Source organism: Streptomyces sp. NPDC036815, assembly GCF_055609205.1.
The window spans coordinates 223544-338886 of sequence record NZ_JBVJPW010000001.1; the positions used below are offsets into that span (position 1 = coordinate 223544).

Below are 115343 nucleotides of genomic sequence, written 5' to 3' on the forward strand. Positions count from 1 at the left end.
CGGTGAACAAGGGCCTGGCGAAGCTCGGCGCGTCCGGCGCCCCCTGGGTGGCCACGCTCCTGGTGGGCGTTCCCGGCGCGCTCCTGTGCTTCGTCAACCTGGACACGCTGTACGGCGTGACCGGCGTCTCCGTGACCGGCATGTACCTGCTCGTGGCGGTCGCCGCCCTGCTCGGCCGCCGCGGCTCGCACCGGCACGGCTCGGCCTGGCGGATGCCGCTGTGGCCCGCGGTGCCGGTGGTCCTGATCGCGGTCCTCGCGTACGTACTGAGCCGCCAGGAGACGCAGTACCTCCTGTGGACCGGCGGCATCGTGGTGGCGGCGACCCTGTACTGGGCGTTCTACCTGCGGCCGCGGCGCGGGACGCGGTGGCTGGTGACGGTGCCGTCGGAGGGTGAGGGCGTGGACGGGGCCTGACCGGCATCCCGCGCGACCCGCGCACCCGGCTGTCCGCGCACCCGGCTGCCCGTGTACCACGACCGCGGTACGCGGGCCGCGGAGTCTACTCCCCGGGGAGGCAGCCGGGTTCAGACCGGCGGCTGCCCCGGTTGTCGGAGCGCGCCCGTACCTTTGACGGCATGGATCTACGACTGCCCAGGCCCAGGTTCTCCCGGCCGCGCGGTCCGCGCAGGCTGCTCGCCGCCGCGGCCGCCGTCGCGGTGCTCGCCGGCGTGGGCACCTGGTCGGCGGCCGCGTCCGACGACGCCCCGGCCGTGCACCGCTCGGACCGCGTGATCGACACCGGCGGCGCCCGCATCGACACCTCGTACTTCACGGCAGGAGACCCGGACACCAAGCGCCCCGCCGTCCTCATCGGCCACGGCTTCGGCGGCAGCAAGAACGACGTGCGCGCCCAGGCCGAGGACCTGGCCGAGGACGGGTATGCCGTCATGACCTGGTCCGCGCGCAGCTTCGGGAAGTCCACCGGCAAGATCGGGCTCAACGACCCCAAGGGCGAGGTCGCCGACGTCTCCAAGCTGATCGACTGGCTCGCCGCCCGCCCCGAGGTGCGGCTGGACGAGAAGGGCGACCCGCGCGTGGGCATGACGGGCGCCTCGTACGCGGGGGCGGTCTCGCTGCTCACCGCCGGGTACGACCGGCGGGTGGACGCGATCGCCCCGCAGATCACGTACTGGAACCTCGCGGACGCGCTGTTCCCCGACGGCGTCCTCAAGAAGCTGTGGGCCGGTCTCTTCGTCAACACCGGTGGCGGCTGCGACCGGTTCGAGAAGAAGCTGTGCGCCATGTACGAGCGGGTCGCCGAGGCGGGCAAGCCGGACGCGGCGGCGCGCAAGCTGCTCGCCGAGCGCAGCCCCGTCGCCGTCGGCGACCGCATCAAGGTGCCGACGTTCCTCGCCCAGGGCCAGACCGACTCGCTCTTCCCCCTCACCCAGGGCGACGCCATCGCCAGGAAGATCCGCGCGAACCACGCCCCCGTGTCCGTCGACTGGATCGCGGGCGGCCACGACGGCGGCGACAGGGAGAAGGGCCGCGTGGAGGGGCGCGTCAACGACTGGTTCGACCGCTACCTCAAGGACGACAAGAACGCCGACACCGGCCCGGCGTTCCGGGTCACCCGCACCGGAGGCCTCGACTCCACCGACGGCGCGGCCCGCAAGCGGGGCGCCGACGGTGACGTGTATCCGGGTCTGGAGAGCGGCCCGCGCGCGGTGCGACTGCGCGGGGACGAGCAGAGCTTCGACAACCCGGCGGGCGCGAACCCGCCCGCCATCTCCGGGCTCCCCGGCGTCGGCGGCGGCCGCCTCTCCCAGTTCGCCTCGCTCGGCGTCGGCGTCTCCGTCGACTTCCCCGGCCAGAACGCGCGGTTCGACTCGGCGCCGCTCCACGAGGACATGCGGATCACCGGCACGCCGACGGTCCGCGCACACGTGAAGTCCTCCACCGACGACGCGGTCCTCTTCACGAAGGTGTACGACGTCGGCCCCGGCGGCAAGCAGCAGGTGCTGCCCTCCCAACTCGTCTCTCCCGTACGGGTGACGGGTGCCCGACAGGGCAAGGACGTCGACCTGCGGATGCCCGCCGTCGACCACAAGGTCCAGAAGGGCCACCGCCTGCGCCTCGTCGTCGCCTCCACCGACCTCGGCTTCGCGTCACCGGCCGAGCCCGCCGAGTACACCGTCTCCCTCAAGGGCGACCTGCAGGTGCCGACGGCGCCCGGCGTCGAGACCGCCGCGGCGCCGCTGCCCTCCTGGGTGTGGTGGCTGCCCGCCACCGGCGCGCTGCTCGCCCTCGGCCTGCTCGTCACCGCCCGCAGGCGCACCGCGGCACCCGCGCCCGACCCGGCCCTCGCCGAAGTGCCGCTCCACATCACCGGCTTGAGCAAGCGGTACGCCAGGTCCGCCGACCGGTACGCGGTACGCGACGTCTCCTTCACCGTCGAGAAGGGCCAGGTCCTCGGACTCCTGGGGCCGAACGGCGCGGGCAAGACGACCACCCTGCGCATGCTCATGGGCCTGATCCGGCCCGACGCGGGCGAGATCCGCGTCTTCGGCCGGGCCATCCGGCCGGGCGCGCCCGTCCTCTCCCGGGTCGGCGCGTTCGTCGAGGGCGCGGGCTTCCTGCCGCACCTCTCCGGCCGCGAGAACCTGGAGCTGTACTGGAAGGCGACCGGCCGCCCGGCCGAGGACGCCCACCTGGAGGAGGCCCTCGAGATCGCCGGGCTCGGCGACGCGCTGGCCCGCGCCGTGCGGACGTACTCGCAGGGCATGCGCCAACGCCTGGCCATCGCCCAGGCCATGCTCGGCCTCCCGGACCTGCTGATCCTCGACGAACCGACGAACGGCCTCGACCCGCCGCAGATCCGCGAGATGCGCGAGGTCATGATCCGGTACGCCCGCGCGGGGCGCACGGTCATCGTCTCCAGCCACCTCCTCGCCGAGGTCGAGCAGTCCTGCACGCACCTGGTCGTCATGGACCGCGGGCGGCTCGTCCAGGCGGGCCCGGTCGCCGACATCGTCGGCTCCGGGGACACCCTCCTGGTCGGCCTCGCGTCCGACATCCCCGACCCGCTGGTCGAGAAGGTCGCCGCGCTGCCCGGCGTCGCGTCGGCGGTGCGCGCGGACGACGGCCTGCTCGTCCGCCTCGACGGCACGGAGCGGGCGAGCGCCGTCCGCCTGCTGCCCGAACTGGTGCGCCTCGACGTGCCGGTGGAATCCATGGGGCCGCACCGCCGCCTCGAAGACGCGTTCCTGACCCTGATCGGAGGCACCGCATGAGCGCCCCCACCCTGGAGCGCCCCACCGCGCCCGGCTACCGCGCGCGGCGCACCCTCCCCCTGCGGGTCGAGGCGGTCCGCCAGCTCAAGCGGCGCCGCACGCTCGTGATGGGCGCCATCATGGCGCTCCTGCCGGTCGTGCTCGTCATCGCGTTCGCCGTCGCGGGCGGCTCACCGGGCTCCCGCAACGGCAACGTGACGCTGATGGACACGGCCACGGCGTCCGGCGCGAACTTCGCCGCGACCTGCTTGTTCGTCTCGGCGGGCTTCCTGCTCGTCATCCCCGTCGCCCTCTTCTTCGGCGACACCGTCGCCTCCGAGGCGAGCTGGTCCTCGCTGCGCTATCTGCTCGCCGCGCCCGTGCCGCGGGCCCGGCTGCTCTGGTCCAAGATGGCCGTCGCGCTCGGCCTGAGCGCCGCGGCGATGGTCCTCCTGCCGCTGGTCGCCCTCGCCATCGGCACGGTGGCGTACGGCTGGGGGCCCCTGGAGATCCCGACCGGCGGCGAACTCCCCGCGGCCACGGCGGCCCAGCGCCTCGTGATCGTCGTCGCGTACATCTTCGTCTCCCAACTGGTCACCGGCGGCCTGGCGTTCTGGCTCTCGACCAAGACGGACGCCCCGCTCGGCGCGGTCGGCGGCGCGGTGGGCCTGACGATCGTGGGCAACGTCCTGGACGCGGTGACGGCACTGGGCGACTGGCGCGACTTCCTCCCCGCCCACTGGCAGTTCGCCTGGGCCGACGCGATCCAGGCCCAGCCGGAGTGGTCCGGCATGATCCAGGGCTCGGCGGTCTCGGTGACGTACGCGATGGTGCTGTTCGCGCTGGCGTTCCGGGTGTTCGCGCGGAAGGACGTGGTGAGCTGAGGGTGGGGTGCCGGGCTTCCTGGCATCCCCTGGTCACCGTCCGTCGCGCTGTTCGGCGTCGGTGTCGGCAGCGACTACGGCGACGCGCTGATGGAGCGGCTCGCCGGGGCGAGATCCGCCCCGGCGAATCCCTCGCGGGCTAGTCCGCGGAAGGCCGGTCCGCAGCAGGACGGTCCGCCGCCCGCAGCCGGTACGCGTACGTGTACGTCCGCCCCGCACGCAGCAGATACCGCTCCAGCGGCGGCGCGCCCCACGAGTCGTTGCCGCCGACGCCCATCTGCCGGTGGTTGACCCCGAGAACCGTCTCCTCGCGCCGCTTCACCTCGTGTGGGTGGCGCGGCCCGTCCAGGTCGAACGGCGTGTGGTGCAGGGCGCTGACCTCCAGGAACGGCTCGCCGTCCGCCGCCGGGTCGGCCAGGACGGTGAGGCCGTCGCCGGACCGGTCGGCGAGCGCGAAGCGGCGCACGTCGGTCATGTTGCCGGTCTGCTGCGGCCGGACGTACGGGGCGACCTGCTCGTCCACGGTCGAGCGGTAACGCCCCACGAACGCGGCGGACTTGCGGTCCGCGTAGTTCTCGTGCGGCCCACGCCCGTACCAGTCGAGCCGTTCGAAACCGGCGGGCACGGTCAGCAGCGCGCCCACCAGCGGGATGTCGGGGAGCCCGGCGGCCGCCTTCAGGGTGTGCCGGATCCATATCTCGCCGTCGCCGCGCACCGTGAACACCGTGCGCCACTCGGAGGGTGCGGGGGAGGTCGGCAGCGTGGCACTCACCCCGATGGTGATCTCGCCGGGCGACGTCCGGCCCGTCTCGATGCCGGTGATCTTCGCCTTGGCGCCCGCGTCGCGCCAAGTGGCCGCCTGCCGGGGGTAGTCGCGGCCGATGTCGTTGTCGGTGGGCCCGCGCCAGAAGTTGGCCACGGGACCCCCGGCGAGCAGCAGCCGCCCCTTCACCTCGTACGAGGAGAGGGTCCCGGTCGCCTTGGACAGGACGACCTCGACGTCCCGCCCGGTGACCCGCACCTCGTGCGCGTCCTCGGACAGGTCGAGGCGGGGCAGCGTGCCGGGGCCGGGGTCGGCAGGGGCGGGCGTGTGCCAGTCGAGGGCGAGCTGTTCGGCGGCGACGGTGTGCCCGGCCCCCGCCCAGTTGGTCTTCCTCCGCAGCACGAGGGCGAGGACGAGCCAGTACTCGGCGCCGGGTGCGGGACGCGCGGGCTTCTCGTAGGGGATGCGTACGCGTCCCGTGCCGCCGGGCGCCACGTCCGGCGCGGGCAGCGTCCCGTGCTGGATCTCCGTCCCGTCGCGGGTGACGGTCCACCGCAGCTCGTAGGCGTCCAGCGTGCTGAAGAGGTGCTTGTTGACGACCCGCACTGAGCCCGCCCCGAGGTCGTCCGCGGCGAAGGACACCGGCTGGTAGACCTTCTTGATCTCCAGGAGGCCGGGGTGGCGGGCGCGGGTCGAGGCGACGAGACCGTTGCAGCTGAAGTTGCCATCGGTCGGGTAGCCGGGCTTCCAGTCGCCGCCGTACGACAGGTAGGTGTGCTTCCTGTCGCCGGGGACCGGCCGCCGGATGTTCTGGTCGACCCAGTCCCAGACGAAGCCGCCGTGCAGGTTGGGGTACTTCTCGAAGATCTCCCAGTACTCCGGCAGGTTCCCGTTGCTGTTGCCCATCGCGTGCGTGTACTCGCACAGCAGATACGGCTTGGGGTCGCCGGACTTCCCGTACCTCTCGACGTCGGCTGGCTTGGTGTACATCTCGCTGTGCACGTCGGCGACGGAGTTCATGCCCTCGTAGTGCACGGGCCGGGAGTCGTCGCGGGCGTGCACCCAGTCCGCCATGGCCTGGAAGGTGGCGCCCTGCCCGGCTTCGTTGCCGAGCGACCAGAGGATGACGCTCGGGTGGTTCTTGTCCCGCTCGACCATGGACCGGATCCGGTCCACGCAGGCGTCGGTCCACTCGGGCAGCGACCCGGGCAGCCGGTCCCGCACGCCGTGCGTCTCCAGGTTCGTCTCGTCGACGGCGTACAGGCCGTACTCGTCGCAGAGTTCGAGCCAGCGCGGGTGGTTGGGGTAGTGCGAGGTGCGGACGGCGTTGATGTTGTGCCGCTTCATCAGCAGCACGTCCTGGAGCATCACCGACTCCGGGACGGCCTGCCCGTGGTCGGGGTGGGACTCGTGGCGGTTGGTGCCGCGCAGCATGACGGGCTCGCCGTTGACGGTGAACCGGCCGGGCCCGACGTCGACCTGCCGGAATCCGACCCGGGCGCGGTGCACGTCCACCGCCTTGCCGGAGCCGTCCCGCAGGGTGACGACGAGGGTGTGGAGGTGCGGCCGCTCGGCGGACCAGAGCGCGGGCCGTTCGACGGTGGCCTTGAGGGTGAGGGGGCGGTCGGGGACGGGCTCGCCGGTCAGCCTCGCGCCGGGCACGGGCCGTCCGTCGGCGTCGTGCAGCACGGCCTCGATCCGGAGCCCGCCCGCCGCGCTCTTCGCGCCGCGCTCGCGCACGACCGCCGTCACGGACAGGACCGCGTCCCGGAAGGCGCCGTCCAGATCCGTCCGCACCCCGAGGTCGTGCAGGTGCGTCGCGGGGACCGAGTACACGTACACGTCCCGGAAGATCCCGGACAGGTCGATCATGTCCTGGTCCTCCAGCCAGCTGCCGTCGGACCACCGGTAGACCTCTACGGAGAGGGTGTTCTCGCCCGGCCGCAGGTGCTCGGTGACGTCGAACTCCGCCGGTGTGTAGCTGTCCTCGCTGTAGCCGACCTTCTCGCCGTTGACCCAGACGAAGAAGGCGGACTTCACGCCCTGGAAGGAGAGCAGCGTGCGGCGCCCGCGCCAGCCGCACGGCACGGTGAAGGTGCGGCGGTAGGAACCGACGGGGTTGAAGTCCTTGGGCACGTCCGGGAAGTCGGGCTTCTCGTACCCCTCCCACGGATACCTGATGTTGAGGTAGATCGGCTCCGGGTACCCCTCGATCTCCCAGTTGGACGGCACGGTGATCCGGTCCCAGCCGCTCACGTCGTACGCGTCTGCCTCGAAGCCGGTGGGCCGCTGCTCCGGGTTGCGGGACCAGTGGAAGGCCCAACGTCCGTTGAGGGAGCGGTAGTAGGGCGACTCGGTGAAGTCGCCGCGCAGCGCGTCGGCGGCGGAGGCGTACGGGACGAGACGGGTGCGGGCCGGCTCTCTGTTGACCTGGAAGACGCGGGGGTCGGCGTCCCACTCGGGGGACCCGGCGCCGCCGCGTCCGGCCCCGCTCGCTGCGAAGGCCTGCTTCTGCGCGGCGAAGGCGGCCCATCCCGCCAGTGCGGTGCCGGTGGCGAGGAAGGCCCGGCGGCTGGGGTGCCCGGGGCGGCTCGGACGGCTCATGCGGCAACTCCGAACGTAAGGCAACAAGAACCGTCAGCATCCGACGCAACCACTCAAGGCGCAAGAGGCCTGTACGCACCGGGAGTTGACTTCGAGCCGGTCGCCCCGCCGCCCCGAGCCGCCCGCACCCGGCGACCGCAAGTGGCTCAGCCACCGCCCGCCCTCACCGCCACCTCACCGCCGCGGCCCGCACAGCTCCCGCTCCGCCCGCACCGGATCGTTGGAGAAGCGGAACGAGGTGCGGCCCACGGCGCCCGTCAGGTTCCGCCAGAACCGACCCGCCGTCATCGGCGCGCGCGTGGCCGCCCGCAGCTCCGCGAGGGGCCCGCAGCGCAGGGCCCGGCGCGCCGCGGCCACCCGGGCGGGGTCGAGCCGCTCGTCCGCGGCGCCCTGGGCCGTGCCGCGGTCGGCGACGATCCACTCGTCGGGCAGGCGCTTGTCGTGGCCGACCCGGCCGGGGAAGGACGCGGAGTGGGCGGCCAGCGGATAGGCGAGGCCGATCTGGTCGAGGGCGGCACCGTCGAGCGGGACGACGGTGCCGTTCATGCCGAGGACGTTGTAGACGCCGGTGACGGAGGGCGACGCGGCGGGGGCCGGCCGCCAGGCGATCAGGAGGGTGGGCTTTCCGGAGCGCGCCGCCGCACGCACCTCGCGCAGGTAGGCCGCGTTGCCGGGGGATCCTGCGAAGCCGTGGTGGAGGGGGTGCGGGGCGGCGTTCTGCAGGACGTACACGCCCCGCTCGTCCGCGATCCCGGCCGGGCCGATCTTCCCCTCGTACGGGATGCGCAGCGCGCTCGCGCACACCAGGGCCCACACGCCGACGGCCACGGCGGCGACGCCCCACGCGCGCGTGAGCGGCACGAGGAAGACGGGCAGCAGCATGAGGAGCAGTCCGGGCAGGAACATCCGCCCGTGCATGAAGTCGCCGCCCACCTTGATGACGTACACCCAGCACAGCGCGCCCGCGACGACGGGGGCGAGTGTGGGGACGTTCAGCCGGGGTCGCCCCAGGGAGAGGGCGGCCAGGACGCCGGCGGCGATCGCCAGCAGGGGCAGCCACAGCCAGTACGGGCCCGCGAAGTCCCAGAGGTAGTCGAACCCCCGCCCCCACAGACTCCGCGAAGCCTCCTTCGTGACGCCGGGCAGCGGCACCAGATGCCCGTAGTAGCCCATGCGGAAGACCTCGTACGCGACGGGCAGCGCCCCCGCGACCCCGGCCCCCGCGAGCGCCCCGCGCCACGACGGGCGGACCACGATCCACTGCGCGGCGAGGAAGACCGCCGACACGAGGCCGAGATCGGGGCGGACGAGCGGCCCGAGGCCCAGGAGCGCGCAGGTCGTCAGCGACCTCGGCCGCGCGAGGAGCGCGAGCCAGGCCCCGGCGATCCAGCAGGTGGCGAGCCCCGTCTCCAGGCCGGACGTGGCGAAGTCCCAGACGGGCGGCAGCGCGAGCAGCACCAGTGCGCCGCACGGCAGCACGTACCCGGTCCCGCCCCGCACGCGCAGGGCGCCTGCCCCGGCGAGCGCGAACCCGGCGGCGGTGCACAGCAGCCCCCCGTACATCGCCACCGTCGCCACATCGAGCCCCGGCGCCCCACCGGCCACGAGCAACCACTGCCACAGGGTGCCGGTGGACGACTCGGCACGCTCCCCGGCGTTGAAGACGGGCCCGTTCCCCGCGAGGATCTGCCGGACGGTGCGCACGTAGATGTGCCCGTCGTCGGACATCCACCGCCGCTGGAACCCGGCGAGGGCGACGACGAGGGCGGGCAGCAGGCAGGCGCCGACCCGGACGCGGCCCCGCCATCGCCCGGCCCTTCCGCCGGGGGGAGCTCCGGCGTCGGCCTCCGACTCGCGGGCAACGGGGGAGTACGTAGATGTCATGACCCGTAGATCGGCGCAGGCCGGCGACGCCTTGAGCCGATACGGGCGCTAGGGAATGTGCCGCCCGGAGATCGCCCGAGCGATCACCAGCCGCTGTATCTCGCTGGTCCCCTCGAAGATCGTGTAGATCTTCGCGTCCCGGTACATCCGCTCCACCGGGTGCTCGCGGCTGTACCCCGCGCCGCCGAGGACCTGCACCGCCTTCTCGCTCGCCGAGACCGCCAGTTCACCGGCCCGCAGTTTGGCCATCGAGCCCTGGCCCGCGTCGAACACCTTGTCGTTCCTGGCCATCCACGCGGCCTGCCAGATCAGCAGCCGTACCGCCTCGATCTCGGTGCGCAGGTCGGCGAGGGCGAACGCGATGGACTGGTTCTCGATGACGGGCCGCCCGAAGGCGACGCGGTCGCCGGCGTACTCCAGGGCGTACTCGTACGCGGCCCGTGCGATGCCCAGCGCCTGCGCGCCCACCGTGGGCCTGCTGACCTCGAACGTGGCCATGGCGGCCTGCCCGCGCCCCGCGCGCCCGCCCCCTTCCCGCGCCCGCGCCAGCCGCGCGTCGAGCCGTTCCCTGCCGCCCAGCAGGCAGTGCCCCGGCACGCGTACGGAGTCCAGGAACACGTCCGCGGTGTGCGAGGCCCGCAGGCCCAGCTTCCTTATCTTCCGGCCGCCTTCGAGGCCGCGCGTCCCCGGTGGCACGACGAACGCCGCCTGCCCGCGCGCGCCCAGCGAGGGGTCCACGGACGCCACCACGACGTGCACGTTCGCGATGCCGCCGTTGGTGATCCACGCCTTCTGGCCGGACAGCGTCCACTCGTCGCGCGCCGCGTCGTACGTCGCCCGCGTGCGCAGCGCGGAGACGTCGGAGCCCGCCTCGGGCTCGGAGACGCAGAAGGCCGCCACCGCGGGCGCGTCCTCGTCCCCGAAGCACTGCGGCACCCACTCCGCCAGCTGGTCCGGCGTGCCCGCGGAGAAGATCCCGGCGACCGCGAGGGACGTGCCGAAGAGGGCCATCCCGATGCCCGCGTCGCCCCAGAACAGCTCTTCGTTGGCGATCTGCAGGGAGATTCCGGAGGGGTCGCCGAAGAGGTCGGCCAGGGACTCGAATCCGTAGAGGCCGATCTTCGCCGCCTCCTGGATGACGGGCCAGGGGGTCTCCTCGCGCTCGTCCCACTCGGCGGCGGCCGGGCGCACCACGCCGGAGGCGAAGCCGTGCACCCAGTCGCGCAGGTCCCGTTGTTCCTCGGTCAGTTCGAGGGAGTAGGCCATGGCGGGCTCCTCTCAGGCCTTCGGGATGTCGAAGTACCGGGTGAGTCCGGCCGCGAGGGCGACATCGCCCGCGATCTTGACCTTGCGCATCATGAACAGCGTGACGGGGCTGGCGTTGCCGGAGACGAGCTTGAGGAACTCGGGGTCGGCCATGACGAGCGTGACCCGCGGCTCGGCGTCCGAGCGCCCCTCGCGCACGGCACAGGTGCCGTCGGCGATGTCCGTCTCGTACACGGCTTCCCCGTTGTCGCCGCTGCCCGTGATCTTCCACCGGATGAGAGCCTTCAGCGAGCCGGCCGCGTCCGGCTTGAACTGCCGCTCCATGCGCCGGAACACCTCGTCGAGCACGCGGGAGCGCAGGGCGCCGTCGCGGGCGATCTCCGCGATCTCCCTGCCGGAAAGACCCTTCACGATCCGGGCGAACTCCTCGGGCGTGACACTGGCGAAGTCGAGGTCGGCGATCCTGCTGATGTCCTCGGTCATCGCAATCTCCTTACTCTGCAGTAAACTTACTAAAGAGTAAGGTAAGTCGGAACCAGGAGGCTGACAAGGGTGAGCGACATGTCCGAGGACGCGCCGGGGCCGCGCAGGCGCCGGGTCCCGCGCCGCGAGCGCGAGCGGCAGATCGTCGACGTGGCGGTCCAGGTCTTCGCCAAGCGTGGCTATCACGGGGCCTCGGTGGACGAGATCGCCGAACTCGCCGGAATCTCCAAGCCGATGGTGTACCTGTACCTGGAGTCCAAGGAGGGCCTCTTCCTCGCCTGCCTGCGCCGCGAGGCGGACCGCCTGGTCGGTGCCTTCCAGGACGCGGCGGCGGCGAGCGGCGCGGCGCCCGAACTGCGGCTGCACGCGGGGCTCCTGGCGTTCTTCACCTTCGTCGCCGAGCACCGTGACAGCTGGGTGGTGCTGCACCGGCAGGCCTCGGAACTGAGCGAGGCCATCGCGGCGGCCGTCGCGGAGGCGCGCCGCGCGGTGATGGCCGAGGTGGCGGGCCTGGTGTGGGCGGGCATCGCGGAACGCGGCCCCGGCGTCCAACTCTCCGACGACGACGCGGACTTCGTCGCGCACGCCCTGGTGGGCGCGGCGGACTCGCTGACGGACTGGATGGCGGGCCACCCCGGCCAGTCCCCGGAGGGCGTCACCCTCCGCCTCATGAACATGGTGTGGGCGGGGATGGGCCGGGTCCTGGAGGGGGAGGTCTGGCGGCCCGCCGCCTCGGGCTGAGGGAGGGGCCCGCGATGCGGTCTCCTCCCGTCCAGGTGTCGGGCTCTTTCCGTCCGACCCATTGAATTTTCCTTACGTGTGAGTAAGTTGACTCTCCAGTAAGTACGCGCACCGATCGCCTGCACATCAGCTGGGAACCGGAAGCCGGGGAGCCGTCATGGGCGTACGCAAGGATCTGAGAAGGGCGCAACGCCACCGGGGTCTGGCCGACCGCGCCCAGGTCGACCTCGTCAAGGACGAGCACGGCACCGTGCGCGAGGTCCGCACCGCGCCGCTCGTCGCCCGCGCCACCACCGGAAGCACCGCGGACATCCCCTTCACCAACGCCGCGGAGGCCCCCGACTCCGTGGTCCTGCGCCGCAAACAGGACGGCCGGTGGCGGCCCGTCACCGCCGCCGCCTTCGCGCGCGAGATCACCGAGATCGCCAAGGGCCTCATCGCGGACGGCCTCGAACCCGGCGGCCGGGTCGCCCTGATGTCCCGCACCCGCTACGAGTGGGCCGTCCTTGACTTCGCGATCTGGGCCGCGGGCGGGCAGAGCGTGCCCGTCTACGCCACCTCGTCGCCGGAGCAGATCGAGTGGATCGTCCGGGACTCCGGAGCCCGCCTGATCGTCACGGAGACCGCGGAGAACGCGGCGACGGCCGAGGAAGCCGTGCGCGGGCACGCCGCGCCACCGCGCGTGCGGCACCTCGACGGCGGCGCGATGGCCGAACTCACCGCGCTCGGGCGCGACCTCTCGGACGAGGAGGTGACCAAGCGCCGGTCCGCGCTCACCCCGGACTCCATCGCCACCCTCTGCTACACCTCGGGCACCACGGGCCGCCCCAAGGGCTGCGTCCTCACCCACGGCAACCTGCACGCGGAGGCGGCCAACACCGTCGACCTGCTGCACCCGATCTTCAAGGAGATCACCGGACAGGTCGCCGCCACGCTCCTCTTCCTCCCCCTCGCCCACGTCCTGGGCCGCACCATCCAGATCGCCTGCCTGCTCGCCCGCATCGAGCTCGGCCACTGCCCCAGCATCAAACCCGACGAACTCCGCCCCGAACTGCGGTCGTTCAAGCCGACGTTCGTCGTCGGCGTGCCCTACCTCTTCGAGAAGATCCACGACACCGGGCGGGCCACCGCCGAGAAGATCGGCCGCGGCGCCTCCTTCGACCGCGCGGAGCGGATCGCGGTGCGCTTCGGCGAGGCGTACCTGAACAAGTTCCTGGACCGGAGCGGCCCCGGGCCCTCCCTCGGCCTCCGCGCCGGCTGGGCGCTGTACGAACTCCTCGTCTACCGCCGCATCCGCAAGGAGGTCGGCGGCCGCCTGCGCTACGCGATCAGCGGCGGCTCACCCCTGGACCGCGACCTCAACCTCTTCTTCTACGCCGCCGGAATCGTCATCTACGAGGGCTACGGCCTGACCGAGACCTCGGCCGCCGCCACCGTCACCCCGCCGCTGCGGCCGCGTCCCGGCACGGTCGGGCTGCCCGTGCCCGGCACGTCCGTGCGCATCGCGGACGACGGGGAGGTGCTGATCAAGGGCGGCATCGTCTTCGGCTCGTACTGGAACAACCCGGCCGCGACGGACGCCGTCCTCACCAACGGCTGGTTCGCCACGGGCGACCTCGGCGCCCTGGACGCCGACGGCTACCTCACCATCACCGGCCGCAAGAAGGACATCCTCGTCACCTCGGGCGGCAAGAACGTCTCGCCCGCCGTCCTGGAGGACCGGCTGCGCAGCCGCGCGCCGGTCGGCCAGTGCATCGTCGTCGGGGACAACCGCTCGTACATCGCCGCGCTGGTCACCCTGGACCCCGAGGCCGTGGCGCACTGGCTCGCCGTGCGCAAGCGCCCGAAGGACACACCGCTCGCCGAACTCGCCCGCGACCCGGCGATGACGGCGGAGATCCAGAAGGCCGTGGACTACGCCAACGCGGCGGTGTCCAGGGCCGAGTCGATCCGTAAGTTCGCCGTCGTCGGCGGCGAGTTCACGGAGGACAACGGCCTGCTCACCCCGTCCCTGAAGATCAAACGGCATGAGGTGACCGCCGCCTACGCGACCGAGATCGAGGCGCTCTACGGGGAGTGAGAGGTGGGGAGGGGGCGGGTGTGAGGGGTTGGTAGGGGGCGAGGGTGAGCTGTGAGTAGGAGAGCAGGTGGCGGTGGGCCCGACTGGTGAGGCCGGTGGCGCCGCCGGCATCACCCGTTCAACGCCCGGGCGGGCAGCCGAAGTTCCCCGGCCGCGCGGCGGGCACCCGGGCAGACCTCACCAGCCGGTCACGAGCAGATGGTTGACCAGGAGCGCCACGGCGGCCTGGGCGGTCAGCCAGACGCGGGGGCGTCCGAGGAACGCGCAGGCCGGGAGCAGCCACAGCGCGAACGGCAGCCAGATGCGTTCCGTCTCCGCCTTGCTCATCCCGGACAGGTCGGCGACGAGCAGGGCGAGCAGCGCGGTGAGCACGAGCAGACCGAGGCGGGGCTCGGCGGCCGGACCCGGAGCGCCCGGCCGGACGAGGACCTCCCGGCGGCGCCGGACGAGCACGGCCGTGGCCCGCCGCAGACCCGCCGCCGTCGCGAGCCCCACCACGAGCACGGTGCACGCGAGGTTGGCCCACACCCAGTAGCCGTAGGGCCGGATGCCGCCCGCCCCCTGGTAGTAGCGCTCGACGAGCAGGCGGTACGCCTCCCACCAGTCGAACCCCGCGAGCGTGAACAGGAGGGGGACGACCACGAACCCGGCGAGCACGAAGGGCAGCAGCCTCATCCGTTCCCGGACCCGGCCGCTCCCCAGGAGCAGCACACCCGCCCCGATGAGCGCGAACAGCGTGAGCCCGTACGAGAGGTAGCCGGTCAGCCCGAAGAGCAGCCCCGAGCCCGGGGCGGTCAGCCTAGGCCCACACCCCGTCACCGCGAGGGCGAGGAGCGCCACGGCCCAGGCGGCGACCGCCGCGAAGTAGCCGTCCGCCGACGTGCCCATCCACACCGCGGCGGGCGCGAGCGCCAGGAACGGCGCCGCCCGCCGCGCCAGGGCCTCCCCGGCCAGCGCCCGCACCGTCACCAGGACGGCCGCGCCCGCCGTGGCGCCCACGGTGATGCACCAGGCCCCGGCCCATGCCCCGCCGCCGAGCCCGGCCCGGTCGAGGAACACGAAGGTGAGAGTCGCGCCCGGCGGGTGCCCCGCGACATGCGCGGGCCAGTGGTCCGGGGAGTCGATCAGGATGTGCCGGGTGAAGTCCCGCAGGGTGCCGTGGACATCGTCGAAGCGGTCGATGACCTGCAAGTACTCGTACTTCGTGGTGAGGCGCCCGGCGATGCCGCGCTGCCAGCCGTCGATCAGGGCGAGCGACCACGTCCACGCCGCCGCCGTCCCCCAGACCGCGCCGAGCAGCGCCCGCCAGGGCAGCCGTGCGGCCAGCAGGGGTCCGTACGCCACCACGGCGAGCGCGACGGCGAGCGCGGCCGGGGTGCCGGGGCCGACGTGCGGCTCCCAGTGGGCGTACAGCGGTGGCCGGCGGACGTGCAGGGAGCCGTCCTCGCGTTCGATGGCGGTGCCGACCAGCACGGCCGCCACGACGAGGAGGGCGGCGGCCAGGACGGTGCCCAGATCACGGAGAAGATCGCGGTTCACGTCGGGAACGCTAGGGCGGCGCGGCCCGTGCGGGGGCGACCACGGCCCTGACGTCAGCGTTTCGTCATGAGTCGCAGCCGTCCCGGAGGGCCGGTTCCGGCCTACGGTCGACACATGCGCGACCCACGGCGCCCTGTGCGCGAATCGCGGCTCCCTGTGCGCGACCCACGGCTCCCCACCTCGCCCGGCTTCTGGCGCAGTCCCGTGCGCGGCCCCTGGTTCACCTCCGTGCTCGGCGTCGTCCTGCTCGGCGGCATCACCGTGCTGTTCGTGACGGGACTGCTCTCGTACGCCGCGTACAACCCGAACCTGGCGCCCGTGAACGACAAGACCCCGGACAAGGGGCTGCTGGGCCTCTACCTCTTCTCCTGGCCCACCGACCCGCCCTGGCTCTACCGGCTCACCCAGGGCGTCCACGTCACGCTCGGGATCACCCTGATCCCCGTCCTGCTCGCGAAGCTGTGGTCGGTGGTGCCGAAGCTGTTCGCGCTGCCGCCCGTCCGCTCCCTCGCCCACGGCCTGGAGCGGATCTCGCTGCTCCTCCTGGTGGGCGGCGCGCTCTTCGAGTTCGTGACCGGCGTACTGAACGTGCAGCTCGACTACCTCTTCCCCGGCTCCTTCTACCCGCTGCACTTCTACGGGGCGTGGGTCTTCTCCGCCGCGTTCCTCACGCACGCGGTGCTGCGGGTCCCGATGGCCCTGCGCAACCTGCGCGGGGCACGGCGGGACGGCGACGAGAGCAGGGAGAGCAGGGAGAGCAGGGAGAGTAGAGAGAGCAGGGAGAGTAGAGAGAGTGGAGAGACGGAGACGCGGGTGGGGGCGGCGGAGGCGGGTGAGCTGGTGTCGCCGCGGCCCGCCGAGCCGACGGTGTCCCGGCGCGGCGCGCTCGGCCTGGTGGGCGGCGGCTCGCTGCTGCTGTTCGCGACGACGGCGGGCCGCGGCTTCGACGGCCCGCTGCGCCGGACCGCGCTGCTCGCCCCGCACGGCGGCCCGGAGCCGGGTGGCGGGCCCGGCGGGTTCCAGATCAACAAGACGGCCGCGTACGCGGGGATCCACGCACGCGAGACCGGCGAGGACGCGTGGCGGCTCGTGGTCACCGGGCGCGGCGGAACCGTCCGGCTCGGCCGGTCCGAGCTGCTCCGACTCACCCTGCACGGCGCCGCGTTGCCCATCGCCTGCGTGGAGGGGTGGTCGACGTCCGACCAGTGGTGGCGCGGCGTACGGCTGCGGGACCTCGCCGCGCTGGTCGGCCACGACGATCCGCCGGACGTCCTGGTGGAGTCCCTGCAACGGCGCGGCGCGTTCCGCCGTGCCGCCCTGCGCGCCAACCAGGTCGCCGACGCCCGCTCCCTGCTCGCCCTCCAGGTCAACGGCGAGGACCTGACCCCCGACCACGGCTATCCGGCGCGGATCATCGTGCCCGCCGCGCCCGGCGTGCTCAACACCAAGTGGGTGGCCCGTATGACGTTCGGAGAGCTGTGATGCGACGCGGTGGACAGGTATGGAGGATCGGTGGACAGGTGTGGCGACGCGGTGGACAGGTGCGGAGGAGGGTGCCCACGCGGGGCCTGCCGCTGGGGAGCCCGCTGCAACTGCTGCTGCTGGCCTGCTCGTTCGCGCTCGCCGGGTACGCGGGGGTGCGGCTCCTCGCGGGGGACGCGCTCGGCGTGGCCCTGTGGTTCGTGGGCGCGGCGCTCGTGCACGACCTGGTCCTGCTGCCGCTGTACGCGCTCCTGGACCGCGCGCTCGTGCGCACGGTCGCCCGGCGCAGGGAGCGGGCCGGTTACGTACGCGTACCGGCCGCGCTCTCCGGGCTGCTCCTGCTCGTGTGGTTCCCGCTGATCACCGGGCGGGCGGCCGGGCGTTACGCCTCGGCCACCGGGCTCTCGGGCGACGGGTTCGCGGCGCGCTGGCTGCTGATCACGGCCGCGCTCTTCGGCGGCTCGGCGCTGCTCCTGGTGCTGCGGCGGCCCCGGCTGCGCAGGGCGACGAAACAACGGCCGTCCGCGCTCCACTGACCGGCGTCCCGCCACCCCGCACGCCGGGCGCACCGGAGCAGGGCGGGGGTGCCGAGGCGGGCCCACGGGAACGAGCCGCCGGGCGCACCCCGCACGTCACCGGCGGGCACGAGGTGGACGTCCACCCGCTCGTCGATGTCCATCGGGGCGGTCTCTGCCAGCAACAGCCCCTCGGGGGCGAGGAGTTGGGAGATCCTCTCCAGGAGGGCGGCTGGGTCGCCGCCGATGCCGAGGTTGCCGTCCATGAGGAGCGCGGTCCCCCAGCGGCCCTCGCCCGGCAGCGGCCCGAAGACGGAGCGGTGCAGGGCCTGCCCGCCGAGCCCCACGGTGTGCGTGACGGCGGCCTCGCTGACGTCGATGCCCAGGGCGCGCCGTCCCGCCGCGGCGAGCGCTGCGACCAGCCGGCCGGGCCCGCACCCGATGTCGAGCACGGCCCCCTCGCAGCGCCCCACCACACCCAGGTCGGCCGCGTCGGCCGCCGCGCACCAGCGCTCCACCTCCAGCGGCAGCAGCCAGCCGTCAGCGCGGCGCAGGAAGAGCGGACCGCGTCCGGCGCGCAGCGCGTCGGCGTACGGGTCGTTGGTGTACGGGTGTTCGGTGTGCAAGTCGTTGGCGTACGGGTCTTCGACGTACGGGTCTTCGACGTACGGGGCGGCGCCCCAGGGGGGTGGGTACCGGTGGTCCGGTTCAGGGGTCGGCCGTACGACCTCGTGCGCGGTGCTCATCGGCCCGTGACCGCCCCGGACCGCCTCGACCCGGTCGGCTGTGCGGGCCCGAGCCGGGCCAGTACGGCCGCGAACCGGCTGTGCGGCGCCACGGCCGCGACCGCCGCCGCGTCGGCCGCCGTGTCCACGTCGCGCAGCCGCGGCAGGTCGCGTACGCGCAGTCCCGCGTCGGTCAGCCGGGCACGCTGCGCGGCGCCCGTCGTGGGCGTCGACATCGGCACGCCCCGCAGCAGCCCGGGGTCGGGCTCCGCGAGCCCGAGCGCCCAGAAGCCGCCGTCCTCGGCGGGCCCGAGGAGCGCGTCGCACCCGGCGAAGTCCACGGCGAGCAGCTCCGGCGTCACCTGGGGGGTGTCCATGCCGATGAGCAGGGTGGGCCCGGCACAGGCCGCGAAGGCGGCGGCGAGCCGCAGGTCGAGGCTGCCCGCGCCCTGCGGCACGACCTCGAACCCGGCGGGCAGCCAGGGGCCGGGCGCGCCGTCCAGAGCCAGGACGCGCCGCCGCGCGGGCGCGTCCGCCACCGCGCGCAGCGTGTCCGCGAGGGCCGCTTCGGCGAGCCGGGCGGCCTCGTGCGGCGTGAAGGGCGGAGTGAGCCGCGTCTTCACCCGCCCGGGCAGCGGTTCCTTGGCGATGACGAGGAGCGTGGTCACTGGGAGATGCCTCCTGGGGAGTGAGAGGGGTGCGGGGAGTCGGGCGCGGCCTCGGGTGCGGCCCCGGGCTTCGCGTCGCTCGTCGCCGGTTGCGGTGGTTGCGGCGGTTGCGGCGGCGATGAGGGAGAGGGGTGCGCGGAGTCGGGCGCGGCCTCGGGCCCCGCGCTCCCCGTCGGCGGTTGCGGCGGTCGCGGTGGTTGCGGTGGCTCGGCCAGGACGCGGCTCATGTCGCGTACGGCCTGCCAGGTCCCGCGCCACGTACCGGTCACCTTCGACGCGCCGGCCCGGGGCAGGTAGGGGACGTCGCGCTCGGCGACGCGCCAGCCCGCGTCGGCCGCGCGGACCACCATCTGCAGCGGGTAGCCGCTGCGGCGGTCCGTGAGGCCGAGGGCGAGGAGCGGCGCGCGGCGGGCGGCCCGCAGGGGGCCGAGGTCGTGCAGGCGCAGCCCAGTGCGGCGGCGCAGCATCCGGGCGAGCGCGAGGTTGCCCGCGCGGGCGTGCGGCGGCCAGGCGCCCCGGCTCACGGGGCGCCGCCGCCCGAGCACCAGATCGGCCTCGCCGTCGCGCACCTCCCGTACGAAGGGGACGAGCTCGGACGGGTCGAGCGAGGCGTCGCAGTCGCAGAAGCACACGATGTCGGCGGTGGCGGCGGTCAGCCCCGCGTGGCAGGCGGCGCCGAAGCCGCGCCGCGTCTCGCGCACGACGGTCGCGCCGAGCCCGCGGGCGATCTCGGCGGAGCCGTCCGTGGAACCGTTGTCCACGACGAGGGCGCGCCAGCCCGGCGGGATCCGGGCCAGCACCCAGGGCAGGGCGTCCGCCTCGTCGAGGCAGGGGAGGACCACGTCGACTGTCGGCTGCGGGGGATCGGTCGGATCCGGGGGAGGGGTCGTCACGGTTTTCACCCTACGAGCGCGAAAGGTGCATATCGGGCGCAGGATCCTTACGAAACACGGACGTCGGAGGCGGTGGACCGCTCGGGTGCGGCGCGGGCGGGTCCGCGGTGCGAGGCTGACGGCATGGAGCGAGAACCGCGGGATGCGGCAGGGGAAGTGGTGGGGGCGGCGGGGGCGGTGGCCGGGGCCGGTGCGGGCCGGGCCGATGGGCCCCGGACCGACGCGCCCCGGACCACCGGAGCCGAACGTGTCCTCGTCGTCGACGACGACCCGACCGTCGCCGAGGTCGTCTCCGGATACCTCGCCCGGGCGGGCTACGTCGTGGACCGCGCGGGAGACGGCCCCGCTGCACTGGCCGCCGCCGCCGCGCACCGCCCCGACCTGGTGGTCCTCGACCTGATGCTGCCCGGCATGGACGGCCTGGAGGTCTGCGGGCGACTGCGCGGCCGAGGCCCCGTACCGGTCATCATGCTCACCGCTCGCGGGGACGAGGACGACCGCATCCTGGGCCTGGAAGTGGGGGCGGACGACTACGTGACGAAGCCGTTCAGCCCCCGGGAGCTGGTCCTCCGGGTGGAGTCGGTACTGCGCCGCACCCGGCCGAGCACGGTCACGCGCCCCCTGGCCGCGGCCGGTCTGACCGCCGACCCCGTCGCCCGCCGCGCCACCAAGAACGGCGCCGAACTCGCCCTGACCCTGCGCGAGTTCGACCTCCTGACCTTCTTCCTCTCCCACCCCGGCCGCGCCTGCGGCCGCGAGGACCTGATGCGCGAGGTCTGGGGCTGGGACTTCGGCGACCTCTCCACCGTCACGGTCCACGTGCGCCGCCTCCGCGGCAAGATCGAGGACGACCCGGCCCGCCCGCGGCTGATCCAGACGGTGTGGGGGGTGGGGTACCGCTTCGATCCGGCGGGGGCGGGGGAGTCCGGAGTGGGGCTCGACTCCGACTCCGGCTCCGCCACGTCGGCAAGACCTGCTGGCGCTCACCTCGCTGCCCCGACGGGGGCTAGTCCTTCGCCTCCGGGTGGGGCCTACCCTGCGGCCTCGGCGGGGGCTCGTCCCTCGCCCCCAGGTGGGGTCCACCCCGCTGCCTCGGCCGAGGCCCACCCCTCCACCCCCGGTGGGAACGACCACCCGCACGCCCCCACCCGGAGCTGACCGTGCGCGACACCCTCCTCATCGCCCTCTTCGCCTTCCTCGGGGCCGTCGCGGCGGGGCTGCTCGGCGCGGTCGCGCTGCGGCTGCTCCGGCGCCGTTCGCTCACCGCGTCCCTGGCCGTCGTGGCCTCCGTGGCCGTCGGCGCGATGCTCGCCGGGACGCTGGCCGTGGCCTGGGCGATGTTCCTGTCCCCGCACGACCTGACCGTCGTCACCACCGTCGTCGCGATGGCGGCGGTGGTCTCGCTGGCCACCGCGCTCCTGCTCGGCCGCTGGGTCGTGGCCCGCAGCCGCGAACTGGCGGTCGCCGCCCGCTCCTTCGGCGAGGGCGGCGACTTCGCGGCCCCGGCCGCGCCCGCGACCGCGGAACTGGAGGCACTCAGCCGCGAGTTGGCGGCGACGAGCGCCAGACTCGCCGAGTCACGGGACCGGGAGCGTGCCCTGGAGACATCCCGGCGGGAGCTCGTCGCCTGGATCTCGCACGACCTGCGCACGCCCCTCGCGGGCCTGCGCGCGATGTCCGAGGCGCTGGAGGACGGCGTCGCCACCGACCCCGACCGCTACCTGCGCCAGATCCGCACGGAGGTCGAGCGCCTCAACGACATGGTGGGCGACCTGTTCGAACTCTCCCGCATCCACGTCGGCGCCCTCGCCCTCTCGCCGTCCAGGATGTCGCTGTACGACCTGGTCGGTGACGCCCTCGCCGGGGCGGACCCGCTCGCCCGCGAGCACGGCGTCCGGCTCGTGGGCGACCGCGTCGAGCCGGTGCCGGTGGAGGTGGACGGCAAGGAGATGAGCCGGGTCCTCGGCAACCTCCTGGTCAACGCGATCCGCCGGACACCGGCCGACGGCACGGTCGCGGTGGCGGCCGAACGGTCCGCCGATGGCGTGGTCCTGTCCGTCACCGACGGCTGCGGCGGCATCCCCGAGGAGGACCTGCCGCGCGTCTTCGACACCGGCTGGCGCGGCACACACGCGCGTACGCCCCCGGCGGGAGCGGGCCTGGGCCTGGCGATCGTCCGGGGCATCGTGGAGGCCCATCAGGGCCGAGCCGCCGTACGCAACATCCCCGGAGGCTGCCGCTTCGAGGTGACGCTACCGGCGATCGAGGCCTGACCCCAAGACGGCGGCCACGGAGCCCCCGCGGCCCCCACACTCGCCCCCCCCGGAGTCCCCCTCTCTCTCTCCCTCTCCCTCTCTCCCTCCCCCTCACTCACCCCGAAGCCGAGCCCCGGCGAACTCCGTCATCCCTTCCCGGAACCCGACTTCGGCCTCGCAGCCCAGCTCGGCACGGAGCCGGGACGAGTCCGCCGTGATGTGGCGCACGTCGCCGAGCCGGTACTCGCCGGTGACGACGGGCTCGGGCCCGCCGTACGCCGCGGCCAGCGCCCGCGCCATCTCGCCCACCGTGTGCGGTTCGCCGCTGCCGCAGTTGTAGACCCGCAGCGCGCCCCGCTCGCCGCCCCAACCCGCCTCCAGAGCCGCCACGTTGGCGGCCGCCACGTCCCGTACGTGGACGAAGTCCCGCCGCTGCGCGCCGTCCTCGAAGACGCGCGGGGCCTCGCCGCGGGCGAGTGCGGAGCGGAAGAAGGACGCGACGCCCGCGTACGGGGTGTCGCGAGGCATCCGGGGCCCGTACACGTTGTGGTAGCGCAGCGACACCGCCGCACCGTCCGTCGACCGGGCCCAGGCTGCCGCCAGGTGCTCCTGGGCGAGTTTGGTCGTCGCGTACACGTTCCGGGGGTCGGCCGGGGCGTCCTCGCCGACGAGTCCGGGGGCGAGCGCCGCGCCGCAGGCGGGGCAGGCGGGCTCGAAGCGCCCGGCCGTCAGGTCCTCGGCGGTACGGGGCCCCGGCCGCACGACCCCGTGCCGTTCGCACGCGTACCGCCCCTCTCCGTAGACGACCATCGACCCGGCGAGGACCAGCCGCCGCACCCCGGCATCGGCCATCGCGCCGAGCAGCACCGCCGTACCGAGGTCGTTGCGGGAGACGTACTCCGCCGCGTCGGCGAAGCCGTTGCCCAGACCGACCATCGCGGCCTGATGGCTGACGGCGTCCACACCGGACAGGGCGCGGGAGACCGCGTCACGGTCCCGGACGTCCGCGCCCGCGTCCTCGCGCACGTCGAACACGACGGGCTCGTGCCCGCGCGCCGCCAGCGCCTCGACGACATGGGACCCGATGAACCCGGCTCCGCCGGTGACCAGTACACGCATGGTGCGCACGCTAGGCCCGCCACCACGCCCGGCACAGAGCCGCGCCGCCCACGTCACCGCTCCGTAAGAGTCGGTGTCGTACCCCCTACGGCCGTATCCCCGGCCGTGTCCCCGGTCATCTACCCAGTCGTATCCCGGGCCGGTCAGTTGCCGTGCGCCTCCGGAGAGGCGGGTTCGCCTCCCGCGATGTTGAACGCGGTCAGCGCCGCGACGAGCGAGGAGCGCTGCTCCGGGGCGAGGCGCTCGACGATCGCGGCGATCTCGGCGTGGCGCCGGGCCGTCACCTCGGCGACGGTGCGCCGGCCCTCGTCGGTGAGCCGGAGCCGCGTCTCGCGGCGGTTGCCGGGGCTGGCCCGCCGGTCGGCGAGACCGGTGGCGATCAGCCGGTCGACCATCCGCATCGCGGTGGACGGCGCGACGTGGAGCAGCTCGGCCAGGGCCACCAGCTTGGTGTCGCCCCGGCTGGACAGGACGGCCAGCATCCGGAACTGCGGCAGCGTCACCCGGTCCTCGACCGAGGAGAGGCACCGGGCGGACAGCGCCGTCAGGAGCCGCGACGCGGTCAACACCGCGTCTGTCACCGCATCGACATCATCCACGTCCCCGCGCGGGGGCTCAGGCTCGGCCATGCCCCCTTTCTACCGCCCGCGCCTCGGCCGGGAACCCGCCCGGCAGGAACCCTGCGCCAACCTCCCATCGGAGCTCAGCGCTTGAGGAGGAAGGTGAAGTCTGCGGAGAGCCTGCCGCTCAGCCGGACGGCCGAAACGAGGTTCCCCTCCGCGTGGAGCCGCTCGACCTCGCCCCGCGCCAGAGCGCAGCCCTCGGCGATCAGTCGCACCGGCCGGACGGGTATCGGCGCCGCGAAGCGCACCGAGACGTCGAGGGCCTCGCGGCCGCCCCGGGCCGGGTGCTCCGGCCCGCCGGTGTCGAGCCGCCAGGCGCCGTCCCAGTCGAGGGCGACGCGGTTCCGGCGCCGCACGACGGGGTCGTGGAGCAGCTCGGCCGCCAGGCCGGGGTCGTTGTCGTGCAGCCGGTCGAGGAGTTCGGGTCGTACGGAACGCACGTTCATCCGCTCCAGGACCGTGAGCTTCGCGGTCTCCCCGCAAGCGGTACAGAGCACGAGGAGCCAGGCGTCGAGGAGTTTGTGATGGGCGTTGACACGGAACTTGCCGTTCGGTCGGAAGCGCCCGGCCGCGCACGAACGGCAACGGCGCAGGACGAACGGAAGGCAGGTGGGCATGACCACCCAGTTCTGGAGCACAGGAGTACACCGGTTTCAGTGAGAAGTCCGCAGCAAAAAGCAGCGCGGCGCACGGATGCGACACGCGACGGTCAGCGCTCGGGGGGTTCTCACACGGTGTACAACGGCCACGTCCTCGACTGGACAACTCGGTTCGGCGGCACGGTAGTCGCGCCGAATGGCGCTGTTCCAGTGATTTTCGGCGGCGCGGGGCCGGGCGGGACCGGGACCTCACGACGTGATCACTGTCATGTCACGAACGTGTCCTGAGCACGATCAAGACGCAACTGGCGGGACCGCGCCGACCATCTGTCAGAACAGAAACCCACACGGACGAACGCGCCCCGGCTGACCGGCCGGCTCGCCCGCTCCCCACGAGTGGCCCCCACGCAGAGGACAGAGACCACCATGCGCACCACGATCAGCACCGGCACCCGCACCAACACCCGCACCAACACCCGCACCAGCACCAGCACCCGCACCCGTACTCGGAAGGTCTCCGTTCTGACCATGACCGCGGTGGCCCTCGGCCTCTCGCTGACGGCGTGCAACAGCGGCAGCACCGACAACGACAACGCGTCCTCGTCCTCGGGCGGCTCCTCGTCGGCCTCCACGACCACGCCGAAGTCCGACGGTTCCAAGTCCGACACCACGAACGACAAGCCCGCGGGCACACCGGCCAAGTCCGACCAGAAGTGCACGGACCAGGTCAACTACGCGGGCGACCCGCGCTCGAACGCCGAGATCAACTCCATCGGCGAGAAGACGGGAACCTGCCCGCCGGTCAAGAAGTCCTCTTCCGACATGAAGTGCACCCACCAGCTCAACTACGCCGGTGACTCCCGCTCGAACGCCGAGATCAACTCGATCGGCGAGAAGACGGGCACCTGCCCCCAGCCCCAGAAGTCCGACAAGCCGGCGGGCACCCCGAAGGACCCCAACAAGAAGTGCACGGACCAGGTCAACTACGCGGGCGACTCCCGCTCGAACGCCGAGATCAACTCCATCGGCGAGGACACGGGCACGTGCCCGCCGGTCAAGAAGTAGTGACACTCCGACGGCCCCGGACCTGACGGACCCCATGAAAGAGCCCCTCACGCGCACCGCAGGTGAGGGGCCATTGCGCCCCCGGCAGGACTCGAACCTGCGGCCAAGCGCTTAGAAGGCGCCTGCTCTATCCACTGAGCTACGGGGGCCGGGTGTGGCCGGGTGGCACGGGGCCGGATGTGGGGGTGATCCGTGACCTTGCCGCAGACAAGGATAGGGCTCCCGGGTCCCTGTCCCTGATGCTTCGCCTCCGCGCCGTGATGTGGAGGTTCGGTGAAGCGGTCCTGATAATCGCAGGCAGGTGCGAATCTCGCATCGCTTTTGGCGTCTCACGCCCCGGGTGTTGTGCACTCGTTATGCCTGCGCCCCAGTCGCCCCTTCCATCCCCTGTGTCCGATCGGCGCGCAGGGACCACCATATGCTTCAGAAAGCCGTCAAAATTGGGCATTCTTCGCATGTGGTGACCTTGGACGTACGGCCTCAGTTGCTTGACGCACTCTCCGCCCTGCGCGAGCGTGTCGCCGCCGCACGCTTTCCGCTCCCCCTGCCGGGGGCGCCACGCGCGCGTGCCAACCGGGACGAGTTGCTGGCACAGCTCGATGACTATCTGGTGCCCCGCCTCAAGGCGCCCGAAGCGCCGCTTCTGGCCGTCGTCGGCGGGTCCACGGGGGCGGGCAAGTCCACCCTCGTGAACTCCCTCGTGGGGCAGCAGGTCAGCGAGGCGGGTGTGCTGCGGCCCACCACGCGTACGCCGGTGCTCGTCTGCCACCCCGACGATCACCACTGGTTCTCGGGGATGCGCGTCCTGCCCGACCTCACGCGCGTGTGGGTGCCCCGGCACGAGACCCCGGAGGATGGCGACGACGGCAGGGACGAGGATCTGGACGCGCGGGCCCTGGTGGGCGAGGAGGAGCGCGCCCTGCGGATCGAGACCGCCCGGAGCCTGCCGCGCGGACTCGCCCTCCTGGACGCGCCCGACATCGACTCGCTCCTCTCCGACAACCGCGTCCTGGCCGCCGAGCTGATCTCCGCGGCCGACATCTGGGTCATGGTCACCACCGCCTCGCGGTACGCCGACGCCGTCCCCTGGCACCTCCTGCGCACCGCCAAGGAGCACGACGCCACCCTCGTCACCGTCCTCGACCGGGTGCCCCACCAAGTGGTGACCGAGGTCTCACGGCAGTACGGGGCGCTGCTCGCCAAGGCGGGCCTCGGCGACGTACCGCGCTTCACCGTGCCGGAACTGCCCGAGTCCGCGGGCGGCGGCGGGCTGCTCCCGGCCACCGCCGTGGCCCCGTTGCGGGCCTGGCTCACCCACCGCGTCCAGGAACCCGCCGCCCGCGCGCAGACCGTGGCCCGTACCGCGTACGGAGTCATCGGCTCCCTCGACGCCCGGATGCCTGAGCTCGCGGGAGCCGTCGCCGCCCAGTACGCGGCCGCGCTGCGGCTCACCTCCGCCGTCGACGAGGCGTACGAGCACGAGCACGCGCGCGTGCAGGGGCGTTTGCGGGCGGGGGGAGTGCTGGCCGGCGGGGCCCTGAAGCGCTGGCGCAGCTACCCGCTCGACTGCGGCCCCGGCGAGCTCCTCGACGCCATCGCCGAGAGCCTGGAGGCGCTGCTCCTGTGCGCCGTCACCGCGGCCGACGAGCGCATCGACGAGGCCTGGCGGCGCGAACCCGCCGCGGGCGCCCCCGGCCTCGCCGACCGCGACCCCGAGGTGGAGAGCGCCGAGCACCGCATCGGGATGGCCGTCCGCAGATGGCGGCGCGTCCTGGAGGAGTACGCCGAGGACGAGGTGCGCGGCATCGAACGGATCGACAAGAACCCGCTCCCCGACCCCGAGGTCGTCGCCGCGCTGCTCGCCACCGCCCTGCTCGGCGGGCACCGGGCGCGTTCGGCGGGGGAGACCCTCGCCGAACGGATCGGCGCCCAGAGTGCGGTCCGGCTGCGCGACCGGGGCACGCGCCTGCTGGACGAGTACCTGGAGAAGGTCCTCACCACCGAACGGGAACGGCGGCTGGCTCCGCTGTACGCCCTAGAGGTGCACCCCGAACCCCAGGCCGAGCTGATCGCCGCCCTGTCCGTACTGCAGAAGGAGAGGTGACCGCGGTGACCGCCGTCACTGATCACGCCGACCGCGCCGAGCACGGCGAAGGGAGCGAGCCCGACAGGACCGACGAACACCCCGGCGGCGACGCCGAGCGGGCCTGGGACGACGGGCTCATCGCGCGGCGCGTCGCGGGCGGGCCCCGGGGCGCGGACCCGGACGCCGACTCCACAGTGCGCTCCTACGCCCCCTCCGCGAGCCCCGCCGCACCGGGGAGCCCCACCACGTACGAAGGGCCGCTGCGCGCACGGCTGGACGCGCTGCGTGAACTCGTCGGGCTCTCCCGCACCCGCCTCGACAGCGGCACGCTCGCCGAGGCGGGCCGGGTCCTCGACGAGGCCGCCGCCCGGCGCAGGCTCTCCGAACGGCATACCGTCGTCGCCGTCGCGGGCGCCACCGGAAGCGGCAAGTCCACGCTCTTCAACTCCCTCGCGGGAGTGATGATCTCGGACACCGGCGTGCGCAGGCCGACCACCGCAGCGCCCATCGGATGCAGCTGGACGGACGGCGCCGCGGGCCTCCTCGACCGGCTCGGCATCCCCGGGCGACTGCGCCGCAGGCCGCTGCAGGGGCCGGGTGCCGACGAGTTGCAGGGGCTCGTGCTGATCGACCTGCCCGACCACGACTCGGCGGTCGGCGCACACCGCGAGCACGTCGACCGGATCCTGGCCCTCGTCGACGCCGTCATCTGGGTCGTCGACCCGGAGAAGTACGCCGACGCGATGCTCCACGAACGCTATCTGCGGCCCATGGCCGGCCACGCGGAGGTCACCTTCGTCGTGCTCAACCAGATCGACCGGCTCCCCGGGGACGCCGCCGACCAGGTCCTCGACGATCTGCGGCGGCTCCTCGACGAGGACGGCGTCGCGCTCGGCGAGCACGGCGAACCGGGCGCCACGGTCCTCGCGATCTCCGCGCTGACCGGCGAGGGGGTCGGTGAACTGCGCGAGGCGCTCGGCCAGTTCACCCAGGAGAGGGGTGCCGCGGCCCGCCGGATCTCCGCGGACCTGGACGCCGCCACGGACCGGCTGCGTCCGGTGTACGTCACCGGGGCGCACGCGGGGCGCAACCGCGGCCGGATCGGGCTCAGCGAGGAGGCGCGCGAGGAGTTCGCCGACCGGCTCGCGGACGCCGTGGGCGCGACCGCGGCGGGCGACGCCGCCGAGCGGGCCTGGCGCAGGAACGCGGGCAAGGCGTGCGGCGATCCCTGGCTCAGGCTCTGGCGGTGGTACGAGGCCAAGCGCTCCTCGCAGGGCCCTCCGACGCCGACCGCGCTGGCACCCATCGACGAGGAGGCGACGGCGCGTCAGCGCGTGGAGCACGCCGTGCGCACGGTGGCCGACGAGGCGGCGTCGGGGCTCCCCGCGCCCTGGGGGCAGGCCGTGCGGGAGGCCGCGGTGCGCGGCGCCGAGGGGCTGCCCGAGGTGCTCGACGAGCTGGCGGTGACGGTGGGTGTGCCGGTCGGCCGTCCGCCGCGGCCCGGCTGGTGGCCCGCGGCCGTTCTCGCGCAGGCGGCGATGACGCTGCTCCAAGTGGTGGGCGGCATCTGGCTGGTGGGCCAGATCGTCGGGGTCGTCACGCCGAACCTGGGCGTGCCGGTGCTGCTGATGCTGGCGGGCATCGTGGGCGGCCCGTGCGTGGAGTGGGCGAGCCGGATGGCGGCGCGGGGCCCCGCGCGCAGGTACGGGTACGAGGCGGAACGGCGACTGCGCGAGGCGGCCGCGGGGTGCGGGCGGGCGAGGGTCCTCGATCCGGTGGCGGCGGAGCTGCTGCGCTATCGGGAGGTCAGGGAGCAGTACGTGCGGGTGTCGGGGACGCAGGTGGGGTGAGGCGCCCGGCGGCTCGGGTCCTCCCACCCCTCCTCCCGCCCCCTTTCGGGTGACGAGGTTTTCCACAACCGTTCCGTGGTCCACAGGGCTCAGCGGGATCGGGCCGTCCGGTGCAGTCTGAGATCGCGGTCGCGAAGAGCGCGGCGGCAGGAGCGGACGATGCGGGGGAGGGGTTCGGCGATGAACGAGACCTTGGTGACGGTGGTGGGGAATGTCGCGACGACGCCGGTGTACCGGGAGCTGCCTTCGGGGCCGGTGGCGCGGTTCCGGCTCGCGGTGACCTCGCGGTATTTCGACGCGGCGAAGAACACCTGGAACGACGGGCACACCAACTTCTTCACGGTCTGGGCCTGGCGGGCGCTCGGGACGAACGTGCAGGGCTCGGTGTCCGTGGGTGAACCGGTGATCGTGCAGGGCCGGTTGAAGGTGCGGGACGAGGAGCGGGGCGGGCAGCACTGGACGTCGGCGGACATCGAGGCGCTGGCGGTCGGACATGATCTGTCGCGCGGTACGGCGGCGTTCCGGCGTGTGGGGAAGGGAAATCCGGCGCTCACGGCACCGGCCGCGGAGCGGGATTCGGATGGCGCCGTGACGTGGGAGAAGCAGCCCGCGCCGGTGGGATGACGGGCCGTCAGCGACAGTCCTGGCCGCCGACCGATGTGCGGCATATCGGCGAATGGGGTCGGTTGATTTGTCGATAAGCCCAGCTCGGAGCGGGTGTTGGGGATAACGATTACGAGTCGGATCAGCCGCCCGATGGGATGCGTGGGGCTCGTGATCCACCGCTTCCTTAGGATGCCGAACGTAGCTCACGGGGCAGTCGGCAGGTGATGCCACCCAGGTGGCAGGTGAACCTGCCCCATTCAGTCTGCTGGCGGGACCACCCCCCAACGTTGTGAACGGGTCCCGCCCGGAGGGGAATTCTGTGTTTTCTGCGTTGTCCATACGTAGCCGAGGCGCCGCCCGCCTCGCCGCAGTGACCATGGCGGCGGGGCTGGCCGTGGCGGGCGGAATGACCGCCGCCACCGCGGCCGTGGCGGAGGAGGCGCCGCAGCACCGGGGCGGCGCGACCGCGACGCTGGGCGGCCTGCAGACGTACGACCAGGCCGTCGTCCGTGACAACGGCACCTCGCAGCAGGTGCCCGCGGGGCTCTTCGAGATGACCGTGGAGGGTGGCGGCACCCTGCAGACGTACTGCGTCGACATCCTCAACCCCACGCAGAAGGACGCCAAGTACCAGGAGACGCCCTGGAGCGGCACCTCACTGAACGCCAACCGCGACGCGGGCAAGATCCGCTGGATCCTGCAGCACTCCTACCCGCAGGTGAACGACCTCGCGGCGCTGGCCAGGAAGGCGGGCGTGCGCTCCCTCACCGAGCAGACCGCCGCCGCGGGCACCCAGGTGGCGATCTGGCGGTACTCCGACGGCGCGAAGGTCGAGGCCGTCGACCCGAAGGCCGAGAAGCTCGCCGACCACCTGTTCCACAGCGCGCGCGACAGCGCCGAGCCGAAGGCGTCACTGACGCTCGACCCGCCCGCCGTGTCGGGTCGCGCCGGGGAGCGGCTCGGCCCGGTGACCGTGCGGACCGACGCCGACTCCGTGACGGTGACCCCGCCCGCGGACTCCCTGGCGAGCGGCGTGAAGGTCGTCGGCAGGAACGGCAAGGCCGTCAAGTCCGCGCGCGACGGCAGCCGCCTCTACTTCGACGTGCCGAAGGACTCCCCGGACGGTTCGGCCGCCCTCTCCCTGCAGGCGTCCACGACCGTGCCGGTCGGCCGGGCCTTCGCGTCCGAGACCAGGAGCCAGACGCAGATACTCGCGGGCTCCAGCGAGTCGACGGTCTCGGCGACGGCGACGGCGAACTGGGCCGAGAAGGGGGCGGTACCGGCGCTCTCGGCGGAGAAGAACTGCGCGAAGAGCGGCATCGACATCACCGCGGACAACAAGGGCGACGAGCCGTTCACCTTCCGGCTGATGGGCTTCGAGCACACCATCGAGGCGGACACGTCACAGACCGTGACGATACCGCTGCAGGAGGACCAGCCCTACGACTTCACGATCAAGGGCCCGGACGGCTTCGAGAAGCGCTTCAAGGGCGTGCTCGACTGCCGGACCGAGGGCGCCGGGATCGACACCAAGGCCCAGCCCGTCTCCGAGCCCAGCCCCGCCTCGGCGGGCGGCACCTCCGGCGGCGGTGACCTGGCCGAAACCGGCAGCTCCAGCAATACGCCGCTGATCGCGGGCATCGCGGTGGCGTTCGTCGTCCTCGGCGGCGCGACGGTCTTCTTCCTCCGCAGGAAGAACGACCCGGAGGCTTCCGGCGAGGAGTGAGCGTGCGCGGGGCCGCCGGGGGCTTCCATGCCTCCGGCGGGCCGTCACGCACAACGACGGACGGTGACCGACCGGCTACCCGAACGGCCGACGAACGCCCAGCTCACGGCCCCCCGTCCATACTGGTTTCCTCCGGGAGGTGGCTGTCAGGCAAGATGGGGTGTATCTGCCCACTCACTGATTGCCGGACGGTTTCTCTTGGCTGAGTACATCTACACCATGCGCAAGACGCGCAAGGCGCACGGCGACAAGGTGATTCTTGATGACGTCACCTTGAGCTTCCTTCCTGGCGCCAAGATCGGTGTCGTGGGCCCCAACGGCGCCGGCAAGTCCACGGTGCTGAAGATCATGGCCGGTCTCGAGCAGCCGTCCAACGGTGACGCGTTCCTCACGCCCGGCTTCAGCGTCGGCATCCTCATGCAGGAGCCGCAGCTCGACGAGTCGAAGACCGTTCTGGAGAACGTCCAGGACGGCGCCGCCGAGATCATGGGCAAGCTCAAGCGCTTCAACGAGGTCGCCGAGCTCATGGCGACCGACTACTCGGACGCGCTCATGGAGGAGATGGGCAAGCTCCAGGAGGACCTGGACCACGCCAACGCCTGGGACCTCGACGCCCAGCTCGAGCAGGCCATGGACGCGCTCGGCTGCCCGCCCGGCGACTGGCCCGTCACCACCCTCTCCGGCGGTGAGAAGCGCCGCGTCGCGCTCTGCAAGCTCCTCATCGAGGCGCCCGACCTGCTCCTCCTCGACGAGCCCACCAACCACCTCGACGCCGAGTCGGTGAACTGGCTGGAGCAGCACCTCGCGAAGTACGCGGGCTGCGTCATCGCCGTCACCCACGACCGTTACTTCCTGGACAACGTCGCCGAGTGGATCCTCGAGCTCGACCGCGGCCGCGCCATCGCCTACGAGGGCAACTACTCCACGTACCTGGAGAAGAAGCAGTCCCGCCTCAAGGTCGAGGGCCAGAAGGACGCCAAGCGTGCGAAGCGTCTGAAGGAAGAGCTCGAGTGGGTGCGGTCGAACGCCAAGGGGCGTCAGGCCAAGTCCAAGGCGCGTCTCGCCCGGTACGAGGAGATGGCGGCCGAGGCCGACAAGATGCGGAAGCTGGACTTCGAGGAGATCCAGATTCCGCCGGGCCCGCGGCTGGGCTCGATCGTCGTCGAGGTCGAGAACCTCTCGAAGGCCTTCGGCGACAAGGTCCTGATCGACGACCTGAGCTTCACGCTGCCGCGCAACGGCATCGTCGGCATCATCGGTCCGAACGGCGCGGGCAAGACCACGCTGTTCAAGATGATCCAGGGCCTGGAGACGCCGGACGCCGGCAAGATCAAGGTCGGCGACACGGTCAAGATCTCGTACGTCGACCAGAGCCGCGCCAACATCGACCCGAAGAAGACGCTGTGGGCCGTCGTCTCCGACGAGCTGGACTACATCAACGTCGGCCAGGTCGAGATGCCCTCGCGGGCGTACGTCTCCGCCTTCGGGTTCAAGGGTCCGGACCAGCAGAAGCCGGCCGGTGTGCTCTCCGGTGGTGAGCGCAACCGCCTCAACCTGGCGCTGACCCTCAAGGAGGGCGGCAACCTGCTCCTCCTCGACGAACCGACGAACGACCTGGACGTCGAGACCCTGTCGTCCCTGGAGAACGCGCTCCTGGAGTTCCCGGGCGCCGCTGTCGTGATCTCCCACGACCGGTGGTTCCTGGACAGGGTCGCCACGCACATCCTCGCCTACGAGGGCGACTCCAAGTGGTACTGGTTCGAGGGCAACTTCGAGTCGTACGAGAAGAACAAGATCGAGCGTCTGGGTGCGGACGCGGCCCGTCCGCACCGTGCCACCTACAAGAAGCTCACGCGAGGCTGAGGCGACCGTGGCTCGACACATATACCAATGCCCGTTGCGCTGGTCGGACATGGACGCCTTCGGGCACGTCAACAACGCCGTCTTCCTGCGGTACCTGGAAGAGGCGCGCATCGACTTCATGTTCCGGCTCGCGCCCGGTGACGGTTCCCCGTCGTTCTCGGGCGGCTCGGTCGTGGCCCGCCACGAGATCGACTACGTACGGCCGTTGGTGCACCGGCACGAGCCGGTCACCATCGAGTCGTGGGTGACGAAGATCGGTGCGGCGTCGCTGACGATCTCGTACCAGATCAAGGACGCGGACCAGGTGTATGTGCGGGCCTCGACCGTGGTCGTCCCCTTCGACCTGGAGGCGCAGCGGCCCCGCCGGATCACCGCGGAAGAGCGGGCGGTCCTGGAGACGTACGCCGACGACAGCGCCGACAGCGGCTCGGGGGCGCTTGCCGCATGACCGCGCGGCTGCACTTCGCCGATGCCGGGGAGGCGGCGGACCTCGCCGCCTTCCTGGCCCGGCTGATCCACTACGACAAGGCCGCCGCGGTGCGGCTGCAGGCCGCCGGGGACACGCTCGCCGTGTTCGGGCGGCCGCCGTCGTTCGAGGTGCTCGTGATCCGGACGGCGCGGCTCGCCAAGCCGTACGAACACGGGCTCGACACCGCGCTCGACGTCACCGTCTCCGCCGGGGAGTTCCTTGAGCGCGTCGGTGAGTCGGCGGAGTCCGTGCGGGCGGCGGGCGTCGCCGAGGTGCCGCAGGCCGTCACGGGGCCGCCGTGGGCGGGCGTGCTGCCGCCGCGCGGCGGCTGGCGGCAGGAGCCGGGGCTGCCGGCCCCGGACGTGCTGCGGGCCGTCGTTCAGGCGGCCGTCGCCGAATTCCGCTCCCGCGTCGAGGAGTTGCCCGCCGAGCGGCGGGTGCGGGCCGAGCTCGACCGCGTCGGGCGGGAGATCTGGTCCAGGACCGTCGGCGACACCCGGCTGCCGGTGCGGGCCGCACACGCGGCCCAGTCCCTGGGATTCCTGCGCGGCGACGTCCTGACGCTGCTGTCGTCGGGGCCGTGGCTGCGGCTGCGTACGGCGTACGGATCCGTCGCGGTGCGTCCGGCCGGTGTCGGAGGGCTCACCGTCACGCCCGCGTAAGGCAGTGCGTGCGCGGTCGGCTCGCGCAGGGAAGTGCGTGCGCGGCGATCCGTCAGGCCCGGTCGTCCGGCCAGAGCGCGATGTGGTCCCGTTCCAGCTCCAGCGCCACCCTGTCCCGCATGTCCAGTGCGGCCGTGTACGCGGCCGGGAGCTGGAGGCGGCCCGCCCGGTCCAGCATCGCGTACTCGCGGGAGATCAGGGACTCCTGGCCGGTGGCGGCGTCGACCTCCGTGCGGCGCAGGACCTCCGTGGACGTGCGGCCGTCGCGGATGGCGACCGTGCGGCGGACCTCGGAGGCGACCGCCTGGTCGTGGGTGACGATGACGATGGTGGTGCCGAGCTCCTCGTTGGCGGTGCGGAACGCCGCGAAGATCTGCTCCGCCGTCTGCGAGTCCAGTTCGCCGGTGGGCTCGTCGGCGAGGAGGACCGCGGGGTCGTTGGCCAAGGCCACCGCGATGGCGACGCGCTGCTGCTGGCCGCCGGACAGCTGGTGGGGGCGGCGGTCCCGGCACTCCGCCACCTGCAACAACTCCAGGAGGCGCAGAGCGCGTTCGGACTTCCTCGGACGCTTCCCGGGGTGGCTCGGGCGGCTCGGGTGCCTTTTCGTGCTGTCGCGGCCCCTCAACTGCATGGGCAGCGCCACGTTCTGAGCCGCCGTCAGGTAGGGAAGCAGATTGCGGGCGGTCTGTTGCCATACGAATCCGACCACGTCACGCCGGTAGCGCAGGCGTTCCTTGGCGCTCATGGCGAGCAGGCTGTGGCCCGCCACGCGCGCCGCGCCCGCGGTCGGCTCGTCGAGGCCCGCCAGGATGTTCATCAGGGTCGACTTGCCGCTGCCGGAGGCGCCGACCAGGGCCATCAACTCGCCCTCTCGTACCAGGAGATCGAGCCCCTGGAGCGCCTGCACCTCCACGCCGTCCGTGGCGAAGACGCGGACCAGGCGGTCGCAGCTGATCAGCGCGTCGTGGCCGTAGGAGGGCCGGTCGCGGCGGGCGGCTGCCCGTGCCTCCAGGTCGGCGAGGGACGGCGGGGGCGCCGTGGCGCCCGTGGCGTCCGTCGCGTCCGTCGCGTCCGTGAGGCCCGTATCCGTGCCGGTCATCGGTTGTCTCCCGTTCTCAGGTCGGCGGCGGGGGTGCGCCGGGTGGTCCACCAGGCCTGGGCGAACGCCACTCCCGCGGTGAGCGCGACGACGCCCACGGCGGGCAGCAGCAGCGACCACGGGTCGGCCCGCAGCGTGATGTCGCCAAGACCCGTGACGCCGCCCCGCGCGGCCAGGGCGATGCGGCGCAGATTGAGGCCGTCCGCGAGCAGCCCGACCGCCGCCCACCCCGCGAGCGCCCCACCGGCCGCCGCGAGCAGCGCCTGCGGCAGGGACTCCAGGGCAAGGAGGAGGCGGCCCTGGCGCGCGCCGAGCCCCATGGTGCGCAGCCGGGCCAGGAGCGCGGCGCGCTGGGGTGCGGACTGCAGGAGGGAGAGCAGGACGGCGAGGGCGGCGTAGCCGGCCCCGGCGGCGACGGCGGCCACGTAGACGTGTTCGGCGCCGCTCTGCAGGGGCGAGTCGGTGAGCGCGGCGCGTTCGGCGCCGCGCAGGCGGACGTCGAGGCCCTTGCCGCGCACCGGGCCCGCGGCCCGTGCGATCGCCTTCCCGGTGACGCCGTCCCCCGTCACGAGGAGCGTGGTGTCCTTCGCCTTCGGGAGCGCGCGCCGGTCGATCAGGAGGAACGCGCCCTGGGCGGGGGCCGCGGGGGTCCTCGTGCGGGTGGCGGTGATCTTCGCGGTGAAGGGGCCCGCGGGCGTCCGGAAGGTGTGGGGGCCCGTGCCGAGCCTGCGGGCGACGTCGGGGGAGGCGACGGCGGGGGCGATGGCACGGTCGGCGCCCTTCGCCCGCGGCGCCGCGAGATCCCGTGCGGAGAGCGGGCCCAGGCCGGTCGCACCCGTCAGACGCGCGTACGTCGCCGGGTCGGCGGCAACCAGCGGCACCCCCGAGCCGTCGGGCATCGTCATGTCCCAGTCGATGTGCACGGCCGCCACCTCGCGCACCCCGGAGGCACGGCGCACCTCGTCCGCCAGGTGCGCGGGCAGTGCGGCGTCGCCCCGCGTCACCCGGGCGTCCGCGCCCACCGCGAGCAGCGCCGTGCGGTCCCGGGCGTCCTGCACACCGGCGAGCACCGAACCGCCGAACGCCGCCGTCGTCAGGGCGAGGAGCAAGCCGAGCAGCGGCAGGAGCTGAGCGGCCGACGACCGGCCCGCGCGCGCCGTCGCGAGGAAGCCGAGCAGGCCGCGGCGGCGCGCGAACGGGCGCATGAGCAGCCGCAACGGCAGCGGGTAGAGGCGTACGAGGAGGAGCGCCGCGATGCCGCCGACCAGCAGGGGAGCGGCGCTGACCAGCCAGTCCACCGACCCGCCCGCGCCACCGTCCTCGCCCCCGCCGCCTCCCGTACCGCTTGTGGGCCCGGCGTCCCCCACGCCCCGCCGCCGCAGCGACACCACCGCGCCCACCGCGAGGACGAGCAGCACCAGTTCGGCGACGGTGCGGCGCCGGGACGGGCGGGCCGTCGCGAGATCCGCGCGGCCCGCGTGCGCCCGGGGCCTGCGGTGCGTGAACGCCGCTCGTACCGGCAGCGCCGCGCACGCGAGGACGCAGACCGCGGCCGCCGCCCCCGCCGCGGGGCCCCCGCGCGCGTCCGGCACGACGAGGACAGCCGCGAGCAGGCCGAGGGCCGCCGCGGGCACCGCCACCACGGACGTCTCCGCGAGCAGCCGTCCCGCGACGCCGCGCACGGAGGCGCCGCGCGAGCGCAGCAGCGCCAGCTCATCGCTCCGGCGCGCGGCGGTCAGCGCACAGGTCATCAGGAGGACGACGGCGGCCACCCCGCCCACGCCGTACGCGGCGACGGCGACCACCGGCGCGACGGCGTCCCGCAGCCCCGCGTGCTCGGTGAGGACCTTGTCCAGATCGGTGGAGAGCAGTGCCTCGGGGTCCGTGAAGGAGCGCAACTCGCGCAGCAGCGGGCCCTTTTCGAGGGAGGCGATCCGGCTCTTGAGGGCCGGCAGGTCGCGGGCGGTGAGGCCGCCGGGGTCGGGGGCGACGCGCCAGTACTGCCGCGGGGTCCGGTCGACCGCCGAGAGGACCGGGCCCGCGTCGGGCGCGAGGAGCAGCCCCGCGTGCCAGCGCTTGAGTGACATGCTCTTGCGCGCCACCATGACCTCGGCGGGGGTGCGCAGGACCGGGTCGAACGACCAGTAGGCGCCCTTCGGCCGCAGCGGTTCCAGGATGCCGGTGATGTGGACGGTGACGGGATCGGCCAGTTCGGGGCGGAGGTGGAGGTCCGCGCCGACCTTGATGCGCATCACGCGCGCGGTGTCCGCGGTGACGGCCGCCTCGACGCGGCGGCTGCTCGACGTGACGCCCTTCCCGCTGGGCAGCCGCCCCTCCCGTACGCGCGCGTGGTCGCTGATTCCGGCCTGGGCGGCGAGCGTGAACGCCGGGTCGACCGGGTCGAGGCGGGGCAGCCAACGGTCCGTCGCCGAGGGGGCCTTGAGGGTCTGCGCGCCGTACGCCGACTGCGTCGTGTCGGCGCGGACCGGCGCGGGCAGGGCGCCGAGGGTCTTCTCGTAACGGTCCCGGAGGTACGCGGGACGCAGGGCGTCGTCGCGTTCGCGCTGGGGCTTCTCCAACCCCGGTGCGAGGGTGGCGAGTTCGAGCCCGTTGCGGGCGGGCCCCGCGTCGGTGACGGCGGCGCGCACGCCCTCGCTCTCGTACGCGTCGACCGCGCGGGGGAAGAGGGCGGCGAGGAAGGCGGTCACGGCCACCAGGAGGGCGAAGGCGACCGCGGGCGCCGGGGCGGCGCGCAGGCGGGTGCGGGTCCAGGGGGCGGCGACGGGGGTGCGCATGTCAGTTGCCCCCTTCGTGGCGCAGGGAGACCGTGGGGGTGCCGCGGCGCAGGGAGAGGGCCGTGATGATCAGCAGGGGGACCGCGGCGACCGCGGCGAGCAGGGTCACGGCCCGCGCGAGGGGGAGTTGGACCAGGACCGGGGGGACCGGCTGGGTCGCCTCGCCGGTGAGGACGATCAGCGGGACCACGGCGCGGGTCAGGACCACGCCGAGGCCGAGGCCCACCAGGAGCGCGAGGCCGAGGAGGAAGCCCTGCTCCGCCGCGATCAGCAGGGCCAGCCTGCGGCGCGGGGCACCGAGCGCGCGCAGCACCGCGAACTCCGCGGTCCGCTCGCGCGACGACCCCGCCGCGCTCACCGCGAAGCCGACGGCGGCCAGCGCGGCGGCGGCCGCGGCGACCGCCGGCAGCGCGGACTGCGGGCCCGCGCCGAGCGGGTCCCCGCGCAGCTCACGGGCGATCTCGTCGCGCACGAGGACCTGGTCGGGGTCGACGTCGGGGCGGGCGCGCACGGCCGCGGCCGTACGGTCGGCGGCGCCGGGGCGGGTGGTCAGCCACCACTCCGTGGGGGACAGCCGGGTCCTGCCCGTGTCCGCGAGGCGGGCATTCACGCCCGCCAGGTCGAGCAGGACGGCGCCGCCGTCCGGACCGTCCCCGGCGGCGCCGGTGCCCGTGCCGTCCTGCGCGGCGGCCGTCGGCAGCTCCCGCACCGCCTTCACGATCCGTACCCGCACCGTCCCCTTCCCTGTCGGCACGTCCACGCTCGCGCCGACCTTCGCGCCGCCCGCCCGCAGGAACGCCTCCGTCACCACGGCCCGCAGCGGGGAGCCGCCCTCCCGCGCCGGTCCGGGCGCGATCGCCGCCGCGATCGCCGCACGGCCCCCGCCGCCCGCACCGCTCCCGTTGTCCGCGCGGACCAGCAGCCCCGCCGACGCGTGCGCCATGTCCAGGGCCAGGACCGTGGCCTGCCGGTCGTCGGAGAGTTCCATGGGGAAGCGGGTCGCGGGCGCGGCCGCCCGTACGCCGGGCAGCGCCCCGAAGACCTCGCCCTGCCGGCTCTCCGGCACCCGGCTGCCGAGCACCCGGACCTCGGCGCCCGCCCGGAAGTCCGCCTGGTCCTCCTGCGAACGGTTCCAGGACGCGCCCTGCCCGATGGCCAGCAGGCCCATCGCCACGGCCAGGACGAGCAGCAGCACGGGGCCCGCCCCGCGCAGCGGCCGCCTGCTGAGCTGCCAGCCCGCCAGCGCCCCCGGCAGCCCGCGCCCCTTCGCCGCCCACCGCTCGGCGAGCCGCGCCGCGGGCGGCAGCAGCCGCAGCGTGACCACGGTGCCCGCGAGGAGCGCGAGGGCGGGCGCGGCCACCAGGAGCGGGTCGATGCCGAGCCGCCCCGACCGGTCGTCGCCGAGCGCGCCCGAGCCCGAAGTGCGGCTGTCCAGCTGCCAGTACGCGACCGCGGCGATCACGAGGAGCCCCACGTCCGCGCCCGCCCGCAGCGGCGCGGGGAGCGCGGCCGCCCGTACGGACCGCCGTACGCCCGCGGTGGCCGAGAGCGCGGGCGCGACCACCGCGAGCGCGCAGCCGAGCGCGGTGACCGCGGCGGCCGACCAGACGGCGGTCCCCGCCGACACGTCCAGGTCGAGACCGGTCCGCGCCAGGGCGCCGTGCCCGGCGAGCAGCCCGGTCAGCGGGCCCGCGAGGAGTGGCGCGAGGACGACGGCGGGCAGCGCGAGCAGCAGCGCCTCCACCGCGGCGAGCCGGGCGACGTGGCCCCGCGAGCCGCCCCGGGCCAGGAGCAGCTCGGTCTCGCCGCCGCGCTCGGCGGCGAGCAGCCGGGCGACCAGGAGCAGCGCGTACCCGGCGAGCATGATCAGCTGCAGGGCGACGATGAGCAGGGTGGAACGGGACACGAGCAGCGCGCGTTCCGCCCGGTCGAGGACGTCGGGCAGCGCCGTCGTGGCGCTCGGACTGCCGCTCAGGGCAGGGCTCTTGACGAGTGCGGCGGGGCCCTCGGCGGCCGCGGCGCGCAGCGCGTCGACGCGGCCCGCTGTGACGGACCCGAAGTCGGCGGTGGCCAGCCACTGCGTGCCGTCGGCCGTGACGCGCGAGCCGGTGAGCACCGCGGGATCGACGAGCAGCGGCCCGTACACCATGAACACGCCCTGGCGCAGGCCGCGTCCGCCCAGTTCGTCCAGGCGCCAGTACGGATCGGCGGGGTCGGCGGGGCGGTAGACGCCGGTGACGCGGACGGCGACCTTCGGGCCGGACAGGCGGTCGGTGAGGGTGACGGGGGCCGAGCCGGGGCCGAGGCGGAGCCGGGCGGCCGCGGCCTCGGGCAGGGCCACCTCGACGGGGCGCTCGCCGCGGCCGGACCGCCGCTTCGCGCCGCCGTCCGCGCTCGGCCAACTGCCTTGGGTGAGGCGGAGCCTGGAGCGGTCGAGGGCCGCGAAACGGGTGAGGTCGGGCTGGTCCGCGCGGCGGCCGCCGGGCAGCGCGTACGTGCCCGAGCGGGTCAGGGAGAGCAGGCGCACCGGCAGGCCGTCGAAGGTGCGCCGGGCCCCTTCCCGTACCGCGCGGTCCGCCGACTCTCCCCCGCCCGGCTCCACTTGGCTGCGTACGACGAGCGCCGCCGGGGCCGCGGACCGGGTGCGCAGGGTGTGCCGCAGCGCGGCGTCGCCGATCGCCCCGGAGAACGCGGTGAGCGTGGCGAGGACCGCCGTGGTGAGCAGGACGGCGAGGAGCGCGGCGGTGAGCAGCAGCCGGTGGGCACGCACGCGCAGAAGAACGAACCCCGTCACCCGGTCGACCCCCCGTGCCCCTGCCCGCGCATGCGGGTGCGCATGCGCGGGTGCCTGTGCCCCTGCTCCGCCCCCCGGCAGTCCTCGGATGTTTTCAGAGGGCAGGCGGTTACGGAAGGGGCGGGAGCGCTGACAGAAAGGGCAAACAGGACCCTGACATGAGGGGCCGGGCGGGCAGGGACGCGGGCGTCAGCGCAGGGACGAGGGCGGTCAGCCCTCCGAGTTGACCATGGACGCCGCCGCGTACGTCAGGTAGTTCCACAGCGTCCGCTCGTGCTCCTCGGAGAGGCCGAGCTGGTCGACGGCGGAGCGCATGTGCTTCAGCCAGGCGTCGTGCGCCGCCCGGTCGACCGTGAACGGCGCGTGCCGCATGCGCAGGCGGGGGTGGCCGCGGTTGTCGCTGTACGTACGGGGACCGCCCCAGTACTGCATGAGGAAGAGCGCGAGGCGCTCCTCGGCGGGGCCCAGATCCTCCTCCGGGTACATCGGCCGGAGCAGCGGGTCCTCCGCGACCCCCTGGTAGAAGAAATGCACCAGGCGCCGGAAGGTCTCCTCGCCGCCGACCTGTTCGTAGTAGGTCTGCTCCTGAAGCGTGCCGCGCGGGATCTCTTTCACACGTTCCATGGTCTCAGACGGGGCGGCCGAGTACGGAGGGCTTAGGGCCTTTCGTTTGGGTCAGGCCGGGCTCGCGGGGCCTGGCACGCACGCTCGCGGCGTTGTCGTCGGTTGCCAACTCCCCCAAGCTCGAGGCTTCGCTCGAGCAGGGGGCACCCCCATCGCGTTGCCGCCCTCCTCCGCCTTGCGATCGCACGCACCAGGCCCCGCTCCCTGATCCGGCCTGACCCAAACGAAAGACCCTAGGACCATCCCACTCGCATCGCGGGCGTCGGCGCAGCACAGTGGAGCCATGGAAGCCGATCCCGCCCAGGTCCTCGAAGCCAGGTCCGCCCTTGTGCGCGAGATCGCGGCGAGCGGGGCCTGGCAGGACGACCCCGCCTGGCAGTCGGCGTTCGAGGCCGTCCCCCGGCACCTGTTCGTGCCCTATTACTACGTGGGCGCGGGCGGCGGGTACGAGCGTCTGTGGGGCGAGGACCCCGACGAACGGCGCCGTGCCCGCTGGCTGCGCGGCTGCTACACCGACACCCCGCTGGCGACCCGGGTGCGCGACGGGGAGCTCGTCTCCTCCAGCAGCCAGCCGTCCCTGATGGCGAAGATGCTCGCCGAGCTGGCCGTGCCGGACGAGGGGAGCTGCGACGTACTGGAGATCGGGGCGGGCACCGGCTACAACGCGGCGCTGCTCGCCCACCGGCTCGGCGACGAGCACGTCACGACCGTCGACCTGGACCCCGAGATCACGGAGTCCGCCCGGCAGCACCTGGCGGCCGCGGGGTACCGCCCTGCCGTGGTGACCGGGGACGGCGCGGCCGGCTGTCCCGAGCGCGCGCCCTACGACCGGATCATCGCCACCTGCACGCTGACCTCGGTGCCGAGGGCCTGGCTCGGCCAGTGCCGCCCCGGCGCCCGGATCCTCGCGCCGCTGGCCACCGGCCTGATCGCGCTGACCGTGCGGGACGCGGAAAACGCCGAGGGGCGCTTCCTGCACACGCCCGCCTATTTCGTGCCGCTGCGTGGCGGGGACGCGCGGGCCCCGTACGAGCGCCACATCGGCGGGCTGCCGCGCGGGGCCCTGCAGAACGAGCTCTTCCGCTTCCTGCTCGAACTGACCTCGGGCAGCCTCGATCCGCACGAAGCACTCGCGCTGTGGCAGCGCGAGGGGCTGCCGGTGCGCGAGCGCTTCGGGGTCACCGTGCGCGGACCGTACGCATGGGCCTGGCTCGACGACCCCGAAGGGCCGTACGTCTGGCCGCTGTGAACCGGCTCAGTCGCGGCGGACCGTGATCGTCGTCCAGGCGCCCACGTGCACCTGGTCGCCGTCCTGGAGCGGGATCGGGACGAACGGCTGGATGGGCTCCTCGCCGCCGTTGACCGTGGTGCCGTTGGTGGAGTTCTGGTCGACGACCGCCCAGCTGCCGTCCGGCTGCTGGACCAGGACCGCGTGCTGGTGCGAGACGCCCGGGTCCTCCGGCGGTACCGACAGGTCGATGTCCGGGGTGTCGCCGGTGGAGTGCCTGCGGCGGCCGATGGTGAGCTGGTTGCCGACCAGCGGGCGCTGCTGTTCCGGCGAGTACGCGGGCAGGTTCAGGCCCGAGGCCTCCGGGCCGCTGCGCTGCATCATCGCCATGAAGTACTCGCGGTCGGGAGCGATCGTCGCCGTCCACGTGCCGGGGCCCTGCTGGGGCTGGGACCTGGGTGCCTGCGGCTGCCCGGTGCCCTGCTGGAACGGGTCCTGGGACTGGAAGGGCTCCTGGGTCTGGAAAGGCTCCTGGGACCGGAAGGGCTCCTGGGGCTGGAACGGTTCCTGCGGCTGGAACGGCTCCTGCGGGGCGGGGGCCGGGGCCGGGGCGGGAGCCGCCGTCGAGGAGGGCGGCGAGATCACCCAGTCGTCGTCTCCGCCGCCGCCGAAGGACGGGCCGGACGGCGGCGGGGGCGGGCCCTGCGGGGCACCGGGGCCCTGCGGGAACGCGGGCGGCGCGGGCGGACCCGGCTGCTGGAACGCCTGCGGGGCACCGGGCGGCACCTGGCCCTGGCCGGGGTGGCCCTGACCGGGGTGGCCCTGCGGACCGGGGCCGTGTGGACCGGGCTGACCCTGCGGTCCCGGACCCTGCGGGCCCTGCTGACTGGGCTGGCTGGGCTGACCGTGCTGGCCGGGGCCCTGCGGACCGGAGCCCTGTGGACCGGGGCCCTGCTGACCGCCCTGCGGTCCTGGACCCTGCTGGCCGCCGCCGTTGCCGAACGGCGGGATCGGCTCGGCGGGCCGGTTCACCTGCGAGGGGCGCGAGCCCTGGTACTCGTATCCCGGCGGGGGCTGCTGGAACTGCTGCGCCGGGTTCGGACCCGGCGGCATGCCGGGGCCGCGGCCGGGACCGGGCCCGGGACCGCGGCTCGGGCCGCCCTGTGTGCCCGGCAGCGGCGGGTTCGGCGCGGCCGGAGTGTACGAGGTGGCCGTGTTCGTCAGGAAGTTCCAGCGGCACTCCTCGCAGAACGGCGCGTTCGCCTCGCGGGGAGTGCGGCACTGCGGGCAGAGCTCCGCCTCGGGGGCCGGGTCCGGCACGGCGGCCAGATGCGGGCGGCCCGGCGCGGGCTGCGGGAAGCCCGGGTCCTGGCCGGGCGGCGGCGGAGGATAGCCGTATCCGGCCGGGGGCGGGGGAGGCGGCGGGGGCGGGACGGCACCGGCCATGCGGTGACCGCAGACCTCGCACCAGTCGTCGGAACCCGACTGGTGTCCGTTCGGGCAGGTCGGCATGTCGGCGCTTCCCCCTCTCCTTCTCCGGCCCGAGGGCCGTACATCGCTGTCGTGCTGGCTGTCGTACATCGCTGTGGTGCGAACGGCGCGTGCGCGCCGCGCTACTGCTTCTTCACGCGAACGGTCTTCGTCGACCGGGTCTCGAGTGTCATCTCGTCGGCCTCGGCGACCTTCGCCTTCAATCGAACAGTACCTGCCGCGGCATCCACGACGTCCACCACCTTCGAAAGCAGTTTCGCTGTATCGGCGTTGCCCAGGGCGCCGGCGAGCTGCACCGCGCGGCCCAGTTTCGCCGTCGCGCCGTCGACATCTCCCGATTTGCGGGCGTCAAGGCCCTGCTGGATGACTTGTGCCAGTTCCGCCTGGCCCGTGTAGTGCGCGACCTGCGGGTTGATCGACGTGGAGGCCGTCATGTCGTCCGTCCACACCGCCCGCACCAGGCCCTGCGACAGCGTCTGCGCGCTGCCGTCCTCCTGCGGCACGATCAGCGAGACCCGGGCCGCGAGCATCTCCTGGCCCAGCTCGGCGCCCGGCACCTGTACACAGATGTGGTAGTCGCGGGACTCGTCGCCCCAGGACCCCGTCGGGTAGTCCCCGGCGCGCGGGCCCGCCTCCGTGCGGCGCCCGGTCAAGTCCTCGACGGTGGGCGCCACTTGCTTCACGAACTTGATCTCCACGCCCACCGGCGTCCACAGCCGCAGGCTGACGTCGGCGACCTCCTTGCCCATCGCCGTCTCCATCATCTGCGTGAAGTCGGCGGCGAGCCCGGCCGGATCGGCGACGATGTCGGCGGTGCCGAGCAGCGCGGAGGCTATTCCCGTGACCTCCTTCACCTCCCAGTCCGTGCCGACGCCGCGGGCGTCGCAGGTGAAGCGGCCCACGCAGGAGTCGAGGGCGGCCTGGAGGTCGCCCGGGGACTCGTGTTCGTTGCGGCCGTCGGTGAGCAGGATGCCGTGCCGGATGGCGACGTCGGCGGAGGACAGGAGGCGGTCGGCGAGGCGCAGCCAGGTGCCGATCGCCGTGCCGCCGCCCGCGCTCAGTCCGCGCAGCGCCTGCTTGGCCTGCTCACGGGTCTGCGCACCGGCCACCGCGAGGCGGCCGCCGCCCGGATAGACCTCCTTGGCGACGTGCGTGCCGCCGATCACCGCGAAGTGCACGCCGTCGCGCACCGCGTCGATCGCGGCGGCGGTGGCGTCGCGGGCACCCCGCATCTTCGTCGGCGGGTAGTCCATCGAACCGGAGCAGTCGACCATGATCGCCACGGCGGCGTCCGGGCTCTCTCCGGCCGTGTACAGATGCGGGGCGCGCACGGCGGACCCCATGGTTCCGCCGCCGGTCGAGGTGACCGTGGCGATGGCGTTGACCTCCCGGCCGCCTTCCGGGAGGTACTCGTTCTGGTAGACGTCCACCGAGAACCGCGGCACGTTCGATTTCGAGAAGTTGGCCATGGAACTGCTCCCCCTCAGATCCTGAAGACCCAGATCTTGAAGACCCGGACCCTGAAAACCCAGACCCTGAAAACCCAGGTCCTGAAAAACTCAGATCCTGAAAAACTCACACCACGCGAACCGGCACGGCCCCCCGCCCGGTTCGCGGGCCGATCCCACACCCGGCCCTAGGCCGATCCTGCCCCTTGCGGCACGAACGGGAACGGGACGACGGCCACTGTTACGTTGTCGTGGCCCCCGCCGTCCAGCGCGTGGCCGACCAGGACCTGGGCGCTGTGCAGCGGCCGGTCCGCGGCGTCGGCGGGCACCGCGTCGGCCATCTCGTCGACGGCTTCCGCGTAGTTCCACAGTCCGTCCGTGCACACCACCACTACACCCGCACGGTCCGGCTTGAAGGAAGCGGTGTGCGGCTCCAGTTCGTACGCGTCCGCGCCGAGCCAGCCGGTGATGGCGTGCGCGCGCTCGTCGGCGTACGCCTCGGCCTCGTTCATCAGACCCGCGGCGACCATCTGCGCGGCCCACGAGTCGTCCTCGGTCAGACGGACGGTGGGGCCGCCGCGGTCGTCGGGCACCCAGTAGGCGCGGCTGTCGCCGACCCAGCCGACGACGAGCAGGCCACCGGCGACGACCGCGCCGACCAGCGTGCAGGCGGGCGCGTTCTGGTGGGGGCTGTGCTCGCGGGCCGCGGCCGGCTCGGCGGCGAGCGCGTTGACGGCGTCGGCCGCCGCGAGGATCGCGTCGTGCATGGCCTGCTGCGGGTGGCTGCCGCGCTCCAGCGCCGCGAGCAGCGAGGCGTCGGCGGCGCGGGAGGCGGCGAGCGAGGCCTCGTCGGGGCGGGTCGCGGAGGAGACGCCGTCGCAGACGATCGCGACGACGGCGGACGAGCCGTCGGGCAGCGCCGCCTCGGAGATCGCGAAGGCGTCCTCGTTGCGGTGGTGGCGCAGCCCGCGGTCGCTGACCGCGGCGACCGCGGCGAGCTCCTGCTCCATGTGGTCGCGCTCGCGCGGCTGGGCGTGCCCGCAGTTCTCGCAGTACCCGTCCGGGTCCACCCGGCCCGAGCGGCAGGCCACGCAGAGCTTGGTGCCCGCGGCGGGCGTGGGGTCGGGGGTCTCTGTGCGCGGGTCCGCGGGGGCGGCGGCGCCGGGGGAGGGCAGGGGGTACTCGTCCGGCTCCGCGGGGGCGTCGACCGCTCCTTCGGCGGCTCCGGCTGCGGCGGCGGTCGCGGCGGCCCCGGGGAGCTCGCCGCCCGCCGAGTCCGTGCCCGCCAGGTCCGTCGGCAGGTGGGGCGGCACCGGGGTGTCGGAGCTGTCGACGTCCGGCGCGACGGGCCACCGTGCGGACTCCGCGTCCGCGGCGGTGGGTTCCGCGGGCCCGGCGGAGCCGTTCGGGGACGCCACCGGCCGCGGTGGCACCGCCGACAGGTCGAACCCGCACGCACCGCAAAACAGGTCACCCGACTCCAGCGGCTCCTCACAGCTGGGGCAGGCAGACAGCTGGGGCATCTGCGACATACTCACACCCACGTCCGGGGGCGGAAACGGTTGGCCCGCTCCACCAGTTCGATCCTCTCCTCGCCACCCTGTGCGAGCCGGGCCAGTGTCCGGTACGAACGCTCCAGACCGAACCGGAGGCCGCGCTCGTCCAGATCACTGCCGAGCAGTACGGCCCGCGTCCCGGTGGTGGCCGGTGGCGCGGAGGCGTGACCAGAGTGCTTACCGGAGAGTACCCAGTCCAGGGCCGTCCCCAGAACCTCGGTCGACAGGCGCTCCCTGCGCACCGCGTCGAGGCCGAAGCCCGCGAGCGCCTCGATCTGTCCCGCGGCGGCCGTCAGGTCGTCCAGGAAGGCGGTGCCCGGCGCGAGCGCCGCGCCGGACGCCATGCGCTGCCGCAGCCGCGCCCGCACCGCCGCGACCCGGGCCGCGGTGTAGTGGATGGACGACTCGGGCACCGACTCCAGGGTGTGCACGGCGCCGGTCCTGTCACCGGCGGCGAGCCGCACCCGGGCCAGGCCGAACGCCGCGCTCACGTAGCTCGGGTCGGTGGCCCACACCAGCCGGTAGTACTCGGCGGCGTTGTCCAGCTGGCCGAGGACCTCCGCGCACACGCCGAGCGCGAGCTTCGGCGCGGGTTCGCCGGGGAACGCGTCGTAGACCGCGTCGAAGGACAGCGCCGAGTTCTCGAAGTCGCCGGTGGCCAGGGCGGCCACGCCCCGGTACCAGACCACCCGCCAGTCGTCCGGATGCTCCAGCTCCAGATCGGCGAGGGCCTGCGCGGCGGGCGCCAGTTCACCCATGGTGAGACGGGCGCGCAGGCCGCTCAGCCGCAGCTCCAGGGAGTCGGCGGGCGCCGCCCGCAGCGCGGTGATCAGCTCGGCGGGCGCGGACGCGATGAGACCGGCGAGGAACCCGGCGTTCGGATCGTTCGGGTCCACGAGGGGCACGGGCAGGGTGAGGGCCGTGGCGACCGGATCGATCCCCCGGACGATTCCCGGGGCGATCTCCGGGGTGGTCCCCGGAGTGCCCTGACCCTGCGGTCCGCGCGGACCTTGCGTGCCCGTGCCGGACGCGTCGGCGCGCGCCCCCAGGAGGGACACGTCCGCCGTGAGCTCCGCGAACAGTTCGGTGTCCGGCACCTTCACCTCGGGCCCGAACAGCGTGGAGAGCGCGGGCCGCGGCCGTCCCGTCTGCAGCGCCACGACCTCCCGCAGGACGCCCGTGAGCTGCTCGGCCATCTCCTGCGCGGTGGCGAAGCGGCGCGCCGGGTCCGGGTCCGTGGCCCGTACGAGGAGCCGGTAGAACGACTCGTACGTACGGAAGACCTCGATGTTGTCCGGGTCGGGCAGGGAGTCCACGAACACGTTCGTATAGCCCTGGAAGTCGAAGGTCAGGACCGCGAGCGTGCGCGCGACCGTGTAGAGGTCGGAGGCCACCGAGGGCCCCGTCTCGGCGACCTCGGGGGCCTGGTAGCCGACCGTGCCGTAGATCGCGGACTCGTCGTCGTCCATGCGGCGGACCGCGCCCATGTCGATGAGCTTGAGCTGGCCCTCGGTCTGGATGGCGTTGTCGACCTTGAAGTCGCAGTACAGGAGATTGCGGCTGTGCAGGTGCCCGAGGGCTTCGAGGGCCTCGATGCCGTACGCGCACGCCTGCTCGACCGGCAGCGGATCGCGCCGGCCCTCCGCCGTACGGCGGCCGTTGGCGATCTCCTTGAGGGACTTGCCGCCCACGTACTCCATGACGATGTAGCCGTCCATGGAGCCCGTGCGCTGGTCGAGGTGCTCGACGAAGTTGTAGATCCGGACGATGTTGGAGTGCTCGATCTCGGCGAGGAAGCGGCGCTCGGAGATCGCGGCGGCCATCGCGTCCTGGTCACCGGTGTCGAGCAGGCCCTTGAGGACCACCCAGCGGTCGGACACCGCGCGGTCGATGGCGAGGTAGACCCAGCCGAGGCCGCCGTGCGCCAGACAGCCCACGACCTGGTACTGGCCGTGCACGATGTCGCCGGGGTGCAGCTTCGGCACGAAGGAGTACGGGTGGCCGCACTTGGTGCAGAAGCCCTCGGTGCGGCCCGGCCGGTCGCCGCGCGCACGGCCCACCGGCGCCCCGCAGTCCGACCGCGAGCAGAACCGCTTCCGCTCGGGCACCTCGGGGTTCTCCTGCACCGCGCCGTGCGGGTCCGGGCGCGGTACGTCCGGCACCGCGACCAGGCCCACGCCGAGCCGCCCGCGGCCCGAGGACGAGGCCGCCGAGCCCGAGCTGCGCACCGACACCGAACGGGACGTCGAACCGCCGGACAGGGAACGGGAGAGCCGCCCCGAGACCGACCTGCGCGAGGACTGCGAGCGGGACGAACGGGACGAGCCCGAGGACGAGCGGGACGACGAGCGGGCGCTGGAACTGCCCGAGCCCCGCGACCCCTTGCCGCCACCGGTGATGCCGGTTGGCGACGAGCCCACCATGCCGTTGGAGGCGACGACCGGGGCGAGCCCGCAGGTGTCGCAGTACAGCTCGCCGCCGCCGACGTCCTCGTACGACCCCGGGCATCCGGGCCGCTGACACTGCCGCTGGGTCACGATTCCCCCGTCCGGTCGGTGGGCCCGCCCTGCTGCGGGACCCTCGGCGCGAGCGCCTCGGCGGCGGCCTGCTGGTAGCGCAGGACCGCCTGCTCCGCCACGCGGAGATCGCAGGGCGCGCTCCACAGCATGCGGCGCGCCGCGTCGTACCGCTCGATCAGGAACGGGTCCTCGGCGTGGCCGAGCCGGGCCACCTTCGCCTTGTACGCGTCCAGGCGGCCGCGCAGCTCCGCGCGGACCGCGAGCGGGGCCGTGACCGCCGTCAACGACTCGCGGGCGCGCAGGAGTTCGTCCTCGGCCTTCTCCTCCAGGGACTCCAGGAGCGGGGAGAGGCGGTGCCACTGCGCGCTCCTGCGGTAGTCGGCGGCCATCGCGAGCTGCTCCTGGAGCGCGGTCGGCGGGCCGCTGACCGCGGGCACCTCGGATGCGGCGATCTTCGCGAGGACCTCGCCGCGGGCGCTCCTGGCCTCGGCGAGGGTGCGGTCCGCCCGCGAGAGCACGTCGCGCAGCCTGCCGAGGCGGACCTCCGCGTCCTGGCGGACGGTGAGCACCGCGTCGATCTCGCGGCGCACCTCCTCCAGGGCGCGGGCCTCGCGGTCGTACCGATCGGTGTGCGGGCGGCCGCCGCCCGGCGCCGAACTGCCCTCCGCGCGCCGCCAGAAGGCCAGCGGGTCGGAGACGACCTGCTCGCGCAGCGCGGTCAGGGTGCGCGTGATGTGCTCCAGGTCGTCGCCCGAGGGGTGCTCCCCGGGGCGGACCCCGACGGAGTGCGCGAGCTGGCGGGTGCGGGCCAGCTCGGCGGCGAGCAGGTCGATGCGGGCGGGCAGCGCCGACCACACCGCGTCGGCGGCGACGACCATGTCGAGGGAGTGCGCGTACAGCTCGTTCATCCGGGTCACGAGCTCTTCGAGCGTGAAGCGTTCGGTGAGCTTGGCCGGGTTGGTGATCGAGGGGGAGGTGGCGGACGCGGTGGCGCCCGCGACGGTCACGCACTCGCCGCGCAACAGCTCCGTCAGCTCGACGAGGTCGTCCCGGTTGGGCCAGCGTCTGCGCTCACGCACCTCGTGCGCGGCGCGCAGCGCACCGGCATAGGCGTCGAAGTAGGCCCAGAGCAGCGTGATCCGGCCCTCCGTCGCCGTCCAGCGCTCCTCGGTGACGCCGGTCAGCCTGGCGCCTTCGAGGAGGCGTCGGCCCGCGTGGTCCTGGAGGGCGAGGAGCGAGGTCTCGATCGCCTCGTGCTCGGCGTCGAGGCGCGCCAGCGCACGGTCCACCTCGTCCCGGTCCATCACCGGACCGGGGGGTCCCGCGACGCTCATCGATCACCTCTCCGCTCTGTGTTGCCGTTCTGTGCTGCCGTCAGTCCTCGGCCGTGAGCCCGCAGTCGTAACTCTCCAGTCGTAACTCTCCAGTGGTACCAGGTCGGTTGTCTGCTCGGGATCAGTCGCGGTACTCGGGGGCCGGCGGGCGGGCCTTCTTCTTCAGGCCGTCCTTCAGCCACTTGTCGTACGACTTCTGCCAGCCGCCGTCCTTGCGGTAGTCGTCGAGGACCTTGTTGACGCGGCGGACCAGGTCGTCGGAGCCCTTCTTCATCGCCACCGCGTAGTGCTCCGTGGTGAACGGCTCCTTGCCCTTGAGCTCGACGGTCGGGTCCTGAGCGGCCTGGCCCGCGGCGAGCGCGCTGTCGGTCACCACGGCGTCCACCTCGCCGAGCTGGAGCCTCACCAGGCAGTCGAGTTGGTTGGGCACCGTGGTGGAGATGTCGGCCCCGTAGTTCTTCTTCGTGAGCTCTTCCTCGGCGATGGAGCCGGCGGCGGAGCAGATCTTCTTGCCGGCGAGCGAGGTGTCGTAACCCGTGATGCCCTTGGCCTTCTTCGGGGCGAGCACCTGCTGGCCCGTCTCGAAGTAGCCGGTGGAGAAGTCGACGTCCTCCAGGCGCTTGCAGTTGACGGTCATGGTGCGCACGACCATGTCGACCTGGCCGCTCTTGATGGCCGGTATGCGCTGGTTGGTGGGGATGGCGCGGAACACGACGGCGTCGCGGTCGCCGAAGATCTCCTCGGCGATCTCGTGCGCGAGGTCGATGTCGAAGCCCTCCAGCTCGCCGCCCGGCTTGTTCGGATCGCGGTAGCCCCAGCGGTAGCTGTTCTGGTCGACGCCGACGACGAGCTTCTTGACCTCGCGGTTCTTGATCTTCTCGATCGTCGGGCCGTCGTCGGAACTGGGCCGCGGGCTGCGGTCGTTGCAGTCGTCCGCGTCGGCCCGCGCGGGCGCGGCCACCGAGGCGGCCGGGCCGTCGCGGTCCGTGCCGTCGTGCCCGCCCGCGCCCCACTGCGGGACCACCAGGAGAAGCGTTCCCGTCAGGGCGCAGGCCAGGCCCATCGCCCCCGTGCCGCCCCAGCCGCGCAGCCTGCCGGTCGTGCCGCGTCGCGTCCGCATCGTCTGCGCGCCCCCGCTCTCCTCCGGCCCCGTCATCCCTGGCTCCGTCACCTCTGGCCCTGTCACCTCTGGCCCCGTCACCGGTACTCCGAAAGCCTGCGGCCGATGCCGAGGACGGCGCCCCCGGCGGCCAGGACCGCCAGGACGGCGGCGCCGACCGGCAGTCCGCTCATGGCGCCCCTGCCGTCCTCGGCCGCCTGCTTGAACTGGCGCTGCTCGTGTGCCAGGGCCAGGTCGAGGGCCGCGTCCACGTTGTCGAAGCACTCGCCGGTCGGCTCGTCGGCCTTGGCGCCGATGACCTTGTCGAGCGCGCCCTGGTAGTCGCCGGAGTCGTCGCTGGCGCGGGCCACCTTGTGGCGGTCCTTCCAGACGCCCACGTTGGCCACGGCGTCGGCGACCGGCTTCCTGCCGTCCGCGTCGCCGCCCGCGAGGTCGGCCGCCTTCCCGAGCAGCCCCTTCTCGCCGTCGCCCAGCTGCTTCATCTGGGCGCGGTAGGCGACGTCGAACTTGTCCCGCGGCTCGCCCGCCACCTCGGTGGTCTCCGCTCCCCGGCTGACCAGGGTGAGGTTCTCGTTGCCGCGGGCCTTCAGGGAGCTGATGCGGGCGTCGTTGAGGACGTTCAGGGACCGGACGCCGTGGTCGTAGGAGTCGTTCAGGCCCGAGCGCGCGACGCTGTGCCCGACGACGAGCCAGAGCATCACGACCGTGGCGGCCGCGGTCGCGGCGAGCAGGCCGTGGTTGAACACCCGGTTCGTACGCAGGTAGTTACGGCGTTGGGCCCAGCCGAGCGCGGCGAGCGCGAGGACGCCGAGGGCGATGGCGAACCAGGGGTACGGCTTCGCGCTGTCGTAGTCGGAGCCGAGCCGGGCGTTCTCCGCCTTGTAGAGCTTCTCGGCGGCCGGGAGCATCTGGGTCTGCATCTTGTCGTTCGCGTACCGCAGGTAGGCGCCGCCGAGCGGCAGGCCCTGGCGGTTGTTGGCGCGGGCGCGCTCGATCAGGCCGGTGTACTGGGGCAGGAGCTTGTTCAGCTTGCTGACGGAGGCCGCCGACGACGAGCCGGCACCCGCGCTCGACGCGGCGGTGGCCAGCTTCTCGGCGGCCCGCTCCACGTCGTGCTCGTACCGGGCGCGGACGGCCGCCGGTTCCTGGCCGCCCGCCAGGAAGCCGCTGGACGCCGCGGTGTTGGCGTCCGCGAGCGAGCGGTAGATCTCGGCGGCGGCGGCGCTCAGCGGCTGACTGCGGTGCAGCACGTCGTCCGCGGCGGCCGAGCGGTCCGTCATCTGCCAGGTGGTGACCGCGCCGAACGCGACGACGAGCAGGGCGAGTACGGCGCCGATGATGCGCAGCTTGCCCGGTTCCGTGGTCGCGGCGCCGCGCAGCCGGTCCACGCCTTCCGACCAGGCGGTGCGGCGCGCCGCGGCGGCGGGCTGCGGAGTCCGCGGGGAAGGCACGGGCGCGGTGCCGGGCGCCTGGGGCGGCACTGCGGGCATCGCGGGCGCGGTCTGCCCGGGCGCCGTCGGCACCCGTCCGGGCGGACCCGGCGGTGCCGCGCTGCCGTTCGGCGGATGTGTCACCTTGACCTCGACCTCCCCCTCGGTCTCCGGACGGTTGCTTCCGCCCGCCGCGCGCGGCGCGGGAAGACGTGCTCGGCCGCAAGTATCGCCGCAGGGACGGACATCCGCACAGGCCTTGACTCGATCTTGTTCGGATCCCTGCTCATGTACACGAGATCGAGGGGGGTTCGGTTCCCGTTCGCGCGCGCACGCCGTCGACGGCGGGCCGTCAACGGCGCGGGCGCGTACGCCTGCTCGTAGTGGGCCCGCTACTCGTAGTGGGCCCGCACGCGCGCGTGCACCCGCGTCGGCGCCCCCACCTGATCGAGGCCGAGCAGGGCCGCGCCGAGCACGGGCCGCGCGACGACCACCTGGGGCACCGCCTTGGGCGCCCGCTCGGCCAGCAACGCCCCGATGCGGTCGTCGAGTTGGGGGTGACGGGCCGCGAGGACACTGCCGCCGAGCAGCACCGGCGCGGCCTCGTCGAGCAGGTCGAGGCGGTCGAGGGCCACGGTCGCCATCGCCACCACCTCGTCGGCCATCCGGTCCACCAGGGAGCGGGCCACCGCGTCACCGGCCGCCGCGGTGGCGAAGAGCACCGGGGTCAGCTCGTGCCGCCGTACCGGCGCGATGGAACCCAGGTGGAGGGCCTCGATCAGGGCGTACATGGACGTCAGGCCGAAGTGCGCGGGCAGCGCGTCGCGCAGCGCCGTCGCCTCGCCGCGGCCGTCCTCGGCGCGCGCCGCGTGCCACAGCGCCTCCTCGGCGAGGCCGCCGCCACCGCCCCAGTCGCCGGAGATGCGGCCGATGGCGGGGAAGCGGGCGGTGCGCCCGTCGGGCAGCATCCCGACGCAGTTGATGCCCGCCCCGCACACCACGGCGACGCCGCGCGGTTCGGTGTCCTCCAGGAGGCCGGCGCGCAGGATGGCGAAGGTGTCGTTGCGCACCTCGACCGAGTCCCCCCAGCCGCGCCCGCGCAGCGCCTCGGCCAACTCCCGCTCCTCGACGGGCAGATCGGCGTTGGCCAGACAGGCGGACACGTGGCCGACGGAGGCCGTGCCCGCCTCGTCGAGCGCCCGTGCCACCGCCTCCGCGAGGACGTCCACCGCGGGCCCGACCCCGACGATCGGCGGCTGGAACCCGCCGCCGCGGGCCGCGCCGACGACCTCGCCGTCGGCCGCGACCACCGCGACGTCGGTCTTGCTGTTGCCCGCGTCGATCGCGAGCACGCTCGTGCCTACGCCCACGCCAGGTGCTCCCGGTTGTGGGCGATCAGCCGGTCGGTGAGCGCTTCGGCGTGCGCGTACTGCCCGACCAGCGGGTGGGCGAGCAGCGCCTTGAAGACGCGTTCGCGGCCGCCGTGCAGGGCGGCTCGCAGGGCCAGGTCCTCGTAGCCGGTGACGTGGGCGACGAGCCCGGCGAACAGCGGGTCGAGCTCCGGCACGGCCAGCGGCTTCGCGCCCTTGCCGTCGACGGTGGCCTGCACCTCGATGACCGCGTCGTCCGGCAGGAACGGCAGCGTGCCGTTGTTGACGGTGTTCACCACCTGGTACGGGCTGCCGCCGTTGCCGAGGAGCGAGGCCGCGAGGTCGACGGCCGCCTCCGAGTAGAAGGCGCCGCCGCGCTTGGCGAGCAGCTCCGGCTTCTCGTCGAGCGTCGGGTCGCCGTACATCGTCAGCAACTCCCGCTCCATCTCCGCCACTTCGGCGGCGCGCGAGGGCTTGGTCCGCAGTTCCTCGACCACGGCGTCGTGCTGGTAGAAGTAGCGCAGGTAGTACGAGGGCACGACGCCGAGCCGGTCGACGATGGCGCGCGGCATGCGCAGGTCCTCGGCGACCGCGTCCCCGTGCTCGGCGAGCAGCCTGGGCAGGACGTCGTCGCCGCCCGGCCCCCCGAGCCGTACGCCCGTCTCCCACGTGAGGTGGTTGAGGCCGACGTGGTCCAGGTGGACCTCGCCCGGTGCGACGTCGAGCAGCCTGGCGAACTTGCGCTGGAAGCCGATCGCCACGTTGCACAGGCCGACGGCCTTGTGGCCCGCCTGGAGCAGCGCGCGCGTGACGATGCCCACCGGGTTGGTGAAGTCGATGATCCAGGCGTTCGGGTTGGTGCGCCGGACGCGCTCGGCGATGTCGAGGACGACGGGCACGGTGCGCAGCGCCTTCGCCAGGCCGCCCGCGCCGGTGGTCTCCTGGCCGACACAGCCGCACTCCAGCGGCCACGTCTCGTCCTGGTTGCGGGCGGCCTGTCCGCCGACGCGCAGCTGCAGGAGCACCGCGTCGGCGTCCGCGACACCCGCGTCGACGTCGGACGTGGTCACGATGCGGCCCGGGTGCCCCTGCTTGGCGAAGATGCGCCGCGCGAGGCCGCCCACCAGTTCCAGGCGATCGGCTGCCGGGTCGACGAGGACCAGCTCCTCGATCGGCAGGGTGTCCCTCAACCGTGCGAATCCGTCGATGAGTTCGGGTGTGTAGGTCGACCCTCCGCCGACCACTGCGAGCTTCATATCGGTTCTCAGCCCTTTACTCCGGTGAGGGTGACGCCTTCGACGAAGGCCTTCTGTGCGAAGAAGAAGATGATGATGACGGGCGCCATGACGAGCAGCGTCGCGGCCATGGTCATGTTCCAGTTGACGCTGTGGGCGCTCTTGAACGACTCCAGGCCGTAACTCAGCGTCCAGGCGCCGGGGTCCTGGGCCGCGTAGATCTGCGGCCCGAAGTAGTCGTTCCAGCAGTAGAAGAACTGGAAGAGCGCGATGGCGGCGATGCCGGGCTTGGCCATCGGCACCACGATCTTCACCATGGTGCGGAATTCCCCGCACCCGTCCACCTTGGCCGACTCGATGTACTCCTTGGGGATGGTCAGGAGGAACTGCCGGAGCAGGAAGATCGAGTACGCGTCGCCGAACGCCATCGGGATGATCAGCGGCCACAGGGTGCCCGACAGGTGGAACTGCTGCGCCCAGACCAGGTACATCGGGATCACGATGACCTGCGGCGGCAGCATCATCGTCGAGATGACGAGCAGCATGGCGGTGCGGCGGCCACGGAAGCGGAACTTCGCGAGTGCGTACGCAACGGGGATCGCCGAGCAGACGGTGAAGAGGGTGCCGAGACCCGCGTACATGAGCGAGTTGCGCCACCAGTCGAGGAAGCCCGGTGTCTCGAACACGGCCTTGTAGTTGGACCAGTGCCAGGTGTCCGGCCACAGGTCGCCGCTCATGGCCTGCGCGTCGCTCATCACCGACGTCAGGAAGACGAAGACGAACGGCAGGACGAAGAGCAGTGCGACGGCTATCGCCACGCTGTGCACGGCGATCCAGTGCAGGACGCGCTTGCGGCGGGCGCGGGCGGCGGCGGGGCCCCGGGCGGGGGCGGTCCGTTCGGCGGCCGCGGTGGGCGCGCTGAGAGTCGTGGAAGTCATCGGATTCCTCAGTCCTCCGCCGCGAGCAGCCCGGAGCGCTTGCGCATCAGGAGCATCGTCACGGCCATGGCGATGGCGAAGAGTACGAGCGAGAGCACGCACGCGGCGCCGGTGTTGAAGTTCTGGAAGCCCATCTGGTAAACGAGCTGGGGGACCGTGAGGGTCGAGTGGTCGGGGTAGCCCGGCTGGATCACGGACCCGGGCCCGATGTTGACGCCGGAGGCGACCTTCCCCGCGACCAGGGCCTGCGTGTAGTACTGCATGGTCTGCACGACGCCGGTGACCACCGCGAACATCACGATGGGCGTGATCGCGGGCCAGGTCACGTAGCGGAACTTGGCGAAGGGTCCGGCGCCGTCGAGGTCGGCGGCCTCGTACTGCTCCTTCGGTACGTCGAGGAGCGCCGCCATGAAGATCACCATCAGGTCGCCGATGCCCCACAGGGAGAGCAGCACCAGCGAGGGCTTGGCGGTGTCGGGGTCGTTGAACCAGTTGGGCCCGGAGATCCCGACCGCTTCCAGGATCTCGTTCACCGGGCCCGTGCCCGGGTTGAGGAGGAAGACGAAGGCGACGGTGGCGGCCACCGGCGGCGCGAGGTACGGCAGGTAGAAGGCGGTGCGGAAGAATCCGGCGCCCGTCTTGATCTTCGTGATGAGCAGCCCGAGCGAGAGCCCGAAGACGACCCGCACGGCCACCATGATCACGACCAGCCAGAGGGTGTTCCACAGGGCGGGCCCGAAGAGGGGCATCTGCTCGAACACGTACCGCCAGTTCCGCAGGCCCACGAACGTGGGCTCCTTGATCTGGTTGTAGTGCATGAACGAGAAGTAGACGGTGGCGATCAGCGGGTACGCGAAGAAGACGCTGAAGCCGACCAGCCAGGGGGAGAGGAAACCGAGCGTGCGCAGTCTGCGGCGCGCGGGGTTGGAGAGGGAGAGTGCCATGGCGGGGTCCTCAGCTCTTCGACTGGAGGGTGTCGGCGTCGATCTGCTCGTCGAGCTTCTTCAGGCCCTTGCGCAGGTCGTGGATGCGTCCAGCTTCCGCGGAGTACGAGAAGTCCTGGAGCGAGACGACGTAGGCGCCGCCGTTGACGGAGGGCGGCAGGGCCTTGCTGTGCTTGTTCTCCAGGATGTCGAAGAAGGTCCGGAAGGTCGGATCGGCGTCCAGGTCGGGTGACTTGAGCGCGGCGAAGGTGGAGGGCACGTTGTGGATGGCGTTCGCGAAGTCCACCACCTGCCCGGTGTCCGCCGTCAGGAACCGCACCAGCTCCCACGCGGCGTTCTGGTGCTTGCTGCTGTGCGCGATGCCGGCGACGGTGCCGGTGATGAAGCCGCGCCCGTACGTGTCGGCCTGGTCGTCGGGGACGGGCAGCGGCGCCACGCCCCAGTCGAACTTCGCCTTCGCCTCGTTCAGCATCAGGCCGCGCCATTCGCCGTCGAGGTGCATCGCGACCTTGCCGGTCAGGAAGGCGTTCTGGCTGGACATCTCGTCGCCGAAGGTGAGGCGGAACCGCTCCAGGTCGCCGAATCCGCCCTGGGCGTCGGCCAGTTGTTTTGCGGTCTTGAAGAACTTGTACGTGGAGGGGTCGACGGCGAGCCGCGAATCCCCCTTCTTGTCGAAGTACTGCGGGCCCCACTGGGCGAAGAGCCGGTCCGGACTGTTCTGGTAGAAGCGGAAGTTGGGCATGAACCCGACCTGCTTGTACCCGTGCTTGCCGTTGCGCAAGGTCAGCTTCTCGGCGACCTCCGCGAACTCGGACATCGTGCGCGGCGGGCGCTCGATCCCCGCCTTCTTGTAGGCGTCCTTGTTGTAGTACATCCCGTAGGCGTCGGCGAGCAGCGGCAGGGCGCACTGGTTGCCCCGGTAACTGGTGTAGTCGAGCAGCGTCTTGGGGAAGGTCTTCCGCTTGTCGAGCCCGGTCTTCCTCATGAACGGATCGAGGTCCGCCCACATCCCGGAGTCGCAGTACTGGCCGACGTTGTTGGTGGTGAACGACGACACGACGTCCGGTGCCTTGTCGCCGCCCGCTCGCAGGGCCTGGTTGACGGTGGCGTCGGAGACGTTCCCGGTGGTCTTCACCTTGATGTTCGGGTGCAGCTTCTCGAAGCGGTCGATGCTGTCCTCGACGGCCTTGACCTCGCCGGGCGTCGACCAGCCGTGCCAGAACTTCAGGGTGACCGGCTTGGTCGGGTCGTCGTTCGCGCTGCCGACGCTCGGGTTGGCGCAGCCGGAGAGCAACAGACCGGCTGCGGCGAGCGCCGCGGACGCGCAGGTGGGCATGCGCCATCGCGGCATGGCGGACTTCCTTTACGGGGGTTCGGGTGTGCGGGACGGTGGCTCAGGCGGTGTCGAAGACCTGGTCGCGGGCCTGGGTGAGGGCCGAGCGGAGCGCGCCGGTGAGGATCGGGTCGCCGTCGAGCTCGCTGATGCGGACCTGGGGGCGCGGCAGGGCGAGCCCCGTCAGCTCCTCCTCGACGCGGGCGCGCAGCTTGTCGCCGCCTGCCTGGGACACCGAGCCGGAGAGCACGACGAGTTCGGGGTCGACGACGGCGACGACGGCGGCGATGCCGGTGGCGATGCGCCGCGCGACCTCGCCGAGCGCGGCGTCGTCGGCCATCACCTCGGCCAACGTCGCGCCGCCGCCGGTGAGTTCGCGCACCACGTACGCGGAGACGAGGCTCTCGAAGCCGCCGTCACCGCCGCCCGCCGTGCCGCCGCGCGCCAGCGGGGCGCCCGGCAGTGGCATGTACCCGATCTCGCCCGCGCCGCCGGTCGCGCCGCGCAGCAGGGTGCCGCCGAGCACGATGGCGGCGCCGACGCCTTCGTCGAGCCAGGTCAGTACGTAGTTGTCGAAGTCCTGGGCGGCGCCCTCGTACTGCTCGGCGACGGCGGCCAGGTTCACGTCGTTCTCGATGTCGACGGGTGTGCCGAGGACGGCGGCGAGGTCGTCGCGCAGGGTGCGGGAGTGCCAGCCCGGCAGGTGCGGGGCGTAGCGCAGCTGGCCGGTGTGCGGGTCGATGGCGCCGGGGGTGCCGATCACCGCGGCGCGCAGGTCGTCGTGGCCGAGATTCGCCTGCCGCAGCGCGCCGTCGACGGCCTCCGCGACGAGCTGGGCGGTGCGGTGGCGCACGTCCTCGGCGACGGCGTCGGCCTCCACGCGCTCCCTGCCGAGCACGGTGCCGGTGATGTCGGCGACGAGGGCGGTGATGCCGGTGGGGTCGGCGGAGAGTGCGGCGACGTGGCCGGCGCCCGGGTCGATCTCGTACAGGAGGGCGTTGGGGCCGGGGCGTCCGCTGAGGCTGCCGGTGGTGTGGACGAGTCCGGCGCTCTCCAGGCGGCCGAGGAGCTGCGAGGTGGTGGGCTTCGACAGGCCCGTCAGCTCGCCGATGCGGGTACGGGTGAGGGGGCCGTGGGCGACGAGGAGGTCGAGGACGGTCCGGTCGTTCATGGCGCGCAGGACGCGCGGCGTGCCCGGGGTGCCCGGGGGGCTGCCTGCTGCTGCCATGACGGCACCTGCCTTCCGTGGCGGCTGACGGTTAACTGTTAGGAAACTTTCCAATTGGTGAGGACCGTACGGCTGGCGTGAATGGGGCGTCAATAGCGTGCGCCTCCGAGGCAACCAAGTCGTTACCTGTGAGGGGTTGGTGTTGCACAGGGTGGCTCGGTCTGGGGAGACGTTGGTGGGGCGGGGACGTTGACGGTCACCGGGGCCGCCCGGTTTTTCGCGGAGTGTGGCGCCTCCGGGCCGGCAGTAAAGGGCGCTCCTACGTCGCGTCGGCTCCGCCGATTCCGCTCCGCTCCACCCTTGACTCCCGCCCCTCCACCGCACGTTGACTTTGACCCGGACGGCCAGGGGTGGGACCCACGGGACTGCCTACGGGGGTCATCCCCTTTCATCGCCGGGTGCGGACCGGCCCATCGTGGGCGCGGGCCCCGGTGCGTGCTCGGCCAGCCGTCCGGCCTCGCCGCTCGGGCCATCGGCTCTCGCCGCCGGGTGCGGACCGGCCCATCGTGGGCGGGTGCCTCGGTGCGTGCTCGGCCAGGTGCCCCGGCTTCGCCGCTCGGGTCATCGGCTCTCGCGGCCGGGTGCGGACGGGCCCATCGTCGGTGGCCGTCACCGTCGCGGCTCGGTCGGGCGCTCCCGGGAACCTACTTTGGGAAAGTTGCGAAGCAAGTCGGCGCGCGCCCCCCGGTCACACCCCACGCGCCCTCCCCAAGACCGCCCATCAGGGGGTTGCTCCGCCCAAGGGGCCCATGTGACTGGGGGCGCAGTGCGCGTGACGGGGGGCGCGCGGCGGGTCGATTCGCAACTTTCCCAAAGTAGGTAACCGGGAGAGGCGAATCGCTTGTCGGGCGGCGCCCCTGCGTGTGGCGTCCGGGCACGATGGGCCGGTCCGCAGCCGGCAACGAGAGCCGATGACCCGAGCGGCGAAGCCGGGGCAGTGGGCCGAGCGCCTTCCGTGGCCCGCGCTCACGATGGGCCGGTCTGCACCCGGCAGCGAGAGGGGATGGCCCGAGCGGCGAGGCCGGGCGGCTGGCCGAGCGCGCACCGAGGCGGCCGCGCACGATGGGCCGGTCCGCACCCGGCGATGAAAGGGGATGACCCCGTAGGCAGTCCCGTGGGTCCCACCCCTGGCCGTCCGGGTCAAGGTCAACGTGCGGTGGAGGGGCGGGAGTCAAGGGTGGAGCGGAGCGGAATCGGCGGAGCCGACGCGACGTAGGAGCGCCCTTTACTGCCGGCCCGGAGGCGCCACACTCCGCAAAAAACTGGGCGGCCCCGGCAAGCCCTCAACGTCCCCGGCCCACCAACGCCCCGGGCCCGACAGCACGAGGACTACTTCGACATGTTCGGAGGCGGCGGCGGTATGGGAGACGCCGCCAGGGACTGGGGAGACGTCGCCGAGGCGTACGCGGAGGGGGCCGCGACGCCGGCCGACGGGTCGGCGGGGTCTTCCGCCACCGCCAGCTGCAGGCCGCCCACGATACGGATCCCCGCCTCGTCGAACGCCCGCTTGATCCGCCACCGCAGCTCCCGCTCGACCCCCAGCGCCTTACCCGGCATCGTCTTGGCCGAGACACGCACGACCATGGAGTCGAGCAGCACGCTGTCCAGGCCGAGGATCTCCACCGGCCCCCAGAGGCGCTCGTTCCACGGCTCGTCCTTGGCCATGGTCTCGCCGACGGCGGCGAGGGTCTCCTTGACCTTCTCCAGGTCCTCGTCCGGGCGGACGGTGACGTCGACGCCCGCCGTGGACCAGCCCTGCGAGAGGTTGCCGATGCGCTTGACCTCGCCGTTGCGGACGTACCAGATCTCGCCGTTGTCGCCGCGCAGCTTCGTGACGCGCAGGCCGACCTCGATGACCTCGCCGGAGGCCACCCCCGCGTCGATGGAGTCGCCGACGCCGTACTGGTCCTCAAGGATCATGAAGACGCCGGAGAGGAAGTCCGTGACCAGGTTGCGAGCGCCGAAGCCGATCGCGACGCCCGCCACACCCGCGGAGGCGAGCAGCGGCGCCAGGTTGATGTCGAACGTGCCGAGGATCATGAGCCCGGCCGTGCCGAGGATCAGGAACGAGGCCACCGAGCGCAGCACGGAGCCGATCGCCTGCGAGCGCTGGCGGCGGCGCTCCACGTTCACCAGGAGGCCACCGAGCGCCGTGCCGTCCACGGCCTGCGCCGTGCGGTTCATGCGGTCGATCAGCTTGGTGATGGCGCGGCGCACCAGGACGCGCAGGACGAGGGCGATCGCGACGATGAGCACGATGCGCAGGCCGATGCCGAGCCACGTGGACCAGTTCTGCTCGACCCAGCTCGCCGCGTTCGTGGCGCCCTCCTGGGCGTCCTCGAACGTGGGCGGCTTCGTCGTCGGCTTGTCGTCCGGGTCCGTTCCGGCTGCCGACAGGACGGACAAGAACACTGCGGGTACCTCCAGGTATCGCGGTCTGCCCGGGAGGGGGAAAACGACTCGACGGAGACGAACCGGGGGTACCGGGCAGACCCACCACACTAACGGGGCATCGTGTGAGGATCGTTGTCATGTTCGAGGGAGAGACGGTGCTCACCTGGGGAAGAACCAAGTGACGTCTCCGTCGCGCGCCCGCTGTGGTCGAAAACACTTCAAGGCCGTTACGGGGACATGCTGGCGCTACGACCAGGCATGAGGGGAGACTGACAGCCAGATCGTCCCGGCGCGAGCCACGCGCCGCCGGCGTACAAGGAGGCATCCGCCGTGCCGCATGTCTTGGTCCTCAACGCGTCGTACGAGCCCCTCGGCGTCGTACCGCTCCGCCGCGCGCTCGTCCTCGTCCTGGAGAACAAGGCTCTCTGCCTCGAGGAATCCGGCGCCTTCATGCACAGCGAGACGCGCACCGTCCCCGCACCCAGCGTGGTCCGCCTCAAGCGGTTCGTCCGGGTCCCCTACCGGGGGCCTGTTCCGCTGACCAGGCGAGCACTGTTCGCCCGTGACGGCGGCCGGTGCATGTACTGCGGTGGCGTCGCAACCAGCGTCGACCACGTCATTCCCAAGAGCCGGGGCGGCCAGCACGCCTGGGACAACGTCGTGGCCTCGTGCCGCCGCTGCAACCACGTCAAGGCCGACCGCCACCTGATGGAACTGGGGTGGCGGCTGAGGCACAAACCCGCACCGCCCTCGGGTCTCGCGTGGCGCATCATCGGGACCGGACATAGGGATCCGCGCTGGCTGCCCTACTTGCAGCCGTTCGGCGCGGACGACGCGATGGCCCGGATCGACGGCATTTCCGCCTAGTCACCGATCCGGGCTTCGTTGTACGCGCGCGACGCCCCCGGAGCCGAGCCGTCGGGGCCTTCGCGCGACGTGCAGATCTTCCCGGCGGCCGAGGCTTCGGAACCCGTTCTTGCGGGGCCGGGCGAGCCCCGGAAGACAACTTGCGCGACGGGAACGGAATGTGACCCAGGACACGTTGAGGCACCGTATACGTCTGCGAACCCGCGCTTTGGGTAGGGCTGCCGAAACCTGCCCCCTGACAAGGAGCTCCCACGTGGCCGCTTCAGCGAACCTTCTGCTCGACGCGCTCTCCAAACAGGTCTCCCACCCCGACTCGGGTCTCGACGGCTCCTGCTCCTGCGGCTGCATCGAGCCGCCGCTGACCAGTGAGCCGCCGCTCGCCGACGCGGCGCCGCTGACCAGTGAGCCGCCCCTCGCCGACGCAGCGCCGCTGACCAGCGAGCCCACCTCCACCGGCACCGCTTCCGGCCTGGACTTCATGGGGGTCTGATGGCCCTTTCCCGGCTGGCCGCCTCGTACGGGGTAGCCACCTCCTACTCCCCGTCCCCGGGGCGCACCGTCCCGGCCACCGAAGCCGCGGTGATCGCGGCGCTCGCCGCACTGGACGTGGACGCGAGCACCCCGGAAGCGGCCCGGTCCGCCCTGACCGCGCGCGAGGCCGCCCTCGCCGCGCGCCTGCTGCCGCCGACGGTGGTGGCCTGGACGGACGGGCCCCCGGCCGCGGCGGACGAGCGGCCCAAGGCCCCCTCCGGCGCCCCCGCCGATCCCACCGCCCCCGCACCGCTCGCCGGACTGCCGCCGGGGACGTACGTACGGGTGGAGTTCGAGGGCGGCGGGACCGAGGAGTGGGAGACGGCGCCGGAGGGCGGCGGGGCGAGCGGGCCGCGGCTGCCGCACGGCGTGCACCGGCTGTTCGCGCGCGGCCCCGACGGGCGCGAGGCGACGGCCCACCTCATCGCCGCCCCCCGCCGGATCAGGACCCCCGAGGACCGCTCGTACGGCCTGCTGGTCCAGCTCTACTCGCTGCTGTCCCGGCGTTCCTGGGGCATGGGCGACCTCGGGGACCTCGCCGAGCTCGCCGCCTGGTCGGGACGCGACCTCGGCGCGGGATTCGTGCAGGTCAATCCGCTCCACGCGGCCGTGCCCCGCACGCCCCACGGTCCGGGCAGCGACCCCTCGCCGTACCGCCCCTCGTCCCGCCGCTTCCCCGACCCGGTGCACCTGCGCATCGAGGCGGTCCCCGAGTTCGCCCATCTGCGGGGCGAGGCCCGTGACCGGGTCGACGAGCTGGGCCGTCGGGCCGCCCGCCTGCGCGAGGCGGTCCTGCGCGACGGCGAGCTGATCGACCGCGACGCCGTCTGGGCCCTCAAGCGCGAGGCGCTCGAACTGCTCCACGAGGTCCCCCTCGGCCCCGGCCGCCGCGCCGCCTACAGCGCCTTCCTCGCCGAGCAGGGCGCGCCCCTCGAGGACCACGCCACCTGGTCCGCCCTCGCCGAGGCGTACGGCCCGGACTGGCACACCTGGCCCGACGCCCTGCGCGACCCGGCCTCGCCGAGCACGGCCCGCGCCCGGCGCGAGCTGATGGACCGCGTCGACTTCCACAGCCGCCTCGCCTGGCTCACCGACACCCAGCTGGCCGAGGCGCAGCGCGCCGCGCGCGAGGCGGGCATGGGCATCGGCCTCGTGCACGACCTCGCGGTCGGCGTGCACCCCGGCGGCGCGGACGCCTGGGCCCAGCGGCGGCACTTCGCCCCGGGCATGACCGTCGGGGCCCCGCCGGACGCCTTCAACGCGCGCGGCCAGGACTGGGGCCTGCCGCCCTGGCGCCCCGACCGCCTCGCCGAGTCCGGTTACGCGCCGTACCGCGCGCTCCTGCGCGGCCTTCTGCGGAACGCGGGCGCCCTGCGCATCGACCACGTGATGGGCCTCTTCCGGCTCTGGTGGGTCCCGCAGGGCCGCGAGCCCACCGAGGGGACGTACGTCCACTACGACGCGGAGGCGATGCTCGCCGTCCTCGCCCTGGAGGCGCACCGCGCGGGCGCCCTCGTCATCGGCGAGGACCTCGGCACCGTCGAGCCCGGCGTCCGCGAGGCGCTGCGCGAGCACGGCGTGCTCGGCACCTCGGTGCTCTGGTTCGAACGGGACTGGGAGGGCACGGGCCGCCCGCTGCCCGCCGCGCGGTGGCGCGCCGACTGCGTGGCCACCGCCACCACGCACGACCTGCCCCCGACCGCCGCGCGTCTCACCGGCGAGCACGTCCAACTCCGAGACGACCTGGGCCTGTTGACCCGGCCCCTGGCCGAGGAGCAGGCCGAGGCCGCCGCCGACGTGCGCGAGTGGCTGGGCCTGCTCTCCCGGCTCGGCATGCTGCCCGGCGGCACGGGCTGCGAGGAGGACGAGATCCGCGCCGTGCACCGCTTCCTGCTGGCCACCCCGGCCCGCATGATCGGCGTCTGGCTCCCGGACGCCGTCGGCGACCGCCGCCCGCAGAACCTCCCCGGCACCTGGGACCAGTACCCCAACTGGCGTCTGCCCGTCGCCGACTCCGGCGGACGCCCCGTCACCCTGGAGGAACTCGCCGCCTCTCCGCGCCTGCACGGGCTCATGGCGGTGTTCCGCGAGGGCGCGTGAGCGGGTCCGGGTGCCCGTACGGCACCCCGGGCGCGCACGCCGCCGAGGAGTTCGCTACGTTGGCACCGTGGACAAGAAGAACGCACTGCGCGCCGGCGCCCTGGCCTCCGGCACGACGCTGATGATGCTGCTCATGTCGTCCCCCGCCTTCGCGGCCCGCGACGACGGTGACGACCCGGGCCCCGGCCTGAGCGTCATCGACACGCTCGGCCTCTATGTCGCCGCGCCCATCGTGCTGTTCCTGGTGATCGCGGGTCTCGTGATGGTCGGCGACAAGTCCCGCAAGCAGAAGCAGGGCTGACCGGAGGCGGGGGCCGCGTCCCGGGCGTCATGTCCCGAGGGCCGGTTCCCCGCCCGGTCGGCTGAGCACGCCGAGGGCGCCCTCCGGCGACGTACACCCGTACCGCGTACACCGCGTACGGACGTCGCCGGAGGGCGCCCTCGGCGTGCTCGCGGCCGTCCGGCCGTCGCTCACGGCTGTTCGGCCGTCAGATAGCGCTGGATCGTCGGCGCCAGCCACCGCGTGACCTCCTCGCGGGTCAGGGCGGCCGACGGCGGGAAGCGCAGGACGTACCGGGTCAGGGCGAGCCCGAGCACCTGGGAGGCGCAGAGGGAGGCCCGGGCCGGCGCCTCGGCCGGGTCGGGGCAGACCGCCCGTGCGACCGGCAGCAGCTGCTCCGCGAAGATCTCCCGCATGCGCTCGGCCCCCGCCTGGTTGGTGATCCCCACGCGGAGCAGGGCGGTGAGCACCTCGCCGTCCTCCCAGAGGGTCAGGAAGTGGGTGACGAGCACCCGCCCGACGTCCGGCCGGGGCACCCGGGTGAAGTCCGGCATCCGCAGGTCCACGGAGGTGGCCGCGGCGAAGAGCCCCTCCTTGTTGCCGTAGTAGCGCATCACCATCGACGGGTCGATCCGGGCGTCCTTGGCGATGGCGCGGATCGTCGCGCGCTCGTACCCGTCCGCGGCGAACCGCTCGCGGGCCGCGGCGAGGATACCGGCGCGGGTGGCGTCGGAGCGGCGGGGCGGCAGGTCACTGTCTCCGGTCATGCCAACGAGCGTAGGCCAACAGGCGTTGACAGTCCATGGCCGCGGTTCTACCTTGGCCAACAAGCGTTGACCAACAGGCGTTGGCATTCGGAGGCGGCCATGAACGGTACGACCGGGAACACAGGCACCACCGAGGACGCAGGCACCATCGAGGGCGAGGCCGACGCCGCCGTCGTGGTCGTCGGCGCGGGGCCCACCGGGCTGCTGCTCGCCGGGGACCTCGCCGAGGCGGGCGTCCCCGTCACGCTCGTGGAGAAGCGGAAGCGCGGGATCAGCAACCTGTCGCGCGCCATGGTCCTGCACGCCCGCACCCTGGAGCAGCTGGACGCCCGGGGCCTCGCCGACGAACTGGAGGCCAAGGGGGAGCCGCTCGGCAGGCTGAACCTCTTCGAGCGCCTCTCGCTCGACCTCGCGCGACTGCCCTCCCGCTTCCCGCACGTGCTCGTCATCGGGCAGTACGAGGTCGAGCGCGTCCTGGAGCGGCGCGCCGTCGCCGCCGGGGTGCGCTTCTCGTACGAGAGGGAGGTGGCCGGGCTCACTCAGGACGCGGACGGGGTCACGCTCGAACTCCGCGGCCCCGACGGGGGGTCGGGCACTCTGCGGGCCGCCTATGCCGTCGGCGCCGACGGGTTGCGCAGCGGGGTGCGCGAGGCGGTCGGGCTGCCCTTCCCCGGCCGGTCCGTCATCCGCTCGCTCGTCCTCGCCGACGTCAGGCTCGCCGAGCCGCCGGAGAGCCTGCTCGCCGTCAGTGCCGTCGGCGACACCTTCGCCTTCATCGCACCCTTCGGCGACGGCTACCACCGCGTCATCGGCTGGGACCGCCGCCGCGACGTCCCCGACAGCGAGCCGCTCGACCTCGCGGAGGTCGAGGAGATCGTCCGGCGGGCGCTCGGCCGGGACTTCGGGATGCACGACGCCCGCTGGATGTCCCGCTTCCACAGCGACGAGCGGCAGGCGCCCGCCTACCGGGTGGGCCGCGTCTTCCTCGCCGGTGACGCCGCGCACGTCCACTCCCCGGCCGGCGGCCAGGGCATGAACACCGGCCTCCAGGACGCCGCGAACCTGAGCTGGAAGCTGGCCGCCGCCGTCAACGGCCGCGCCGCGCAAGGGCTGTTGGACACCTACCAGGCCGAACGGCACCCGGTCGGCAAGGCGGTGCTCCGCAGCAGCGGCGGCCTGGTCCGGCTCGCGATGGCCAAGCGCCCGTGGACCCGCGCGGCGCGTTCCGCGGTCGCCGCCGTCGTGAACCGCCTGCCGGTGGCGCGCGCCAAGGCGGTCGGCCAGGTCACCGGCATCGGCATCGCCTACCGGGCACCGAAGGGCGCCCACCGCCTCGTCGGTCGCCGCGCCCCCGACGTGACGCTCAAGGAGGGGCGGCTCCACGAGGCCCTGCGCGCGGGCCGGTTCGTCCTCATCGCCCCGGCGGACCAGGGGCACGCGGCGGGGCGTGCGGTGGCGGCCCACTGGGCGGGCGAGCGCCGCACGACGGTCCTGGTCCGCCCCGACGGGTACGTGGCGTGGGCGGCGGAGGACGCGAGCGTGCGGGCGGTGGCGGTGGCGCTGGGGGAGTGGGGGATCGGCTGAGGCCGGTGTCGATCATTCACTTCTCCTGAACAGAAGCAGCAAAAAGTTTCGATGGACCTGATGGGTGTCGGGGTGTCACGGTGGTCCCGCAATCGCACCGAGACTCCCCCGCCACCACGGGGGAGAGAGGCAAGGGATACCCCGTGGCAGTCCTGGACCGGACCCCCGCTCACACCGCACCGACCGCCCCCCGGACCGCGCCGTCGGCCGAGCGCTCGGCCGCACACCCGCCCGCGCACCCCATCGGCATCGGCCTCGCCCTCGCGGCCCTCGCCACGGTCGTCTGGTCCGGCAGCTTCGTCACCTCCCGGGCCCTGCACGACACCGTGCCGCCCGTCCAGCACGCGTTCTGGCGCTGGGTCATCGCCATCGCCGCGGTCGCGCCCTTCGCGGCGCGGCAGACCTGGCGGCAGCGCGGGCTGCTCCGCAAGCACCTCCCGTTCCTGCTGGTCGCGGCCCTGCTCGGCGTCACCGTCTACAACACCCTGGTGAACCAGGCGGGCATGACGACCACCGCGGGCAACATGGGCATGATCATGGCCGCGTCGCCGGTCCTGATGGCCGTCCACGAGCGCCTCGGCGGCGCCCGGCTCGGCGCGCGCCGCGTCACCGGCATGCTCGTCGCCTGCGCCGGGGTCCTCCTCCTGGTCAGCAAGGGCTCCCTCGCCATGGACTTCGCGGTCGGCGACCTGTGGGTGATCGCGGGCGCGCTCTCCTTCGGCTCGTACAGTGTGCTGCTCAAGCGCAAGCCCGCGGAGATCGGCGGGCTCCCCTTCCTCTTCGCGACGTTCGTGCTCGGCGCGCTGATGCTGCTGCCGGTGTACGTGGCCAGCTACGCGGTCCAGGGCGGTTTCGAGCCGACCACCGGCACGGTCTCCCCGCTCCTCTACGTCGGCGTGGTGTCCTCGGCGGTCGCCTTCTTCGCCTGGAACAAGGCCATCTCGATCATCGGGGCCGCCCGCGCCGGAGTCGTCTACTACCTCCAGCCGGTCTGCGTCGCCCTGCTCTCCTTCGCACTCCTCGGCGAGGCGATGGGCCCGCTGCGGGTGCTGTGCATGGGCCTGATCCTGGGCGGGGTCGTGCTGGGCTCGGCCCGCACGAGGACCCCCGCGAAAGGCCCCGCGAAATCTCCCGCGAAATCCCCCGCGAAGTAGGGGGCGCGGCCGGTGGGTTCTCCGCTTCTGACCAGTCGGTACGTTGGCCTCATGAGCGAGTGGGACATCAAGAAGCTGCAGATCCTGCGCACGTTGAGCGAGCGGGGCACCGTGACGGCGACGGCGCAGGCGCTGCGCATGACGCCGTCCGCCGTCTCCCAGCAGCTGTCCAACCTCGCCAAACAGCTGGGCGTACCGCTCCTGGAGGCGCACGGACGCCGGGTGCGCCTCACCGACGCCGCGCATTTGGTGCTGCGGCACGCGGAGGCCGTCTTCGCCCAACTGGAGCAGGCGGACGCCGAGTTGGCCGCCTACGCACAGGGCGAGGCGGGGGAGGTGCGGGTCGGGGCGTTCTCCACGGCCGTCCCCGCGCTCGTCGTGCCTGCCGTCCTGGCGCTGCGGGAGGCGGCGCCCGGCATCTCCGTACGGGTGCGGGAGACCGAGGCGGCGCAGGCGTACGAGCTGCTCGCCGCCGGGGAGGTGGACATCGCCCTCTCCCTGGCCGTCCAGGCGCCCGCCGGGGCCGACGCGGACACGCGCTTCACCCGGGAGTCGCTCCTCGCCGACCCGCTGGACGTGGCGCTGCCCGGGAACCACCCACTGGCGGTGGCCGAGGGGCTGCGGCTCGCCGATCTGGCGGCCGAGCCGTGGATCTTCGGGGGCAGCGGCCCCTGGTCGGAGATCACCCGGGCGGCCTGCGAGGGCGCGGGCTTCGCGCCCGAACAGGCGCATTCGGCGTCCGGCTGGACGGCGATCCTCGCGATGGTGGAGGCGGGGATGGGGGTGGCCCTGGTGCCCCGCCTCGCCGCGGTGCGACGAGACGGGGTCGTGATGCGGGAGCTCTCGGCGGACCGCCCGCGCCGCCACGTGATCGCGGCGGTGCGGCGCGGCGGGGCCTCCGGCGCCGCGGTGGCCCGCGTCCTGACCGCCCTGCGGGAAGCGGTGCCGACGCGGTCGCGGTAGCGGGCGCCCGGCCGGGCCCGCCCGGCACATCCGACCTACGGTGTTGCCCATGACGCAAGAAGACGGCGAGCTGGACAGCCTGGTACGCAGACGGATCCGCGCCCTGCGCCTGGCACAGGGCTGGTCCCTCGAGGAGCTGGCGGCCCGCGCCAGGATCAGCCAGTCCACGCTCAGCCGCATCGAGAACGGCCGGCGCCGCCTCGCCCTCGACCAGCTGGTCACCCTGGCCCGCGCGCTCGACACCTCTCTCGACCAGCTGGTCGAGACGGCCGCCGACGACGTCGTCTCCAGCCCGGTGATCGACGCGGCCCACGCCCGGATGCGCTGGTCGGTGAAGGCGGACCCCGGCGTGAGTGTCGTCCGCCAGCGCCTGACCGACCCGCCGCCGGACCACCCCTCGGCCATGCGCGCGCACCCGGGCCGGGAGTGGCTCGTCGTCCTGTCCGGCACCGCCACCCTGCTGCTCGGCAACCGCCGCTTCCGGATGGAGACCAACCAGGCGGCCGAGTTCCCGACGATGCTGCCGCACGCCATCGGCGCGGAGGGCGGACCGTGCGAGCTCCTGGGCATCTTCGACCGCGACGCGCGGCGCGGCCATCAGCGCGGGGCGGACATCCGGTCGGATCCGAACGAAAGACCCTAGGCCCGCCGTCCCACCGGGCGCGCCTTGCCGTTCCGGTCCGCGGGCGGGGCACCGTCTTGCGCGTTCGGCAACGCGGGGCCGGACCGGACCGGGACCGGCCTAGCGTGGCCCGCATGACCCACCACCCCAACACGCACCACCCCACGCACCACGCTCACGAGCAGCGGCTCGACGCCGATCAGGCGGACATCCTCGACCTGGACGCGGACGTGCTCGCCGAGCACATCGCGTCCATCACCCGGTGGCTGCCGGTCGGGAACGCGCCGCGCCGGGTGGCCGACCTGGGGTGCGGGACCGGTACGGGCACCCTCGCCCTCCTCGACCGCTTCCCCGACACGTACGTCACCGCCGTCGACTCCTCCGACGCGCACCTGAGCCGCCTGCGGGAGAAGGCGTCCGCGCAGGGTGTGGACGACCGCGTGCGGACCGTCCGGGCCGATCTCGACACCGCGTGGCCCGACCTCGGCGCACCCGACCTCGTATGGGCGTCCGCCTCGATGCACCACATGGCCGATCCCGCGCGTACCCTGCGCCAGGTCCACGCCACCCTCGCGCCCGGCGGCCTGTTCGCCGTCGTCGAGCTGGCGGGCTTCCCCCGGTTCCTGCCGGAGGACGCCCCGGCCGAGGCGCCGGGGCTCGAAGAGCGCGCCCACGCCGCGAGTGAGAGCCACCACGCCACGCACGTCCCGCACCGGGGGGCGGACTGGGGCCCCCTGCTCACCGCCGCCGGATTCACCGTCGAGGACGAGCGCACGGTCACCGTCGACATCGAGAACTCCCGCTCGCGGGCGGTGGGCCGGTACGCCCTGGAGAGCCTGCGCCGCCTGCGCGGCGAGGTCACCGAGGCGCTCGCGCCCGGTGACCTCGCCGCGCTCGACGGGCTGCTCGACACGGAGGGCCCGCACAGTGTCCTGCGCCGCACCGACCTGGCGGTCCGTACCGAACGCAAGGTATGGGCGGCCCGCCGCTGAGGTCCGCCGTTCCGGGCGGGGGAGAGGGAACGCCCCCCGCCCGGTCAGTGGGCTACGCGTCCGCGGCCTGTGCCTTCAGCGCCCGCTCCACGCCCGCACGGGACTCCGTGATCAGGCGGCGCAGCGCCGCCGACGGCTCCGCCGAGGCGAGCCAGGCGTCCGTGGCGTCCAGCGTGGCGCGGGAGACCTGGAGCGCCGGGTACAGCCCCGTGGCGATCTGCTGGGCCATCTCGTGGGAGCGGGAGTCCCACGCGCCCTTGACGGATGCGAAGAACTTCTCCGTGTAGGGGGCGAGGAGTTCACGCTGGTCGGTCTGGACGAAGCCGCCGATCACCGCCTCCTGGATGGCGTTCGGCAGGGTGTCGGACTCGACGACCGAGGCCCAGGCAGCGGCCTTCGCCTCCGCGGTCGGCAGCGCCGCCCGCGCGGACGCCGCGTGCCGCTCGCCCGCCGCGGTCCTGTCCCGCTCCAGCTCCGCCGCGATGCCCGCCTCGTCGAGGCGGCCGGTCGCCGCGAGCCGCGCCACGAACGCCCAGCGCAGCTCCGTGTCGACCGCGAGGCCGCCCACCGACTCCGAGCCGTCGAGCAGCCGCTCCAGGAGCGCGAGGTCGGCGTCCGTACGGGCCGTCGCGGCGAACGCCCGTGCCCATGCCAGCTGGTGGTCGCTGCCCGGCTCGGCGGCCCGCAGGTGCTCGAGCGTCGCCCCGGTCCAGCGGGTCAGCGCCGCCTCGCGGCCCGCGGGGGCCGCGTACAGGTCGAGGGCGAGCTTCACCTGGCGGTGCAGCGACTGCACGACGCCGATGTCCGACTCCTTGCCGATGCCGGACAGGACGAGGTTCAGGTACTCCCGTGTCGGCAGCTCCGCGTCGCGCGTCATGTCCCACGCCGACGCCCAGCACAGCGCGCGCGGCAGCGACGCCTCGAAGTCGCCGATGTGGTCCGTCACGAAGGCCAGCGACTCGGTGTCCAGGCGGACCTTCGCGTACGACAGGTCGTCGTCGTTGAGGAGGATCACGGCCGGGCGGCGTTTGCCCACCAGGGCGTCCACGGCGGTGAGTTCACCGTCCACGTCCAGTTCCACGCGGTCCGTGCGCAGCAGCTTGCCGGACGCCTCGTCCAGGTCGTAGAGGCCGATCGCGACGCGGTGCGGGCGCAGGGTCGGCTCGCCCTTGGCGCCCTCGGGCAGCGCGGGGGCCTCCTGCTTGACGGCGAAGGACGTGATGACGCCCGCCGTGTCGACGTCCACGACGGGGCGCAGGACGTTGATGCCCGCCGTCTCCAGCCACTTCTTCGACCAGGTCTTCAGGTCGCGGCCGCTGGTCTCCTCCAGGGCGCCGAGCAGGTCGGACAGGCGCGTGTTGCCGAACGCGTGGCGCTTGAAGTACGCCTGTACGCCCTGGAAGAACTCGTCCTCCCCGACGTACGCGACGAGCTGCTTGAGCACCGAGGCGCCCTTGGCGTACGTGATGCCGTCGAAGTTGACCAGGACGTCGTCCAGGTCACTGATGTCGGCCATGATCGGGTGCGTGGAGGGCAGCTGGTCCTGGCGGTACGCCCACGTCTTCATGGAGTTGGCGAACGTCGTCCAGGAGTGCGGCCACTTCGAGCCCGGCGCGTACGCCTGGCAGGCGGCCTCGGCGTAGGTGGCGAACGACTCGTTCAGCCACAGGTCGTTCCACCACTCCATGGTGACGAGGTCGCCGAACCACATGTGGGCCAGCTCGTGCAGGATCGTGGCGGCGCGCACCTCGTAGGCGGCGTCCGTCACCTTCGAACGGAACACGTACTGGTCGCGGATGGTCACCGCGCCCGCGTTCTCCATCGCGCCCGCGTTGAACTCCGGCACGAAGAGCTGGTCGTACTTGGGGAAGGGGTACGCGTAGTCGAACTTCTCCTGGAACCAGTCGAAGCCCTGCCGCGTCACCTCGAAGATCGCGTCCGAGTCGAGGAACTCGGCGAGCGAGGGACGGCAGTAGATGCCGAGCGGCACGGACTGGCCGTTCGGGCCCTCGTAGGAGGAGTGCACCGAGTGGTACGGGCCGACGATCAGCGCCGTGACGTACGTCGACATGCGCTGCGTCGGCTCGAAGGACCAGACGTCGTCCTTCGGCTCGGGCGTCGGCGAGTTGGAGACGACCGTCCAGCCGCTCGGCGCCTTCACGGTGAACCGGAACGTGGCCTTCAGATCCGGCTGCTCGAAGGAGGCGAACACGCGGCGCGCGTCCGGCACCTCGAACTGCGTGTACAGGTAGGCCTGTTGGTCGACCGGGTCGACGAAGCGGTGCAGGCCCTCACCGGTGTTGGTGTACTCGCAGTCGGCGACGACCCGCAGTTCGTTCGGGCCCGCCTGCAGGTGCCTGAGCGCGATCCGCGAGTCGCGGAACACGGCGGCCGCGTCCAGCGCGTGACCGTTCAGGACGACCTCGTGGACCGCGGGGGCCACCAGGTCGATGAAGGTCTCGGCGCCCGCCTCGGCGGAGTCGAAGCGCACCGTGGTCACGGACCGGTAGGTGCCGCCCTCCTGCGCTCCGGAGAGATCGAGATCGACCTCGTACGAGTCAACGGTGAGCAGCTTCGCCCGCTGCTGCGCCTCTTCGCGGGTCAGATTGGTGCCGGGCACGCGGTCATCTCCTCGGGTACGACGTGTGGTCCTCGTGGGCACGACGCGTCGGGTGGTCGGTGGGTGCGACTTATGGTGTTTCCGGCCATCCTTCCATGCGGCTGCGGATGGCCGCCGGGACCATTGTTCTCCCGCTGCCGTGCGGTTACGCTCCGCGCGTTCGCACCGCCGCGCACGGGCCGCCGACCACGGCCTCGCGGGCGGTCAGGGACCACAGGGGGATGCCGGAGATGCTGGGGACCGAGGGGCCGGCCGGCGCCGGCCCGCACGCGCGGCGGCCATGACCGACGTACTGGTGGCGGGCGCGGGCATCGGCGGACTCACCGCGGCGCTCAGCCTGCACGCGGCGGGCATCGACGTCCGCGTGGTGGACGCCACCGACCACCTGCGGCCGGTCGGCGTGGGGATCAACCTCCTGCCGCACGCCGTACGGGAGTTGACCGAACTCGGCCTCGGCGACGAGCTCGCGGCGACCGCCGTCGCTCCCGACGCGATGGTCCACTTCGACCGGCACGGCAACCGCATCTGGGCCGAGCCGCGCGGCCTCGCCCTCGGCTACCACTGGCCGCAGTACTCCCTCCACCGCGGCGCCCTCCAGCTGATCCTCCTCGACGCGGTCCGCGAACGGCTCGGCGACTACGCGGTGCGCACCGGCACCGCCTTCGTGCGGCTCGCCGAGCGCGAGGGCGGCGCGCTGCGGGTGATCCTGCGGGACATGGCGCGGGCCAGGGAGTACGCCGTACGGGTACGGGCCCTGATCGGCGCCGACGGGCTGCACTCCACGGTGCGGGCCGTGCTGCACCCCGGCGAGGGGCCGCCGCTGTGGAACGGCATCCGGATGTGGCGCGGCACCACCGACTGGCACCCCGTGCTCGGCGGCCGGACCGTCGCGGTCGCGGGCAGCAACGCCGCCGCGAAACTCGTCGTCTACCCGATCTCCCGGCGGGCCCGGGAACGGGGCAGGGAGCTCCTCAACTGGGTGGCGGAGGTGCGGTTGCCGCCCGCGTACCACCACGGCATCGCGGGACCCGCCGACTGGAACCGCTCCGGGCGGCTCTCCGACGTCCTGCCGCACTACGCGGGGTGGCGCGTCGGCGACCTCGACGTCCCCGCGCTGCTCGCCGCCACGCGGCACATCCTGGAGTACCCGATGGTCGACCGGGACCCGCTCGCCCAGTGGGGCCGCGGCCCGGTCACCCTGCTCGGCGACGCGGCACACCCGATGTACCCGGTGGGGTCGAACGGCGGCTCCCAGGCGATCCTCGACGCCCGCGTCCTCGCCCGCTGTCTCGCCCACACGGCGCCGGACCGGGAGGCGGGGCTGCGGGCGTACGAGGAGGTGCGGCGCGGGGCCGCCAACGCGCTCGTCCTTGCCAACCGCACCATGCCTGCGGACCACATCCTGCACGAGGTGTCGCTGCGCGCGCCGGACGGCTTCGACCGGATCGAGGACGTCCTGACGCCGGACGAACTGGCGGAACTGCACGCGGCGTACCGCAGGACGACGGGCACGGACGTGGCGGAGCTGAACGGGCGGGGGTCGTGGGGGGTGGGGTGAGGAGGGCCGCGGGGGCGGTGCCTGTCGCCCGCCGTTCGGCGCGTCCGGAAACCGGGCCGTTTCCCGCCGTTCGGCGCGTCCGAAAGCCGGGCCGTTTCCCGCCGTTCGGCGCGTCCGGAAACCGGGCCGAGGTCCGCCGTTCGGACTCCGCGTCCGAAAACCGCCAGCTCCGCCCTCGCCCGCACGCGAGGCTCGACCCATGACCACCACCGCGCACACGCCACCCCACACCCACCCGTCCACCGCGTACACCCCGCTCCCCATCGCGCCCGCCGCCCTCGCGCGACTGCGCGACAGCGACGACGCCGGGCGCCCCTGCGTCCCGTACGCCGACCACGAGGGCGGCCACCCGCTCCGCTGCTGCCTGCGGCCCGTCGCCCCCGGCGAGCGGATCGCCCTCGTGTCGTACGCCCCGCTGCGCCGCTGGGCCGCCGAGACCGGCGCGGCCCCCGGCGCCTACGACGAGCAGGGCCCCGTCTTCATCCACGCCGACCCCTGCGAGGGTCCGTCGGCGGAGCGGACGGGCTACCCCTTCTCCCGGGCCGGGGCCCTGCGGGCGATCCGCCGCTACGACGCCCGGGGCCACATCGTCGGCGGCCGCCTCCTGGAGATCCCGCAGAGCGAGGAGCGGGGCTTCGACGCCGCGTTCGCGGAGGCCTTCGCCGACCCGCGGGTCGCCCTCGTGCACGTGCGCGCCGTGGAGTACGGCTGCTTCCACTTCGAGGTGCGCAGGGTGGGCTAGGCCCTTTCCGCCCCGGCCGCCACCGGCTCCACCACCCGCGCGAACTCCCGTACCAGCGCCGTCTCCCCATCCCGGTGCCACACCATGGCGAGCGCCGAGTCCGGGAGGCCGTCGACCGGCACGAAGACCACGTCCCGCCGGCCGTGGTACTCCGCCGTCGGGCGGCACAGCAGCATCGCCCCGCGGTCCGCCGCCACCAGGGTCAGGCCCTCCTGGAGCGTGCGGACCGCGGGGGCGGGCACCTCGGAGGGGGCGTGGGCGCTGCGCCAGTACGCGGGCGCGGGGGCGGCCGCCGCGATCAGCGGCGTCCTCGTCAGCTCGGCCGCCGTGAGCGAGTCCCGCTCCGCGAAGGCGTGCCGCACCGACACGGCGACGGTCTGCCGCTCGCCGCCGAAGACGGGGCCGAGCACCAGGTCCGGCTCGGCGACCGGGAGCAGCACGATCGCCGCGTCCACCCCGCCGGCCCGCACCGCCCCGAACGGGTCGGAGAGCGGCAGCTCCACGATCTCCGTGGCGCAGCCCGGGTGCCGCTCGTGGAAGGCCTCGATGGCCCGCATCAGGCGCGCGTCCGCCGTCCCCTGGAAACCGACCCGCAAGGTGCCCGCGACGCCCCGCGCGGCCGCCCGCGCCCGCTCGACCACCGCTGTCAACTCGCCGTAGGACGGCCGGAGTTCCGCAAGAAAACGTTCCCCGAATGTGGTCAGGGCCACCCGGCGGCTCGTACGCTCCACCAGGCGCGCGCCGATGCGTCGTTCCAGGGCCGCGAGCAACTGGCTGACGCGGCTCTGCGACACGTAGAGCCGCGCCCCAGCCCGCCCGAAGTGCAGCTCTTCGGCGAGCACGAGGAAGCACTCCAGCTCCCGGATCTCCAGCCCGTTCCCGCCCATGCCGCGCGGTCCCTCCCTGATCGCCCCCACGACCGTCCCGGTCGATGAATCCGGCTCATACAAGGATGAGAACTTCCGCGTTGTTCCCCGGCGGGCACCCCCCACAGGGTGGATGCCATGTCACAGAGCACCGGAATCCCCACCCGGCACGGCGTGTTGGGACGGCGGCGCCACCGCCTCGCCGTCCTCACGGTCGCCGCCGCCACCTTCTCCGTCGTCACCACGGAGATGCTCCCCGTCGGACTCCTCACCTCCGTCGGCTCCGGCCTGCGCGTCTCGGACGGCACAGCGGGCCTGGCCGTCACCCTGCCCGGCATCGTCGCCGGGTTCGCGGCCCCGCTGCTGCCGGTCGCCGCGCGCCGCGCCGACCGGCGCACGGTCCTGTCGGTGCTCCTCGTCCTGCTCGCCGCCGCCAACGTCCTCTCCGCGCTCGCGCCCGCCTTCGGCGTCCTGCTCGCCGCCCGCGTCCTGGTGGGCGTCTGCATCGGCGGGGTCTGGGCCGTCGCGGCGGGCCTCGGCGTGCGCCTCGTCGGCGAGGAGGGCGCGGGACGGGCCACCGCGGTGATCTTCAGCGGGATCGCGGTGGCGTCCGTGCTCGGCGTGCCCGCCGGAACGCTCCTGGGCGAACTGGCGGGCTGGCGCTGGGGGTTCGCGGCCCTCGCCGTGCTCGCCCTCGCCGTCGCGGGGCTGCTCGGCACGGTCCTGCCGCGGCTGCCCGCGCACGGGGGGATCGGGCTCGGCGCGTTCCGGGGGCTGCTGCGCATCGGCCGGCTGCGGGCCGGGCTCCTCGCCGTCACCCTCCTGGTCACCGGCCACTTCGCCGCGTACACCTACATACGCCCCGTCCTCGAGCGGGTGCCCGGCATCGACGCGGGCCTGATCAGCCTGCTGCTCCTCGCCTACGGGACGGCCGGCATCGTCGGCAACTTCGCGGGCGGCGCCGTCGCGGCCCGCGACGCGCGCAGGGCGCTGCTCATGATCTGCGCCGGACTCGCCGCCGTGGTCGCGCTCATGGCGCCCGCGGGCGGTTCGGCGGCCGCGTCGGTGGCGCTGCTCGTGGTGTGGGGCCTGGCGTACGGCGGGGTCTCGGTCTCTGCGCAGCACTGGGTGATGGCCGCGGCCCCGGACGCCCGTGAGGCGGCGTCGGCGCTCTTCGCGGGGGTGTTCAACGTGGCGATCGCGCTCGGCGCCTTCTCCGGCGGCCGGGTCGCGGACGGCCGGGGGGCGGGGGCCGTGCTGTGGCTGGGCGGCGGGCTCGCCGGGCTCGCGCTGGTGGCGGTGGCGTGCGCGGGGGCCGCCCGGTCCGGACGCGCGAAGGGGGCGGCCACCGGCCAACGGTGACCGCCCCACATCGGCGTACGGCGGGAACTCAGCCCTTGAGCTCCGCGGCGACCAGCTCCGCGATCTGCACGGCGTTCAGCGCCGCGCCCTTGCGGAGGTTGTCGTCGGAGATGAAGAAGGCCAGGCCGTTCTCGACCGTCTCGTCGCCCCGGATGCGGCCCACGAAGGCCTCGTCCTTGCCCGCGGCCTCCAGCGGCGTGGGCACCTCCGTGACGACGACGCCCTCGGCCGAGGAGAGGATCTCGGTGGCCCGCTCGGGGCTCAGCGGCCGCGCGAAGCGGGCGTTGACCTGGAGGGAGTGACCGGTGAAGACCGGCACGCGCACGCAGGTGCCGGAGACCTTCAGCTCGGGGATCTCCAGGATCTTGCGGGACTCGTGGCGGAGCTTCTGCTCCTCGTCGGTCTCGTTCAGGCCGTCGTCGACGACGGAGCCCGCCATCGGCAGGACGTTGTACGCGATCGGCGCGACGTACTTGTCGGGCTCGGGGAACTCGGCCGCCGAGCCGTCGTGGGTGAGCTTCGGGGCGTCCTCGCCGACCTTCTTGACCTGCTCGAACAGCTCGTCGACGCCGGCGAGACCGGAGCCGGAGACCGCCTGGTAGGTGGCGACGACCAGCGCCTGCAGGCCCGCCTCGGCGTGCAGCGGACGCAGGACCGGCATCGCGGCCATCGTCGTGCAGTTCGGGTTGGCGATGATGCCCTTGGGGCGGTTCTTGATCGCGTGCGGGTTCACCTCGGAGACGACGAGGGGGACCTCGGGGTCACGGCGCCACGCCGAGGAGTTGTCGATCACCACGGCGCCCTGCGAGGCGACCTTCTCGGCGAGGGCCTTGGAGGTGGCGCCGCCGGCCGAGAACAGCACGATGTCCAGGCCCGTGTAGTCGGCCGTGGAGGCGTCCTCGACGGTCACGCCGTCGATGACCTTCCCGGCGCTGCGGGCCGAGGCGAACAGGCGCAGCTCGTCGGCCGGGAACTTCCGCTCGGCGAGGATCTTGCGCATGACCTTGCCGACCTGACCGGTGGCTCCGACGATTCCGACCTTCACAGGGACTTCCTCCGTATGTGTGTGCGGCCTGGTGACCCCGGCCTGGGCTTGGCTCCATCATGCGTCTGTCCAGGGCGGCTCTGTCCAATCCATTGTCCGAGGTGCGGGACGCCACATTCACCGGGCGGGCCGCCGTGAACGTTTCGGGCGCTCCGGGCGTCGTAGGGAGGACGCGGGGAGGGGAGGCACAGTGCTGCGCAGAAGAACGCGCCGCGCGCCGCAGTCGCGGGGGGCGGATCCGCTCGGTCCCGCGCTGGAGGACCGGGTACGGGCCGTGCTCGCGCTCGGCGGAGTGCCGCACGCCGATCTGCCCGACGGGGTGCAGCAGGTCAGGCTCAAGCTGCTCGAACGGGCGGCGGACGGGCGCGAGGCGCCGCGTGACGTGTCCGCGTGGGCGGCGGTCGTGGCCTCCAACCTGGCGGTGGACTGGCACCGCTCCCGGCGCAGGCAGGAGCGGCTCGGCGAGCGGCTCGCGGTCCTGTGGCGGGAGGCGACCGACGAGGACGGCGCGGAGGCGCGGGCCACCTCGCTGGCCGTGGCGCAGGGGCTCGGAGAGCTGCCGGACGCCCAGCGGCAGGTGGTGGTCCTGCGCTTCTACGCGGACCTCCCGGTCCGCGACATAGCGAACGAGCTGGGCATTCCGGAGGGCACGGTCAAGAGCCGGCTGCACACGGCGGTCCGGCTCCTGCGGGCGCGGCTGCACGAAGGGGAGGTGGTGTGACGTGCGGGACGAGGACTTCGACGCGCTGATGACGGCGATCACGGACGAGCCCGTGCCGGACGGGGCGCTGCGCGACCCCGACGCCGCCGCGGCGCACGCGGCGGCCGTGGCGGACGTCGCGCTGCTGCGGGAGCGGCTCGGCGCGGTGGGCGACACGCTCGCCGCGCGGGAGGAGCCCCCCGTGGCGCGGGCCGTCCCGCTCCGGCCTCCGCGCGCGGCGGCCCGGCGCCGCGGGACGCTGGCCCTCGGCGCGCTCGCCGCGACGGTGGCGGCGGCCATGGTCGGCGGCCTCGCCTGGCTCGTGGTGGACACCGGGCCCGGTGCGGCCGACTCGGGCGCGCGGGGCGCGGCGGCCGGGGAGCAGCGGAGCGACGGGGGCGGCGCGGAAGCCGACCTGAGCGCGGAGGGCTTCGTCGCGTGCTCGCGGCTCATCGTGGAGGGCACGGTCACCGCGGTCGATCCGGTGCCGGGCGGGCTGCGGGACCGCGTCACGGTCGACGTGACGCGCTACTGGAAACCGGCGTCCGGGCGCCCCTCGGTCGCGTTCCCGATGGACCGTGCCGTGGCCCCCCGCCCGAAGACCGGCGACCGCGTCCTGATCACCGTCGACAAGGGTTCGGGGGAGCCCGCCAACTGGGCCGTCGGCAAGGAGCGCGACCGCCTGCGCGCGATGATCCGCAAGGTCCTGCCCGCCGCGGAGAAGATCCGGTGCGACGGCGGCCCGGGACCCGCGGACTGACCGGAGCCCGGGGAGAGGACAGAACGCCGGGCGGGCTCGGGAGAGCCCGCCCGGCGATGGAGGACACCGTTACGGCGTGACCTTCTCGACCTTCACGCTGCCGCTGCCGGCGACCGTGCCGCCCGCGTTCAGCAGGGACACCTCGCCGAAGAGCTCACGGCCCGCGGCGGCCGGGGCCTTCGCCTCGACCTTCGCGTCGACCTGGGCCGACGCGCCGTTGGCGAGCTTCACCCGCTGCGACTCGTCGACGGTGACGCTGCCGAGCGCGCCGGAGAAGAAGACGTCCCGGTAGTCGTACGCGGTCGTGCCGGACGGCACCGAGTAGCCCGCCACCTCGATCGTGTACGTACCGGCGGCCGGCTTGGTCAGGCTGACCGACTCCTCCGAGTCGCCCTGCGCCGACGAACCGACGACGACGCCGTCCTTCTTGACGGCCAGGTCCAGGTCGGCGGCGACGTCCGCGGGGGAGCCGATGGCCACGTCGAGACGCTCCGCGCCGGCGGGCACGACGACCTCGGTGGTCTGCGTCTCACCCTGCTTGATGCTGGGCCGCGCCGACTTGGCGGAGCCGAGCGAGCCGCCCTTCAGCTTGCCGTCGACGGCCGCGAAGTTGTTCGTCACCTTCCAGGAGACGGGCGCGGGCGTGCCGACCTTCGCCTCGGGCAGCGTCTGCACGGCCGGGTCGAAGGCGACGCCGAGCGCGGCGACGTTCAGCTTGTACGGGTTGTCGAGCATCGGCGACGTACGGCGCGACTCGACCTCGATCTCCCAGACACCGGCCTGCGGGTCCGCGTACGCACGCAGGTCCGGACGGCAGGTGTTGGCCGGGTTCTCGTAGTTCGGGTAGCAGACGATCGACGAGGTGGAGTCGACCGGAACGCCGTAGGGGTGCACCGCTATGAAGCGGGTCTGGCTCTTGTCCTTCAGGCCGCCGAGGGAGACCTCCAGGGACTTGGCGCCCTTGGGGACCGTCACGAAGTACGACGTGGAGCTGTTGCGCTGCGCCGTGCCCGAGGCGGTGAAGGTGTACGACGGCTTGGCGAGCGGCTTGGAGACGACGACCGTCGACATGATCTGCTGGTCGACGCCCTCGGTGCGCTTGTCGTCGACGGTGAGGATCGCGCTGTGCAGACCGGCCGACGCGGCCTTGGCCTGGACCTTGACGGTGACCGGCTTGTTCAGGCCCAGCGTCACCTCGCCCTTGCCGAGCAGCTTGAACGTGCCCTCGTGGTTGTTGACCAGCTTCAGGCTGTGGCGGACGGCGCGGTCCGGGCCCGAGGTGCGGGTGACCGTGACGTCGTACGTCCGCTTCTGGCCGGTGCGCAGGCCGCCCTCGCGGTCGTAGATGCCGGTGCCGGGCTTCTTCAGCTCCTGCTCCAGGGCGGTGTCGACCGGGGCCTTCACCGAGTACGTGTGCGCCTTCGCGCCGTCCTCGATGGCGTCCCACGCCTCGACGACGTCGATGAGGCCGGTGCCCTGCGCGTACGCCTGCTCACCGCTGATGCGGCTCGCGGTCGAGGTCAGCGCGGTGCGCAGCTTCGCCGGGGTCAGGGAGATGTGCTCACGCTTGGCGGCGGAGAGCAGCAGCGCCGAGGCGCCCGCGGCCTGCGGGGACGCCATCGAGGTGCCCTGCAGCATGGAGTAGCCGGCCGGGAGGCCGTAGCCCGCCTCGGCGACCGGGGCGCCGGGCAGCCAGGTCTGGGTGGTGTTGATGGCCGAGCCGGGCGCCGAGATGATCGGCGCGAAGCCGCCGTCCTCACGCGGGCCGCGCGAGGAGAACGGCATCATCGCGTACTTCTTCTTCACGGCCGAGCCGTAGTTGGCGGCCCAGGTCTCCTTGGAGATGGCCGCGCCGACCGAGATGACCTTGTCGGCGAGGCCGGGGTCGCCGATGGTGTTGGCGCCGGGCCCTGAGTTGCCCGCGGAGATCACCAGCTGCACGCCGTAGGTGTCGATGAGGCGGGTGTAGAGCTCGGCGCGCGCGTTGTTGCCGTCGTTGAGGGCCGGGAGGCCGCCGATCGACATGTTGACGATGTCCACGCCGCGCTTCGTCACGAGGTCGATCATGCCCTCGGTGAGCGCGACGTTGGTGCAGCCGCCGGTCCAGGTGCAGGCGCGCGAGGAGACCAGCTTGGCGCCGGGCGCCGCGCCGCTCATCTTGCCGCCGAACAGCCCGTTGGCCGCGGTGATGCCCGCGACGTGCGTGCCGTGCTCGGACTCGATGACGCCGATGTTGACGAAGTCGGCCTTCTTGCCGACCCAGTCGCCGCCGTAGGGGTCGGTCGGCACGTCCTTGCGGATCTCGACGACGAACGGGACGCGCTCGGCGACGTCGGTCGCCGGGTCGTCCTTGCCGAAGTAGGCGACCTGGTGGCCGTCCTTGTACGGCTTCATCGGCTTGTCGTCGGTGAAGTCCTTGTTGTCGTTCAGGTCGACACGGACGGTTCCGGCGGCCGGGTCGTAGAGCACGCCCCAGCTGTCGGTGGTGTCGCCGTCGCGGTTCATGTCGCCCTTGGCGTCGCCGCCGGTGGTGGCCGACTCGCGGAAGCGGTTGACCTGGAAGGAGCCCGCCGGGGCCTTCCACGTCTCGCCGTCCCAGGTGAAGACGGGGCCGCTGACCGGGTTGGTCATCCGGCGCCAGGTGGCGTCGGCGTCCACGATCGGGTCGGTCGCGGTCACCCAGTCGGTGATCTTGCGCGCGCCGGTGGTGGTCTTCTTCAGCGCGGGGTGACCCAGGTCGATGCCGGAGTCGAGGATGCCGATGGTGATGCCGCGGCCGTCGGCCTTGCGGTGCTTCTTCACGAAGTCGACGGCGCCGGTCTCGGCGGACGGGTTGTACGGGTTCTTCGCCGGAGTGCTCTTGTCCGGGCCCGGGTACGTCCCCTCGGCGGCGGCCTTCGCACCCTTGGCGCGGTCCGCGGCGGGGGTCGGGTCGTCCAGCTCGATCTCGTGGCGCAGGTCGATGGCGTGCACCGACGACAGCTTCGTGGCCGACTTGATCGCGGCGTCCGCCTCGGCGGTCGGCACGGTCGCGCGGACGTAGCCGAGCTTGTCGTAGGTGCGGCCCACCGAGCCGCCCTTGACGGCGTCGAGCCGGTCGGCGACCTGCTCGGTGGCGCCGGGCGCGGTGGCGACCATCATCGTGACGGTCTTCTCGCCGTCCGCCTTGGCGTCGGCGAGCAGTTCGGCGTCGGCGGGACCGAGCTTGCCGCCCGCGGACTTGGGGGCGGGCAAGGGCGTCTCGTCCGCCGCGAAGGCGAGAGGGGCGGCCCCGGTCGCGCAGAGCGCGGCGGTGAGGCCGACGGCTATCGCGAGACGGGGCGCGCGTCTGGCGCTGGAACTGGATCTGGGCATCGGCATCCCTGTGCGTGAAGGTCGGGAAGGAGGGTCGGCCCCCCGTCCGGACCCCGGCAGGGTCCGGAATTCGGGACCGGATGACCGCTCACCCTTACGTAAGTGACAGCTGTTTGGGGAGAGTTGTCCGAGCTGTGATCGAGGCGTGACGCAATTCCGCCATACGTCATGACGGACAAGTGGGCGCACAAGGGGCATTGGGGGGCTGCGGAAGCACCCCGGAAGGGTCGCGGTAACCGCGCCGCGAGCCACCGCGTCCTCGCGGACGGAGAGCGAACCCCGGGGAAACCGCCTAGCGTCACCTCGTGCAGAAAGAACTCCGGGTGGCGGCCTACGCCGTATGCGTACGCGACGGCCACGTCCTGCTGGCCCGCTGGGTCGCGGGCGACGGCAGCAAACGCTGGACGCTGCCCGGCGGCGGCATGGACCACGGCGAGGACCCCTACGACACCGTGATCAGGGAGGTCGACGAGGAGACCGGGTACGTCGTCGAGCCGGTCGCGCTCCTCGGCGTCGACTCCCTGCGCCGCCGCTACCCGCGCCGGCTCGGCGCCGTCGCCGACTTCCACGGCCTGCGGATCGTCTACGAGGGCCGGATCACCGGCGGCACCCTGCGCAACGAGACCGAGGGATCCACCGACCTGGCGGCCTGGCACCCCCTGGACGCCGTGCCCGGTCTCGACCGCGTCGGTCTCGTCGACATCGGCCTGAGCCTCTGGCGCACCCGGCCCGCCGACGGCCACGGCCACTCCGCGGGCCCGGCCGATCCGGAGCGCTGACCCCGCCAACTGCCTTCCCTTCCCCGGAAGGTGAACGTGGAGTGACCGGTCCCTCTCCGGCCGGAGAGGGATGCGTGACCGCGCAGGGTGTCGGGTGATCCACGTACGGTGATCTGCGCCGACCGTTGCTGCCTCGTTCACGCGCAGGTCATCCCCGCTGCCAACGATCCAGTACGAGCGGGCAGTTCGCAGGCCGCAGTCAGGCCCGGGCCGCCCGCGACCACTGCCGAAGCGTTCGCACCCGGGGAGACCGCGCCATGCCGCGCATACGCTCTGTCGCCACCGCAACCGCCACGGCCGCGACCGACGCGGCCTCCGCCGTGGCCGGACTCGACCGCCGCGCGTTCCTCGCCGCCGCCGGAGCGGTCACCCTCTCCGCGGGGATCGGCTACGCCCTCGGCCCCGGCGCGGGCCCCGGCAACGCCGCGCCCGCCGGCCGGGCCACCGTCCCGCACTCCCGCCCGGCGCCCGCCGCACCCCTCATGCCGTACAAGAACGGCACCACCCTGCTCACCGCCGCCGCACCGCGGGGCGGCCCCGGCTACCGGCGGCTCGGGGAGGGACCCGCCTGGCACCGCGTCGTGCGGGGCGACCTCGCGGCGGCCAGGGCGGGCCGCGAGAACCGGCGCACCGCGCTCGCCGCCTTCGTGCAATTCACCGACCTGCACCTCGTCGACGTACAGCACCCCCTGCGCTACGAGTACCTGCGCGCCCAGACCGCCAGCGCCTGGCGGCCCCACGAGTCCCTGTCCGTGGCCGGCGCCGTCGCCCTCGTCGAGCGGGTCAACGCCCTGCGCGGCGCGCCCGCCACCGGCGCGCCCCTGCACTGCGTCGTGACGACCGGCGACAACACCGACAACAACTCCCGCTCCGAACTGGACTGGTTCCTCACGGTGATGAGCGGCGGCCGCATCAGGCCCAACACCGGCGACCCGCGCCACTACGAAGGCGTGCAGAGCAGCGGCCTCAAGCTGTACTGGCACCCGGACGACGCCCTGCACGACGCCGACAAGGGGCGCGGCTTCCCGCGCCTGCACGGTTTCCTCGACGCCGCGATCAGCGAGGTCGACAGCCCCGGTCTCGGCCTGCCCTGGTACTCCACGGTCGGCAACCACGACGCCCTGCCCGGCGGCTGCTGGGCGCCCCGGGACCCGTACTTCACCGAGTTCGCCACCGGCGGCAAGAAGCTGATGTCCCTGGACGAGGCGCGCGGAGCGGCCCTGTGGAAGGCGGTGAAGAAGGGCCACGACCCCAAGGGCGCGCACTTCAAGGAGCTCCTCAAGAGCGAGGCGCGCCGCATGCGGCCGGTCACGCCGGACGCCGCCCGCGCGCCCTTCACGCCCGTCGAGTACCTCCAGGCGCACCTCGACCCCGCGCACACCGGCCCCGGTCCGGTCGGCCACGGCTACACGCAGGAGAACCTCTCCGCCGCCACGCAGTACTACTCCTTCCGCATCAGCGACGACGTGCTCGGCATCAGCCTGGACACCACCGACCCCGGCGGCCACTACGAAGGCTCGCTCGGCACCGCCCAACTGCGCTGGCTGGAGCGGGAGCTGGCGGCCAACGAGAAGCGCGACGGCGGCCCTTCGTACGTCGTCGTCCTCAGCCACCACACCAGCAGGACCATGCGCAACCTCCGCGACGACCCGGCCCGGCCCGGCGAGGCCCGGCACGGCGGCGACGAGATCGTCCCGCTGCTCGGCCGCTTCCCCTCCGTCCTCGCCTGGGTCAACGGCCACAGCCACAAGAACGCCATCACCCCGCACCGCACCGCGCACGGCTCCTTCTGGGAGGTCTCCACCGCATCGCACATCGACTTCCCGCAGCTCGCGCGGGTGGTGGAGATCAGCGACAACCACGACGGGACGGTCTCCGTCTTCACCACCCTCATCGAATCCTCGGCCCCGCACCGCACGGACTTCACGGACCTCTCCCCGAGCGGGCTCGCCGCGCTCTACCGCGAGCTGTCCTTCAACGCCCCCGGTGCGAGGCCCACGTTGGGCGGCGAGGCGGGGGACAGGAACACGGAACTGATCCTCAAGAAGGGCTGACCCACCGGAGCGGGGCCGGGCGAACGGCTGGAACACGCCCAACCCGCGCACCGGTGTCAACCTCCGCGCCGGGCCGCCCGGTCCCCCCTGTCGACCACGATCGGTGACGCTCGACAACGAGGGGGAACCACATGGCAGTGCGCGGAAGCCGCCTGCGGGGCGCGGGGGCGATGAGAGCCACGGCGATGGCGCTGACAGCGGGGGTGCTGACGGCGGGGGCGCTCACCGCCCCGGCCTCCGCCGCCGCGCGGCCGGACCGGCACGAGGCGACCGGGCGGGCGCTCGACGGCATCGTCGCCGAGGGCGTGCCCGGGGTGACCGCCCAGGTGCGCGACGAGAAGGGGCCCTGGAACGCCGCTTCGGGCCTCGGGGACCTGAAGCGCAAGACGCCTCGCGGCGAACACGACCGGTTCCGCGTCGGCAGCATCACCAAGACGTTCGTGGCGACCGTGCTGCTGCAGCTGCAGGCGGAGGGCCGGATCGATCTGGACGACACGGTGGGGAAGTGGCTGCCGGGAGTCGTCGAGGGCCACGGTCACGACGGCGACCGGATCACGGTCCGCCAGATCCTCAACCACACCAGCGGGATCGCCGAGTACTCCAAGGACGAGGAGTTCGTACGGAAGGTGTTCGGCAAGGGCTTCTTCAAGCACCGCTACGACACCTGGACGCCCCGGCAGCTGGTGGATCTGGCCATGCGCCACAAGCCGACGTTCGAGCCCGGCGCGGACTGGAGCTACTCCAACACCAACTACATCGTCGCCGGGATGATCATCAAGAAGGTCACGGGGAACGCGTACGGCGACGAGATCGAGCGACGCGTCATCGCCCCCCTCCACCTGAACGCCACCACGGTCCCCGGCACCCGCCCCACCGTGCCGCGACCCAGCTCCCGCGCCTACGGCAAGCTCCCCGCCGACCCCGAGGCCAAGGTCTACGACGTCACCGAGCTCAACCCGTCCGCGGCCGGTTCGGCAGGCGAGATCATCTCCGACTCGGCGGATCTGAACCGTTTCTACGCGGCGCTGCTCGGCGGCAGGCTGCTGCCCGAGGCGCAGCTCGCCGAGATGAAGACGACGGTTCCCGTCGGTGACAAGGGCGCCGGGTACGGGCTCGGCATCTCCGTCCTGAAGCTGCCCTGCGAGGGGACGATCTGGGGCCACGACGGGGGCATCCACGGCTCGTCGTCCCTGGCGGTGACGACCCCGGACGGCCGCCACTCGCTGGCGCTCAACATCAACGGCGACTGGGCGGGCGACGCCGATCCGGTGGTGACGGCGGAGTTCTGCGGCACGTGAGCCGAGTACATGCGAAGGGGCGGAACGCGTGGCCCACGGCGTTCCGCCCCTTCACTCCCCTCCTGCGGCGCAGCTGTCCTACTGGCCCTGGCGTCCTGCTTGCTCCGATGTCCTGCGTACGGCGGTCCGCGCCCGCGTTATCTCGGCAGCACCACCACATACGCCGCCGGGTCGCGGTCGACCGACGCCATCAGCGCGGTCCGCACCACGGTCGCCTGCTGTTCGGCGGAGTCCCTGAGCTTCTTCGGGGTGATGTGGACGACGGTGATGCCGAGCCGCTCCAGATGTTCGCGCTTGCGGACGTACTCCGACCACATCGCGTCCTCGTCCTGGCGCGGCGCCCGCGTGTCCAGCTCGACGGCGACGGCGTGGTCGGGCCAGTAGGCGTCGACGCCGCCCAGGTGCGGGCCGCCGGGCAGCCGCAGGTCGACGTTCCAGAGCGGGTCGGGCAGCCCGTGCTCGGTGACCATCCGGTACAGCCGGTCCTCGGCGATGGCCCGCCCCTCGGCGAGCAGGGAGTCGACGGCGTCCACGACGTGCGGACGGGTGAGCAGCCGCGCGCTGTTCAACTCCCGCACCACCGCCGCCGGTTCGCAGTGCCCGCCGCGCACCGCCTCGGTGAGGAGCCGGCGCACGGCGCCCGCGTCGGTGAGCTGCGCCACGGCGTCGGCGAGCGCGCGCGGCACCGGCGCCACCGGAACTCCCGTGATCTGCTGGGGAGTCGGCATCACCTGGCCGCGCACGAGCCGGGCGAAACCGACGGACCGCAGGCGCCGGGTGCGAGGCACCAGGACGTCGACGCGGTCCAGGGAGAGCAGCGGGGGAGCGGACGAGAAGCGGTGCAGGGCGAGCGCGGCGAGGCCCGTGATCATCGCGTCCGCGTACGGGGCGTGGGCCTCGCCCGCGCGGGGCTGGGCGGGCACGGCCTTGGCGGCACGGACCGGCGGGCGCCCCGCGTACAGCAGCGCGCCGTGCAGCCGCTCTTCGCTGGTCGGCGGCCCGGGGTGCAACAGGCAGACGCCCGGCAGGAGTTGCTGCCAGGGTCCGCCGGGCCGGCAGTGCGTTCCGGCGTCCGCCGCGGTGACGCCGTGCTCGCCGAGCTGCGCGGTGCTCATGACGCGGAGCTGGACGTCGGCGAGGTGCTGGAGGGGGAGCGGGGAGAGCGGGGTGTTGTGGTTCATGACCCGGTCGTTCCCGCGGCCGACCGCCGCGCTAACCGGTGTTACACGCCCGTCGACAAACCCGGACAAGCTCGCCCTAAAGCACGGACGTTCGACTGCCGATGAGCTTCCGCGCGCGAGACCGCCCTGACCTGCGCCGCCGAGGTGAGGCGGGGAGGGGGAGGGGGGGAGGGGGGGGGAGGGGGGCGCCCGGCGCCCGCCCCTCCCCCCGTCGCTCAGACCGCGGCCCCCGCGTCGCAGGCCTGCGCCCGCAGCGAGCGGGCCAGGTCGTCCCGCGCCTCCAGGACCAGGCGGCGCAGGGCGGGCGCGCCCGACTCATGGGCGGTGAGCCACTCGTCCGCCGCCGCCAAAGTCGCCTCGTCGCCCTGGAGATGCGGGAAGAGGCCCTTCACCACGTCCATGCCGATCTGGATGGACCGCTCGGCCCACACCCGCTCGATGGCGGCGAAGTACTTGGCGACGTACGGCGCCGTCAGCTCCCGCTGCGAGGGCCGCGCGAACCCCGAGATCGTCGCCTCGACCAGGGCGTTGGACAGCGCGTCGGACTCCACCACGGCGGCCCACGCCTGCGCCTTGACCGCGGCCGAGGGCCGCGCGGCCAGGCACCGCACCTGGTGCCGCTTGCCGGAAGCCGTGTCGTCGCGGGCCAGTTCGGCCGCGAGGACGTCCTCGCCCGCGACGCCGTGCGAGGCCAGCGGGGAGAGGAACGCCCAGCGCAGCTCCTGGTCGACGTCCAGGCCGTCGATCTTGGCGGTGCCCTCCAACAGGCCCTGAAGCAGCTGCAGGTCGGCCGCCGAGGAGGCCACGGTGGCGAAGAACCGCGCCCACGTCAGCTGGTGCTGGCTGCCCGGCTCGGCGAGCCGCAGCTCGCGCAGCGCGCCCTCGGCGAGGTCCCGGCCGCCCTCCTCGCGCCAGGCGGGCGCGGCGTAGTGGGTGAGGGCGGAGCCGGCCCAGGCGTGCAGCATCTGCAGCACGCCGATGTCGCTCTCGCGCCCGGCGAAACGCAGCACCAGACCGATGAAGTCACGGGCGGGCATCAGACCGTCCCGCGTGAGGTTCCACAGCGAGGACCAGCACTGGGCGCGGGCCAACGGGTCGGTGATGTCGCCGAGATGGCCACGCAGCGTGGCGAGCGAGTTCTCGTCGAAGCGGCTCTTGCAGTACGTGAGGTCGTCGTCGTTGACCAGGATCAGCTCGGGCGCCGCCTCACCGGCCAGCTCGGCGACGACCGTGCGCGGGCCTTCGACGTCGGCCTCCGCGCGAGCGTACCGCTCGAGCTCGCCGCCGGCCGCCCTGCGGTACAGGCCCACGGCCACGCGGTGCGGCCGCAGTTCGGGGTGGGACTCGGCGGCCTCCTGGAGGACGGAGAGCTCGGTGATGCGGCCCTCCGCGTTCAGAATGACCTGCGGGGTCAGGGAGTTGACGCCCGCCGTCTGCAGCCAGGCGCGCGACCAGGCCGCCATGTCGCGCCCGGAGGTCTCCTCCAGGACCGAGAGCAGGTCGCCGAGGACCGTGTTGCCGTACGCGTGCCGCTTGAAGTAGCGCCGGGCGCCCTCCAGGAACGCGTCACGTCCGACGTACGCGAGGAGCTGCTTGAGGACCGAGGCGCCCTTGGCGTACGTGATCCCGTCGAAGTTGAGCTTGGCGTCCTCCAGGTCGCGGATGTCCGCCGTGACCGGGTGGGTGGAGGGCAGCTGGTCGGCACGGTAGGCCCACGCCTTGCGGTTGTTGGCGAAGGTGATCCAGCCGTTGGTGAAGCGGGTGGCCTCGACCATCGAGAAGGAGCCCATGAAGTCGGCGAAGGACTCCTTGAGCCACAGGTCGTCCCACCAGCGCATGGTGACGAGGTCGCCGAACCACATGTGGGCCATCTCGTGCAGGATCACGTTGGCCCGGCGCTCGTACGACGCCTGGGTCACCTTGCCGCGGAAGATGAACTCCTCGCGGAAGGTCACCAGGCCCGGGTTCTCCATCGCGCCGAGGTTGTACTCCGGGACGAACGCCTGGTCGTACTTCCCGAAGGGGTACGGGTAGTCGAAGTGGTCGTGGAAGAAGTCCAGGCCCTGCTTGGTGACGAGGAAGACGTCGTCGGCGTCGAAGTGCGGGGCGAGGCCCTTGCGGCACATCGCGCCGAGCGGGATCTCCAGGCGCGTGCCGTCGTCGAGGACGCGCTCGTAGGAGTCCGTCACGTAGTGGTAGGGGCCCGCGACGACCGCCGTGATGTACGTCGAGATCGGCTTCGTCTCGGCGAACTTCCACACGCCGTCGGACAGTTCGCCCACGCCGTTGGACCAGGCGGTCCACCCCTCGGGCGCCTGCACCTGGAAGCGGTAGGGCGCCTTGAGGTCGGGCTGCTCGAAGTTGGCGAAGACGCGGCGGGAGTCCGCGGGCTCGTACTGCGTGTAGAGATAGACCTCGCCGTCCTCGGGGTCGACGAAGCGGTGCATGCCCTCACCGGTGCGGCTGTAGGCGCACTGGGCGTCCACCACCAGTTCGTTCTCCTCGGCCAGATCCTCCAGCGCGATCCGGGTGCCGTCGAAGACCTCGGAGGGGTCCAGGTCCCTGCCGTTGAGGGAGAGGGCCGTGACGCTCGGGGCGATCAGGTCCGCGAAGGTCGCGGCGCCCGGCTCGGCGCTGCGGAACCGGATCGTGGTGACCGACCGGAACGTGCGCGGTTCCTGACCGCTCTCGCCGACCGCCGAACGCAGGTCGAGGAAGACCTCGTATCCGTCGACGGAGAGCAGCGCTGCCCTCTCGCGGGCCTCGTCGCGGGACAGATTCTCACCGGGCACGGGCGGCACTCCCTTGTGACTCGCATGGCTGTGTGACTTGCGTGGTGCGACTTGCGTGGTGTGGCTCGGCATGACGCACATGACGCGCGTCACTCGTACGAATGTCTACGATCCTCGCATGTGCCGTCTGCGGCCGACATCCGGGAATGCCCCGGTGCGCCACTGACGTTTTCCCGGCCAGATGCGAACGCATTCCCTAGGGAGAGACATGTCCGAGAACGGCAGCAAGACCCCCGTCGACTTCTGGTTCGACCCGCTGTGCCCCTGGGCCTGGATGACGTCGCGCTGGATGCTCGAGGTCGAGAAGCTCCGTGACGTCGAGGTCCGCTGGCACGTGATGAGCCTCGCCGTCCTGAACGAGAACAGGCACGACGAGCTCCCCGACGAGTACCGCGAGATGCTGGAGACGAGGGCCTGGGGCCCCGTCCGCGTCGTCGTCGCCGCCCAGCAGGAGCACGGCGAGGAGATCACCGGAGCGCTCTACACCGCGCTCGGCACCCGCTTCCACAACCGGGGCGAGGGCGCCACCCGCGAGGCCGTCGTCGGCGCCCTGGAGGACGTCGGTCTGCCCGCGGGGCTGGTCGACCACATGGACTCGGACGCGTACGACGCGGAGCTGCGCGCCTCCCACAAGGAGGGCATCGACAAGGTCGGCCAGGATGTCGGCACGCCCGTGATCGCCGTGCCCGGCGCGAACGGCGAGCAGATCGCCTTCTTCGGTCCCGTCGTGACCCCGGCGCCCAAGGGCGAGGCCGCGGCGCGGCTCTGGGACGGCACGCTGCTCGTGGCGTCGACGCCGGGCTTCTACGAGATCAAGCGGACCCGCACGGAGGGCCCCAACTTCGAGTGAGCCCCGAGTGGGTCCGCAACAGAAAGGCCCCCGTGAGTCACGTCCTCACGGGGGCCTTTCCTCTGTCCGCCCGCCTCGGGAAGGTTGAGAAGACGATCACGAGGCAGGACGTCCGACGGCCGTCGCCGGGGGAAGCTCGGCGACGGCCGTGACTCAGGGAGCCAGCAGCAGGCTGTTGACCCGCTCCTTGGCGGCGGCGTAGCGCTTGGCCACGTCCTGCCAGTTGACGACCTCCCACATGGCCTCGATGAAGTCGACCTTCTGGTTCTTGTACTGCAGGTAGAAGGCGTGCTCCCAGGCGTCGAAGACCAGGATCGGCGTCGAGCCCTGGCCGACGTTGCCCTGGTGGTCGTAGATCTGCTCGACGATGAGGCGGTTGCTGAGCGGCTCGTAGGCGAGCACGCCCCAGCCCGAACCCTGCGTCGTCGCCGAGGCCTTGGTCAGCTGGGCCTTGAACTTGGCGAAGGAGCCGAAGGACTCGGTGATGGCGTCCGCGAGGTCACCGACACCGTCGGCGGCCAGCGGCTCGCCGCCGCCGCCGTCCTTCGGGCTGTTCATGTTGTGCCAGTAAATGCTGTGCAGGATGTGGCCGGAGAGGTGGAAGGCCAGGTTCTTCTCCAGGCCGTTGATGGCGCCCCACGTCTCCTTGTCGCGAGCCTCCTCCAGCTGCTCAAGGGTGTCGTTCGCGCCCTTCACGTACGCCGCGTGGTGCTTGTCGTGGTGCAGCTCGATGATCTGCGGGTTGATGACGGGTTCGAGCGCCGCGTAGTCGTACGGAAGTTCAGGAAGCGTGTAAATGGCCATGAGTCCGAGCCCTCCGACTGCTGCTCTGCTGTGGTGCGCTGTTGTGTTGCTCAACTTATTGCAAGTCTTTCGCAACTGCAGGCTAGCAGCAGGAACGGCGCGAAGTTGATCAGCCCTTCGTCCTAGGTCCGGGTGGGAATATCTGCGCATACGACGAAGCCCCGGACCGCGAGGTCCGGGGCTTCGGGCTTCGGAGGGCGCGGCTAGACGGCCGCCGCCGCCCGCTTCTCCGCCGTCTTCTGCCGCACGAAGCCGATCACGGCGAGCACCAGCGTCAGCGCGCCCGTGGCGAGGAGCTGCTTGCGCGTGTCCGGCTGGTCCGTCATCAGGTAGAACACGTACGCCATCGCGGCCAGCGCCACCCAGGTCAGGAACGGGAACGCCCACATCTTGATGACCAGCGTCTCGGGCGCCTCGCGCTCCGTCCTGCGGCGCAGGATCAGCTGCGAGACGGCGATGAAGATCCAGACCATCAGGATCATCGCGCCGATCATGTTGAGCAGCCAGGGGAAGACGTCGTCCGGACGCCAGTAGCTGAGCAGCACGCAGACGAAGCCGAAGACCGAGGAGGCGAGCACCGCGAGGCGCGGCACGCCGCCCGAGACCTTGCCGAGCGCCCGGGGGCCCTGGCCGCGCTCGATCAGGGAGTACGACATGCGCGAGGCGCCGTAGATGTTGGCGTTCATCGCGGAGAGCAGGGCGACCAGGACGATGACGTTCATGATCTCGCCGGCGGCGGGGATGCCCAGGTGGTCGAGCGTGGCCACGTACGGGCCCTTGGCGACGACTTCCTTGTTGTCCCACGGCAGCAGCGTGACGACGACGAGCATGGAGCCGACGTAGAAGACGGCGATGCGCCACATCGCCGTGCGCACGGCCTTGGCGACGCTCTTGACCGGGTTCTCGGACTCGGCGGCCGCGATCGTGACGGTCTCCAGACCGCCGTAGGCGAAGACGGAGGCGAGGAGGCCGATGATCAGGCCGTCCGTGCCGTTCGGCATGAAGCCGCCCTCGCCGGTGAGGTTCTCCAGGCCGGGGGCGGAGGTGTCGGAACCGGGCAGGATGCCGAGGATCGCGAGCACGCCGATGCCGAGGAAGAGCGTGATGGCGCCGACCTTGAGGGCGGCGAACCAGAACTCGAACTCGCCGAAGTTCTTCACGGCCGTCAGGTTGGTGGCGCAGAACACCAGCATGAAGAGGGCGACCCACGCCCACTCCGGGCTGTCCGGGAACCAGCCGACCATGATCTTCGCGGCGCCGATGCCCTCCAGGCCGACGGCGACGCAGAGCAGGAACCAGAAGCCCCAGCCGGCGGTGAAGCCCGCCCAGGGGCCGATGGCCCGCTCGGCGTGGACGGAGAACGAGCCCGACGCGGGATTCGCGGCCGACATCTCGCCGAGCATGCGCATCACGAGCATGACGAGCGCGCCGGACACCGCATAGGCGAGGACGATCGAGGGGCCTGCCGCGGCGATGCCCGCCCCGGAGCCCACGAAGAGTCCGGCGCCGATCACGCCACCGAGGGCGATCATGGAGAGGTGCCGCTGCTTGAGGCCGTGGACGAGCGGGGAGTCGGCCTTGGGTGCTGCGTCAGGTGCTGTGTCCTGAGGGGTGGACGTCCGAGACATGGGCGTGCCCTGTTCAGTAGCCGAGACGGGGGAGAGAGCGGCCCACAGTCTGAGCTGCGGCACCGCTGACAGGGAACAGCTGACCGCTATACGGACACGACGCTCACACGTTGTGAAGGAACACGCACAACAAGTTCATCTGTTGTTAACGTGCACCTCGCGCCACTCCCGCAGCCCCGCGACCGCGAGGACGAGCCCCGTCGCCCCCGCCGACCAGAGCAGCTGCGGCCGCGCCGCCTCGTCCGTCAGCATCAGCACGAGCACGGCGGCCATCGCGGCCAGCGCCGCCCACGTCAGATACGGGAACGCCCACATCCGAAGGACCAGCCGCTCCGGCGCCTCGCGCTCGATGCGCCGGCGAAGGCGCAGCTGCGAGAGCGCGATCAGCGCCCAGACGAAGAGGAGCACCGCGCCGACCGAGTTGAGCATGTAGAGGAAGACGGAGTCCGGCCACTTCAGATTGAGCAGGACCGAGACGAAGCCGAAGGCGACGGACACGAGGACCGCGCGGCGCGGCACCCCGCCCCTGCCCACCGCCAGCAGCGCCTTCGGCGCCTCGCCGCGCTCGGCCAGCGAGAAGACCATCCGGGACGAGCCGTAGAGGTTGGCGTTGAGCGCCGAGAGCAGCGCCACGAACACCACGATGTTCATGATCGTCCCGGCGGACGGCACCCCGATCGAGTCCAGGACCTTCACGTACGGACTGGCTCCGGCCCGCTGCGCCGTCCAGGGCAGCACCGTCACGATGACGAGCATCGACCCGACGTAGAAGAAGAGGATCCGGTAGACCGCGCTGCGCACCGCGCGGGCCACCGAGCGCACCGGGTCGTCGGACTCGGCCGCGGCGATCGTCACGACCTCCAGACCGCCGAACGCGAAGACGACGGCGAGGACTCCGGAGACGACGCCCTCCCAGCCGTTCGGCAGGAAGCCGCCCTGTCCGGTGAGGTTCGTCAGGCCCGCCGGGTCCGTGTCCGGCAGCACCCCGAAGACCGCGAGCAGCCCGAGGACCAGGAACGCCACGATCGCGAAGACCTTCAGGGCCGCGAACCAGAACTCGAACTCGCCGAAGTTCTTCACCGAGGTGAGGTTGGCCGCGGTGAAGACGATCATGAAGATCAGCACCCAGGCCCACTGCGGCACCGCGGGCGCCCAGCCGTTCGCGATCTGCGCGGCGCCGGTCGCCTCCACGGCGAGCACGACCACGAGCAGGAACCAGTAGAGCCAGCCGACGCTGAAGCCGGCCCAGCGGCCGAGGGCGCGTTCGGCGTGCACGGAGAAGGAGCCCGAGGCGGGCATCGCGGCGGACATCTCGCCGAGCATCCGCATCACGCACATCGCGAGCGCGCCCGCGATCAGGTACGAGACGACGATGCCGGGGCCCGCGACGGAGATCCCGGCGCCCGACCCCACGAAGAGCCCGGCGCCGATCACGCCGCCGAGGCCGAGCATGGTGAGGTGGCGCTGCTTGAGGCCGCCCCCCAGGGGCTCCTGGCCGGTTCCCGTCGCGGGCGGGTGCCCCGCGCTCGGGGAAGGGTGCGCACAATCCCCGGTGCCGGGTGCCGATGCGTCGGGGGGTGCGTCGTGCATGGTGCTCAGGCTGCTCTCGGGCTCACAGAACTTTGGTGGGACCCTACAGTCTCCCCGCGCGGCAGCCCTTCGCGCAAAACGAGGCGCCCACCCGCCGACCTCCGTGACGAGCATCACGCCGCCCGAGGTGTACATGGGTTCCTTTGTACGGAGCCCACCAAGGCCCGGCCCCGGGGTTGTCGCCCGGTGACCGTGTTGCCGCGCGGGGGCCTGGGATAGCGTCGACGCGTCCCAACCTGCCCTCGTTCCCGCGGAGTCACCGATGAGCATCGCCGCTGCCACCACCCGCCCCGGCCAGGTCCTCGCCGACCTGCTGCCCGCGTCCCGCGTGAAGGACGCGGCCCTCGTGCTCGGCGGCGCCGCGCTCACCGGGATCGCCGCCCAGATCGCGGTGCCCGTGCCGGGCTCCCCGGTGCCGGTGACCGGGCAGACCTTCGCCGCGCTGCTCGTCGGCACCTCGCTGGGCGCCCGCCGCGGCTTCCTCTCGCTCGCCCTGTACGCCCTCGTGGGCATGGCGGGCATGCCGTGGTTCGCGCAGGCGGGCTCCGGCGTCGCCGCGCCCTCCCTCGGCTACGTCCTCGGCATGCTGCTCGCCGCCACGGTCGTGGGCGCCCTCGCCCGCCGGGGCGGCGACCGCTCCGTGCTGCGCACCGCGGGCACGATGGTCCTCGGCTCCGCGATCATCTACGCGGTCGGCGTCCCCTACCTGGCCGCCGCCACCGGCATGTCGCTGACCCAGGCCGTCGCCGCCGGGCTCACGCCCTTCCTGATCGGCGACGCCCTGAAGGCCGCGCTCGCGATGGGCGCGCTGCCCACGGCGTGGAAGTTCCTCGACCGCTGAGCGGTCACCGCGTTCAGCCGATGCCGATGCTGATGTTGTAGTTGTGCCTGAAGAGGTTCGCCGGGTCGTACGTGGCCTTCACCGCGGCGAGCCTCTTCAGCGTTTCCGGGTCGTACAGCCCCTGGGTCCGGTCGTTGCCGCCGAAGACGAAGTTGAGCGAGCGCCCCAGGGTCTGCGGCGCCACGAGCCCGAACGCCTCCGCGTGCACCTTCCGGGCGGTCTCGACGTCCGTCCCGTCCAGCGGTGTGAGGAGCCGGACCAGCCAGCCCGCCTCGCGGTAGGGCACCGCGTTCCCCGCGGGCCGTGCGAGGGCGCCGCCCAGGTGGTTGAACTGCAGGATGTGCATCGCGGCCGCACGGGGCCCGGTCAGCGCCAGAAGCTCACCGGCCGCCGTCGCGTCGAGGCCGCTCAGGACCGCGTTGTCGCCGTAGAACGCGTGCGGGAAGTCCGGGTCGCCGTGGATCGTGGGGCTCTCGGCGTACGGCATCTCGCGCAGCGTGTCGGACACGGTGGGCCCGAGCTCCCGCAGGGGTGCCACGATCCGCTCGCCCTCGGCCCGCGAGCCGGTGAACGCGACCCGGATCAGGACGAGGTAGCGGCCCCTCAGGTGGGGCGGCAGATCCGGGAGGTCCGGGTACACCAGGGCCGCGAGGGACGACGTCAGCTCGTCGGGCAGGGTCCGCGTCCACTCCTCGTAGCCGCGCAGCACGGCGGCCGGGTCGACCGCGGTGCCGTCGAAGGTGAGGGCGCCGCCGTACAGCCTGGTCACCGGCACCAGGCCGATCTCCAGCTCCGTGACGACGCCGAGGTTCGCGCCGCCGCCGAGCAGGCCCCAGAACAGCTCCGGGTCGCTCTCGGCCGTGACGTGGCGCGGGACGCCGTCCGCGGTGACGACGTCGAGCGAGCGGACGTGGTCGGCCGCGTATCCGAACTCCCGGCCCAGGATGCCGAGTCCGCCGCCGAGCGTGTACGAGACGACGCCGACGCTCGGTGCGGTGCCGTTCAGCGGGGCGAGGCCGTGCGGCGCCGCGGCCTCGGCGACCCGGCCCCAGCGGGCGCCCGCGCCGACGGTGACGGTGCGGGCCCGCGGGTCCACCCGGACCGCGTCCATCCGCCGGGTACTGATCAGGACGCCGCCCTCCGAGTCACCCGGCACGCCGTGCCCGGTGGCCCGCACGCCGACGGGCAGGCCGGCCCCGGCGGCGTACGACACCGCGGCGACGACGTCGTCGGTGTTCTCGGCGCCGACGACGAGGGCGGGCCGCGTCGCGAAGCCGGTCTGCATTCCGGCGAGTTCCTCGCCGTATCCGGCGTCGTCCGGCCGGAACACGAATCGCTGTGCGGTGAAGTCCACGGGTGCCTCCGTTGTCTGGTCCGACACGAAGAGCATTCCGCACCGCCGGGGCGCTCCGGCGTCGGCTCCTGCGCGGCTCCACCGGGACTCCGGTGTACGGCGCAGCCCCCGCGGGCGGTCCCGCGGGGGCTGCGTGGGAGTGCGGAGAGCGGCGGGGTCAGGCGTCGGTCCGGTCCGCGCCGACGGTGGCGTCCCGGGGCCTGACCTTCTCCCGGACGAGCGAGAAGACGACCACGAACGCGGCCGCGAGGAGCGAGAGGAGCACCTGCTTGCGGCCGGTCTCGTCGGTCAGCATGTAGACGAGCACGAAGGAGATCATCGCGATCGTGACCCACGTCAGGTACGGGAAGAGCCACATCTTCACGACGAGCTTCTCCGGCTCCTCGCGCAGGATGATCCCGCGCATCCGCAGCTGCGTGAAGCTGATCATCAGCCACACGAAGAGGGCCACCGCGCCCGAGGAGTTCAGCAGGAAGTCGAAGACGGTGTCCTTCCACTGGTAGTTGAACCAGACGGCGACGAAACCGAAGACGACGGAGCCGAGGATCGCGGCCTGCGGCACGCCGCGGGAGTTGGTCCGCGCGAAGGCCTTGGGCGCGTCGCCGCGCTGACCGAGCGAGAAGGCCATGCGCGACGCGGTGTAGAGGCCGGAGTTGAGGCAGGAGAGCACGGCGGTGAGGACGATGACGTTCATGACCTGACCGGCGTGCGGGATGCCGATCGAGTTCAGCGCGGCGACGTAACTGCCGTCCTTGGTGATCGACTTGTCGTTCCACGGCAGGAGGGTGATGACGACGAGGATCGAGCCCAGGTAGAAGACGCCGATGCGCCAGATGACGCTGTTCGTCGCCTTGGTGACCGCGCGCTGCGGGTCCTCGGACTCACCGGCGGCCAGCGTGACGATCTCGCTGCCCATGAAGGAGAAGACGACCATCAGCACACCGGTGAGGATGGCGCCCGCGCCCTTGGGCATGAAGCCGCCCGCGTCCGTGAGGTGCGCGAATCCGTCGCCGGGGTTGTCGGAGCCGGGCAGCACGCCGAAGACGGCGAGCAGGCCGATGATCACGAAGCCGCCGATGGCGACGACCTTGATCCCGGCGAACCAGAACTCGAACTCGCCGTACGAGCCCACCGAGACGAGGTTCGTGGCGGTGAGCACCACCATCACGATGAGCGCCCAGCCCCACTGCGGGACGGCGGGTATCCAGCCGTTCAGGATCACGGCGCCCGCGGTGGCCTCCACCGCGAGGACGACGACCCAGAAGAACCAGTACAGCCAGCCGATGGAGAAGCCCGCCCAGCGGCCGAGCGCCTGGTCGGCATAGGTGGAGAAGGAGCCGGACGCGGGCCGGGCGGCGGCCATCTCGCCGAGCATCCGCATCACGAGGACGACCATCGTGCCGACGAGGGCGTACGAGACGAGGATGGCGGGCCCGGCGGCCGCGATGCCGGAGCTGGAGCCGACGAAGAGACCGGCGCCGATCACACCGCCGATGGCGATCATGGAGAGGTGGCGGTTCTTGAGACCCGCTTTCAGGCCGTCGCCGTGGTCACCGGTGTCGCCAGACCGCGGATCCCCAGGGGGATGGGGGGTGCTGTCTGCCTTCGCAAGGGAGGGTTGCGAGGTCATGGACGAATCCTTAAGTTCTCGGGTCACGAGCCCCCGCATTCAAACTCAGGGGTGAACGGGACGGAAGTCCTGAATCCGGATCGTTGTATTACGACGAATGGCCTGGACCAAGGTCCCGACCTGGGAGATCGAGGAACCGCCCCGGTCGCGGCTACCCGCCTCCCGGCGTGCCACACTCGGACCCATGCGCGTGTACCTCGGCTCGGATCATGCCGGCTACGAACTCAAGAACCACTTGGTCGAATGGCTCAAGAGCCACGGCCACGAGCCCGTCGACTGCGGGCCCCACATCTATGACGCCCAGGACGACTACCCGCCGTTCTGCCTGCGCGCCGCGGAGAAGACCGCCGCGGACCCGGAGGCACTCGGCATCGTCATCGGCGGCTCCGGGAACGGCGAGCAGATCGCCGCGAACAAGGTGAAGGGCGTGCGGGCGGCCCTGGCCTGGAGCGAGCAGACCGCGGCGCTCGGCCGTGAGCACAACGACGCGAACGTGATCTCGATCGGCGGCCGCATGCACACGGAGGAAGAGGCGACGAAGTTCGTCGAGATCTTCCTGGCGACGCCGTACTCGGGTGAGGAGCGCCACACGCGGCGCATCGAGATGCTCTCCGCGTACGAGGAGTCCGGGGAGCTGCCCCCGATTCCCGCCGGGCACCCCCAGCAGTAGGCACCGCCACGGGGCTCCGCCCCGGACCCCGCTCCTCAATCGCCGGAGGGGCTGAATCCCAGCCCCTCCGGCGTCACCGCCCAACCCCCGGAGGGACCCGTGCCGGAGGGGCACACCATCCACCGCCTCGCGGACGATCACCGTGAGCGGTTCGCCGGCGCACCGGTCACCGTCCGCAGCCCGCAGGGCAAGTTCGCCGACAGCGCCGCCCTGCTCACCGGGCAGGTGATGGACGCCGCCGAGGCCCACGGCAAGCACCTCTTCCTCGGCTTCGCCGACACCGGGTGGATCCACGTCCACCTCGGGCTGTTCGGCAAGTACACCCTCGGTCCGACCCCCGCCCCGCCCCCCACGGACACCGTCCGCCTCCGGCTCCAGAACGACGCGTACCACTCCGACCTCCGCGGCCCCACCACCTGCGCCCTCATCACGGACGACGAGAAGCAGGCGATACACGCCCGGCTCGGCCCGGACCCCCTGCGCGCCACGGACGACCCGGAGAAGGCCTACCGCCGCATCTCCCGCAGCCGCACGACGATCGCCGCCCTCCTCATGGACCAGAAGGTCATCGCGGGCGTCGGCAACGTCTACCGCGCGGAGGTCCTCTTCCGGCACGGCATCGATCCGTACACCCCGGGCAAGGACGTCACCGAGGCGCAGTGGAACGCGATCTGGGCGGACCTCGTCGCCCTGATGCGCGAGGGTGTCCGCCTCAACCGCATCGACACCGTCAGGCCCGAGCACACCCCCGAGGCGATGGGCCGCCCGCCGCGCGTCGACGACCACGGCGGCGAGGTGTACGTCTACCGCAGGGCGAACCAGCCCTGCCACCTCTGCGGCGGCGAGATCCGCACCGCGGACCTCGCGGCCCGCAACCTCTTCTGGTGCCCGGCCTGCCAGCGGCCCGCCTGACGTCCTAGAACCCGTGCGGCAGCCACGGGGCGACGTCCGAAGCGAAGGCCACCGAGGCCTCGGTCAGCGCTCCCTGGCGCAGCTCCCGCACCCGGCCCGCGGCCGCCAGGGACGTCAGGGAGACGCCGCCGAGGTAGGCGGCGCCCAACTCCCGTACGGAGAGCGCGAGTTCGGGTGTGTCGTCGGTTCGCTCGCACGAGGCGCCCTTGGTGTCGCCGGTGAGTCGCCAACGTCCCTCGTTCCAGGGGCAGAAGGCGTCCTCGACCTCGAACACCACGTCCACGGGCGCCTGATACGTACGCGCCTCGAGGGCCGCACCGACCTCCACGAGCCGCACGTACAGCGAGTCCCGCACCGAGATGTCGCAGCGGCGCACGTCCGAGACCAGCCGCAGCAGCGCGTCGTCGACCGGGCGGTTGCGGGCGAGGACCGACGTCGTCAGGTCGATGTCGAACAGGAACCGCCACAGCGCCGCGTACGCCGCCGGGTCCAGGGCCTCCAGATCGCGCACGTGGACCACGCCCTTGGGGCCCTGCCAGTCCCATTCGGGCTTCACCGCGTACCGCGCGTACCCGACGAGCTCACCCGCCCGTTCGGCGAGCACGCACTGCAGCGGTGAGGTGCCGCCGCGCTCGCCCTGCGGGTCGAGGAGCCCGAGGCGCTCCCAGCCCGGCTGCCGGGCCAGCATGCCCGGGCGCTCCGTCACCCGGCGTGCGTAGAGCGCCTCGCACGCGTCGTGGACGTCGGCGGGCTTCGCGTACCGCAGGCGTACGTCGTCCGTACCGGCCGGGACGGACAGGCTCACCCGGGTCGTGTCGATGTCGGCCCGCATCTGGTGGGTGGCCGCGCCGTACCCGAACCGGCCGTAGATGACCGGCTCCGACGCGGTGAGCACGGCGAGCGGCTCGCCCCACGCACGTACGTCGTCCAGCTGCCGCCGCATCATCGACGTCAGGATGCCGCGCCGCCGGTGCGTGGCCGAGACGCCGACCATCGTCACGCCCGCCGCGTCCACCAGCGCGCCGCCCGGCACCGCGAGACGGAAGGAGAACGCCCCCGCCGACCCCACGCACGCCTCCCCGTCCCACACGCCGATCGACCGGTCGTACTCGGTGAGCGCGCGCCACAGCTCCCGCTCGTCGTCCGAGTCCGCGACGCCTCCGAACGCGAGCTCCAGAGCCCCGAACCACGTCTCCCAGTCGCCCTTGCCGAGCACCCGCATCTCTGTCGTCATATGCCATGACTACCAGGGCAACAGGTCTGCTGCGACAGGATTTCCGCGCTCCGGGGAGCCCGTCGCGGCCCGCCCCCGGCGCGCCTGGGACGGGGGACAACTGGGACCTCCCGTGCGAAGTGCGCGGCCCGCTGGATAAGGTCCACGAGCAATGGCGGTACGAGGAGAAGGGCGCGCGCGGCGCGAGCGAGGCGAGCGGCGTGCGGAAGCCGAGACGTTCACGGCCCGGATGAAGAAGCGTCTGCACCGGGTCCGCATCGTGCTGCGCAAGTCCGGGGTCGACTACTTCCGCGGCGACGGCTCCGACTGGATCGCCCTGGCCGGACTCCTGCTGACCGTCCCCGTGATCACGTGCTGCACGATCGTCAACAACGTGTGGTGCGCGCCCGCCGCCCTCGTGCTGCCCATCGTCGCGGGCGGCCTGCTCCTGCGCCCCGCCAGCCTGCTCGGTCTGTACGCGGCGTCGGCGGTGGCCCTCATCGTCGAGTCCGTCCAGCTCGGCCCGTACACCGAAGGCGTCTCCCGGGTCACCCCCGGCACCGTCCTCGTGGTCGCCGCCTGCGGCTTCTTCGGCCTCCTCATCGCCCAGTTCCGCAGCCGGGTCGGCGTGCCCTGGCGCGGTGGCGGCACGATGCTCTTCGACCTGCGTGAACGCATCCGCGTCCAGAGCAAGTTGCCGAAGCTGCCGCGCGGCTGGCACCGCGAGATGGCGCTGCGCCCGGCCGGCGGCCAGTCCTTCTCCGGCGACTTCGTGGTCGCCGCCCGCACGAACGGCGGACGCACCCTGGAGGCCGTGCTCACCGACGTCTCGGGCAAGGGCATGGACGCGGGGTCGCGGGCGCTCCTCCTCTCCGGCGCGTTCGGCGGCCTGCTCGGCTCCCTGCCCCCGCACGCCTTCCTGCCCGCCGCCAACGGCTACCTGCTCCGCCAGGACTGGGACGAGGGCTTCGCGACCTCCATCCACCTCGTCCTCGACCTGGAGACCGGCGACTACGAACTCTTCTCCGCGGGCCACCCGCCGGGCCTCCAGCTCAGCGCGGGCAGCGGCCGCTGGGAGGAGAAGACGGGCCGGGGCCCGCTCCTCGGCGTCTACGACGGCGCACAGTTCGACCCCGTCAAAGGCGTGCTGCGCCCCGGCGACGTCCTGATGCTCTTCACGGACGGCCTGGTGGAAACCTCCGACCGCGACATCGCCGAGGGCATCGACCGGCTGACGGGTGAGGCCGACCGGTACGTGGCCGGTGGTTTCCACGGCGCGGCCTGGCACCTCATCGAGGCGGTCGCGAAGGACGTGAACGACGACAGGGCGCTGCTGTTGATCTGCCGGGAGGCGTGAGGCTACGGCACGCTGTCCGCCGAGGCCCGCTCTTCCTTGCCGGACGGCCCGGGACCGGCCGGCGCGTGGTCGCGACCGCCCGGCAGCATCCGCGCCAGCCACTCCGACCGCCCCGCCGCCAGCGGCCCGAGGACCGCGAGCAGCAGCACGTACCCCGCGATGAAGGGCGAGAGCCGGGCGTCGAGGCCCGCACCCGCCGCCATCGTGGCGAGGATCAGGGCGAACTCGCCGCGGGCGAGCAGGGTGGTGGAGATGTTGGCCGCGGGGCCCGCCCCGAAGCCGTACACGCGGGCCGCGCCGAGCCCGGCGAGGACGTTCATCAGGAGCGTCACCGCGACGGCGGCGAGGACCGGCCACACCACCACCGGCAGGTCACCGGGGTCGATGGAGAGGCCGAACGCGAAGAAGAAGATCGCCCCGAACGCGTCCCGCAGTGGATGCACCAGCTTGCGGACGCGTTCGCCGGACGCCGTGCTGCCGACCATCAGGCCGACCATGAACGCGCCGATCGCGTCGGCGACGCCGAACCACTCCGAGATCCCGGCGACGAAGACCGCGGCGCCTAGGAAGGAGATGACGAGCAGCTCGTCGTCCCGGGTGTCCATGAGCCGCCCGACGACCTTCGTGCCGAAGCGGGCGACGAGGGCGAGCAGCAGCAGGAAGCCGAACGCCTTGCCGCCGTCCATGACCGCCGCCGCGAGGCTGTCGGCGCCGGACAGGACGGGCTGCAGGGCCGCCAGGTAGAGCGCGAGGAAGATGTCCTCGACGACGATGATGCCGAGGATCGGCCTGGTCTCCGGATTGCCGAGCCGGCCCGTGTCGACCAGGACCTTCGTGACGATCGCGGAGGACGAGATGCCGAGCACCCCGGCGAGGACCAGCGCTTCGGAGGTGCCCCAGCCGAGCGCGAATCCGAAGCCCAGGCCGGCGCCGACATTCAGGGCGAGGTAGGTGCCTCCGGCGAGGGCCATCTTGCGGCCGCCCGTCCGGAGATCGTCCAGGTGGAACTCCAGGCCCAGGTAGAAGAGCAGCAGGACCAGGCCGAGCGCCGAGAGCATCTCCAGGTCGTGGGGGTCGGAGACCAGGACCACGCCGGGGGTGTGGGGGCCGAGGAGGATCCCGGCCAGGATGAAGAGGGGGATGGTGGGGAGTCCGATGCGGCCGCCGAGGCGGGCGAGGACGGCGGCGGCGAGGAAGGCGCCGCCCATGGCTATCAAGGTGTCTGCGTGTCCGATGGGCCCGTTCCTCCTGCTGGGGTCGGTGCGATGCGGCAGGGCAAAAGAAGCGTCCTTGGCAAAGGGAACGTCAAGAACGCGTCAATACTTAGGTTACCAAACGACCGGTGCCGGGCCCCTTGCCGTACGGCGTCCGGCTTTTCCGTACGACCGGGGTGGGGTTCTCCCCACCTCCGTTTCGCCAGCCGCCCTCATGGCCCGCGCCACCCCCTGATCCGTACGTTCGAGACATCGACAGGGCACGCCGGTGGGCGGCGTACGAACGGAAGGCGGGCACAGCCATGGGGCTGCGACGGAAGAACCGGGCCGAAGAGGGCACGAAGGCGGCCACGGTGCCTCCGATGCCGACCGCCCTGCCCGGCGACTGGGCCGTCGAGCTGCGCGGAGTCCGCCGCCAGTACGGCCGCGGAGCGGGCGCCGTGCACGCCCTCGCGGGCATCGACCTCGCCCTGCCCCGCGGCAGCTTCACCGCCGTCATGGGCCCCTCCGGCTCCGGCAAGTCCACCTTCCTGCAGTGCGCGGCGGGCCTGGACCGGCCGAGCGCGGGCACCGTCCGCCTCGGCGGCACCGAGATCACCGGCATGAGCGAGAACAAGCTCACCGCGCTGCGCCGCACCCGCCTCGGCTTCGTCTTCCAGGCCTTCAACCTGCTGCCCTCGCTGACCGTCGAGCAGAACGTCGTCCTGCCGATGCGCCTCGCGGGCCACCGCCCCGACCGCCGCAAGGCCGCCGAGATGCTCACCCGCGTCGGCCTCGGCGACAAGGGGCGCCGCCGCCCGGGACAGCTCTCCGGCGGCCAGCAGCAGCGCGTCGCCATCGCCCGCGCCCTGGTCACCCAGCCCGACGTGATCTTCGCCGACGAACCGACCGGCGCCCTGGACACCACCACCGCCACCGAGATCCTCGGCCTGCTGCGCTCCGCCGTCGACGCGATGAACGCCACCGTCGTCATGGTCACCCACGACCCGGCCGCCGCGGCCTACGCGGACCGCGTCCTCTTCCTCGCCGACGGCTCCCTCGTCGACCGCCTCGAACGCGCCTCCGCCGCCCGGATCGCGGCCCGGATGACGAGCCTGGCCGCCCCGGCCCACGCGGGGGTGGCCGCGTAATGGCGTACGTCCCCAACGGCCTCGCCCGCGCGGCCGTCCGCTTCAAACCCGCCGCCTTCGCGGGCACCTTCCTCGCCCTGATGATGGCCTCGCTGATCGTGACCGCCTGCGGAATCCTCCTGGAGACCGGGCTGCGCGCCTCCGTGCCGCCCGACCGGTACGCGGGCGCCCCCGTGGTGGCCGCCGCCGACCAGTCCGTCCACTTCGTCACCGGCAGCGGCGACAGCAAGTCCGAGTCGGACACGCCGCTGCCCGACCGGGCGCGGATCGACGCCTCCCTGGTCGCCGCGGCGGGCTCGGTGCCCGGCGCGCGCACCGCCGTGCCCGACGTCACCTTCCCCGTGCGGTCCGGCGGCAAGGACGTCACCGCGCACGGCTGGGGCTCCACCGCCTTCACCGGCGAGAAGCTGACCGCGGGCCGCGCCCCGCACCCCGGCGAGGTCGTCCTGGCCGCGCCCGGCGCCACCGTCGGCGACCGCACCACGCTCACCACCGCGGACGGGCCGCGCGCCTTCCGCGTGTCCGGCACCGTACGGGCCGGACAGGCCGGGCCCACCGCCTGGTTCGCCGACTCCGAGGCCGTCCGCGTCTCCGGCCACCCGGGACGCATTGACGCCGTCGCCGTACTGCCCAAGGACGGCGTCCCGGCCGACAGCCTCAAGACGCAGGTGGCCCACGCCGTCGGGGACAAGGCCAAGGTCCACACCGGCGACGACCGCGCCGCCGCCGAGGGCTCCGAACTCGCCTACGCCAAGGAGCTCCTGACCGCGCTCGGCGGCTCCTTCGGCGGCATCGCCACCCTGACCGCCGTCTTCACCGCGGCCGGCACCGTCGCGCTCTCCGTCGGCCAGCGCGCCCGCGAGTACGCGCTCCTGCGCGCCATCGGCACCACCCCGCGCCAGGTCCGCCGCACCATCGCCACCGAGACGCTGCTCGTCGCGCCCTTCGCGGGAGCGGTCGGCGTGCTGCCCGGCATCGCCCTGGCGAGCTGGTGGTTCGGGCAGCTGAAGGAGAAGGGCGCCGTCCCCGAGGCCGTGGACCTGTCGGTCTCCTTCATCCCGTTCGTCTGCGCCATCGGCGCCTGTGTCCTCACCGCCCTCGGCGCCGGGTACCTGGCGGCCCGCCGCCCCTCCCGCATCAAGCCGGGCCAGGCACTCAGCGAGGCCGTCACCGAACGGGCGCCGCTCGGCTGGATCCGCACTCCGCTCGGCATCGCCGCGGCGGTCGGCGGCGCGGTCTTCGCCGGATTCGCCGCGAGCAACACCGGCGACGACGCGGCGAACGCGGCGCTCGGCGTCGTCATGCTCTTCATGCTCGCCGTGGCCCTGCTCGGGCCGCTGGTGGCGCGCGGCTGTGCCGCCCTGTTCGGGCTCCCGCTGCGCGGCGCGGGCGCCTCCGCCTCACTGGCCGCCGCCAACTCCCGTACGAACGCCCGCAGGCTGGCCTCCGCGATCACCCCGATCGTGCTCGCCATGGCCTTCTCCAGCGTCCTCGTCTTCATGCACACCAGCGAGGACCGGGTCGCCGCCGACCAGCAGCGCGCGGGCATCACCGCGGACCACATCGTCACCTCCGACGCGGGCCTCGCGCCGGGCACGGTGGCCAGGGCCGCGCACGCCGACGGCGTCACCTCGGCCGTCGGCCTGCTCAAGACGTCCGTCCTCGTCCCGCTCGGCTCGGGCGGCGACCGCTGGCTGGAGTCGGCGTCGACGCAGGGCATCACCGGCTCCGCCGCCGACCTGGCCCAAGTGCAGGACCTGAAGGTCGAGACGGGCACCCTCACCCTCGGCAAGGGCGAGATCGCGGTCGACTCCCGCCTCGCCGACTCCGCCCACGTGAAGACGGGCGAGCGCCTCGGCATCCGCCTGCCCGACGGCACCAAGGCGTCGCCGAAGGTCGTCGCGACGTACGGCAGGGGCCTCGGCCTCTCCCAGGTGACCATGCCCGCGGCCGACCTGAAGCGGCACGTCACCTCGTCCTTCGCCACCGAGGTCTGGGTCAGGGGCGGTTCCGCCGAGGCCCTCGCGGGCCTCGGTACCCTCCAGGACCGCGACGGCTACGCCACCGCCCAGTCCCTGGACCGTGAGCTCAACGCCTGGGCCAACACCACGATGGCGGCCGTCCTCGGCGGCTTCGCGGCCATCGCCGCCGTCAACACCCTGGTGATGACGGTCCTCGACCGCCGCCGCGAGCTCGGCACCCTGCGCCTGATCGGCTCCACGCACCGCCAGGTGATGCGGATGATCCGCTGGGAGGCGCTGCTCGTGTCCTGCGCGGGCATCGTCATCGGCTCGGCCATCGCCCTGGCCACGCTCGTCCCGATGATGAACGGCCTGACCGGTGAATCCCCCTACGTTCCCCCGGTGTTGTACGGCTCGTTCGTGGCCGCGGTCCTGGTGCTGGGCCTGGCGTCGGCGACGATCCCGGCGCGGGCGGCGCTGCGGACCAGGTGAGGGAGGAACGGCGAAGGCGCGCCCGGCGGTGGAGTACACCGCCGGGCGCGCCTTCGCCGGGTCCGTGGCGCGGGGGCGCTACCTCGCCCTGGTCCTGGTCCGCTCCCGGGCCAGCTCCGCCGCGTCCCGCCTGAAGGCCCACTCCATCTTGGGCTCCATCGCGAAACGGAACGTCCGCTGTACGGGAGGCGTGCACAGGAGGGTCACCACGCTCGCGGCGACCACCGTCACGAAGATCTCACCGGCCGGCTGGTGCAGCCAGTCGTAGGTGTCGAACCAGCCCCAGAAGCGGGAGCCCTTGGCGATGAAGCCGTGCAGCAGGTAGCCGTACAGCGTGCCGGCGCCGAGGGCTGTGAACCACATCTTGCGGCGCGGCACCCACGCGAAGAAGCACGCGGTGAGGACCACGGAGCAGCCGAAGAGCGCCAGCGTCATCACGATGCCGACCCACCACGGGACGCCCAACTCCTGGGCGCTGTCCCTGCGGTAGAACCACACGGAGGTCATCCGGGGCGCGGCCCAGTACGCGAGGAGCAGCGCGCTCGCGAAGACCGGCACCGACAGGATCCGCACCTCGCGGCGGCGCACCAGCTGGAAGTACTCGGGCTTCATGAAGAGGCCGAGCACGAAGAACGGCATGAACTGCAGGACGCGCTGCAGGTCGAGGTCGTCGCCGATGTCGGGTGAGATCACGGCGAGCATGGCGATGGCCAGGGCGAGCGGCACCGGCCAGCGCACGATCTTCCACAGCGGCACGGTGAGCCGCCACACGAAGAGCGCCACCAGGAACCAGGTGAGGTACCAGGGGTCGAGCAGGCTGATCGGATGGCCCGGGTCGTCGTCCGCCCAGCGCTTGAAGAGGGAGTACGCGACCTCGAAGATGACATACGGCACGGCGACGCCGGTGACCAGCCGCTTGAGGCGGTCGGCCCGCATGTCGAAGCTGCGCGAGAAGTAGCCGGAGATCAGGATGAACGCGGGCATGTGGAAGGTGTAGACGGTCATGTACAGCGCCTCGGCGGCGCGGCTGTGATCCGTCAGGGGTTCCCATGCGTGAGCCATCGCCACGAGGACGATGGCCAGGTACTTGGCGTTGTCGAAGAACGCGTCGCGCTGCTTGGCGGGCTTCGATCCGCTCTGGGTGGTGCTCTGGCCGCTCGGGGTGGGGGGAGCTGCGGCGGCCTGCGGGGTCGGATGATGGGCGCGGGGAGTCGGGACTCCGTCCACCGGAACCTGGGCCGGGGGGAGCGGCGCCCGGTGGCGGCCGTGCGGGTGCACCGAGTTGGTCACAGGCCCTCCCACCAAGAGCTCGGTGAGACGACCCGGGACCGCACTGCGCCTGCGGGGATGGTGGCAGCGTGGAACATCTGAGGCACCCTAGCGCCGCGTCGGCGATTTCGTAAAACCCTCGTTGCTTTCGTTATCTCCATCTCTGTCAAAGGCGGAGGCGAATCCGACGTAATGGGTAGCGGGTACCCGGGAATCGGCTGAGTTGACAGTGAGTTGCGGCTGTATTCTGACCGTTACGTCACTACTCATCCGGTTTAAATGGTGCATAACGCCCGCGGGGGACTCTGGTGATATGTCCGGTTGCCGGGTGAGTTCGGTGAAGTTACGCCTCGGGGATGTACCTCTGGCGACAATTCGAATTTCCTGCGAACGTCCTGTGTGGCGATGGCAACGATCACGATGAATTCCCGAAGCCCGCGGGTCGTCGAATTGCTGTGCGGCGGCGGGCCGTTGATGTGCCGCCGGGGTGGCGCCGCACACCGTGATCCGGGAAGCCTTGGCCGACGATGTGTCACCGGCCGCATACAGGGGGCCTGTTGGTGGCACGATGGTCCCTGGCGGGGGTGTGCGGGGCCGTACCCCCCGGGCCGGGAGAGCGACCGACCTAGGGTGTGATCAGTGTGGCCATTTCGCTGTCAGTCGTGCTGCTGTTGGCGATCATCCTTGTGGTGCTGATCCGCGGGGGGTCGCTCAAGACGGGTCCCGCGATCGTCGCGGTGCTCTTCGGCTTCTTCCTCGCCTCGACCGGCATGGCGCCCTCCATAAACCGCTTCCTGAACGAAGTGGCGGAGACCATCAACTCGATCAGTTTCTGACGCTATGGACGGCCCGGCACCGGCAGGGCCCCTTTTCATGACGATTCCTGCAGTTCAGGACGGCTCCTGCAGCCCCCGCAGCGAGGCCACCAGCCGGTCCACCTCCTCCGACGTGTTGTAGAGCGACAGCGAGACGCGGGCCGCCGACTCCAGGCCGCGTAGTGCGCGAGAGCGGGCTGCGCGCAGTGGTGCCCCGCGCGGACCGCGATGCCGTCGCGGTCCAGCCGGTCGGCGACCGCGGCCGGGTCGTGGCCCGCGAGCGTGACCGGCCTCGAAGGTCACCTCCGTGAAGGCGTCGGCGAGATCGGCGACGGTGGCGTCCTCCGCCTCGCGCAGATAGGGGACCTCGCGCAAGTCGCCGGGCACCACGCGCGCGGTGCCGTTCTCGTCGTACGTGGTGATGTCCACGTCGACCCAGGGCAGCGCCCGCGGCAGGTACCGGGGGGTGATGCCCCGCATCTGCGGGACGGTCTTGGTCGCGGTCACGAGCTGACCGACCGCCTGTCTCGCGGCCGGCCGGAACACAGAAAACCCCAGACCACATGTGGCCTGGGGTTTCTCGCGAGAGCGGGCGACGGGAATCGAACCCGCGTAGCTAGTTTGGAAGACTAGGGCTCTACCATTGAGCTACGCCCGCACGGTTCGCGCCAACGGCGGGGACGCCGCGGCACGCACAGCATCGTAGCGGGTCGTGGGCCTTCGCCGCACGCCCCCCTCGTCGCCCCTGTTTAACCGGGGGCCGCACTGCCTGCGGGCATGTACCCTACGTGTCGCACCGACGGGGTGTGGCGCAGCTTGGTAGCGCGTCCGCTTTGGGAGCGGAAGGCCGTGGGTTCAAATCCCGCCACCCCGACCAGCGAGATCTCCCTCGCAAGATCACATTGTGGCTCGGCTCCCGCTTGCCGTTACTATGCAAGCTGTGTGCCCGTGTGTCTCTGAGCCGGGCTCAATCCCAAGAAGTCAGCCCCAAGGAGACCGAACCGTGAAGAGCGCCGTGGAGACCCTGAACCCGACCCGGGTTCGGCTCACTGTTGAGGTGCCCTTCGAGGAGCTCAAGGACAGCCTCGACGCGGCCTA

86 protein-coding genes, 3 tRNA genes and 2 pseudogenes (2 of these 91 running past the window's edge) are annotated in these 115343 nt (G+C 72.8%); 44 read left to right on the forward strand and 47 right to left on the reverse strand.

Annotation, left to right across the window (positions count from 1 at the left end; all coding sequences use genetic code 11):
* From ACZ69I_RS01060 to ACZ69I_RS01070, 3 genes are all read left to right on the forward strand, one after another.
* Positions 1-416, forward strand: partial view of an APC family permease gene (locus ACZ69I_RS01060; protein ID WP_470829911.1) — the 3' portion only. It extends 1018 nt beyond the left edge of the window; the window shows 416 of its 1434 coding nt (coding positions 1019-1434); the start codon falls outside the window, past its left edge; its stop codon occupies positions 414-416.
* A gap of 161 nt (positions 417-577) precedes the next feature.
* A complete protein-coding gene (locus ACZ69I_RS01065) occupies positions 578-3235 on the forward strand; it encodes an alpha/beta fold hydrolase (RefSeq protein ID WP_470829912.1) in 2658 nt (885 codons plus the stop codon).
* Positions 3232-4098, forward strand: a complete 867-nt coding sequence (locus tag ACZ69I_RS01070; protein WP_467669390.1) for an ABC transporter permease — start codon at positions 3232-3234, stop codon at positions 4096-4098. The genes ACZ69I_RS01065 and ACZ69I_RS01070 overlap by 4 nt, the downstream gene beginning before the upstream one ends.
* 139 nt (positions 4099-4237) lie before the next feature.
* Here the strand turns inward: ACZ69I_RS01070 and lacZ are convergent, their stop codons facing one another.
* From lacZ to ACZ69I_RS01090, 4 genes are all read right to left on the reverse strand, one after another.
* Positions 4238-7465, reverse strand: coding sequence for a beta-galactosidase, LacZ type (gene lacZ / locus ACZ69I_RS01075; RefSeq protein WP_470829914.1), 3228 nt, complete (start codon positions 7463-7465; stop codon positions 4238-4240).
* 174 nt (positions 7466-7639) lie between these two features.
* A complete protein-coding gene (locus ACZ69I_RS01080) occupies positions 7640-9349 on the reverse strand; it encodes an arabinofuranosyltransferase AftB family protein (protein WP_470829916.1) in 1710 nt (569 codons plus the stop codon).
* A 48-nt stretch (positions 9350-9397) separates the two neighbouring features.
* On the reverse strand, positions 9398-10615 hold the full coding sequence (locus ACZ69I_RS01085) for an acyl-CoA dehydrogenase family protein (protein ID WP_467669384.1): 1218 nt from the start codon (positions 10613-10615) through the stop codon (positions 9398-9400).
* 12 nt (positions 10616-10627) lie between these two features.
* Positions 10628-11098 carry an SCP2 sterol-binding domain-containing protein gene (locus ACZ69I_RS01090; RefSeq protein WP_467669382.1) on the reverse strand — a complete coding sequence of 157 codons (471 nt, stop codon included), beginning with the start codon at positions 11096-11098 and terminating at the stop codon, positions 10628-10630.
* 78 nt (positions 11099-11176) lie between these two features.
* Between ACZ69I_RS01090 and ACZ69I_RS01095 the strand changes: the two genes are divergently transcribed.
* Both ACZ69I_RS01095 and ACZ69I_RS01100 read left to right on the forward strand, forming a co-directional pair.
* On the forward strand, positions 11177-11839 hold the full coding sequence (locus ACZ69I_RS01095; RefSeq protein ID WP_467670804.1) for a TetR/AcrR family transcriptional regulator: 663 nt from the start codon (positions 11177-11179) through the stop codon (positions 11837-11839).
* A 157-nt stretch (positions 11840-11996) separates the two neighbouring features.
* Positions 11997-13919, forward strand: coding sequence for an AMP-dependent synthetase/ligase (locus tag ACZ69I_RS01100; RefSeq protein WP_470829918.1), 1923 nt, complete (start codon positions 11997-11999; stop codon positions 13917-13919).
* A 177-nt stretch (positions 13920-14096) separates the two neighbouring features.
* Here the strand turns inward: ACZ69I_RS01100 and ACZ69I_RS01105 are convergent, their stop codons facing one another.
* Complete coding sequence (locus ACZ69I_RS01105) at positions 14097-15458, reverse strand: hypothetical protein (protein ID WP_470829920.1); 1362 nt, start codon at positions 15456-15458, stop codon at positions 14097-14099.
* A gap of 114 nt (positions 15459-15572) precedes the next feature.
* On the opposite strand from ACZ69I_RS01105, the gene ACZ69I_RS01110 reads away from it, so the two are divergent.
* On the forward strand, positions 15573-16940 hold the full coding sequence (locus ACZ69I_RS01110) for a molybdopterin-dependent oxidoreductase (protein WP_470829922.1): 1368 nt from the start codon (positions 15573-15575) through the stop codon (positions 16938-16940).
* 382 nt (positions 16941-17322) lie between these two features.
* On the opposite strand, the gene ACZ69I_RS01115 is transcribed toward ACZ69I_RS01110, so the two are convergent.
* The 3 genes and pseudogenes from ACZ69I_RS01115 to ACZ69I_RS01125 all read right to left on the reverse strand — a co-directional run.
* Positions 17323-18201, reverse strand: a complete 879-nt coding sequence (locus ACZ69I_RS01115) for a methyltransferase domain-containing protein (RefSeq protein ID WP_470829923.1) — start codon at positions 18199-18201, stop codon at positions 17323-17325.
* Positions 18198-18848, reverse strand: a complete 651-nt coding sequence (locus ACZ69I_RS01120) for a TIGR04282 family arsenosugar biosynthesis glycosyltransferase (RefSeq protein WP_470829924.1) — start codon at positions 18846-18848, stop codon at positions 18198-18200. Before ACZ69I_RS01120 ends, ACZ69I_RS01115 begins: the two co-directional genes overlap by 4 nt.
* A 200-nt stretch (positions 18849-19048) precedes the next feature.
* A pseudogene (locus tag ACZ69I_RS01125) lies at positions 19049-19750 on the reverse strand (glycosyltransferase family 2 protein); the annotation flags it as partial.
* Between the two features lie 114 nt (positions 19751-19864).
* Between ACZ69I_RS01125 and ACZ69I_RS01130 the strand changes: the two are divergent.
* Both ACZ69I_RS01130 and ACZ69I_RS01135 read left to right on the forward strand, forming a co-directional pair.
* Entirely contained in the window at positions 19865-20899 is a 1035-nt protein-coding gene (locus ACZ69I_RS01130; RefSeq protein WP_470829925.1) for a response regulator transcription factor, read from the forward strand.
* A gap of 2 nt (positions 20900-20901) precedes the next feature.
* A complete protein-coding gene (locus tag ACZ69I_RS01135; protein ID WP_470829927.1) occupies positions 20902-22014 on the forward strand; it encodes a sensor histidine kinase in 1113 nt (370 codons plus the stop codon).
* Between the two features lie 93 nt (positions 22015-22107).
* Here the strand turns inward: ACZ69I_RS01135 and ACZ69I_RS01140 are convergent, their stop codons facing one another.
* The 3 genes from ACZ69I_RS01140 to ACZ69I_RS01150 form a co-directional block, all read right to left on the reverse strand.
* Positions 22108-23115 (reverse strand): NAD-dependent epimerase/dehydratase family protein, encoded by a 1008-nt coding sequence (locus ACZ69I_RS01140; protein WP_470829928.1) that lies wholly within the window; start codon positions 23113-23115, stop codon positions 22108-22110.
* Positions 23116-23258: 143 nt separating this feature from the next.
* The gene (locus ACZ69I_RS01145) at positions 23259-23744 is read right to left on the reverse strand and encodes a MarR family winged helix-turn-helix transcriptional regulator (RefSeq protein WP_470829929.1); all 486 of its coding nucleotides are present in this window, start codon (positions 23742-23744) and stop codon (positions 23259-23261) included.
* A gap of 74 nt (positions 23745-23818) precedes the next feature.
* Positions 23819-24376 (reverse strand): DUF1062 domain-containing protein, encoded by a 558-nt coding sequence (locus ACZ69I_RS01150; protein WP_470829930.1) that lies wholly within the window; start codon positions 24374-24376, stop codon positions 23819-23821.
* A gap of 387 nt (positions 24377-24763) precedes the next feature.
* On the opposite strand from ACZ69I_RS01150, the gene ACZ69I_RS01155 reads away from it, so the two are divergent.
* Positions 24764-25402, forward strand: a complete 639-nt coding sequence (locus tag ACZ69I_RS01155; RefSeq protein WP_470829932.1) for a hypothetical protein — start codon at positions 24764-24766, stop codon at positions 25400-25402.
* 76 nt (positions 25403-25478) lie between these two features.
* Here the strand turns inward: ACZ69I_RS01155 and ACZ69I_RS01160 are convergent.
* Positions 25479-25551 (reverse strand) — tRNA-Arg (locus tag ACZ69I_RS01160).
* 308 nt (positions 25552-25859) lie between these two features.
* On the opposite strand from ACZ69I_RS01160, the gene ACZ69I_RS01165 reads away from it, so the two are divergent.
* From ACZ69I_RS01165 to ACZ69I_RS01195, 7 genes are all read left to right on the forward strand, one after another.
* A complete protein-coding gene (locus ACZ69I_RS01165) occupies positions 25860-27506 on the forward strand; it encodes a dynamin family protein (RefSeq protein ID WP_470829933.1) in 1647 nt (548 codons plus the stop codon).
* A gap of 5 nt (positions 27507-27511) precedes the next feature.
* Positions 27512-29338 (forward strand): GTPase, encoded by a 1827-nt coding sequence (locus ACZ69I_RS01170; RefSeq protein ID WP_470829935.1) that lies wholly within the window; start codon positions 27512-27514, stop codon positions 29336-29338.
* Between the two features lie 180 nt (positions 29339-29518).
* Positions 29519-29962, forward strand: a complete 444-nt coding sequence (locus tag ACZ69I_RS01175; RefSeq protein WP_470829936.1) for a single-stranded DNA-binding protein — start codon at positions 29519-29521, stop codon at positions 29960-29962.
* A gap of 358 nt (positions 29963-30320) precedes the next feature.
* Positions 30321-31670, forward strand: coding sequence for a Cys-Gln thioester bond-forming surface protein (locus ACZ69I_RS01180; RefSeq protein WP_470830634.1), 1350 nt, complete (start codon positions 30321-30323; stop codon positions 31668-31670).
* Positions 31671-31868: 198 nt separating this feature from the next.
* Positions 31869-33533 (forward strand): energy-dependent translational throttle protein EttA, encoded by a 1665-nt coding sequence (gene ettA / locus ACZ69I_RS01185; RefSeq protein WP_467669310.1) that lies wholly within the window; start codon positions 31869-31871, stop codon positions 33531-33533.
* 7 nt (positions 33534-33540) lie between these two features.
* Positions 33541-33981, forward strand: a complete 441-nt coding sequence (locus ACZ69I_RS01190) for an acyl-CoA thioesterase (protein WP_467669308.1) — start codon at positions 33541-33543, stop codon at positions 33979-33981.
* Positions 33978-34664 (forward strand): DUF8185 domain-containing protein, encoded by a 687-nt coding sequence (locus ACZ69I_RS01195; RefSeq protein ID WP_467669306.1) that lies wholly within the window; start codon positions 33978-33980, stop codon positions 34662-34664. The genes ACZ69I_RS01190 and ACZ69I_RS01195 overlap by 4 nt, the downstream gene beginning before the upstream one ends.
* Positions 34665-34716: 52 nt before the next feature.
* Here the strand turns inward: ACZ69I_RS01195 and ACZ69I_RS01200 are convergent, their stop codons facing one another.
* The 4 genes from ACZ69I_RS01200 to ACZ69I_RS01215 form a co-directional block, all read right to left on the reverse strand.
* A complete protein-coding gene (locus tag ACZ69I_RS01200) occupies positions 34717-35763 on the reverse strand; it encodes an ABC transporter ATP-binding protein (RefSeq protein WP_470829938.1) in 1047 nt (348 codons plus the stop codon).
* Entirely contained in the window at positions 35760-38558 is a 2799-nt protein-coding gene (locus ACZ69I_RS01205) for an ABC transporter permease (protein ID WP_470829939.1), read from the reverse strand. The genes ACZ69I_RS01200 and ACZ69I_RS01205 overlap by 4 nt, the downstream gene beginning before the upstream one ends.
* 1 nt (position 38559) lies before the next feature.
* Positions 38560-41352 carry an FtsX-like permease family protein gene (locus ACZ69I_RS01210; protein ID WP_470829940.1) on the reverse strand — a complete coding sequence of 931 codons (2793 nt, stop codon included), beginning with the start codon at positions 41350-41352 and terminating at the stop codon, positions 38560-38562.
* Positions 41353-41562: 210 nt separating this feature from the next.
* Positions 41563-41976: a globin gene (locus tag ACZ69I_RS01215; protein WP_467669298.1), complete on the reverse strand. Its 414-nt coding sequence runs from the start codon at positions 41974-41976 to the stop codon at positions 41563-41565.
* A gap of 283 nt (positions 41977-42259) precedes the next feature.
* Between ACZ69I_RS01215 and ACZ69I_RS01220 the strand changes: the two genes are divergently transcribed.
* Positions 42260-43225 carry a methyltransferase domain-containing protein gene (locus ACZ69I_RS01220; protein WP_470829941.1) on the forward strand — a complete coding sequence of 322 codons (966 nt, stop codon included), beginning with the start codon at positions 42260-42262 and terminating at the stop codon, positions 43223-43225.
* Positions 43226-43231: 6 nt separating this feature from the next.
* Here the strand turns inward: ACZ69I_RS01220 and ACZ69I_RS01225 are convergent, their stop codons facing one another.
* The 14 genes from ACZ69I_RS01225 to ACZ69I_RS01290 all read right to left on the reverse strand — a co-directional run bounded on the left by ACZ69I_RS01225 (position 43232) and on the right by ACZ69I_RS01290 (position 63562).
* Positions 43232-44716, reverse strand: coding sequence for an FHA domain-containing protein (locus tag ACZ69I_RS01225; RefSeq protein WP_470829942.1), 1485 nt, complete (start codon positions 44714-44716; stop codon positions 43232-43234).
* A gap of 101 nt (positions 44717-44817) precedes the next feature.
* Positions 44818-46164 carry a vWA domain-containing protein gene (locus tag ACZ69I_RS01230; RefSeq protein WP_470829944.1) on the reverse strand — a complete coding sequence of 449 codons (1347 nt, stop codon included), beginning with the start codon at positions 46162-46164 and terminating at the stop codon, positions 44818-44820.
* Positions 46165-46331: 167 nt separating this feature from the next.
* Positions 46332-47675: a PP2C family protein-serine/threonine phosphatase gene (locus ACZ69I_RS01235; RefSeq protein ID WP_470829946.1), complete on the reverse strand. Its 1344-nt coding sequence runs from the start codon at positions 47673-47675 to the stop codon at positions 46332-46334.
* A gap of 2 nt (positions 47676-47677) precedes the next feature.
* A complete protein-coding gene (locus ACZ69I_RS01240; RefSeq protein ID WP_470829948.1) occupies positions 47678-50236 on the reverse strand; it encodes a serine/threonine-protein kinase in 2559 nt (852 codons plus the stop codon).
* A complete protein-coding gene (locus ACZ69I_RS01245) occupies positions 50233-51552 on the reverse strand; it encodes a hypothetical protein (RefSeq protein WP_470829950.1) in 1320 nt (439 codons plus the stop codon). The genes ACZ69I_RS01240 and ACZ69I_RS01245 overlap by 4 nt, the downstream gene beginning before the upstream one ends.
* A gap of 121 nt (positions 51553-51673) precedes the next feature.
* The gene (locus ACZ69I_RS01250) at positions 51674-52672 is read right to left on the reverse strand and encodes a glutamate ABC transporter substrate-binding protein (protein WP_470830635.1); all 999 of its coding nucleotides are present in this window, start codon (positions 52670-52672) and stop codon (positions 51674-51676) included.
* Between the two features lie 77 nt (positions 52673-52749).
* Entirely contained in the window at positions 52750-54246 is a 1497-nt protein-coding gene (locus tag ACZ69I_RS01255; protein ID WP_470829951.1) for a hypothetical protein, read from the reverse strand.
* Positions 54247-54494: 248 nt separating this feature from the next.
* Positions 54495-55472, reverse strand: a complete 978-nt coding sequence (locus ACZ69I_RS01260) for an N-acetylglucosamine kinase (protein ID WP_470829952.1) — start codon at positions 55470-55472, stop codon at positions 54495-54497.
* Complete coding sequence (locus ACZ69I_RS01265; RefSeq protein ID WP_470829953.1) at positions 55463-56728, reverse strand: 6-phospho-beta-glucosidase; 1266 nt, start codon at positions 56726-56728, stop codon at positions 55463-55465. The genes ACZ69I_RS01260 and ACZ69I_RS01265 overlap by 10 nt, the downstream gene beginning before the upstream one ends.
* Positions 56729-56736: 8 nt before the next feature.
* The gene (locus ACZ69I_RS01270) at positions 56737-57645 is read right to left on the reverse strand and encodes a carbohydrate ABC transporter permease (RefSeq protein ID WP_467669278.1); all 909 of its coding nucleotides are present in this window, start codon (positions 57643-57645) and stop codon (positions 56737-56739) included.
* 8 nt (positions 57646-57653) lie between these two features.
* Positions 57654-58589: a carbohydrate ABC transporter permease gene (locus tag ACZ69I_RS01275; protein ID WP_470829954.1), complete on the reverse strand. Its 936-nt coding sequence runs from the start codon at positions 58587-58589 to the stop codon at positions 57654-57656.
* 10 nt (positions 58590-58599) lie between these two features.
* Positions 58600-59940, reverse strand: coding sequence for an ABC transporter substrate-binding protein (locus ACZ69I_RS01280; protein WP_470829956.1), 1341 nt, complete (start codon positions 59938-59940; stop codon positions 58600-58602).
* 43 nt (positions 59941-59983) lie between these two features.
* Positions 59984-61150, reverse strand: a complete 1167-nt coding sequence (locus ACZ69I_RS01285; RefSeq protein ID WP_467669272.1) for an ROK family transcriptional regulator — start codon at positions 61148-61150, stop codon at positions 59984-59986.
* Between the two features lie 1329 nt (positions 61151-62479).
* A complete protein-coding gene (locus ACZ69I_RS01290; protein WP_470829957.1) occupies positions 62480-63562 on the reverse strand; it encodes a mechanosensitive ion channel family protein in 1083 nt (360 codons plus the stop codon).
* 312 nt (positions 63563-63874) lie between these two features.
* Between ACZ69I_RS01290 and ACZ69I_RS01295 the strand changes: the two genes are divergently transcribed.
* From ACZ69I_RS01295 to ACZ69I_RS01310, 4 genes are all read left to right on the forward strand, one after another.
* Positions 63875-64411 carry an HNH endonuclease gene (locus tag ACZ69I_RS01295; protein ID WP_467669268.1) on the forward strand — a complete coding sequence of 179 codons (537 nt, stop codon included), beginning with the start codon at positions 63875-63877 and terminating at the stop codon, positions 64409-64411.
* Between the two features lie 253 nt (positions 64412-64664).
* Positions 64665-64901 (forward strand): hypothetical protein, encoded by a 237-nt coding sequence (locus ACZ69I_RS01300; protein WP_467669266.1) that lies wholly within the window; start codon positions 64665-64667, stop codon positions 64899-64901.
* Positions 64901-67042 (forward strand): 4-alpha-glucanotransferase, encoded by a 2142-nt coding sequence (malQ, locus tag ACZ69I_RS01305; RefSeq protein ID WP_470829959.1) that lies wholly within the window; start codon positions 64901-64903, stop codon positions 67040-67042. The genes ACZ69I_RS01300 and malQ overlap by 1 nt, the downstream gene beginning before the upstream one ends.
* Before the next feature lie 67 nt (positions 67043-67109).
* Complete coding sequence (locus tag ACZ69I_RS01310; protein ID WP_361181082.1) at positions 67110-67343, forward strand: hypothetical protein; 234 nt, start codon at positions 67110-67112, stop codon at positions 67341-67343.
* A 170-nt stretch (positions 67344-67513) separates the two neighbouring features.
* On the opposite strand, the gene ACZ69I_RS01315 is transcribed toward ACZ69I_RS01310, so the two are convergent.
* The gene (locus ACZ69I_RS01315) at positions 67514-68089 is read right to left on the reverse strand and encodes a TetR/AcrR family transcriptional regulator (protein ID WP_470829961.1); all 576 of its coding nucleotides are present in this window, start codon (positions 68087-68089) and stop codon (positions 67514-67516) included.
* Between the two features lie 99 nt (positions 68090-68188).
* On the opposite strand from ACZ69I_RS01315, the gene ACZ69I_RS01320 reads away from it, so the two are divergent.
* The 5 genes from ACZ69I_RS01320 to ACZ69I_RS01340 all read left to right on the forward strand — a co-directional run bounded on the left by ACZ69I_RS01320 (position 68189) and on the right by ACZ69I_RS01340 (position 73404).
* Positions 68189-69673 carry an FAD-dependent monooxygenase gene (locus tag ACZ69I_RS01320; protein ID WP_470829962.1) on the forward strand — a complete coding sequence of 495 codons (1485 nt, stop codon included), beginning with the start codon at positions 68189-68191 and terminating at the stop codon, positions 69671-69673.
* A gap of 143 nt (positions 69674-69816) precedes the next feature.
* Positions 69817-70827 (forward strand): DMT family transporter, encoded by a 1011-nt coding sequence (locus ACZ69I_RS01325; protein WP_470829963.1) that lies wholly within the window; start codon positions 69817-69819, stop codon positions 70825-70827.
* Between the two features lie 51 nt (positions 70828-70878).
* Complete coding sequence (locus tag ACZ69I_RS01330; RefSeq protein ID WP_467669256.1) at positions 70879-71790, forward strand: LysR family transcriptional regulator; 912 nt, start codon at positions 70879-70881, stop codon at positions 71788-71790.
* Between the two features lie 49 nt (positions 71791-71839).
* The gene (locus ACZ69I_RS01335) at positions 71840-72433 is read left to right on the forward strand and encodes a helix-turn-helix domain-containing protein (protein ID WP_467669254.1); all 594 of its coding nucleotides are present in this window, start codon (positions 71840-71842) and stop codon (positions 72431-72433) included.
* 113 nt (positions 72434-72546) lie between these two features.
* On the forward strand, positions 72547-73404 hold the full coding sequence (locus ACZ69I_RS01340; protein WP_470829964.1) for a class I SAM-dependent methyltransferase: 858 nt from the start codon (positions 72547-72549) through the stop codon (positions 73402-73404).
* Positions 73405-73456: 52 nt separating this feature from the next.
* Here ACZ69I_RS01340 and pepN (ACZ69I_RS01345) read toward each other — a convergent pair whose 3' ends face one another.
* Positions 73457-76024, reverse strand: coding sequence for an aminopeptidase N (pepN, locus tag ACZ69I_RS01345; RefSeq protein WP_467669250.1), 2568 nt, complete (start codon positions 76022-76024; stop codon positions 73457-73459).
* 280 nt (positions 76025-76304) lie between these two features.
* Here pepN (ACZ69I_RS01345) and ACZ69I_RS01350 point away from each other — a divergent pair, with 280 nt between their 5' ends.
* Both ACZ69I_RS01350 and ACZ69I_RS01355 read left to right on the forward strand, forming a co-directional pair.
* A complete protein-coding gene (locus tag ACZ69I_RS01350) occupies positions 76305-77582 on the forward strand; it encodes a flavin-dependent oxidoreductase (RefSeq protein WP_470829965.1) in 1278 nt (425 codons plus the stop codon).
* Positions 77583-77781: 199 nt separating this feature from the next.
* The gene (locus ACZ69I_RS01355; protein WP_470829966.1) at positions 77782-78324 is read left to right on the forward strand and encodes a DUF1203 domain-containing protein; all 543 of its coding nucleotides are present in this window, start codon (positions 77782-77784) and stop codon (positions 78322-78324) included.
* Here the strand turns inward: ACZ69I_RS01355 and ACZ69I_RS01360 are convergent.
* Positions 78321-79211, reverse strand: coding sequence for a LysR family transcriptional regulator (locus ACZ69I_RS01360; protein ID WP_470829967.1), 891 nt, complete (start codon positions 79209-79211; stop codon positions 78321-78323). The genes ACZ69I_RS01355 and ACZ69I_RS01360 overlap by 4 nt on opposite strands.
* Positions 79212-79328: 117 nt before the next feature.
* Between ACZ69I_RS01360 and ACZ69I_RS01365 the strand changes: the two genes are divergently transcribed.
* Positions 79329-80552: an MFS transporter gene (locus ACZ69I_RS01365; protein WP_470829968.1), complete on the forward strand. Its 1224-nt coding sequence runs from the start codon at positions 79329-79331 to the stop codon at positions 80550-80552.
* Positions 80553-80580: 28 nt separating this feature from the next.
* On the opposite strand, the gene ACZ69I_RS01370 is transcribed toward ACZ69I_RS01365, so the two are convergent.
* On the reverse strand, positions 80581-81597 hold the full coding sequence (locus ACZ69I_RS01370) for an aspartate-semialdehyde dehydrogenase (protein ID WP_467669239.1): 1017 nt from the start codon (positions 81595-81597) through the stop codon (positions 80581-80583).
* 190 nt (positions 81598-81787) lie between these two features.
* Here ACZ69I_RS01370 and ACZ69I_RS01375 point away from each other — a divergent pair, with 190 nt between their 5' ends.
* Both ACZ69I_RS01375 and ACZ69I_RS01380 read left to right on the forward strand, forming a co-directional pair.
* A complete protein-coding gene (locus ACZ69I_RS01375; protein ID WP_470829969.1) occupies positions 81788-82318 on the forward strand; it encodes an RNA polymerase sigma factor in 531 nt (176 codons plus the stop codon).
* A 1-nt stretch (position 82319) separates the two neighbouring features.
* Entirely contained in the window at positions 82320-83057 is a 738-nt protein-coding gene (locus ACZ69I_RS01380; RefSeq protein WP_470829970.1) for a hypothetical protein, read from the forward strand.
* 69 nt (positions 83058-83126) lie between these two features.
* Here ACZ69I_RS01380 and ACZ69I_RS01385 read toward each other — a convergent pair whose 3' ends face one another.
* The gene (locus ACZ69I_RS01385) at positions 83127-86417 is read right to left on the reverse strand and encodes a S8 family serine peptidase (RefSeq protein WP_470829971.1); all 3291 of its coding nucleotides are present in this window, start codon (positions 86415-86417) and stop codon (positions 83127-83129) included.
* A 299-nt stretch (positions 86418-86716) separates the two neighbouring features.
* Between ACZ69I_RS01385 and ACZ69I_RS01390 the strand changes: the two genes are divergently transcribed.
* The 3 genes from ACZ69I_RS01390 (at position 86717) to ACZ69I_RS01400 (ending at position 90542) form a co-directional block, all read left to right on the forward strand.
* Positions 86717-87190, forward strand: coding sequence for an NUDIX hydrolase (locus ACZ69I_RS01390; RefSeq protein ID WP_470829972.1), 474 nt, complete (start codon positions 86717-86719; stop codon positions 87188-87190).
* Between the two features lie 257 nt (positions 87191-87447).
* On the forward strand, positions 87448-89244 hold the full coding sequence (locus ACZ69I_RS01395) for a TIGR03767 family metallophosphoesterase (RefSeq protein WP_470829974.1): 1797 nt from the start codon (positions 87448-87450) through the stop codon (positions 89242-89244).
* A gap of 131 nt (positions 89245-89375) precedes the next feature.
* Positions 89376-90542, forward strand: coding sequence for a serine hydrolase domain-containing protein (locus tag ACZ69I_RS01400; RefSeq protein ID WP_467669227.1), 1167 nt, complete (start codon positions 89376-89378; stop codon positions 90540-90542).
* Positions 90543-90679: 137 nt separating this feature from the next.
* On the opposite strand, the gene ACZ69I_RS01405 is transcribed toward ACZ69I_RS01400, so the two are convergent.
* Both ACZ69I_RS01405 and pepN (ACZ69I_RS01410) read right to left on the reverse strand, forming a co-directional pair.
* Positions 90680-91723 (reverse strand): hypothetical protein, encoded by a 1044-nt coding sequence (locus ACZ69I_RS01405; protein ID WP_467669225.1) that lies wholly within the window; start codon positions 91721-91723, stop codon positions 90680-90682.
* 215 nt (positions 91724-91938) lie between these two features.
* The gene (gene pepN / locus ACZ69I_RS01410; protein WP_470829976.1) at positions 91939-94515 is read right to left on the reverse strand and encodes an aminopeptidase N; all 2577 of its coding nucleotides are present in this window, start codon (positions 94513-94515) and stop codon (positions 91939-91941) included.
* A gap of 208 nt (positions 94516-94723) precedes the next feature.
* Between pepN (ACZ69I_RS01410) and ACZ69I_RS01415 the strand changes: the two genes are divergently transcribed.
* On the forward strand, positions 94724-95365 hold the full coding sequence (locus ACZ69I_RS01415; RefSeq protein WP_470829978.1) for a mycothiol-dependent nitroreductase Rv2466c family protein: 642 nt from the start codon (positions 94724-94726) through the stop codon (positions 95363-95365).
* A gap of 153 nt (positions 95366-95518) precedes the next feature.
* On the opposite strand, the gene ACZ69I_RS01420 is transcribed toward ACZ69I_RS01415, so the two are convergent.
* The 3 genes from ACZ69I_RS01420 to ACZ69I_RS01430 form a co-directional block, all read right to left on the reverse strand.
* Positions 95519-96169 carry a superoxide dismutase gene (locus tag ACZ69I_RS01420; RefSeq protein ID WP_470829979.1) on the reverse strand — a complete coding sequence of 217 codons (651 nt, stop codon included), beginning with the start codon at positions 96167-96169 and terminating at the stop codon, positions 95519-95521.
* Between the two features lie 203 nt (positions 96170-96372).
* Positions 96373-97797, reverse strand: a complete 1425-nt coding sequence (locus ACZ69I_RS01425) for an amino acid permease (protein WP_467669217.1) — start codon at positions 97795-97797, stop codon at positions 96373-96375.
* Positions 97798-97932: 135 nt separating this feature from the next.
* The gene (locus ACZ69I_RS01430; RefSeq protein ID WP_470829981.1) at positions 97933-99387 is read right to left on the reverse strand and encodes an amino acid permease; all 1455 of its coding nucleotides are present in this window, start codon (positions 99385-99387) and stop codon (positions 97933-97935) included.
* Positions 99388-99649: 262 nt separating this feature from the next.
* Between ACZ69I_RS01430 and ACZ69I_RS01435 the strand changes: the two genes are divergently transcribed.
* Complete coding sequence (locus ACZ69I_RS01435; RefSeq protein WP_361174684.1) at positions 99650-100228, forward strand: biotin transporter BioY; 579 nt, start codon at positions 99650-99652, stop codon at positions 100226-100228.
* Between the two features lie 13 nt (positions 100229-100241).
* On the opposite strand, the gene ACZ69I_RS01440 is transcribed toward ACZ69I_RS01435, so the two are convergent.
* Both ACZ69I_RS01440 and ACZ69I_RS01445 read right to left on the reverse strand, forming a co-directional pair.
* On the reverse strand, positions 100242-101513 hold the full coding sequence (locus tag ACZ69I_RS01440) for an FAD-binding oxidoreductase (protein WP_470830636.1): 1272 nt from the start codon (positions 101511-101513) through the stop codon (positions 100242-100244).
* Between the two features lie 226 nt (positions 101514-101739).
* Positions 101740-103212: an amino acid permease gene (locus ACZ69I_RS01445; protein ID WP_470829982.1), complete on the reverse strand. Its 1473-nt coding sequence runs from the start codon at positions 103210-103212 to the stop codon at positions 101740-101742.
* 184 nt (positions 103213-103396) lie between these two features.
* Here ACZ69I_RS01445 and ACZ69I_RS01450 point away from each other — a divergent pair, with 184 nt between their 5' ends.
* Together ACZ69I_RS01450 and ACZ69I_RS01455 are read left to right on the forward strand one after the other, a co-directional pair.
* Positions 103397-103882, forward strand: coding sequence for a ribose-5-phosphate isomerase (locus tag ACZ69I_RS01450; RefSeq protein ID WP_467669208.1), 486 nt, complete (start codon positions 103397-103399; stop codon positions 103880-103882).
* A 99-nt stretch (positions 103883-103981) separates the two neighbouring features.
* On the forward strand, positions 103982-104794 hold the full coding sequence (locus ACZ69I_RS01455; protein WP_470829984.1) for an Fpg/Nei family DNA glycosylase: 813 nt from the start codon (positions 103982-103984) through the stop codon (positions 104792-104794).
* A gap of 4 nt (positions 104795-104798) precedes the next feature.
* On the opposite strand, the gene ACZ69I_RS01460 is transcribed toward ACZ69I_RS01455, so the two are convergent.
* Positions 104799-106028, reverse strand: coding sequence for a GNAT family N-acetyltransferase (locus tag ACZ69I_RS01460; protein ID WP_470829985.1), 1230 nt, complete (start codon positions 106026-106028; stop codon positions 104799-104801).
* 151 nt (positions 106029-106179) lie between these two features.
* On the opposite strand from ACZ69I_RS01460, the gene ACZ69I_RS01465 reads away from it, so the two are divergent.
* Positions 106180-107364 carry a PP2C family protein-serine/threonine phosphatase gene (locus ACZ69I_RS01465; RefSeq protein ID WP_467669202.1) on the forward strand — a complete coding sequence of 395 codons (1185 nt, stop codon included), beginning with the start codon at positions 106180-106182 and terminating at the stop codon, positions 107362-107364.
* A gap of 2 nt (positions 107365-107366) precedes the next feature.
* Here ACZ69I_RS01465 and ACZ69I_RS01470 read toward each other — a convergent pair whose 3' ends face one another.
* Positions 107367-108572 (reverse strand): cation:proton antiporter, encoded by a 1206-nt coding sequence (locus tag ACZ69I_RS01470; protein ID WP_467669200.1) that lies wholly within the window; start codon positions 108570-108572, stop codon positions 107367-107369.
* A gap of 308 nt (positions 108573-108880) precedes the next feature.
* Between ACZ69I_RS01470 and ACZ69I_RS01475 the strand changes: the two genes are divergently transcribed.
* Positions 108881-109708, forward strand: a complete 828-nt coding sequence (locus ACZ69I_RS01475) for an ABC transporter ATP-binding protein (protein ID WP_470829987.1) — start codon at positions 108881-108883, stop codon at positions 109706-109708.
* Positions 109708-112161 (forward strand): ABC transporter permease, encoded by a 2454-nt coding sequence (locus ACZ69I_RS01480; RefSeq protein ID WP_470829989.1) that lies wholly within the window; start codon positions 109708-109710, stop codon positions 112159-112161. Before ACZ69I_RS01475 ends, ACZ69I_RS01480 begins: the two co-directional genes overlap by 1 nt.
* A gap of 78 nt (positions 112162-112239) precedes the next feature.
* Here ACZ69I_RS01480 and ACZ69I_RS01485 read toward each other — a convergent pair whose 3' ends face one another.
* On the reverse strand, positions 112240-113451 hold the full coding sequence (locus ACZ69I_RS01485; protein ID WP_470829991.1) for an acyltransferase family protein: 1212 nt from the start codon (positions 113449-113451) through the stop codon (positions 112240-112242).
* Positions 113452-114071: 620 nt separating this feature from the next.
* Here ACZ69I_RS01485 and ACZ69I_RS01490 point away from each other — a divergent pair.
* Entirely contained in the window at positions 114072-114266 is a 195-nt protein-coding gene (locus ACZ69I_RS01490) for a hypothetical protein (RefSeq protein ID WP_398297777.1), read from the forward strand.
* A gap of 54 nt (positions 114267-114320) precedes the next feature.
* On the opposite strand, the pseudogene ACZ69I_RS01495 reads toward ACZ69I_RS01490, so the two are convergent.
* A pseudogene (locus tag ACZ69I_RS01495) lies at positions 114321-114529 on the reverse strand (aminotransferase class V-fold PLP-dependent enzyme); the annotation flags it as partial.
* 303 nt (positions 114530-114832) lie between these two features.
* Positions 114833-114903 (reverse strand) — tRNA-Gly (locus ACZ69I_RS01500).
* 142 nt (positions 114904-115045) lie between these two features.
* On the opposite strand from ACZ69I_RS01500, the gene ACZ69I_RS01505 reads away from it, so the two are divergent.
* Both ACZ69I_RS01505 and tig read left to right on the forward strand, forming a co-directional pair.
* Positions 115046-115122: transfer RNA gene (locus ACZ69I_RS01505), tRNA-Pro, on the forward strand.
* Between the two features lie 126 nt (positions 115123-115248).
* Positions 115249-115343, forward strand: the start of a protein-coding gene (tig, locus tag ACZ69I_RS01510; RefSeq protein WP_470829993.1) for a trigger factor. 1288 nt of this gene lie beyond the right edge of the window; only the first 95 of its 1383 coding nucleotides appear in the window; the start codon lies at positions 115249-115251; its stop codon lies beyond the right edge, outside the window.

Coding starts and splice junctions, on each gene's coding strand:
- ACZ69I_RS01065 (WP_470829912.1), top strand. CDS start 578: ATGGATCTACGACTGCCCAGGCCCAGGTTCTCCCGGCCGCGCGGTCCG.
- ACZ69I_RS01070 (WP_467669390.1), top strand. CDS start 3,232: ATGAGCGCCCCCACCCTGGAGCGCCCCACCGCGCCCGGCTACCGCGCG.
- lacZ (WP_470829914.1), bottom strand. CDS start 7,465: ATGAGCCGTCCGAGCCGCCCCGGGCACCCCAGCCGCCGGGCCTTCCTC.
- ACZ69I_RS01080 (WP_470829916.1), bottom strand. CDS start 9,349: ATGACATCTACGTACTCCCCCGTTGCCCGCGAGTCGGAGGCCGACGCC.
- ACZ69I_RS01085 (WP_467669384.1), bottom strand. CDS start 10,615: ATGGCCTACTCCCTCGAACTGACCGAGGAACAACGGGACCTGCGCGAC.
- ACZ69I_RS01090 (WP_467669382.1), bottom strand. CDS start 11,098: ATGACCGAGGACATCAGCAGGATCGCCGACCTCGACTTCGCCAGTGTC.
- ACZ69I_RS01095 (WP_467670804.1), top strand. CDS start 11,177: ATGTCCGAGGACGCGCCGGGGCCGCGCAGGCGCCGGGTCCCGCGCCGC.
- ACZ69I_RS01100 (WP_470829918.1), top strand. CDS start 11,997: ATGGGCGTACGCAAGGATCTGAGAAGGGCGCAACGCCACCGGGGTCTG.
- ACZ69I_RS01110 (WP_470829922.1), top strand. CDS start 15,573: ATGCGCGACCCACGGCGCCCTGTGCGCGAATCGCGGCTCCCTGTGCGC.
- ACZ69I_RS01115 (WP_470829923.1), bottom strand. CDS start 18,201: ATGAGCACCGCGCACGAGGTCGTACGGCCGACCCCTGAACCGGACCAC.
- ACZ69I_RS01130 (WP_470829925.1), top strand. CDS start 19,865: ATGGAGCGAGAACCGCGGGATGCGGCAGGGGAAGTGGTGGGGGCGGCG.
- ACZ69I_RS01140 (WP_470829928.1), bottom strand. CDS start 23,115: ATGCGTGTACTGGTCACCGGCGGAGCCGGGTTCATCGGGTCCCATGTC.
- ACZ69I_RS01145 (WP_470829929.1), bottom strand. CDS start 23,744: ATGGCCGAGCCTGAGCCCCCGCGCGGGGACGTGGATGATGTCGATGCG.
- ACZ69I_RS01155 (WP_470829932.1), top strand. CDS start 24,764: ATGCGCACCACGATCAGCACCGGCACCCGCACCAACACCCGCACCAAC.
- ACZ69I_RS01175 (WP_470829936.1), top strand. CDS start 29,519: ATGAACGAGACCTTGGTGACGGTGGTGGGGAATGTCGCGACGACGCCG.
- ACZ69I_RS01180 (WP_470830634.1), top strand. CDS start 30,321: ATGGCGGCGGGGCTGGCCGTGGCGGGCGGAATGACCGCCGCCACCGCG.
- ACZ69I_RS01195 (WP_467669306.1), top strand. CDS start 33,978: ATGACCGCGCGGCTGCACTTCGCCGATGCCGGGGAGGCGGCGGACCTC.
- ACZ69I_RS01200 (WP_470829938.1), bottom strand. CDS start 35,763: ATGACCGGCACGGATACGGGCCTCACGGACGCGACGGACGCGACGGAC.
- ACZ69I_RS01205 (WP_470829939.1), bottom strand. CDS start 38,558: ATGCGCACCCCCGTCGCCGCCCCCTGGACCCGCACCCGCCTGCGCGCC.
- ACZ69I_RS01215 (WP_467669298.1), bottom strand. CDS start 41,976: ATGGAACGTGTGAAAGAGATCCCGCGCGGCACGCTTCAGGAGCAGACC.
- ACZ69I_RS01220 (WP_470829941.1), top strand. CDS start 42,260: ATGGAAGCCGATCCCGCCCAGGTCCTCGAAGCCAGGTCCGCCCTTGTG.
- ACZ69I_RS01225 (WP_470829942.1), bottom strand. CDS start 44,716: ATGCCGACCTGCCCGAACGGACACCAGTCGGGTTCCGACGACTGGTGC.
- ACZ69I_RS01230 (WP_470829944.1), bottom strand. CDS start 46,164: ATGGCCAACTTCTCGAAATCGAACGTGCCGCGGTTCTCGGTGGACGTC.
- ACZ69I_RS01235 (WP_470829946.1), bottom strand. CDS start 47,675: ATGTCGCAGATGCCCCAGCTGTCTGCCTGCCCCAGCTGTGAGGAGCCG.
- ACZ69I_RS01245 (WP_470829950.1), bottom strand. CDS start 51,552: ATGAGCGTCGCGGGACCCCCCGGTCCGGTGATGGACCGGGACGAGGTG.
- ACZ69I_RS01250 (WP_470830635.1), bottom strand. CDS start 52,672: ATGCGGACGCGACGCGGCACGACCGGCAGGCTGCGCGGCTGGGGCGGC.
- ACZ69I_RS01265 (WP_470829953.1), bottom strand. CDS start 56,728: ATGAAGCTCGCAGTGGTCGGCGGAGGGTCGACCTACACACCCGAACTC.
- ACZ69I_RS01270 (WP_467669278.1), bottom strand. CDS start 57,645: ATGACTTCCACGACTCTCAGCGCGCCCACCGCGGCCGCCGAACGGACC.
- ACZ69I_RS01275 (WP_470829954.1), bottom strand. CDS start 58,589: ATGGCACTCTCCCTCTCCAACCCCGCGCGCCGCAGACTGCGCACGCTC.
- ACZ69I_RS01280 (WP_470829956.1), bottom strand. CDS start 59,940: ATGCCGCGATGGCGCATGCCCACCTGCGCGTCCGCGGCGCTCGCCGCA.
- ACZ69I_RS01285 (WP_467669272.1), bottom strand. CDS start 61,150: ATGGCAGCAGCAGGCAGCCCCCCGGGCACCCCGGGCACGCCGCGCGTC.
- malQ (WP_470829959.1), top strand. CDS start 64,901: ATGGCCCTTTCCCGGCTGGCCGCCTCGTACGGGGTAGCCACCTCCTAC.
- ACZ69I_RS01315 (WP_470829961.1), bottom strand. CDS start 68,089: ATGACCGGAGACAGTGACCTGCCGCCCCGCCGCTCCGACGCCACCCGC.
- ACZ69I_RS01320 (WP_470829962.1), top strand. CDS start 68,189: ATGAACGGTACGACCGGGAACACAGGCACCACCGAGGACGCAGGCACC.
- ACZ69I_RS01330 (WP_467669256.1), top strand. CDS start 70,879: ATGAGCGAGTGGGACATCAAGAAGCTGCAGATCCTGCGCACGTTGAGC.
- ACZ69I_RS01335 (WP_467669254.1), top strand. CDS start 71,840: ATGACGCAAGAAGACGGCGAGCTGGACAGCCTGGTACGCAGACGGATC.
- ACZ69I_RS01340 (WP_470829964.1), top strand. CDS start 72,547: ATGACCCACCACCCCAACACGCACCACCCCACGCACCACGCTCACGAG.
- ACZ69I_RS01350 (WP_470829965.1), top strand. CDS start 76,305: ATGACCGACGTACTGGTGGCGGGCGCGGGCATCGGCGGACTCACCGCG.
- ACZ69I_RS01355 (WP_470829966.1), top strand. CDS start 77,782: ATGACCACCACCGCGCACACGCCACCCCACACCCACCCGTCCACCGCG.
- ACZ69I_RS01360 (WP_470829967.1), bottom strand. CDS start 79,211: ATGGGCGGGAACGGGCTGGAGATCCGGGAGCTGGAGTGCTTCCTCGTG.
- ACZ69I_RS01365 (WP_470829968.1), top strand. CDS start 79,329: ATGTCACAGAGCACCGGAATCCCCACCCGGCACGGCGTGTTGGGACGG.
- ACZ69I_RS01385 (WP_470829971.1), bottom strand. CDS start 86,417: ATGCCGATGCCCAGATCCAGTTCCAGCGCCAGACGCGCGCCCCGTCTC.
- ACZ69I_RS01395 (WP_470829974.1), top strand. CDS start 87,448: ATGCCGCGCATACGCTCTGTCGCCACCGCAACCGCCACGGCCGCGACC.
- ACZ69I_RS01400 (WP_467669227.1), top strand. CDS start 89,376: ATGGCAGTGCGCGGAAGCCGCCTGCGGGGCGCGGGGGCGATGAGAGCC.
- ACZ69I_RS01405 (WP_467669225.1), bottom strand. CDS start 91,723: ATGAACCACAACACCCCGCTCTCCCCGCTCCCCCTCCAGCACCTCGCC.
- ACZ69I_RS01415 (WP_470829978.1), top strand. CDS start 94,724: ATGTCCGAGAACGGCAGCAAGACCCCCGTCGACTTCTGGTTCGACCCG.
- ACZ69I_RS01420 (WP_470829979.1), bottom strand. CDS start 96,169: ATGGCCATTTACACGCTTCCTGAACTTCCGTACGACTACGCGGCGCTC.
- ACZ69I_RS01425 (WP_467669217.1), bottom strand. CDS start 97,797: ATGTCTCGGACGTCCACCCCTCAGGACACAGCACCTGACGCAGCACCC.
- ACZ69I_RS01430 (WP_470829981.1), bottom strand. CDS start 99,387: ATGCACGACGCACCCCCCGACGCATCGGCACCCGGCACCGGGGATTGT.
- ACZ69I_RS01435 (WP_361174684.1), top strand. CDS start 99,650: ATGAGCATCGCCGCTGCCACCACCCGCCCCGGCCAGGTCCTCGCCGAC.
- ACZ69I_RS01440 (WP_470830636.1), bottom strand. CDS start 101,513: ATGCAGACCGGCTTCGCGACGCGGCCCGCCCTCGTCGTCGGCGCCGAG.
- ACZ69I_RS01445 (WP_470829982.1), bottom strand. CDS start 103,212: ATGACCTCGCAACCCTCCCTTGCGAAGGCAGACAGCACCCCCCATCCC.
- ACZ69I_RS01450 (WP_467669208.1), top strand. CDS start 103,397: ATGCGCGTGTACCTCGGCTCGGATCATGCCGGCTACGAACTCAAGAAC.
- ACZ69I_RS01460 (WP_470829985.1), bottom strand. CDS start 106,028: ATGACGACAGAGATGCGGGTGCTCGGCAAGGGCGACTGGGAGACGTGG.
- ACZ69I_RS01465 (WP_467669202.1), top strand. CDS start 106,180: ATGGCGGTACGAGGAGAAGGGCGCGCGCGGCGCGAGCGAGGCGAGCGG.
- ACZ69I_RS01470 (WP_467669200.1), bottom strand. CDS start 108,572: ATGGGCGGCGCCTTCCTCGCCGCCGCCGTCCTCGCCCGCCTCGGCGGC.
- ACZ69I_RS01475 (WP_470829987.1), top strand. CDS start 108,881: ATGGGGCTGCGACGGAAGAACCGGGCCGAAGAGGGCACGAAGGCGGCC.
- ACZ69I_RS01480 (WP_470829989.1), top strand. CDS start 109,708: ATGGCGTACGTCCCCAACGGCCTCGCCCGCGCGGCCGTCCGCTTCAAA.